Origin of the sequence: Bifidobacterium sp. UTCIF-38, from assembly GCF_006454495.1 — a bacterium.
Taxonomy (GTDB): Bacteria; Actinomycetota; Actinomycetes; order Actinomycetales; family Bifidobacteriaceae; genus Bifidobacterium; species Bifidobacterium callitrichos.
On record NZ_JFAL01000024.1, the window covers coordinates 57,672 to 153,873 of the forward strand.

The 96,202-nt window shown below is 63.7% G+C and carries 76 protein-coding genes, 2 tRNA genes, 1 pseudogene and 1 CRISPR repeat array (1 of these 80 running past the window's edge); of the genes and pseudogenes, 53 read left to right on the plus strand and 26 right to left on the minus strand.

The annotated features are described in order from the left end of the window. The 4 genes from BW11_RS08785 to BW11_RS08800 form a co-directional block, all read left to right on the plus strand. Positions 1-699, plus strand: partial view of an ABC transporter ATP-binding protein gene (locus BW11_RS08785; protein WP_140445523.1) — the 3' portion only. It extends 234 nt beyond the left edge of the window; 699 of the gene's 933 nt are visible here — the last part of the coding sequence; the start codon falls outside the window, past its left edge; its stop codon occupies positions 697-699. Then, positions 696-1,559: an ABC transporter permease subunit gene (locus BW11_RS08790; protein ID WP_140445522.1), complete on the plus strand. Its 864-nt coding sequence runs from the start codon at positions 696-698 to the stop codon at positions 1,557-1,559. Before BW11_RS08785 ends, BW11_RS08790 begins: the two co-directional genes overlap by 4 nt. Before the next feature lie 112 nt (positions 1,560-1,671). Then, positions 1,672-2,511 carry an ABC transporter permease subunit gene (locus BW11_RS08795; RefSeq protein WP_181162579.1) on the plus strand — a complete coding sequence of 280 codons (840 nt, stop codon included), beginning with the start codon at positions 1,672-1,674 and terminating at the stop codon, positions 2,509-2,511. A gap of 125 nt (positions 2,512-2,636) precedes the next feature. After that, a tRNA-Asp gene (locus BW11_RS08800) sits at positions 2,637-2,713 on the plus strand. Positions 2,714-2,774: 61 nt separating this feature from the next. Here BW11_RS08800 and BW11_RS08805 read toward each other — a convergent pair. From BW11_RS08805 to BW11_RS08815, 3 genes are all read right to left on the minus strand, one after another. Then, positions 2,775-4,073 carry a glycosyltransferase family 1 protein gene (locus tag BW11_RS08805; protein ID WP_181162578.1) on the minus strand — a complete coding sequence of 433 codons (1,299 nt, stop codon included), beginning with the start codon at positions 4,071-4,073 and terminating at the stop codon, positions 2,775-2,777. A 160-nt stretch (positions 4,074-4,233) separates the two neighbouring features. Beyond that, positions 4,234-5,184, minus strand: coding sequence for an ROK family glucokinase (locus BW11_RS08810; RefSeq protein WP_107043633.1), 951 nt, complete (start codon positions 5,182-5,184; stop codon positions 4,234-4,236). A 248-nt stretch (positions 5,185-5,432) separates the two neighbouring features. After that, on the minus strand, positions 5,433-5,942 hold the full coding sequence (locus tag BW11_RS08815; RefSeq protein ID WP_140445520.1) for a hypothetical protein: 510 nt from the start codon (positions 5,940-5,942) through the stop codon (positions 5,433-5,435). Between the two features lie 365 nt (positions 5,943-6,307). On the opposite strand from BW11_RS08815, the gene BW11_RS08820 reads away from it, so the two are divergent. Next, the gene (locus tag BW11_RS08820) at positions 6,308-6,997 is read left to right on the plus strand and encodes a hypothetical protein (protein ID WP_107043631.1); all 690 of its coding nucleotides are present in this window, start codon (positions 6,308-6,310) and stop codon (positions 6,995-6,997) included. Between the two features lie 137 nt (positions 6,998-7,134). Here the strand turns inward: BW11_RS08820 and BW11_RS08825 are convergent, their stop codons facing one another. Next, the gene (locus BW11_RS08825) at positions 7,135-7,560 is read right to left on the minus strand and encodes a hypothetical protein (RefSeq protein WP_043164900.1); all 426 of its coding nucleotides are present in this window, start codon (positions 7,558-7,560) and stop codon (positions 7,135-7,137) included. A 388-nt stretch (positions 7,561-7,948) separates the two neighbouring features. Here BW11_RS08825 and BW11_RS08830 point away from each other — a divergent pair. From BW11_RS08830 to prmC, 4 genes are all read left to right on the plus strand, one after another. After that, positions 7,949-8,022 (plus strand) — tRNA-Ile (locus tag BW11_RS08830). Positions 8,023-8,160: 138 nt separating this feature from the next. Further along, entirely contained in the window at positions 8,161-8,373 is a 213-nt protein-coding gene (rpmE, locus tag BW11_RS08835; protein WP_043164901.1) for a 50S ribosomal protein L31, read from the plus strand. Between the two features lie 156 nt (positions 8,374-8,529). After that, complete coding sequence (gene prfA, locus BW11_RS08840) at positions 8,530-9,618, plus strand: peptide chain release factor 1 (RefSeq protein ID WP_107043630.1); 1,089 nt, start codon at positions 8,530-8,532, stop codon at positions 9,616-9,618. 142 nt (positions 9,619-9,760) lie between these two features. Continuing rightward, positions 9,761-10,648, plus strand: a complete 888-nt coding sequence (gene prmC, locus BW11_RS08845; protein ID WP_140445519.1) for a peptide chain release factor N(5)-glutamine methyltransferase — start codon at positions 9,761-9,763, stop codon at positions 10,646-10,648. A gap of 13 nt (positions 10,649-10,661) precedes the next feature. Here the strand turns inward: prmC and BW11_RS08850 are convergent, their stop codons facing one another. Next, on the minus strand, positions 10,662-11,363 hold the full coding sequence (locus BW11_RS08850) for a sugar O-acetyltransferase (protein ID WP_375137656.1): 702 nt from the start codon (positions 11,361-11,363) through the stop codon (positions 10,662-10,664). Positions 11,364-11,724: 361 nt separating this feature from the next. Between BW11_RS08850 and BW11_RS08855 the strand changes: the two genes are divergently transcribed. The 3 genes from BW11_RS08855 (at position 11,725) to guaB (ending at position 15,188) form a co-directional block, all read left to right on the plus strand. Continuing rightward, entirely contained in the window at positions 11,725-12,372 is a 648-nt protein-coding gene (locus BW11_RS08855; RefSeq protein ID WP_140445518.1) for an L-threonylcarbamoyladenylate synthase, read from the plus strand. Beyond that, complete coding sequence (locus tag BW11_RS08860) at positions 12,369-13,505, plus strand: MraY family glycosyltransferase (RefSeq protein ID WP_140445517.1); 1,137 nt, start codon at positions 12,369-12,371, stop codon at positions 13,503-13,505. Before BW11_RS08855 ends, BW11_RS08860 begins: the two co-directional genes overlap by 4 nt. A gap of 132 nt (positions 13,506-13,637) precedes the next feature. Continuing rightward, positions 13,638-15,188: an IMP dehydrogenase gene (gene guaB / locus BW11_RS08865; RefSeq protein WP_140445516.1), complete on the plus strand. Its 1,551-nt coding sequence runs from the start codon at positions 13,638-13,640 to the stop codon at positions 15,186-15,188. A gap of 98 nt (positions 15,189-15,286) precedes the next feature. Here guaB and BW11_RS08870 read toward each other — a convergent pair whose 3' ends face one another. Both BW11_RS08870 and BW11_RS08875 read right to left on the minus strand, forming a co-directional pair. Beyond that, positions 15,287-16,555 (minus strand): MFS transporter, encoded by a 1,269-nt coding sequence (locus tag BW11_RS08870; protein ID WP_140445515.1) that lies wholly within the window; start codon positions 16,553-16,555, stop codon positions 15,287-15,289. A 131-nt stretch (positions 16,556-16,686) separates the two neighbouring features. After that, the gene (locus BW11_RS08875; RefSeq protein ID WP_140445514.1) at positions 16,687-18,417 is read right to left on the minus strand and encodes a glycoside hydrolase family 13 protein; all 1,731 of its coding nucleotides are present in this window, start codon (positions 18,415-18,417) and stop codon (positions 16,687-16,689) included. Between the two features lie 307 nt (positions 18,418-18,724). Here BW11_RS08875 and BW11_RS08880 point away from each other — a divergent pair, with 307 nt between their 5' ends. From BW11_RS08880 to BW11_RS08890, 3 genes are all read left to right on the plus strand, one after another. Next, positions 18,725-19,777, plus strand: a complete 1,053-nt coding sequence (locus tag BW11_RS08880; RefSeq protein ID WP_140445513.1) for a LacI family DNA-binding transcriptional regulator — start codon at positions 18,725-18,727, stop codon at positions 19,775-19,777. A 79-nt stretch (positions 19,778-19,856) separates the two neighbouring features. Next, positions 19,857-20,507 (plus strand): oligoribonuclease, encoded by a 651-nt coding sequence (gene orn, locus BW11_RS08885; RefSeq protein WP_140445512.1) that lies wholly within the window; start codon positions 19,857-19,859, stop codon positions 20,505-20,507. 23 nt (positions 20,508-20,530) lie between these two features. Further along, positions 20,531-21,952, plus strand: coding sequence for a PIF1 family ATP-dependent DNA helicase (locus BW11_RS08890; RefSeq protein ID WP_140445511.1), 1,422 nt, complete (start codon positions 20,531-20,533; stop codon positions 21,950-21,952). A 15-nt stretch (positions 21,953-21,967) separates the two neighbouring features. Here the strand turns inward: BW11_RS08890 and BW11_RS08895 are convergent, their stop codons facing one another. Together BW11_RS08895 and BW11_RS08900 are read right to left on the minus strand one after the other, a co-directional pair. Further along, positions 21,968-22,702 carry a response regulator transcription factor gene (locus BW11_RS08895; RefSeq protein ID WP_140445510.1) on the minus strand — a complete coding sequence of 245 codons (735 nt, stop codon included), beginning with the start codon at positions 22,700-22,702 and terminating at the stop codon, positions 21,968-21,970. After that, a complete protein-coding gene (locus BW11_RS08900; protein WP_140476358.1) occupies positions 22,699-23,454 on the minus strand; it encodes a hypothetical protein in 756 nt (251 codons plus the stop codon). Before BW11_RS08900 ends, BW11_RS08895 begins: the two co-directional genes overlap by 4 nt. 259 nt (positions 23,455-23,713) lie before the next feature. On the opposite strand from BW11_RS08900, the gene BW11_RS08905 reads away from it, so the two are divergent. The 5 genes from BW11_RS08905 (at position 23,714) to BW11_RS08925 (ending at position 30,938) form a co-directional block, all read left to right on the plus strand. Next, a complete protein-coding gene (locus tag BW11_RS08905; RefSeq protein ID WP_140445508.1) occupies positions 23,714-25,204 on the plus strand; it encodes a polysaccharide deacetylase family protein in 1,491 nt (496 codons plus the stop codon). Between the two features lie 93 nt (positions 25,205-25,297). Then, entirely contained in the window at positions 25,298-26,890 is a 1,593-nt protein-coding gene (gene amrB, locus BW11_RS08910; RefSeq protein WP_140445507.1) for an AmmeMemoRadiSam system protein B, read from the plus strand. Then, positions 26,883-27,989: an AmmeMemoRadiSam system radical SAM enzyme gene (amrS, locus tag BW11_RS08915; RefSeq protein WP_375137654.1), complete on the plus strand. Its 1,107-nt coding sequence runs from the start codon at positions 26,883-26,885 to the stop codon at positions 27,987-27,989. The genes amrB and amrS overlap by 8 nt, the downstream gene beginning before the upstream one ends. Before the next feature lie 167 nt (positions 27,990-28,156). Further along, positions 28,157-29,938 (plus strand): proline--tRNA ligase, encoded by a 1,782-nt coding sequence (locus tag BW11_RS08920; RefSeq protein ID WP_181162577.1) that lies wholly within the window; start codon positions 28,157-28,159, stop codon positions 29,936-29,938. 271 nt (positions 29,939-30,209) lie between these two features. Continuing rightward, complete coding sequence (locus BW11_RS08925) at positions 30,210-30,938, plus strand: single-stranded DNA-binding protein (protein WP_140445505.1); 729 nt, start codon at positions 30,210-30,212, stop codon at positions 30,936-30,938. A 95-nt stretch (positions 30,939-31,033) separates the two neighbouring features. On the opposite strand, the gene BW11_RS08930 is transcribed toward BW11_RS08925, so the two are convergent. From BW11_RS08930 to BW11_RS08940, 3 genes are all read right to left on the minus strand, one after another. Next, entirely contained in the window at positions 31,034-33,244 is a 2,211-nt protein-coding gene (locus BW11_RS08930) for a M13 family metallopeptidase (RefSeq protein ID WP_140445504.1), read from the minus strand. 307 nt (positions 33,245-33,551) lie between these two features. Further along, entirely contained in the window at positions 33,552-35,216 is a 1,665-nt protein-coding gene (locus tag BW11_RS08935; RefSeq protein ID WP_181162576.1) for an SIR2 family protein, read from the minus strand. A 97-nt stretch (positions 35,217-35,313) separates the two neighbouring features. Continuing rightward, a complete protein-coding gene (locus tag BW11_RS08940; RefSeq protein WP_140445560.1) occupies positions 35,314-36,018 on the minus strand; it encodes a PolC-type DNA polymerase III in 705 nt (234 codons plus the stop codon). A gap of 327 nt (positions 36,019-36,345) precedes the next feature. On the opposite strand from BW11_RS08940, the gene BW11_RS08945 reads away from it, so the two are divergent. Next, entirely contained in the window at positions 36,346-38,652 is a 2,307-nt protein-coding gene (locus tag BW11_RS08945; RefSeq protein ID WP_140445502.1) for a translation factor GTPase family protein, read from the plus strand. Between the two features lie 60 nt (positions 38,653-38,712). On the opposite strand, the gene BW11_RS08950 is transcribed toward BW11_RS08945, so the two are convergent. Beyond that, entirely contained in the window at positions 38,713-39,375 is a 663-nt protein-coding gene (locus BW11_RS08950) for an alpha/beta hydrolase (protein ID WP_140445501.1), read from the minus strand. Between the two features lie 196 nt (positions 39,376-39,571). Here BW11_RS08950 and BW11_RS08955 point away from each other — a divergent pair, with 196 nt between their 5' ends. Both BW11_RS08955 and BW11_RS08960 read left to right on the plus strand, forming a co-directional pair. Continuing rightward, a complete protein-coding gene (locus tag BW11_RS08955; RefSeq protein ID WP_140445500.1) occupies positions 39,572-40,801 on the plus strand; it encodes a PLP-dependent aspartate aminotransferase family protein in 1,230 nt (409 codons plus the stop codon). Positions 40,802-41,578: 777 nt separating this feature from the next. After that, positions 41,579-42,871, plus strand: coding sequence for an O-acetylhomoserine aminocarboxypropyltransferase/cysteine synthase family protein (locus BW11_RS08960; RefSeq protein ID WP_140445499.1), 1,293 nt, complete (start codon positions 41,579-41,581; stop codon positions 42,869-42,871). Positions 42,872-43,423: 552 nt separating this feature from the next. Here the strand turns inward: BW11_RS08960 and BW11_RS08965 are convergent. The 5 genes from BW11_RS08965 to murI all read right to left on the minus strand — a co-directional run bounded on the left by BW11_RS08965 (position 43,424) and on the right by murI (position 49,418). Further along, on the minus strand, positions 43,424-44,380 hold the full coding sequence (locus BW11_RS08965) for a hypothetical protein (protein WP_140445498.1): 957 nt from the start codon (positions 44,378-44,380) through the stop codon (positions 43,424-43,426). 1,083 nt (positions 44,381-45,463) lie between these two features. After that, a complete protein-coding gene (locus tag BW11_RS08970) occupies positions 45,464-46,465 on the minus strand; it encodes a D-2-hydroxyacid dehydrogenase (RefSeq protein ID WP_140445497.1) in 1,002 nt (333 codons plus the stop codon). Positions 46,466-46,592: 127 nt separating this feature from the next. Next, positions 46,593-47,546: an SPFH domain-containing protein gene (locus tag BW11_RS08975; RefSeq protein WP_140445559.1), complete on the minus strand. Its 954-nt coding sequence runs from the start codon at positions 47,544-47,546 to the stop codon at positions 46,593-46,595. A 144-nt stretch (positions 47,547-47,690) separates the two neighbouring features. Further along, positions 47,691-48,539 (minus strand): patatin family protein, encoded by an 849-nt coding sequence (locus BW11_RS08980; protein WP_181162575.1) that lies wholly within the window; start codon positions 48,537-48,539, stop codon positions 47,691-47,693. A gap of 84 nt (positions 48,540-48,623) precedes the next feature. Continuing rightward, positions 48,624-49,418 carry a glutamate racemase gene (gene murI / locus BW11_RS08985; protein ID WP_140445496.1) on the minus strand — a complete coding sequence of 265 codons (795 nt, stop codon included), beginning with the start codon at positions 49,416-49,418 and terminating at the stop codon, positions 48,624-48,626. A 134-nt stretch (positions 49,419-49,552) separates the two neighbouring features. Here murI and dapF point away from each other — a divergent pair, with 134 nt between their 5' ends. The 3 genes from dapF (at position 49,553) to BW11_RS09000 (ending at position 52,216) form a co-directional block, all read left to right on the plus strand. Further along, entirely contained in the window at positions 49,553-50,449 is an 897-nt protein-coding gene (dapF, locus tag BW11_RS08990; protein WP_140445495.1) for a diaminopimelate epimerase, read from the plus strand. 24 nt (positions 50,450-50,473) lie between these two features. Further along, positions 50,474-51,220: a vitamin K epoxide reductase family protein gene (locus tag BW11_RS08995; protein WP_140445494.1), complete on the plus strand. Its 747-nt coding sequence runs from the start codon at positions 50,474-50,476 to the stop codon at positions 51,218-51,220. 111 nt (positions 51,221-51,331) lie between these two features. Beyond that, entirely contained in the window at positions 51,332-52,216 is an 885-nt protein-coding gene (locus tag BW11_RS09000; RefSeq protein WP_140445493.1) for a PHP domain-containing protein, read from the plus strand. 270 nt (positions 52,217-52,486) lie between these two features. Here BW11_RS09000 and BW11_RS09005 read toward each other — a convergent pair whose 3' ends face one another. Beyond that, complete coding sequence (locus BW11_RS09005; protein WP_140445492.1) at positions 52,487-52,711, minus strand: DUF3107 domain-containing protein; 225 nt, start codon at positions 52,709-52,711, stop codon at positions 52,487-52,489. 401 nt (positions 52,712-53,112) lie between these two features. After that, a pseudogene (locus BW11_RS09010) lies at positions 53,113-54,855 on the minus strand (phosphotransferase); the annotation flags it as partial. A 48-nt stretch (positions 54,856-54,903) separates the two neighbouring features. Between BW11_RS09010 and BW11_RS09015 the strand changes: the two are divergent. The 11 genes from BW11_RS09015 to BW11_RS09060 all read left to right on the plus strand — a co-directional run bounded on the left by BW11_RS09015 (position 54,904) and on the right by BW11_RS09060 (position 70,034). Beyond that, the gene (locus tag BW11_RS09015) at positions 54,904-56,553 is read left to right on the plus strand and encodes an ATP-dependent helicase (protein WP_375137655.1); all 1,650 of its coding nucleotides are present in this window, start codon (positions 54,904-54,906) and stop codon (positions 56,551-56,553) included. 390 nt (positions 56,554-56,943) lie between these two features. Then, positions 56,944-60,246 (plus strand): mupirocin-resistant isoleucine--tRNA ligase, encoded by a 3,303-nt coding sequence (ileS, locus tag BW11_RS09020; protein WP_140445491.1) that lies wholly within the window; start codon positions 56,944-56,946, stop codon positions 60,244-60,246. A gap of 241 nt (positions 60,247-60,487) precedes the next feature. After that, on the plus strand, positions 60,488-60,769 hold the full coding sequence (locus tag BW11_RS09025) for a type I-E CRISPR-associated protein Cas7/Cse4/CasC (protein ID WP_258184645.1): 282 nt from the start codon (positions 60,488-60,490) through the stop codon (positions 60,767-60,769). A gap of 2 nt (positions 60,770-60,771) precedes the next feature. Then, complete coding sequence (gene cas5e, locus BW11_RS09030) at positions 60,772-61,590, plus strand: type I-E CRISPR-associated protein Cas5/CasD (protein ID WP_140445489.1); 819 nt, start codon at positions 60,772-60,774, stop codon at positions 61,588-61,590. Then, positions 61,587-61,901, plus strand: coding sequence for a type I-E CRISPR-associated protein Cas6/Cse3/CasE (locus BW11_RS09035; RefSeq protein WP_258184644.1), 315 nt, complete (start codon positions 61,587-61,589; stop codon positions 61,899-61,901). The genes cas5e and BW11_RS09035 overlap by 4 nt, the downstream gene beginning before the upstream one ends. Continuing rightward, complete coding sequence (locus BW11_RS11885; RefSeq protein WP_258184643.1) at positions 61,876-62,040, plus strand: type I-E CRISPR-associated protein Cas6/Cse3/CasE; 165 nt, start codon at positions 61,876-61,878, stop codon at positions 62,038-62,040. Before BW11_RS09035 ends, BW11_RS11885 begins: the two co-directional genes overlap by 26 nt. Then, complete coding sequence (gene cas1e, locus BW11_RS09040; protein WP_258184642.1) at positions 62,037-63,068, plus strand: type I-E CRISPR-associated endonuclease Cas1e; 1,032 nt, start codon at positions 62,037-62,039, stop codon at positions 63,066-63,068. The genes BW11_RS11885 and cas1e overlap by 4 nt, the downstream gene beginning before the upstream one ends. Further along, positions 63,062-63,412, plus strand: coding sequence for a type I-E CRISPR-associated endoribonuclease Cas2e (gene cas2e / locus BW11_RS09045; protein ID WP_140445488.1), 351 nt, complete (start codon positions 63,062-63,064; stop codon positions 63,410-63,412). The genes cas1e and cas2e overlap by 7 nt, the downstream gene beginning before the upstream one ends. A 109-nt stretch (positions 63,413-63,521) precedes the next feature. Beyond that, positions 63,522-66,051: direct repeats of the CRISPR family, unit length 29 nt; unit sequence GTTCGCCCCGCACGCGCGGGGATGATCCG. A gap of 544 nt (positions 66,052-66,595) precedes the next feature. Continuing rightward, positions 66,596-67,561, plus strand: coding sequence for an HdeD family acid-resistance protein (locus BW11_RS09050; protein WP_140445556.1), 966 nt, complete (start codon positions 66,596-66,598; stop codon positions 67,559-67,561). 137 nt (positions 67,562-67,698) lie between these two features. Beyond that, positions 67,699-68,478, plus strand: a complete 780-nt coding sequence (gene map, locus BW11_RS09055) for a type I methionyl aminopeptidase (protein ID WP_140445487.1) — start codon at positions 67,699-67,701, stop codon at positions 68,476-68,478. A gap of 263 nt (positions 68,479-68,741) precedes the next feature. Continuing rightward, positions 68,742-70,034 (plus strand): citrate synthase, encoded by a 1,293-nt coding sequence (locus tag BW11_RS09060; protein ID WP_043164945.1) that lies wholly within the window; start codon positions 68,742-68,744, stop codon positions 70,032-70,034. Positions 70,035-70,081: 47 nt separating this feature from the next. Here the strand turns inward: BW11_RS09060 and dapD are convergent, their stop codons facing one another. Next, on the minus strand, positions 70,082-71,101 hold the full coding sequence (dapD, locus tag BW11_RS09065) for a 2,3,4,5-tetrahydropyridine-2,6-dicarboxylate N-succinyltransferase (protein WP_140445486.1): 1,020 nt from the start codon (positions 71,099-71,101) through the stop codon (positions 70,082-70,084). 112 nt (positions 71,102-71,213) lie between these two features. Between dapD and BW11_RS11890 the strand changes: the two genes are divergently transcribed. From BW11_RS11890 to BW11_RS09120, 12 genes are all read left to right on the plus strand, one after another. Beyond that, complete coding sequence (locus tag BW11_RS11890) at positions 71,214-71,348, plus strand: hypothetical protein (protein WP_258175577.1); 135 nt, start codon at positions 71,214-71,216, stop codon at positions 71,346-71,348. Between the two features lie 195 nt (positions 71,349-71,543). Next, positions 71,544-72,674: a peptide chain release factor 2 gene (gene prfB / locus BW11_RS09070; RefSeq protein ID WP_043164948.1), complete on the plus strand. Its 1,131-nt coding sequence runs from the start codon at positions 71,544-71,546 to the stop codon at positions 72,672-72,674. A gap of 38 nt (positions 72,675-72,712) precedes the next feature. Further along, entirely contained in the window at positions 72,713-74,038 is a 1,326-nt protein-coding gene (gene ftsE / locus BW11_RS09075; protein WP_140445485.1) for a cell division ATP-binding protein FtsE, read from the plus strand. Continuing rightward, positions 74,035-74,958: a permease-like cell division protein FtsX gene (ftsX, locus tag BW11_RS09080; RefSeq protein ID WP_043164950.1), complete on the plus strand. Its 924-nt coding sequence runs from the start codon at positions 74,035-74,037 to the stop codon at positions 74,956-74,958. Before ftsE ends, ftsX begins: the two co-directional genes overlap by 4 nt. 114 nt (positions 74,959-75,072) lie before the next feature. Further along, on the plus strand, positions 75,073-76,545 hold the full coding sequence (locus BW11_RS09085; RefSeq protein WP_140445484.1) for a CHAP domain-containing protein: 1,473 nt from the start codon (positions 75,073-75,075) through the stop codon (positions 76,543-76,545). Positions 76,546-76,572: 27 nt separating this feature from the next. After that, entirely contained in the window at positions 76,573-77,055 is a 483-nt protein-coding gene (smpB, locus tag BW11_RS09090) for an SsrA-binding protein SmpB (RefSeq protein WP_043164954.1), read from the plus strand. Between the two features lie 290 nt (positions 77,056-77,345). Beyond that, positions 77,346-78,308: an ABC transporter substrate-binding protein gene (locus BW11_RS09095; protein ID WP_140445483.1), complete on the plus strand. Its 963-nt coding sequence runs from the start codon at positions 77,346-77,348 to the stop codon at positions 78,306-78,308. 170 nt (positions 78,309-78,478) lie between these two features. After that, entirely contained in the window at positions 78,479-79,423 is a 945-nt protein-coding gene (locus BW11_RS09100; RefSeq protein WP_140445482.1) for an ABC transporter substrate-binding protein, read from the plus strand. Between the two features lie 112 nt (positions 79,424-79,535). Further along, complete coding sequence (locus BW11_RS09105; RefSeq protein WP_043164959.1) at positions 79,536-80,519, plus strand: amino acid ABC transporter permease; 984 nt, start codon at positions 79,536-79,538, stop codon at positions 80,517-80,519. A 20-nt stretch (positions 80,520-80,539) separates the two neighbouring features. Continuing rightward, positions 80,540-81,352, plus strand: coding sequence for an amino acid ABC transporter ATP-binding protein (locus BW11_RS09110; RefSeq protein ID WP_043164961.1), 813 nt, complete (start codon positions 80,540-80,542; stop codon positions 81,350-81,352). A 96-nt stretch (positions 81,353-81,448) separates the two neighbouring features. Beyond that, positions 81,449-83,341 carry a glutamine--fructose-6-phosphate transaminase (isomerizing) gene (gene glmS, locus BW11_RS09115; RefSeq protein ID WP_140445481.1) on the plus strand — a complete coding sequence of 631 codons (1,893 nt, stop codon included), beginning with the start codon at positions 81,449-81,451 and terminating at the stop codon, positions 83,339-83,341. Between the two features lie 247 nt (positions 83,342-83,588). Further along, positions 83,589-84,362, plus strand: coding sequence for a pseudouridine synthase (locus tag BW11_RS09120; RefSeq protein WP_140445480.1), 774 nt, complete (start codon positions 83,589-83,591; stop codon positions 84,360-84,362). A 14-nt stretch (positions 84,363-84,376) separates the two neighbouring features. Here the strand turns inward: BW11_RS09120 and BW11_RS09125 are convergent, their stop codons facing one another. Continuing rightward, entirely contained in the window at positions 84,377-85,366 is a 990-nt protein-coding gene (locus BW11_RS09125) for a LacI family DNA-binding transcriptional regulator (RefSeq protein WP_181162583.1), read from the minus strand. Positions 85,367-85,789: 423 nt separating this feature from the next. Between BW11_RS09125 and BW11_RS09130 the strand changes: the two genes are divergently transcribed. The 3 genes from BW11_RS09130 (at position 85,790) to BW11_RS09140 (ending at position 90,021) form a co-directional block, all read left to right on the plus strand. Then, on the plus strand, positions 85,790-86,722 hold the full coding sequence (locus tag BW11_RS09130) for a carbohydrate ABC transporter permease (RefSeq protein WP_140445555.1): 933 nt from the start codon (positions 85,790-85,792) through the stop codon (positions 86,720-86,722). A 55-nt stretch (positions 86,723-86,777) separates the two neighbouring features. Then, the gene (locus tag BW11_RS09135; RefSeq protein WP_181162574.1) at positions 86,778-87,782 is read left to right on the plus strand and encodes a carbohydrate ABC transporter permease; all 1,005 of its coding nucleotides are present in this window, start codon (positions 86,778-86,780) and stop codon (positions 87,780-87,782) included. Positions 87,783-87,942: 160 nt separating this feature from the next. Then, positions 87,943-90,021 (plus strand): beta-galactosidase, encoded by a 2,079-nt coding sequence (locus BW11_RS09140; RefSeq protein WP_107043899.1) that lies wholly within the window; start codon positions 87,943-87,945, stop codon positions 90,019-90,021. A 680-nt stretch (positions 90,022-90,701) separates the two neighbouring features. Here the strand turns inward: BW11_RS09140 and BW11_RS09145 are convergent. Beyond that, the gene (locus BW11_RS09145; RefSeq protein WP_140445477.1) at positions 90,702-92,063 is read right to left on the minus strand and encodes an ABC transporter substrate-binding protein; all 1,362 of its coding nucleotides are present in this window, start codon (positions 92,061-92,063) and stop codon (positions 90,702-90,704) included. Between the two features lie 137 nt (positions 92,064-92,200). Here BW11_RS09145 and BW11_RS11975 point away from each other — a divergent pair, with 137 nt between their 5' ends. After that, positions 92,201-93,802 (plus strand): alpha-N-arabinofuranosidase, encoded by a 1,602-nt coding sequence (locus BW11_RS11975; RefSeq protein ID WP_140445476.1) that lies wholly within the window; start codon positions 92,201-92,203, stop codon positions 93,800-93,802. Here BW11_RS11975 and BW11_RS11900 read toward each other — a convergent pair. The 3 genes from BW11_RS11900 to BW11_RS09165 all read right to left on the minus strand — a co-directional run. Then, positions 93,792-94,961 (minus strand): LacI family DNA-binding transcriptional regulator, encoded by a 1,170-nt coding sequence (locus tag BW11_RS11900; protein WP_258184651.1) that lies wholly within the window; start codon positions 94,959-94,961, stop codon positions 93,792-93,794. The two genes, BW11_RS11975 and BW11_RS11900, sit on opposite strands and share 11 nt — an antisense overlap. Before the next feature lie 275 nt (positions 94,962-95,236). Beyond that, complete coding sequence (locus tag BW11_RS09160) at positions 95,237-95,431, minus strand: hypothetical protein (protein ID WP_140445475.1); 195 nt, start codon at positions 95,429-95,431, stop codon at positions 95,237-95,239. 469 nt (positions 95,432-95,900) lie between these two features. Then, positions 95,901-96,202, minus strand: a 302-nt coding sequence (locus tag BW11_RS09165) for a transposase (RefSeq protein WP_258231289.1), incomplete at its 5' end; no start/stop codon positions are given.

Below are 96,202 nucleotides of genomic sequence, written 5' to 3' on the forward strand. Positions count from 1 at the left end.
CGCATCCTCGAACAGGTGGGATACCTGCCCAGCGAGGTGTTCTACTACGACGGCATGCGCGCCCGCGACCTGCTCAAGTACGCGGCCGGCTTCTACCGCACGGACTGCTCGGCGCGCATCCGTGAGCTGTCCAAGCGGCTCGGACTGAACCTCGATCAGAAGGTCGAGGACATGTCACTCGGCAACCGCAAGAAGGTCGGCATCGTGCAGGGACTCATGCATTCGCCGAAGCTCATCATCCTCGACGAGCCGACCAGCGGCCTCGACCCGCTCGTCCAGCGCGCGTTCTTCGACCTCATCCGTGAGGAGAACGCCCGCGGCGCCACCGTCCTGTTCTCCTCGCACATCCTCTCCGAGGTGCAGCGCATCTGCGACCGCGTCGCCATCATCCGCGAAGGACGCATCGTCGCGGTCCGCAGCGTGGCCGACATGCGTCGGTCCGCGGTCAAGCGCGTGACGCTCGCACTGGGAGACGATTGCGCGTCCGCGGTGCACGCGCTCGAATCCACGCCCGGCGTCAGGTCGCTGAAAGCGGGAGGGGAAGACGGGGAGGCGAATACCGCCACGTTCCTCTACGAGGGCGACTGCAACGCGCTCATCGCGGCGCTCGCCGGCATGAGGCTCACGGATGTGGAGATCGCCGAACCGACGTTGGAGGAAGTGTTCATGCACTACTACCAGTCGGAGCCGGGCCGATGAGCGCGCCCATGGTAGGCGCGCCCGCACTGCACGTCTACGCCTTCGAGCTGAAGTCCCAGCTTCGTTCGTTCCTCATCGGCGTGGCGACTCTCCTCATCGTCACCATCCTGCTGCTTGCCGGTGCCTATCCGATCTACCGCGACTCCAAATCGAGCGTCGAACAGGTGATCGACGGATTCCCGCCGCAGTTCGCCGCACTGTTCGGCGTCAACGACGACGTATTCTCCTTCGGAGGCTTCTACCGGTTCAGCTCGCTCTACCTCATGCTGACCATGGCGATCATGGCCTGCGCATGGGGATTGGCGATCTTCGGCCGTGAGAAGCGAGCCAAGGACGCCGACTTCCTCTTCGTCATGCCGATATCGCGAATCGCCATCTATCTGGCCAAGCTCGCGGCCGGGCTCACGCTCGTCATCGTCGCCGGACTGGCATTCCTCGCCTCGGTGGCGCTGACCTACACCCGGTTCGGCGACGACCCCACCGCGACGTCCATCGCCCTGCCGCGCCTACTGCTCGCCGCCTCGTCATTGTTCGGTGTGGGGCTGCTGTTCCTTGCCATCGGAGCGCTGACGGCGGTGCTGCTAAGACGCATCCGCAGCGTGTCCGGCATCGCGACCGCATTCGGCATACTCGGATTCATGCTCGTCTGCCTGCCCGAGATGACCGGCGAGGACAAGTACCGCATCATCGCCCCGTTCACCTGGTTCAACGTGTCCGAAGCGCTCGACCACGGACGTTACGAGGCGGGCTATGTGGCTCTGTTCGCCGTGACGGTTCTCGTCTGTCTGATCGCCGGCGCCATCATGTACGTATCCGCAGGGTTCGGTTCGCTGCCGACGAAGGAGGATCCGCGAGCATGAACGACCACATTCGCATTGACCATAACCGCATCATCATCGACGGCAGGCAGTGGCTGCGCTGCGGACCGGTCGATCGCGTTCGATGACCATGGGAAGAGGAAGGAAGGGCGTCATGATGAAGACGCTGTTCGCCATGATCGCGCGCGAACTGAAGGCCAACATGAAGGTCTGGCTGATCTGGAGCGTGGTGATCATCCTGTTCAACATAGCCGGCGTGATGAAGTTCGAGGGCATCGCTGGCGGTGACGCCGACGCCGTGCGCAAACTCACCGACGCCTTCCCAAAGGTCGCGCTCGCCGTCATGGGCATCTCTGACCTTGACATGTCCACGTTCGCCGGATACTACGCGGTGATCGAGTTCTACACCGGCATCATGGCGGCCGTCTACACGGTCGCGCTCGCCCGCAACGCGGTGTCGCGCGAGATGACGGATGGGACCTACGAGTTCCTGTTCGTGCGGCCCGTCTCGCGTACCACGATTCTGAGCGCGAAACTCATGGCGGCATTGACGGATGCGATCGCGTTCGTCGCCGTCAACTGCATCTCGTCGCTGCTGTGCCTGCGACTGCTGGGCGATGTGCCCGGGCTCAATGACGCTACGGCCGCCACGGTGATCTGGCGGTTCTCCGTCTGGCTGTTCGTCATGATGCTGGTCTTCGGCGCGATCGGGGCCTGCGCGTCCGCGGCGTGCCCGCGCCCGGAGCAGGGGGCGTCCATCGGCAACGCCTCGGTGGTCGTGGCCTACGGTGCCGGCGTCGTCTTCGACATGTTCTCCGATCATGATGCGTCGGTCGTGGCGCGGGTTCTCTCCCCGTTCCGCTACTCCACGCCGCGTGAGGTGATCGACGGGCGGATGCCCGTGCCGTTCGCCGTGCTGGCAGTGCTGATCGTCGTGGTCGGGTTTGCGGCCGCGTACCGTCTGTTCGCCACGCGCGATCTGGCCGTGCGCTGATCGTGCTGGTCGATGCGCCGGATGTGCGGACCGAAGTGTGGATTCCAGTGCGACACGCCGAGTTTTGCGATCATGAAAAAGTGTGTAATATATCCACTCGTGCCTCACGAGAGTGAGAAACACACGGCCCCGTAGCTCAGTTGGTTAGAGCGCCGCCCTGTCACGGCGGAGGTCACCGGTTCAAGTCCGGCCGGGGTCGCCAGCAACGGGCTTCCGAATGATTCGGAAGCCCGTTTTCGTATCCGGTTCGGATCAGCGGCGAATCACGCCGCGTGCGCCATCTGCAGTTCGGCGGCGAGTCGATAGTAGCCGATGAGCTGATCGACCAACGCGGGCCACGTGCGGCTCTTGACGGCCGCAAGTCCGTTGAATCCCATGGTCTCGCGCAACGTGGGATCCTCGATCAGTCGCTCCACGCACGAACGTAGATCCTCCTCGTCGTCGGGATCGAACAGCAGGCCGGTTCTGCCGTCCGACACGAGATCGAGCGGTCCTCCGGCGGCCGGAGCCACGACCGGCAAACCGCTGGCCATCGCCTCCTGAATGGTCTGTCCGAACGTCTCCTCGGCCCCCGTATGCACGAACACGTCCAGCGCGGCGTATGCGTCGGCCAGCTCATCGCCGTGCAGCATGCCGGTGAACACCGCGTGCGGCAGGAGCTCCTGCAACTCCTCCTCGCAAGGGCCTCCGCCCACGATGACCAGACGCATGCCGAGCCCGTCCAGCGCCGCAAGGCGTTCGACCTGCTTCTCCGGGGCGAGTCGGCCGACGTATCCGATGACCGGTAGGGCCGTGCCGCCGCTCCACTTGTCGTGCAGCTGACGCACCTCGGCGCGTTCCCGGCGCCGCGGATTGAACAGCCACGAATCGACGCCGCGGCCCCACTGCCGGATGAGGTCCGGGGCAACGCCGAACGATTCGAGCCGTTCGGCGGCCTGCGTCGTGGGGGCGAGCGTCAGCGTCGCCATGTTGTGCATCTGGGCGATGCGTGCGCCCACGATCTGCTCCGCGCTTTCGCCCGAGGCCTTGCTGACCTTGCGTAGCCACCCGGTGTGCTTCGGCATGACGCCGTCGACGACGCCGTCCAGCGCCTCGCGGACGAACCGCCGAGCGTACTGGGCCACGTCGGTCTGGTAGATCGCCACCGTCGGCACGCCCATCTCCTCGCCGGCGATCAGCGCCGCATGTCCGAGCTTCGATATTGGCGCGGCCACGTGGATGACGTCCGGGCGGGGCAGTTCCTTGATGAGGCGTATCACCGACGTCTTCGTCGGTACGGCCACGTTGAAGTTCTGAATCGGCCATGACGGGGTCGTGTCCACGTTGTAGCCGTCGTATTCGCCGTCGTCGGGAGCGGGCTGCGGGCTGATGACGTGGGCGTCGAACCCGCGTTCGCAGAAGCGGTCGAGAATATGCTTCACGCTTCCGGAGACACCATTGGTCTGTTCCAGCGACGATTCGCTGACGACGAGTACCGAAAGCTTGCGCTCCTCATACGCGGTCTGGTGCGTAGGGGGTTGAATGCTCGATAACGGATGCGGTGCGGTGTCTATGACGGTCACGAACCCCAGTCTAAAAGCCGTATCGCCTCTCCGCGCGGGTGGAACGACGGTGTTCACGCCCATGTTGCGGTCTGTTCATGTGGTGGTCCGTCCCGTTACGTAATCCGGTACGTAGCGGGACGGATTCCATGATCGTTTGCGTGGGATCGATCGCGTGCGGTCAGTGCAGGGCGAGGTTCGCCGCGCCGATCAGACCGGCGTCCTGTCCGGCGGTCGCCGCGACGATCTTGGCGTGGCCGCGGTAGGCGCTGCCCTCAAGGAAACGCGCGTAGTTGTAGCGGGCCGGATCGAGCAGGATGTCGCCGACGGCCACCACGCCGCCGCCGATGACGAACAGGTCCGGGTCCAGCACCGCGGAGACGGCGGCCATCGTGCGGCCCAGCCACTCGCCGATCTTACCGAACGCGTACAGGCCGAGCACGTCGCCCTCCTGCGCCGCCTGGGAGACCATCGGCCCCTCCAGCTTGTTGACGTCGCCGCCGCACAGCTCCAGCAGGCGCTTGGCGTCCTGCGGACGGCGGCGCACGGCCGACTTCGCGAAGTGCTCCAGCGCGCTGCCGGACGTGTAGCGCTCGGCGCAGCCGCGCAGGCCGCAGCCGCAGGTGTCGCCATCCGGCACCATGGGCAGGTGGCCGAGCTCGGCGGCCATGCCGAAGGAGCCGCGGTAGAGATGGCCGTCGATGACGATCGCGCCGCCGAGACCGGTGCCGACGGTCAGCGCCACCATGTTGCGGCTGCCCTGGCCGGCGCCGTGCACGTATTCGCCCCAACCGGCGCAGTTGGCGTCGTTCTCGACGATGACCGGCACGGCGTGGTCGATGAGCGCCCCGACGTGCTCGGACAGATCGTAGTTGATCCACGCGGGGATGTTCGCGGCGATCGTGATGGTCTTGCGATCCGCTCCGACGTTGCCGGCCGCCGAGATGCCGATGGCCTCGATGTCGTCGTGGCCCGAGGCGACGGCCTGATGGTAGATGTCGGCGATGTGCTGGTTGATGGCATCGGCGTCCATCGGCGTGGGAACCCTCCAGCGCTGGATGATGCTATCGTTTGCGTCGCACACGGCCGCGGCGATCTTCGTTCCTCCGATATCGATTGCCAACGTGGTCATCGCTTCTCCTTTGATTGCTCCATTAGGCTGTTTCACTTGTGAAAGTGTAGTGATACCGGGTGATTGCGAGTGACCTTTCGGCATGTTTCGCCAGTGTCTACGCATGATTTGCGTCAAATGTCACCAGCCGTTCACTTATGGAAAAGCCTGATCGACGGGGATTGGCAGGGGAGGGCGGCGCTGATTGACGTACGTTTACATTGCAAACGTTGCCACTTAGCGGGTCCATTCGATGTATTGCGTGACGATCACGCTGCCCTGACGTGGAGCAGCTCCGCCAGTTCGCGCTCGAGCTCGTCGATGCGATGCAGCTGCCGGGCGATGAGCAGGTCGCGCGGATCCGGAGCTGTCGCTTCGGACGCATTCGTCGGGGTGTATTGCGTGGCGTCCAGAATATCCATGGCGTTCATCGCGTCCGTCGCATCGATCGTGTCCGTGTTCGTGTTCGCGTCGGTGCGGATCGGGCGCATCCCGCCGCGGCTGTCGAGACCGCGGCCATCAAGACCGGGCGTGCGTGGGTACGCCGGCACATCGTGAAGGTCGCGCCAGCGGGCGAAGCTGCGTTCGATGCGCTTGTATCCGACGATCTTGGGATCGAGTCCCGCCTCTCGGAACAGGCCTGTCGGGCTGTCGCCCTGAATGTAGCGTTCCAGACACTGCGTCTTGAATGCGTCGGTGTAGGTGATGCGGGTCGCGGTCACGTGCTCGACCGCCGGAAGCGATTCGAGATACGTGATCTGCTCCTTGGTGAACGTCATTGTCTGCCGCCCTTTCGATGCTCCGATGTCTGTTGCCGATATACCCCAACTCGTGTCTTCGGTCGTGCCTTGCGGCTGTATTGCCGTAGGTGATTCGAGTCCGTAGGATGATCAACCACATGGTACATTCCGCAATGTGGTTAACGCTAACGGTTTGATAACAATTTCATATATATGTACGCATGCTGGGCGGATCGGGCAGCTGGCCGGCGAGTGACGTGCGTTCCGGTTATCCACCGCGTCGTCCACCGTATCCACAGGTTTCGTGCCGACGTTTGTTCCCCTGTCGGATACCTCCTAATGTGGCATGCACGAGGAGAACGATGGCGTTCTCCCACAAGCCTTCACAGGGGAAGGAAACGATCATGACGATGAGCGAGACGACGATGTGCGAGCGCGACGATTGGGGAGCCCCCGCCTCCATCCCCGCGTTTCATGTGGCGAGCATGTTCCGACGGGCCGATCCGGAATCCTATGATGACGCGAGACGCGAGTTCTTCATCCAGGTGAACCTCAATCCGTTCCGCACGCGCAGCGAGGAGTTCCATCAGAGGATGGAGGACGCGTTCGACCAGTGGTTCACCTTCGACTATCACCTCGATCAGCTCGGTCTGACGCCGTTCGCGGTGGCCTCCGCCTACGCGCGTGACGAGAACGAGACCGTGGGGGAGCGCGGCTACGCGGAGCTGTGCGAGACGTCGCGGACGAACTTCGCCTCATGGTTCTGGGTGCGGGAGGCGAACGCCGCCGAATCACGGATCGTGCTGGAGGACGTGATCAACGGCGGCATATACGGCGTGCGCGACTTCGCGACGGCCGCGGCGTTCGACGGCGCCAAGGGCGGGGCCGTGGTGGTGCGCATCGCCCGCGTGCGCGGCGCATGGCGTATGGTCGGCGACCCGCTGTTCCAGGCCCGAAAGCCCGATTCCGCGCGATTCCGCCTGCATCTGGCCTCATGCCTGCGTACGTGGGACCCGAAGTTCATCGATCTGGTGCGATTGCTGTTCGGGTGTGACCCGCATCTCAAGCTTGATCTGAAGGACATGCGCTGGTGATCCCGTCATCGGGTCTGGCGCGTCCGCTCCATGGAGAACAGTGAGGGCTTCGCGGTCAACGTCGACCGCGAAGCCCTCCGTCTATAGGGCGATTGCAGATGCATCGCCCTCACTGCGCTTCGCTGGATGGGTGCCGATCAGTACTTGTTGGCGCCCTCACCCACGAAGTTCACCTGGAAGCCGCGCTGGTAGTGCAGGAACATGCTGGCGCCGTAGCGGTCAACCGGACGGTGGGTGAACAGCATGCGGATCGCGAACGCGGTCTGCACGTCCTCCGGCAGCGCGAGGAACGCCTTGTGGGCGTCCCAGTAGGGCTCACGCACGATGGCCGCATCCGGCACGTAGGCGTAGCCGTAGCCGTCGTCGTTCACGTAGCCCATGAACGGCAGATCCCAGGCGTCGTAGCGGGTGAGCTTGGCCTTGTAGTCCTCGACTTCGGCGATCGCCTCGTCGCTGATGCCGAACGACTTGGCGACCTTGTTGGCCTCGGCGGTCTTCTCCTCCGGGGTCTTGTCGAACATATCGAAGTTGACGGTGATGACCTTCTTATTGTCCTCTGCCATGATGTTCCCTTCCTACGAGAAATCGAACAGGCAAAATGTTCGATTCTGATAGCGCGTTATGTACGTCTATGACGTTATCGATTGGCTGCAACAGGCGTTCAGGTGAACGTCCGAGACCTAAGAATAGCACTGCGAAATGTTTCAAATCGGTGAAGTGGTGCGATTTTCTGTCTCGTTAACCCTTAGGTAACCAGTTTGGTTGGTATTGTTCGTCAGGTTGAGTTTCTGTTCATATTCCCGCTCAAATGAACAGTGAGCTTGATAGTTTTGAGGTCGAAACGAACATTTGTGTGTGATCCGATGTGCCAGTCCGGCGTGTCGTGATGCCGTGGCGTTCGGGCGCCTGCCGTGTTTCTCCGTCCCGGCCCTCGGTAGAATATGTGCGTCCGCCCCCGTAGCTCAGTCGGTTAGAGCAGCACCCTTATAAGGTGTGGGTCCTGGGTTCAAGTCCCAGCGGGGGCACCGTGCGGGGGCATCGTGCCGCCGGAGGCACTGTGCCGGCGTGTTGTCGGTGCATTCGTCTAGTATTCCGTAGGTTCCGGTTCACGCCAGCCAGAGGGGCATGGCGACCCGGGTCACCTGAATTCCTTAGGAGACATTATGAAGCAGGGTATTCATCCCGATTACCATGCCGTCGAGGTCCTGTGCTCGTGCGGCAACACCTTCGTCACCCGTTCCACCTACAACGGTGACCACATGACGGTTGACGTGTGCTCGAAGTGCCACCCGTTCTACACCGGCAAGCAGAAGATTCTCGACACCGGCGGCCGCGTCGCCCGCTTCGAGAAGCGCTACGGCAAGAGGACCAAGTAGCATACTTCACGCCAGCCCATCAGGTCCGGCGCGCATCCGCGCGAACCGGCCGGGGCTGGCTTTTTCATATCTTCTCCGCATTCGCCGTCATCCGCGGCGGGATGCGACCCGAAACGACAATCACAGGCAACACGGCAGGACGGTAAGGAAGGCTGCATGGCAGACGAACAGTTCCCCGCGGCGGCGACCGCGCTGGAGGAGTACAGGTCCATCGAGGAGCAGATGGCCAGCCCCGAAGTGGTGACGGACCCGGACAAGATGCGCAAGCTCGGACGGCGCCACGCCGAACTCGGCGCCATCGTCTCCGCATACCAGAGGTATCTCGGCATCCGTGACGATCTCGAGGCCGCGCGTGAGATGGCCGACGACGACCCCGACTTCGCCGAGGAGGCCAAGCGACTCGAAGCCGAACTGCCCCAGGCCGAGGAGAAGCTGCGCACCGCGCTGATCCCGCGTGATCCCGACGACGCGCGTGACGTCATCATGGAGATCAAGGCCGGCACCGGCGGCGAAGAGGCCGCGCTGTTCGCCGGCGACCTGCTGCGCATGTACACCCGATACGCCGAAAAGCGCGGTTGGACCGTCACCATCCAGTCCGAGAACGGCACCGAGCTCGGCGGCGTCAAGGACGTGCAGGTCGCCATCCGCGCCAAGGGCACGCCCGCCCCCGAGGACGGCGTGTGGGCATCGCTCAAGTACGAGGGCGGCGTCCATCGCGTCCAGCGCATCCCCGTCACCGAATCGCAGGGGCGCATCCAGACATCCGCGGCCGGCGTGATCGTCTTCCCGGAGGCCGACGAGGACGACGACGAGATCGAGATCGATCCCAAGGACCTGAAGATCGACATCTTCATGAGCTCCGGCCCCGGCGGCCAGTCCGTGAACACCACGTACTCCGCCGTGCGCATGACGCACATCCCCACCGGCATCGTCGTGAGCATGCAGGACGAGAAGTCGCAGATCCAGAACCGCGCCTCCGCACTGCGCGTGCTCAAATCGCGACTGCTCGCGATGAAGCACGAGCAGGAGGCCGCCGAGGCCGCCGACATGCGTCACTCCCAGGTGCGCTCGCTCGACCGGTCCGAACGCATCCGCACGTACAACTTCCCGGAGAACCGCATCGTCGATCATCGTACGAACTACAAGGCGTACAACCTCGATCAGGTGCTCGACGGGGATCTGCAGGCGGTCATCGACTCGGACATTCAGGCCGACGAGGCCGAACGTCTCGCCAAGCAGCAGTGATCGCTTGACCGGTGTGGTGCGGCTTATACGGTGCTCGACACACTCAAGGCCGTTCGGCCAAGCCTACGGTCGAGCACCGTATAAGCCGCACCACACCTCGTTCGTATTTCAAGTTGCGTTTTTGACAGGGGAGAGAGGTTTTGTGTCCCTGAATGAGGTGGTGAAGGCCGCTGCGGCTGTGTTGCGAGCGGCGGGGATCGAGACGCCGGAACATGATGCGAAGCTGCTGATGGCCGAGGCGGCCGGTGACGGCATTGAGCTGCGCGATGTCGACAAGGCGCTGCTGATGGGCGATGACCTCGCCTTCGACGCCGCGCGGTTCGATGCGATGGTCGCGAGGCGGGCGAAGCGCGAGCCGCTGCAGCATATCGTGGGCCACGCGCCGTTCAGGTATCTCGATCTCGCGGTCGGGCCGGGAGTGTTCATTCCCCGTCCGGAGACCGAGACCGTAGTGCAGGCGGGATTGGACTGGATCACGCGGCAGGGCATGTACCATCCGCGCGTCGTCGACCTGTGTGCAGGGTCCGGCGCGATCGGGCTCGCCGTCGCAAGCGAGGTTCCCGGCGCCGAGGTGTGGGCCGTCGAACTGTCGGCCGAGGCGTATGCGTGGACCGAGCGCAATCATGTGCGCGTCGCGCGGGCGTACCCGTCGGTCGCCGGCAACTACCATCTGGAACGCGGCGACGCGACCAGCCCGCTGACGCTGCCGCAGCTCGACGGCACCGTCGACATCGTCATCACCAACCCGCCGTACGTGCCGCTCGATCAGGTGCCGGAACAGCCCGAGGTGCGCGACTTCGATCCGGACATGGCTCTGTACGGTGGGTCGGCGGACGGCGTGCTCATCCCCGAGCGGATCATCCTGCGCGCGGCCGGACTGCTGCACGCAGGTGGCGCGCTCGTCATGGAGCACGACATCTCGCAGGGCGATCGGCTCGTCGCCTTCGCGCGCGCCAACGGCTTCACCGAGGGGCGCACCGACAACGACTGGACCGGTCGCCCCCGTTTCCTCTTCGCCGTCAAAGGCTGAAACGGTCCCGTCCCTACTGCGCGTACTCCTGATAGACGCTGGCGTCCCTGTCGGTGATGGTCTTGATGACGTGCGCGGGGTTGCCGACGGCCACCGAGTTGGCCGGAATGTCCTTCGTGACCACCGCGCCCGCGCCGATCACGCAGCCGTCGCCGATGGTCACGCCGCCCAGCACCGTCACGTTGCCACCGAACCAGCAGTTCGAGCCGATCGTGATCGGCTCGCCGTACTCGTAGTCGTAGGCGGTGCCGTCGGCGCGCCTGCGCACGTTGCGATCCTGCCAGCGCAGCGGGTGCATCGGCGGCAGCAGCGAGACGTTCGGACCGAACAGCACGTCGTCGCCGATCGTCACCGGCGCGCAGTCGAGCACGGTGAAGTTGAAGTTCGCGAATACGCGGTCGCCGATCGTCGTATGGCATCCGTAGTCGAAGAACACCGGGCCCATCACGTCGAGATTCTCGCCGTGACCGGGCAGCAGCTCGTCGAGGATCGCCCTGCGCGTCGCATCGTCGTGACGCGACGTGGCGTTGAACCGGGTGCACAGGTCGCCGGCATTGCGGCGCAGATCGTCGAGCTCGGCGTCGGACGCGTCGTACAGTCTGCCGGCGAGCATCTCCTCGCGCTCCGAGCGACGCGGCGTGCGCAGCTCGATGGGCGGGATGCGGAACGGGGCGGCGGCGCCGAGGTCCGTGGTGGGCGTGGGCTGATCGGTCATCTGATCGGTCATCTGATCGGTCATAAGTGATGGCTCCTTTGCATGATGTGTACATGCTGCGTGCATGCTGTGTGCATGGTGCGTATGCGTGCCGCATACGGTTTTTGATGATTGTCATCCGTCGCCTACACATCGTAATGTACGCCCGTACATAATGGACGTCCGTCGCGTGGCGTTACGATCGGCCGCCGTGATTCGTGCTGCGGTCCGTGCGCAATGATGCAATGATAGATTGTGTGCCGATCCATGGGTCAGACGGATAGCGGTGACCATATGGACGCAAGAATGGATGAAGGACGATGAGCGAGACGACGGACGGGCGGAGGACGATGATGACGCGGATCGAGAAGGAGAGCAAGCGATGAGTGAGATTCTTGCGGTGAACGACGAGGCGCTCGTCAAGGCGGCCGAGATCATCAGGGACGGCGGACTGGTGGTCATCCCCACGGACACCGTGTACGGCATCGCCGGCGACCCGCGCAACGGCAGGGCCATCGACCGCATCTACGAGCTGAAGCGCCGCCCGCGGTTCAAGGCGCTGCAGGTGCTGCTCGCCGACATCGACCAGCTCGACGAGCTCGACCTCGCGCTGCCCGCACCGCTCAACCGGCTCGCCGCGCGGTTCCTGCCCGGAGCGTTCTCGCCGATCGCCGTCGCGAAGGACGGATGCACCCTGCGCACGCTCGCGAAGGACGGCACGCAGGGCGTGCGCGTGCCCAATTCGACGCTGTGCCTCAAGGCGCTCAAGGCGCTGGGCCCGCTGGCCGCATCCAGCGCGAACCTGTCCGGCGGCGAGAGCGCGCAGAGCGTCGCCGAGGCGGTCGAGGCGTTCGGCGACGCCGTGCCGCTGTATCTGGACGGCGGCAGCACGCCCGGGCACGTGGCCAGCACCGTCGTTGCCGCCGACCCGCACGAGCGCGACGGCATCCGCATCCTTCGGGAGGGCGTGATCCCGCAGTCGGCGATCCGCGAGGCGCTCCACGTCAACGGCGGAGGGCTCGGCGCATGAGGATCTACCTGTTCATCGCCGCCATCGCGGGCGGTGCCACCTACCTGTTCACTCCGATCATCCGTCACATCGCCATCGAGATCGGCGCCGTCGGCAAGGTGCGTGCTCGTGACGTACACACCATCCCCACCCCGCGCATGGGCGGACTCGGCATGCTGCTCGGCTTCGCCGTCGCCATGCTGTTCGCCAGCCACATCCCGTTCATCCAGGGGCTGTTCGAAAGCACGCGGCAGGCGTGGGTGGTGCTGATCGGCGCGGCCCTGATCTGTCTGCTCGGCATGGCCGACGATCTGTGGGATCTTGACTGGATGCTCAAGATGGCAGGGCAGTTGCTCATCTCCGTGTTCGTCGCATGGGGAGGACTGCAGATCATCTCGCTGCCGTTGGGATCGCTCGTCACCGCATCCCCCAGTCTGTCGATGGCGATCACCGCGTTCCTCATCGTCGCGTCGATCAACGCGGTCAACTTCGTCGACGGACTCGACGGACTGGCCTCCGGCATCGTAGCGATCGGCGGCATCGCCTTCGCGATCTACTCCTATATACTGGCGCGCACCTCGCCCTCGTACGCGTCGATGGCCACGCTCATCGACGTGGCGCTCGTCGGCATCTGCGTCGGATTCATCCTGCACAACTGGCATCCGGCGAAGCTGTTCATGGGCGATTCCGGTTCGATGCTCCTCGGCTATCTCATCACCTGCGCGTCGATCGTGATGACCGGGCGCATCGACCCGGCTTCGGTGCACACCAGTATCTATCTGCCGGTGTTCATGCCGATCCTGCTGCCGATCCTCGTGCTCTTCCTGCCGGTGCTCGACATGTGTCTGGCGATCGTGCGACGTCTGTCGAAGGGGCAGTCGCCGATGCACCCCGACCGCATGCACCTGCATCACCGCATGCTCCGGATCGGCCACACCGTGCAGGGCGCCGTGACGATCCTGTGGGCGTGGGCCGCGCTCATCGCCTTCGGATCCCTGATGATCCTGTTCTTCAAGGCGTGGCACGTCCTCATCGGCATGGCGGTGGTCGGAGCGGTGCTCGCCGTGGTCACGATGTACCCGTACCTGAAACGCCGCATCCCCGAGATCCGCGCCGAAAACGAAGGCGCCAAACACGTGCGTAACGGCAAGTGAGATCCCTCCTTCTGGGAGCGGACAATCGAACGGAAGCCTGATGAACGGCAGTAAAACTCCGGAAGAACGGATGCGGAACGCCCATAGGCGATTGTGGTTTCCTACGTCAATGCACTTTCATATAGTGGTCACATGGCTACAAACCTCGATATGAACGCAGAATCCGCGTATGCTCCCCTTCCGCCGATTTTCGCGAAGCTTGGCCTCGCCTATGACGATGTGCTGCTGCTGCCGAACGAGACGGACGTCATTCCCTCCGAGGTGGACACCACCACCCACCTGACCCGCAAGATCACGATGAAGGCTCCGGTGCTCTCCGCCGCCATGGACACCGTCACCGAGTCCGAGATGGCCATCGCCATGGCCCGCAACGGCGGCATCGGCGTGCTGCACCGCAACCTGTCCATCGACGATCAGGCCGCTCAGGTCGACGTCGTCAAGCGCTCCGAGTCCGGCATGATCACCGACCCGCTGACCGTCAACCCGGACGTCACCCTCGCCGACCTCGACAAGCTGTGCGGCAAGTTCCACATCTCCGGCCTGCCGGTCGTCGACAAGGACAACAAGCTCGTCGGCATCATCACCAACCGCGACATGCGCTTCATCGCCTCCGAGGACTACGACCGCCTCAAGGTCAAGGACATCATGACCAAGGAGAACCTGGTCACCGGTCCGTCCAACATCTCCAAGGAGGATGCGCACGACCTGCTCGCCAAGCACAAGGTCGAAAAGCTTCCGCTCGTCGACGCCGAAGGCCACCTGACCGGTCTGATCACCGTCAAGGACTTCGTCAAGACCGAGCAGTACCCGGACGCCACCAAGGACGAGCAGGGCCGCCTGCGCGTCGCCGCCGGCGTCGGCTTCCTCGGTGACGCCTGGCAGCGCGCCTCCGCCCTGATGGAGGCCGGCGTCGACGTGCTCGTCGTCGACACCGCCAACGGCGAGGCCCGTCTGGCCCTCGACATGATCTCCCGCTTGAAGCACGACTCCGCCTTCGACGGCGTGCAGATCATCGGCGGCAACGTCGGCACCCGCTCCGGTGCCCAGGCCATGATCGACGCCGGCGCCGACGCCGTCAAGGTCGGCATCGGACCGGGCTCCATCTGCACCACGCGCATCGTCGCCGGCGTCGGCGTCCCGCAGCTCACCGCCGTGTACGAGGCCGCCCAGGCCTGCCGTGCCGCCGGCGTGCCCTGCATCGCCGACGGTGGCATCCACTACTCCGGCGACATCGCCAAGGCCCTCGTGGCCGGCGCGTCCTCCGTCATGCTCGGCGGCACCCTCGCCGGCTGCGAGGAGGCTCCGGGCGAGAAGGTCCTGCTGCACGGCAAGCAGTACAAGCTGTACCGTGGCATGGGCTCCCTCGGCGCCATGGCCCCGCGCGGCAAGAAGTCCTACTCCAAGGACCGCTACTTCCAGGCCGACGTCACCTCCAACGACAAGGTCGTGCCGGAAGGCGTCGAAGGCGAGGTGCCGTACCGCGGACCGCTCAACGCCGTCCTCTACCAGATGATCGGCGGCCTGCATCAGTCGATGTTCTACATCGGCGCGCACAACATCGCCGAGATGTCCGAGAAGGGCCGTTTCATCCGCATCACCGACGCCGGCCTGCGTGAATCGCACCCGCACGACATCGTGATGACCGCCGAGGCGCCGAACTACTCCGGCTTCCACAGCAACTGATCGAACGTGACGATTCGAACGTGATGGTTCGACGGTGACGACAGGAATGGCCTCCTCCCGAATTCGGGAGGAGGCCATTCCTTATGGTGAGGATTGTCTCACTTGACTCGCTTGATGCCGAGCACGGCGATCGCGGCGATCGCGGCCATGGCGATGGCGGTCGGGAACACGAGGGTGTAGGAGTGGGTGGCGGCAACGATGCTGGAGGTGATCGCCACGCCGATGGCCTGTCCGGCGCAGGTGGCGATGTTCATGAAGCCGAGGTCCTTGCCTGCGGTCTCCTTGTTCGGCAGCACGTCGACGTTCAGCGCCTGGTCGACGGACAGGTACATGCCGTAGCCGAAGGAGGCGATGCCGCCGAAGAGGAACATGCCCATCTCGGTCGGGGAGATCCACGGCATCGCGAGGCCCAGGGCGAACACGGCGCAGGCGACGGCGATGGGAGCCTTACGGCGGTGAAGCGCATCGGCGATCGGGCCGGAGATCAGGGAGGCGACCAGCGAAGCGACCATGGTGAGCACGGAGATGATCGCCATGGCGTTCGCGGCCTGGGCGTCGGTGTCGTGGATGTGATCGGTGAGGATGTACAGCTGGTAGCTGAAGATCATCTGATAGGCGACGATGAGGCAGGTGCGGCAGATGAAGGCGCGGTAGAAGTCGCCGCAATCCTTCAGCGGCGGGGTGAGGGACTCGAGGATGATCCTCCACATCGGCTTCGAGGTGTCCTTGGGCAAGTCCTTGCTGGACGGTTCCTTCGGAGCGAGGATCACGGCGAGCACGCCGGCGGCGAGTGCGCACAGGCCGGTGCAGATGAAGCCGATCTCGACGTTCTCCATGAAGCGGGAGCCGATGAGCGTGCCGATGCCCTGGCCGATCACGCCGCCGCCGCCGATCGCGGCGGACACGGTGGCTCGCGAGGATTCCTCGACGCGGTCGGAGATGAGGGCGTAGATCGGGGCCTGCACCATGTTGAGGCCGACGAGTGCGAGGATGTAGAAGATCGCGATGAGCAGTGCGCTGGACGGGCGCGACAGCGACCAGAAGCAGATGCCGTAGATGAACGCGCCGGTGAAGATCCACGGGGTGCGTTTGCCCCACCTGGAGCGCGTGCGGTCGGACAGTGCGCCGACGAACAGGGCGATGAAGATGGAGGCGATGGAGCCGGCCGAGTTGATCGCGCCGAGAGCGGCGGTCGATTCGACGGCACCCATGCCGAGATCGGCGCGCAGGCGCTGGGGGACCAGCACGGACATCGTGCCGAAGAAGGCGACGCCGGAGAGCACGGCGAAGGCCATGAAGCCGGCGACGTAGCGCCATTTGTCGGACTTGGAGTTGGAAGGCGCGGGTGTCACGCTTGCTGCTGTCATTGTTTCTTTCTTTCTCTTCGTTGAGGGTTATTGCCGAAAGGAAATCTTGGATGTGTGGGGCCTGTCCGGGCCGAGGGGGAAGGCTTGGACAGGCACGGTTGGTAAGGACGGCGGCCGCCCGGTAACGGCTCTCAGGCGAGCTGGATCCAGACGGAGGTATCCTGCGGGAGCTTGCCGTCGTCCGTCAGCGGTCCGGAGGTGAGGAGCACCTCGCCGGCGGGCAGGTCGACCGGATCGGCGCCGAAGTTGGTGATCGACGCCCATCCATTGGCGCGCTTGTAGGCGATGGTGCCGCCGGTGAAGCCGTTCGCGCCGTCCGGCTTGCCGCTGGAGCGGTCTTCGGGCAGCCATGTCAGGCTCAGGTCGTCGGTCTGCAGCTCGTGACGCAGGGCCAGCGCGCGACGGTAGAGGTTCAGCATGGATTCCGGATCGCTGTCCTCGATGTCGGCGGCGAAGTCCTTGAACCATGCAGGCTGGGGCAGATGCGCCTCCTGACTCGGGGTGCCGTCCGCCTTGGAGGCGGGAGTGAAGCCGAAGGAGTCGGACGGGTCCGTCGTCCACGGCAGCGGCACGCGGCAGCCGTCGCGGCCCTTGGTGCTGGCCGCCTGCGAGGTGCGGTGTCCGGACGGATCCTCGACTCGATCCCACGGGATGTCGGCCACCTCGAACAGGCCGAGTTCCTCGCCCTGATAGACGTAGACGGAACCGGGCAGCGCCATCTCCATGAGGATGGCGGCGCGGGCGCGCTTGGTGCCGAGCTCCCTGTCGAGCGGGTACGTGGTGCCGTCTCGCAGCACCCAATCCTTGGCGAGCTGGTGGTATTCGCTGGTCGGCACCTGCGGCAGGCCGTATCGGGTGGCGTGACGCACCACGTCGTGGTTGCTCATCACCCACGTGGCTGAGGACCCAGAACGCTCGGCGCTGGCGACTCCCTCCTCGATGGCCTCGTGGAAGGCATCGCGGATCCAATCCTTCTTGGCGAACTCGAAATTGAAGATCTGTCCCAGATCGTCGGGGCTGGCGTACAGGTACTGGCGGTTGGGCTGCACCCAGGCCTCGGCCACGGCGAACGCCGGCGGGTTGTACTCGTTGAAGACCTTGCGCCACTCGTGGTAGATCTCGTGGACCTCGTCGCGGTCGATGACCGGGTGGGAGCCGTCGTCCGGTTGGTCGGAGGTGCACCACACGACGTAGTTGTCGAGGTCGTCGCGGTCGAGATCCTTGGCGAGTCCGTGCGCCACGTCCACGCGGAAGCCGTCGGCGCCGTGGTCGAGCCAGAAGCGCAGTGTGGTGATGAAGTCGTCTCGCACCTCGCGGTTGTTCCAGTTCCAGTCGGGCTGTTCCTTGGTGAACATGTGCAGGTACCACTGGCCATCCGGCACGCGGGTCCATGCGGGGCCGCCGAAGTGGTTCTCCCAGTTGGTCGGCGGCTGGTCGCCGTTCGGTCCCTTGCCGTCGCGGAAGATGTAGCGGTCGCGCTCCGGGGAGCCGGGGGCTGCGGCGAGGGCCTTCTGGAACCACGGGTGCAGGTTGGAGCTGTGGTTGGGGACGATGTCGACGACGACCTTGATGCCATGCGCGTGCGCGGCCTTGGCAAGGGCGTCGAAGTCGTCCATCGTGCCGAGCTTCGGGTCGACGTTGCGATAGTCGTCCACGTCGTAGCCGCCGTCGGCGAGCTGCGAGGGGTAGAAGGGGCTCAACCAGATCGCGTCGATGCCAAGCCGGGACAGGTAGCCGATCTTCTCGGTCACGCCGGCGAGATCTCCCAGACCGGAGCCGGTCGTGTCCTTGAAGCTGCGCGGGTAGACCTGGTAGACGGCGGCCTGCTTCCACCACAGTGCGGGGTCGGTGGCGTTGGTCATGTGGTTCCTCCTTGAATCCAGAGTTGTAAAAGCGCTTGCACCTTGTATTGCAAAGTGTTTTCGTTCTGTTTGGTAGTTGAATAATAGCGCTTGCATAGTGTTGTGCAAAATTGGGTGCAATCGGCGTGTCGTGTTGGTGTGAAGTGTGCTGATTGCACTGAAATACCAATGATGCAAGCGTTTTTACAACAATGGAGTGCAAACGGTGTGATTCGCTGGTGTATGGTGATTGATGCGGCGTCATTCGCGCATCGGGCGGCGGATGGGGATCGCAACGGCATCGACGGACACGGGAGAGGGCGGACATATGGACAGGACGGCAACTCGTACCACGATCAACGACGTCGCCCGTCAGGCCGGCGTCTCCGTATCCACGGTCTCGCGTGCGCTGCGCGGATTGGACAAGGTCAATCCGGACACCCGCGCCCGCGTCGAACGGGCCGCCGAGGAACTCGGCTTCACCTTCTCCAAGACCGCATCGTCGCTTGCCAGCGGACGATCGATGCGCGTGGCCGTGCTCCTGCCCAGTGGCATGGACCAATGGTTCAACGCCAATGCGTTCGAGGGACTATACGAGGGGTTTTCGGGCGAGGGATACGACGTCGTTCCCTACGTGATGTGGTCGGAGGCCGATCTGGACAGCTTCCTGCGAACGGTGTCGGGAACGCAGAACGTCGACGCGATCATCGTCGCCTCGTTCCTGCTCGATGCCGACCGTCAGCGTATGCTCGCGGAACTGGCTACTCCGACGATCGGCATCAACACGCCATCGGTCGAAGGACTGGACGCCTCCGTACGCATCGATGACAAGGCGGCGATGCGCGGGGTGATCAGACTGCTACGCTCCCTCGGCCACGAGGCCGTGGCGTATGTCGAGCAGCCGGTGCAGCCATCGCCGTTCGTGTGCAGCGATTCGGTTCGTCTTCAGGGATTCCTCGACGCGGTGAACGAACAGGGCTACGACGAGACCCAGGTGCTGACGATCCCCTCGATCAACCGGTATGGCTCCGCGGACGGGAACGACGAGCATCTGGCGATCTCCGACATCGCCGCGCAACTGGTCGGAGCCACCCCCAGACCCACCGGCATATGCGTCGAGAACGACCGGTGCGCGGTGATGCTGCTCAAGGAACTGCGCAGACTGGGGTGGCACATCCCCGAAGAGGTGTCGCTCGTCGGATTCGACGGCGACTCGCTGGGAGACGTCGTCGACCTGAGCACCGTAAGGCAGGATCCGAAACGACTTGGACGCGTCGCCGCGGACAAGGCGCTGCGGCTCATGCGCGGCGAGACGCTCGACGAGCCTCACACGATCCTGCCCGCATCGCTGCTGACGCGATCCACCACAGCACGCCTGTGATCCGTGTCTACGCGTCCCCTGCCGGGTATAGTCTGAACTGTTCTTTTCCAAGACGAACGATGACGAAAGAGGGACGACAATGGTTGACGCACATGACGCCGAAACCTACAGCGCGAAGGATTCGCGCCTCATCTGGATCGACTGCGAGATGACCGGACTCGACATCTTCGGCGGCGACGAACTCGTCGAAGTGTCGGTCGTACCCACCGACTTCGACCTGAACGTGCTGGACGAGGGAGTCGACTACGTCATCAAGCCGAGCCGGAAGGCCGTGGACCACATGAACGACTTCGTGCGCCAGATGCACACCCGCTCCGGACTCATCAACGAGTGGGAGCACGGTCTCACGCTCGAGGAGGCCGAGCAGAAGGTCACCGAGTACGTGGCTCGCTTCACCCCGGACGGCGTCAGGCCCCTGCTCGCCGGCAACACCATCGGATCCGACAAGAAGTTCCTCGACCACTACATGCCGAACCTCATGAGCCACCTGCACTACCGCAGCATCGACGTGAGCACCCTCAAGGAACTCGCCCGCCGCTGGTACCCGGCCGTGTACGAGAACCGTCCGCCGAAGAACGGCGGCCACCGCGCGCTCGCCGACATCATCGAATCGCTTGACGAGCTGCGCTACTACCGCGCGGCCGTCATGGCCGCCGCCCCCGGACCGGACGCATCCGAGGCCGCGCGCATCCGCGACGAGATCGTCGCGACCAGCCTGACCAACCAGTGAGACCGTCTTCGAGGGGCTGATCGATGCGGCAGAGTGAGGCGTTGGCGATCCTGAACGCCGGGGCGAACGTGTTCCTGACGGGTGCGCCCGGTGCCGGCAAGACGTACGTGCTCAACGAGTTCATCCGCGGGGCGCGTGCCGATGGCGCCGACGTGGCCGTCACCGCCTCCACCGGCATCGCCTCGACGCACATCGACGGCCAGACCATCCACTCGTGGAGTGGCATCGGTCTCGCTGACGTGCTCACCGCAAGCCTGCTCAAGACCATCAGAACCCGGCGACGCCGCCGGATCCAGGCCGCCGACATCCTCGTCATCGACGAGGTGTCGATGCTGCACGCCTGGCTGTTCGACATGGTCGATCAGGTGTGCCGTCAGGTCCGGCACGATCCGCGCCCCTTCGGCGGTCTGCAGGTGGTGATCTCCGGCGACTTCTTCCAGCTGCCTCCCGTCTCCGTCTCCGGGCGTGACCGCGACGTGCTGCCGGTGCGTCCCGAATTCATCGCCTCGCGTGAACGGTATGCGCGCGCCGGACTCAACCCGGAGGGATTTGTCACCGAATCGCTTGTCTGGGCCGAGCTTGATCCGGCCGTCTGCTACCTGACCGAACAGCATCGTCAGGACGACGGCAAGCTGCTCGGCGTCCTGAGCGACATCCGCTCCGGATGCGTCAGCGACGCGGACCGTGGCCTCCTCGTCACACGTCTCGGTGTCCGGCCGGCCGAAGGCGAGGTGGCCGTCCACCTGTTCCCAGTCAACCGGCAGGCCGACAACCTCAACGATATGAAGCTCGCGCGGATCGACGCCGAGCAGCACACGTTCCACGCCGAACAGGCGGGGCCGGCGAACCTCGTCGACCGGCTCAAACGCAACATGCTCGCCCCCGAACAGCTTGTGCTCAAGGAGGGGGCGGCCGTCATGGCGCTGCGCAACGACACCGACCGCCAGTTCGTCAACGGATCGCTCGGCACGGTGCGCGGATTCGCCGCCGACAACAAGGGCGGCTGGCCGATCGTCGAATTCGAGAACGGCAACATCGTCACGATGAAACAGGCCACATGGGAGATGATGGACGGCGACGAGGTACTCGCCTCCGTCTCTCAGGTGCCGCTGCGCTGCGCATGGGGCATCACCATCCACAAGTCGCAGGGCATGACGCTCGATCGCGCGGTCATGGATCTGAGGCGTACGTTCGCGCCCGGCATGGGGTATGTGGCGCTCTCCCGCGTCGAATCATTGGGCGGACTGTATCTGGAGGGCGTCAACAACCGCATGTTCCTCGTCTCGCCCGATGCGGTCATGCTCGACGGTGATCTGCGCGAGGCGTCCGCCGCCGCATCCGACCTGCTCGTCGATCAGGGTGCTGGTGCATTCAAGCCATCGGCGCTCGCATCCGCTTCCGACGCGGACCCCAACGACGAATTCGCCCAGGAGTCTCTGTTCTGACGCTTTGAAATGGTTTCAATCACGATGATCGCCGGTGACCCACGTCACTACGGCTTGGATCAGCGTTGTGGCATTGAGTTTCCTCCGGGCGCGCGATGAGTGGGTGCGGACACTGGCGGCGGAGATATTCAGATGATCGGCGATCTCATTCTGCGTCAGTCCCGCGGCCGATAGCGATAACACCTGTGCCTCCTGATGGCTGAGCGAATCGACGGGCGTCATATCGGTTCCATGCTTCGCTGCTTCGATCAAACGGAGATGGGCGACTGCAGCGTTCTCGAAGCTCGAGAACGTCGTATCGGAATCCGTTCCTTGCGTGCGATCACGGCGATCGGTGAAATCCGTCGGAATACGCGGATTGATGAACGGTCGTCCGTTTGAAATGACTTGAATCGCCCGTGCGAGCCACGGATAGTCGGCTTTGCCGACGATGCCCTGCGCTCCGGCCTGTGCGGCTTCATGCGTGAAATACTCCAACGGGTATGCGGTGATGATGAGTATGCCTGTCCGAGCATTGCTGATGCGTAGCTGATGGCAGAGTCTTGTTCCCCTCATGTCGCCGAGTTCCGCGTCGATGAGCAGCACATCGGGCCAATGATCATCGTTGAGGCATTCGGCGATGGCTTCCCGTCCCGATTGCGCGGTCCACAGGACACGGAAGCAATCGACGCGTTCCAGTAGCATCCGCAACGCCTGCACGGTGATCGTATCGTTATCAACGATGCCGATGGTGATGATCATGTCCGTCATCGACGCTGTTCCTCAGGATTGCAGTATTGCCCCACCTGATTGTTCAGCAGCCGGATGACCTGATGCACGTGGAACAGTGCGGTGCTCGACTGTTTGATGATCGCGGTGAACTGGTCATGGCGTCCGGCACTGGATGGAGTATTGAGTCCCAGTCGCGCGGACAGAATAACGGAGGTTAGTTCGGTGCTGACTTCGTCATGCAGATGTGTTACTGCGTTGAGATTGCGTTCGACATATTCGGCGTGCAGCAGTCTCATCCGCAGTCGTGACATCTCGCGTTGCTGGCGGATCATTCCGCTCACGAGCATCGCGATGGCATAGGGAACGCACAGATTGACCGCATACATCAGCATCATGGGTAGAGATGTTGCAGGTTCGTTGATCCGCAGCTGCACCGCGGTGAGCAGGCACAGATAGCAGAATACCGACGCGACGATCCGCACTCGCATGGTGTACGCCACGTATGCGGCGACCATGTACAGGGGCCAGCCTCCATACGGCAATGGCACGGTGATGAACAATTCACTGGAATACAGAACGATGATGATGAGACTTGCCGGCAACGGCGCGACCGAGAATACGGCCGTCGCCAGTATCATCGCGATCTGTACGGCGGTTACCTGCCAAGGCATGCTGGCCGTCAACGTCATATACCATTGGTTCGCCGATACGATCATTACCACCAGCGCCGCCAGAGTCGTCCACCGGTGACGTCTGATGAATGTCGCGTATACGGCCCGTATATTCGTCATTGCAGCCTCCTGTTGATCTTGCCGCCCATTGTCGAACGGCGTTCATTCGGCACCATCTTGACACATCACTGTTCCTGACAGACGATGGCAACGGAAACCGGTCAACGTTTGTTGACGATGGATGATCGAGCGGCTTCCTGCCGAGGTCTACGAACTAGGATGTGATGTAAGACCATCTTGCAGCCGTGTGTGCAATGCGAACCGACGGGTATGCATGATGTGCATGGGTAGTGACGGATGAGATGGGGCGAGGTGCACGATGGTGGGGCTGAATGGGCAATCGAATCATGATGCGGATCGGAATGATGGCGATGGGGCCGATGATGATCCGACACTGCTGGAGCAGATGGGCGGAACGGACGACGGCGATGGCGATCGCACCCGTCACGCCCGCGGCCTGCGTCGCCTGCGCACGCCGATCGTCGTTGCGGTGATCGCGTTGTTCGTGGCGGGACTGGTGTTCGCCGGATGGACGGTCACGAGCTCGGTGCTGGCGTCGCAACGTCGCGCGCATGAAAGCGCGCTCGTCGGATGCCGCGCCTCCCGCCGCGCGTACACGGAGACCGCCACCACGTTCACACCGACCCTCGCCGCATCGAAGACGCTGCTCGACAAGACCAAGGGATTCGACAACAGCGAGACCCGTGAACGACTCCAGCAACAGGTGAACCGTACGGAAGGCATCGACTTCACGGCGCTCGCCGCCGCCGACTGCACGGACGACATGTCCACCGCGGCGCTGGACGACCTGTCCGACCGATACGGCAGCGCCGACACCCAGATGGACACGGCCCTTATCTCCATGCCGTACGACATGCGGACTTTGCAGGGCATTCTCGATGGTCTGACCGTCAGGGACGCACGCGCACGGCTCGACACGCTCCTCGACAAGGCACGCACCGCCTATACGCGATCCGACGGCAAGGCCGACAACGCCCTGCGTGCCGCTTTGCAGCAGACCATCGACGCGGCGCAGCATACGCTCGACACCACGTCCACCACCGACGCGGCGACCATCGTGAACGCGACCGGACCGCTCTCCGACGTCACGGACAAGGTCATTGCAGCCATGCCGCTCGACTGCCATTTCACCGACTGCGTGGCCCTGACCTTCGATGACGGCCCCAACAAGCAGCGCACGCCGAGGATTCTCGACGAGCTCAAACGGGCCAAGGTGCCCGCCACGTTCTTCCTGCAGGGGCAGTTCGTCAACGGCTCCAACGTGTCCCTCGTCAGGCGCATGGTCGCCGAAGGGCACTCCGTCGGATCGATCTCATGGCGGCACACGCAGATGCATGCGATGAGCGCCGACCAACTTGCCAAATGGTTCAAGGACACCGACGACGTGATCTCGCAGGCCTCAGGCAAACCCGTCACCCTGTTCCGCCCGCCGGACGGTGCATGGAGCGACGCCTTGCGCGCCGCCGCGAAAGCCAACAACCAGTCCATGATCATGTGGAGCGTCGACTCCGGCGACTGGGACGGCAAGGCCACGGCCTCCGCAATCGCCAAACGCGTGGTCTCCGACGCCGCCCCGGGCTCGATCATCGCCCTGCACGACGGCAACGCCGCAACCGCCAAGGCCCTGCCCGAGATCATCGCCGGGCTCGAGAAGAAGGGCTACCGCATCGTCACCGTCGACACGCTTCTCGCCGGTGCCATGCAGCCTGTTGAGCCCGGCGACATGATCTACAGTCTCGGCAGCATCGACGACGTACAGCAGGGTGGTCAAGTAGGTGCCGCCAGCTGAGTCCAGCCGAATCGGTCATCGTCGTGCGATAGGCGATCGCGAGACGCGGACATCCAACGACGACTACCATGGGACGTGAAAGAGGTGGTCGTTATGGTGCGTGCCGATTTCGTTCGTCCGGCGGCGGTGGCCGGAGCCTTCTATCCCGACGATCGCGTCGTATTGAAGAAGATGATCAACCGACAGCTCGACTACGGGCGCGAATTGCTCGCGAAGCTGGAGAACGGGGGAGACGCCCTGCCCAAGGGCGCTCCGAAGGCGGTGATCGTGCCGCACGCCGGATACGTGTACTCCGGCACGACCGCGGCGCTCGCCTATGCGCTGCTCGAACGCGGACGCGGCACGATCCGCCGCGCGGTGATCATCGGGCCGACGCATCGTGTACCGGTCCGCGGCGTTGCCTGTTCGTCGGCCGTCGCGTTCGAGACCCCGCTCGGCACGGTGCCGATCGACGTCGCGTCCGAACGTCGTGCATTGGGACTGCTGTCCGGCGATGACGCGGACAGGCCTGACGATGTCGGTGGCGCGTTGCGCTCCGGCATGTGCGCGCTGCCGGACGCACCCGCCCCGGCGCTCATCGTCGACGATCCGACGCACGCGCAGGAGCACGCGGTCGAGGTGCAGATCCCGTTCCTCCAGACCGTGCTCGGCCCCGACCTCGAGATCGTGCCGCTCAACGCCGGCGACGCCACGCCCCGCGAGGTCGGCGACGTGCTGCGCGCCCTGTGGGGCGGTCCCGAAACCGTGATCGTCATCAGCTCCGACCTGTCCCACTATCATCCGCAGGAGTATGCGCGCGAACTCGACGACGAAACCATCGACGCGATCGCGCACCTACACGGGCCCATCCACCCGCGGCGCGCATGCGGCGCCTACCCGGTCAACGGCCTGCTCGACGTGCTGGCACGCGGGCTGCATCCCGATTCGTCTCCGGCATCGCAGGGGAGCGCCGCAGGAGACGACGTCGCCTTCGACCTGCGGCTGCTCGGCCGCAGCACCTCCGGCGACGACGGCGTGGTCTCGCTCGCCGGCGAACCGCGTCCCGCGATGCGCGACCCCGACGAGGCCGTCGTCGGCTACTCGTCGTTCGCGGTATGGCAGCAGGATGCGTCCGCCGATCGCGGCACCGTGCTCCTCAAGCTCGCCCGAGCAGCCATCCGCGAGCATCTCGGACTGGACGACGATCCCGCTGACCGTCCAGATGCGATCATCGCACGGCATCCATGGCTCGACGAACCCGGCGCGAGCTTCGTCACCCTGACCGAGCGCGGCGACCTGCGCGGCTGCATCGGCACGCTCGAGGCATACCGGTCGCTGGGTCGGGACGTCGCCGACCATGCGGTCGACGCGGCCAGTCGCGACCCGCGGTTCATGCCCGTGGCACCGCGCGAATACCCGCTGCTCGACGTGGAGGTGTCGGTGCTTTCGCGCCCCGAACCGATCGGAGTGCGCTCGCGTACGGAACTCGAGCACGCGCTGAAGCCCGGTGAGGACGGGCTCATCCTCGCCGACGGTCGCGGCCGCCGCGCCACGTTCCTGCCGCAGGTGTGGGAGCAATTGCCCGACCCGCGCGACTTCGTCTCCCATTTGCTTGCCAAGGCCGGCATCACGCCGAGCCTCGACTGGGATCACGGCGAGATCGAGTGCGAACGCTACGGGGTGACGGCCTATGCCGAGCGTGAGTGAAACCATCTTCGGTCCGGCCCTCGGCCGCTGGCAGACGCGGTTCGACGACGGTACCGGCCGCGCCCGCTGCGAACTGTGCCCGCGCCGTTGCGTGCTCAAACCCGGACAGCGCGGCTTCTGCTTCGTGCGCTCCAACCATGACGGCGTGATCGTGTCCGACACGTACGGCCGCAGCTCCGGATTCGCCGTCGACCCGGTCGAGAAGAAGCCGCTCAACCACTTCCACCCCGGCTCCAGCGTCCTGAGCTTCGGCACGGCCGGCTGCAACTCCGGATGCCGGTTCTGCCAGAACTGGGACATCTCGCGCGCTCGCGATTACGACCGTCTCGGCGTCGAGGCAAGTCCCGAGAAGATCGCGCAGGTAGCCGCCGATCGCGGCATCGACTCGGTCGCGTTCACCTACAACGATCCGATCGTGTTCGCCGAATATGCGATCGACACCGCCTACGCATGCCGTGCGCGCGGCATCCATCCGATTGCCGTCACCGCCGGATATATGGCCGCGCCCGCCCGGGCCGACTTCTACGATGCGATGGACGCCGCCAACATCGACCTGAAGGGCTTCACCGAGGACTTCTACTGGAAGGTCACCGGCACGCACCTGCAGGACGTGCTCGACACCATCGACTATGCGGTCAACGAGGCGCGCACCCCGGACGGGCGGCACGTGTGGGTCGAGCTGACGACGCTGCTCATCCCCGGTCTGAACGACGATGACGCGCAGCTGCACGCCGAATGCACGTGGATCCGTGAGCACTGCGGCCTGGATGTGCCCCTACACTTTTCGGCGTTCCACCCCGCATGGAAGATGACCGACGTGCCACCCACCCCGCACGCGACACTCACCCGCGCCCGCGGCATCGCCCTGGACGAGGGACTCCACTACGTCTACACCGGCAACGTGCACGACGTCGAAGGGGACACCACGTACTGTCCGAACCCGGATTGCCGGGCAAAGCTCGTGGTGCGCGACTGGTACCGGATCATCGGCGACCGGCTCACGGGCGGGACACCGGTAGGAGAGAGCGGGAACGATGGACGGGATGCGGATGGTGCACGCTGCCCGGAGTGCGGGACCGTGATCGCCGGCAGGTGGTGATCTCCCCGCCGGCGGGCGATCTCGGGTGATCTCGGGTGATTGCGGGCGATCGCGGGAAGGATGCGCGGATGAACGGACGCACGAACGGGCGAACGGAACGGATAAGCGTCACCCGCTTGTCGGTTGACGCGAATATCTTGGAGCGTATGACTTCCAATACCCTTCGTATGTCTACCCTGTTCCTGCGCACCCTGCGCGAGGACCCCGCCGACGCGGACGTCGATTCCGCCAAGCTTCTGCAGCGCGCCGGATACATCCGCAAGGCCGCGCCCGGCATCTGGACCTGGCTGCCGCTCGGCCTGCGCGTCCTCAACAAGATCGAGGACATCATCCGCGAGGAGATCAACGGCATCGGCGCTCAGGAGGTGCACTTCCCGGCCCTGCTGCCGCGTGAACCGTACGAGGCCACCCACCGCTGGGAGGAGTACGGCGACAACATCTTCCGTCTGAAGGACCGTCATCAGGCCGACTACCTGCTCGCGCCGACACACGAGGAGATGTTCACGCTGCTGGTCAAGGACATGTACTCGTCCTACAAGGACCTGCCCGTCACCCTTTACCAGATCCAGACCAAGTACCGCGACGAGTTCCGTCCGCGCGCCGGCCTCATCCGCGGCCGCGAGTTCATCATGAAGGACGCCTACTCCTTCACGATCGACGAGGAGGGCATGCGCAAGGCGTACTACGACGAGCGTGGCGCCTATGAGCGCATCTTCCAGCGTCTCGACCTGAAGTACGTGCCCGTGTTCGCGATGTCCGGCCCGATGGGCGGCTCCGCGTCCGAGGAGTTCCTCGCTCCGATGGCCATCGGCGAGGACACGTTCGCGCTCGCCCCATCCGGCAAGGCCTGGAACGTCGAGGCGCTGCACACTCCGGAGCTGCCGGAGATCGATGCTTCGAACACCCCGGCGATGGAGACCCGTGAGACCCCTGACTCCAAGACGATCGAGGCGCTGGTCGACACCGCCAACCGCCTGTACCCGCGTGAGGACGGTCGCGAATGGACCGCCGCCGATACGCTGAAGACCGTCGCCATCACGGTGATGCACGCCGAGGACGAGGACCATGACAAGCCGTGGCGCGAGGTCATCGCCGTGGCCGTGCCAGGCGATCGTCAGGTGGACATGAAGCGTCTTGAGGCGCAGTTCGCACCGTCCGAGATCGAGGAGTCCACCGAGGAGGACTTGAAGGCCCACCCGGAGATGGTCGCCGGATACATGGGACCGATGGCGTTCGACAAGCAGGGCGAGGCCGCAGGCGTCGCCGATCCGGTGCGCTTCTTCGTCGATGCGCACGTCGTGAAGGGATCCGAATGGATCATCGGCGGCGACGAGGCCGGCAAGCACCGCTTCCACGCGGTCTACGGCCGTGACTTCGAGGCCGACGGCACCGTCGAGGCGGTCGAGGTGCGTCACGGTGATATGAGCCCGGACGGCTCCGGCCCGCTGAGCTTCGAGCGCGGCGTCGAGATCGGCCAGGTCTTCCAGCTCGGTCTCAAGTACTCCAAGGCTCTGGACTTGAAGGTCCTCGACCAGAACGGCAAGGCCGTTCCGGTGTGGATGGGCTGCTACGGCATCGGCGTCTCCCGCGTGCTCGCCTGCATCGCCGAGACGCATCACGACGACAAGGGCCTCGCATGGCCGACCGTCATCGCGCCGGCGCAGGTCCACGTGGTCGCCACCGGCAAGGACGAGAAGGCGTTCGAAGGCGCCGAGAAGCTGGTCGCCGATCTCGAGGCCAAGGGCGTCGAGGTCATCTACGATGACCGCAAGAAGGTCTCCCCGGGCGTCAAGTTCAAGGATGCCGAGCTGATCGGCGTGCCGGTCATCGCCGTGGTCGGCCGCGACTACGTCAACGACGGCACCATCGAGATCCGCGACCGCGACGGCGAAAACAAGGTCGCCGTGCCGGCCGATCAGGCCGTCGACGAGCTGGCGAAGCGCATCTGACGCTCCGCTCCGGCAAGTCCTCTTCCGGCTCCCCCTGTCATCAGGGGGAGCCGTTTTGCTTCTATGGCTGGTTATCCACAACACGCCCGTGGCTCTAGGCTCCGCCCACATCCTCCGGCCGGTCTTGCCCGTGCGCCGTGCTCCGACGCACGCTGGAGGCACCGAAGAACGGCCGTCCGTGGTCACATGCGCGGGTGAGGCCGTCTCTTCGGTCCATCATCGATCGCATCGGCCAACGAGGGCCGATCGCATACGGAAAGGACCAATCGACATGGGCATCCAGCAAATTCAGGTGACCGTCACCGGCAATCTCGGTGCGGACCCCAGATCCTTCGGCAAAAGCATCGACGCTCCCGCCTGTTCGTTTCGCATCGGGGTTACTCCACGATTCTATGACTCGGGTCTCGGGCAGTGGCGTGACCGCGAGACCACGTGGGTGGGTGTGCGCGCCTATCGCACGCTCGCTTCGAACATCCTGGGATCGTTGCACAAGGGCGATCCCGTCATCGTGACCGGCACGCTCCATTCGGAGCGCTGGCGCAAGGAGGGTGAACAGACCGACCGGTTCACGCCGGTGATCGACGCCGTCGCCGTCGGTCACGACCTGAGTCAAGGCATCGGCCGATTCCGCCGGGTCGGGCGCGAACAGCCAGCCTCGGACGCGGCGGATTCGGAGCGGAACGATCAGAACGGGCGGAACGTCCCCAATGAGCAGGGAGCGGATTCGTACGCCAATGCCGGTGGCACCGGCGCTCCCAGCAATGATCCGCTGCCGGGCGCTTCGACGCCGGCGAGTCCGGTCGACATTCTCGGTGCGCAGAATGCCGATGCCGATGGCACCGAGGTGTATGGAGCCATGAGCGAGGACGAGTCCGCCGACGGCGAAGCCGAATACGACGACGAGACCGTGGACGACGATGGTGTCATCCACGATGAATCCGCAGGTGGCGAAAACGCTGATGGGGCCGATACCGAGTGGGAGACGTCCTCGGGAATGTAACCCCAGCCGACGACGATAACAACGACAACAACGACAATGGCGGAGGCGTCAGCAGCATGCTGGCTCCTCCGCCATTTCATGACCGGTCTGGTCGACTACCAGATGCGCACGCGCTGGTCGGGGGCGAGGTACATCGGATCGCCCTCCTTGACGTCGAACGCCTTGTAGAACAGATCCACGTTGCGCACGATGCCGTTCGTACGGCATTCGGCGGGGGAGTGCGGATCGATCTGCAGATACTGCTCGGCCAGCTCGTCACGGTTCTTCGTACGCCAGATCGACGCGTAGCTCAGGAAGAAGCGCTGCACGCCGGTGAACCCGTCCATCTCGGGGGCGGTGGCGAGCGATGCCTCGATCGCCTCGGCGGAACCGTCCTCGGCGCGGCCCGCGGCCTTGTCGAGTGCGAACGCATACGCCTTGAGCGCGATGTTCACGCCGCCCAGATCGCCGATGTTCTCGCCGATCGTCAACGCGCCGTTGACATGCGGGGCCTTCTCCGGCTCGTCGGCGTACTTCTCCTGCAGCTGCCTGGGCACGAACGCGTTGTACTGCTCGATGAGCGCCTTCGTGCGCTGCTCGAAGTTGGCCTTGTCCGTAGGCGTCCACCAGTCGTTGAGCTTGCCGTCGCCGTCGTACTGCGAACCCTGATCGTCGAAGCCGTGGCCGATCTCGTGGCCGATCACCGCGCCGATGCCGCCGTAGTTGGCCGCATCCTCGGCCTGCGGGTCGAAGAACGGCGGTTGGAGGATCGCGGCCGGGAAGACGATCACGTTCATCGTCGGCTCGTAGTAGGCGTTGACCGTCTGCGGGTTCATCAGCCACTCGTCCTTGTCGACCGGCTTGCCGACCTTCTCCAGCTGGTATCCGGTCTCGTAGAGCGAGGCGGCCATCATGTTCTCGGCGAGCACGGCGTCCTCGTGCACGGCCAACGCCGTGTAGTCGCGCCAATGGTTCGTGTATCCGATCTTCGGCGTGAACTTGGCGAGCTTCTCGAGGGCCTTCTCCTTCGTTTCCTCGCCCAGCCAGTCGGAGTTCGTGATCGACACGCGATAGGCGTCGATCAGGTTCGCGACCAGCTGCTCCATACGCTGCTTGGAGCTTTCGGGGAAGTGACGGCGCACGTACTCGCGGCCCACGTCCTCGCCGCAGATGCCGTTGACGAGGCTCACGCCGCGCTTCCAACGATCGCGCTGCTTCTTCGCGCCGGAAAGCACCTTGCCGAAGAAGTCGAAGTTCGTCCTGTCGAACGCACGGGAGAGGTAGGAGGCGGATCCGACGATGAGATGCACGCGGGCCCACAGCTTGAGATCGTCGAGATCGGCGGCCTCCCAGAACGCGTCAAGACCTTCCAGGAAGCTCGGCTCGTGGACGATCACGCGCGAGAACACCGCGCGCAGGTCGAGCGGCTGCACCTTGGCGGCGGTGGTCGCATCATAGCCGGCCTGCCATGCGTCGATCCACGCATCCAGATCGAAGTGCTTGAGCGTCGCGGCCAGATCGGCGTAGTCGGTGGGGTTGTAGGTCTTCACCGAATCGCGCGTGGCCACGTTGTCCCAATGGTTCGCGGCGATCCTGGTCTCCACGTCGAGGAATCGGGCGGCCATGTCGAGCGCTTCCTGGCTCGGGGTGACGGTCACGTCCTTGCCGTCGTCGCCTTCGCCGTCCTCGCCGTCGGTCTGCGACTTCGGCAGTTCGTCGCCGACGTTCGGATTGTCCTCGGCGGCCGGCGCGTAGCCGGCGTTGACGAGCTGGACGGCGACCATGTGCACGTAGGCGTCACGCACCGGCGCGTAATGGTCTTCACGGTAGTACGCCTCGTCCGGCAGCAGGATGCCGGCCTGCTCGATATGCGCGATGTTGAGATCCGGATTGCCCGGGTCGCCGTAGATCGGCAGCGCGAACACGTCGACGCCGGTGGACGCGTTGAGACGTCCGAGCGTGCGGGTGAGCTCCGCCTTGTCCTTGGCGGCGTCGATCGCGTCGAGATCGGCCTTGATCGGGGCGATGCCCTGCTGCTCGATCAGATCGGTGTTGAGGAACGAACGGTACAGGGCCTGCGACTTGACGGCCGGGCAGCCGTCCTCATCCTCGAGGATGTCGCGGATCTGGTTCTCCGCGTTTTCGGCGAGCTTGTCGAACGAGCCGTAGCGGGAACGATCGTCGGGCAGACGGTACGTGTCGATCCATGGGCCGTTCACGTAACGGAACAGGTCGTCGGAAGGCTTGACGACGCCGGAGAACGATGCCGGATCGATGCCGGACTTCAATGCGCTGGTCGCGCCGGTGGTTGCAGATGCTTCACTCATAACACCCACAGTAGTCGCCACGGGGGAGCGGAGGCGACGCCGGTCCGCCTGCCGCCCGTCGAATCAGATCGGCGAGATCCGTATCCAGTTAGTGGCGTTTGTTTGCATGCTCGTGTTCCCTCATACATATGGTCATCGGGAACGTGGTCTCCAGATAATCGGCCAGGCCGTCGTGGATATGCTGTGCCATTACGATCGGAAGCATCGCTGTCCTTCTTTGCGCTGTCAGTGAATGTTCTGTTCTACAAACGGATGCAGGTTGCCTGCAGTGAGGTACGCGACTATCCTTGAAGACAGGATTACAGGCTTACGCGTGGCTTGGATCCGATGTCGGTGACGCCCCCGCTGATCCGTTGGGTTCCGCTGTAAGAGTTGGAGCTGATGACGGTGACTGTGGGGGCGTACTGGTTTTCAGGTAGTCGATGCCGTATTTGAGGAAATCGTAGATCCTGATGTCCTTGCGTAACACGTAGTCAAGCTGTTTGCCGGCCTTGAGCATGCCTTTTGCGGTGGTTTTCAGCAGCATCTCGAGTTGGTCGACGTCGATTTCCGATTGATGAAGCAGAATGAGATGTTTGTAGGCATCATCGGGGAAAGCCTTGATAAGGCCATCGATGCTGGCGTCTGACAGTTTTGTGCGGCTATGCTCCCGTATCTTTCGGTCCGTGTTATTGAGATACGACTCCATTGAGGTCTTTGTCGCGATCTCCTGTTGGGTTCGTGGTCCCAACGGATCGTCGTAGCGGCGCAAGTAGTAGTACATGGGGACGCCGCCTTGTTTGAGCATCGCGTCCATGTATTCTCCTACGACAAGTTCGGGAGAGAACTGTTTGGTGCCGAACAGCACATCTTCATACAGATCGGACAAGGTCACCTTGCGACCGTAGTCCATCACGCCCACGCCTACGATGACGTTCTTGTCGGGCGGTAGTTCGTCCATATGCGAGAGTTCCACGGCAACCACGCTTTCGGCGTCTTCCCCGGAATATGATGCCCTGTACAGTTGTCTGAGAATCTGGTTCAGCACCTTCGGCGCATACCGTTGATTGGTCTTCGCGATTGCTTCGTAGATCGGCGTGAAATCCTGCGTGCGGATGCCGGTCATCTCCACCACTTGGCTGTCGTTTACTTCGTAGCGGTTGGATGTGATCGTGTGATCGGCCGAATACTCCACGAAGATGAAGCGTTTGGCGATCTCTCTGGCGCGGCGTTCCCCCGCGCAGGACGCGATCGACGAGATGATGTCGCGGATGTCCTGATCGTTCATCGAATAGCCGAGGAAGATGATCGGATATTCGCCGAAGATGGTGAGGATCTTCGATGTCAGGTAATCGCGGTGTTCGCCGAGTCGCTGGTAATCCCGTTCGTCGATGACCATCGATTCGGGGTCGTCAGCCGAACCGTGGATCTTGTATATCTCGCCGATGCCCATGAGTGGTGAGAACAGCAGATCGTCCTGCTTCACGTACACGTCGTACTTGGGGAAGACCGATTCCATGAGGGAGTCGTAGTTGGTGGTGATGACGCCGGCCACATGGCGTGTCGCTCTGCGCAGGATCTCCAGTTCTTCGGACAGCTGCGTCGGTTGGAAGGTCTTCAGATGGTCGGCGATGTACACCTTCATCGGTTCGATGCCGGACTCGAACTCCTCCTGATGCGCTTCGACCCATGCCGCATATTCCGGACGATTGACCGCATCGAGGAAATCCCTTTCCATCAACGTCGCGATGCGTGGATAGACCGTGTTCTTCCTGTCGTCGCCCTCGGCGGAGGCGGCGAGTTTGTACTGATAGTACGGTTTCATCGGGGCGCCTGCGCTTTCACACACCCATTTGAGCAGCCCGTCCCAATCCTCGGAACCCATATATCGGCGGGAGATGCCGGAACCCACGAACAGGAAGGGGACGCGATTGGCTTCGGTGAGCAGGCGGAGCACCGTGTCGCGCACCTGCGTATTGAAATCCTCGGTCATCGTCATCCCCTTTTTCGATCCCCTGCTGCGCATATCCCATGCTACCTCGGCGCTCGGAGGCGAGTGGGGGCGAAGTTGATTGTGCCGCGGCAGCAGATTACAGCAGCGTGAGCTGGCGGTGGATGACCGCGTCGTTGCCCTTGGCGGTGACGTCGGTCCAGTCGACCGAGCCGAAGCCGCGGCCGGCGTGGCGATCCGTGTAGCGGTGCATCCATTCGAGGCACTGCTGGGTCTGGATCGCATCGCTCAACGCGCGGTGCTCCTCGTTGTCCGCGATGTCGAATCGCTGGATCAGATCGAGCAGACGGTGGTGACGCTGCGAGGGAAACAGCGTGCGGCTGATCTGCATCGTGTCGTAGTCGACGCAGGAGAACGGGCCGCCGAGCACCTTGCGCGCGTTCCAATCGAGGAAGCGGATGTCGAAGCTCACGTTGTGGCCGACGATCGGCTCGAACGGGACGGCGGCGATGGCGGCGGAATCGTCGGCGTCGGTGCCGGTGCCGGAATCAGGCTCGTAGGAGGCGTCCGGGTCGCTCGAGACGCCGGCCGACAGCCATGAGACGAACCGCGGCAGCACCTCGTCGATCGTCGGCAGGCCGGCGACCATCTCGTCGGTGATGCCGGTGAGCTTGACCACCTGCGCGGGAATCGGGCGCAGCGGATTCACCAGCTGCTGGAACCGGTCCACGATACGCCGGTCGCGCACGCGCACCGCACCGATCTCCGTGATCGAGCAGCTGTTCGGGTAGAAGCCGGTGGTCTCCAGATCGAGCGTCACATAGTCCGTGGGGAAGCCGGGCATGGGGGATCCGGCGGCGGGGGAGACGCGCGGATCCGCACCGTTGCCGGTCGGAAGATCGTCGGAATCGTCGGAAGCGTCGGTACGGCCAAACGTGGTGATGCCGGAAACGGTCACTGGGGTGCTCCTTCGGTTGCGTGTGTGGTGGGGCGTCCTGCGTGTGTCGTGCAACGTGTGCGCTGCTGCGGGCCTCGGTCGCGGGCCTCGAAATGCTCAATCCATAGTAGATGCACGCGTGGAGGCCGGGCGCGGGCGTCGGTCTATATTGGTGGGATACGCATGCGGGGCCGACGCATGGCGACGATCGAACAACAAGGAGACAACGAGGCGATGACACGGATCGTAGCGGGAATCGTGGCACATGTGGACGCGGGCAAGACCACGCTGTCGGAGGCGCTGCTGTACCGCACCGGAGAGATCCGCAGGCTCGGCCGCGTGGACCACGGCGACGCGTTCCTCGACACCAATGCGCTCGAGAAGGCGCGCGGCATCACGATCTTCGCGCATCAGGCGCTTGTCGAGCACGGCGATCTCAAGCTCACCCTGCTCGACACGCCCGGTCACGTCGACTTCGCCGCCGAAACCGAACGCGTGCTACGCGTCCTCGACTACGCGATTCTCGTCGTCTCCGGCATCGACGGCGTGCAGGGCTACACCGAGACGCTGTGGCGACTGCTCGGACGGTACGACGTGCCGGTGTTCCTGTTCGTCAACAAGTCCGACGCGCCCGGATTCGATCGCGATGCGATCCTCGCGCAGCTGCACGCGAGGCTGAGCGACGCGATCCATCCGCTGCCGGCGGTCGATGCGGATCCATCAGTCGACGCAAGCACGACGGTGCCGTTCGGCGACGAGATCGAGGACATCGCCGCATTGGACGAGCAGGCGATGGACGAGTACTTCGACGCCGGCGCGATCACGCTCGAGCGCGTGCGTGCGATGATCGCCGCGCGCGAACTGTTCCCCGTGTTCTTCGGATCCGCGTTGAAGCTCGACGGCGTCGAGGAGTTCCTCGACGGGTTCGCCGCCTACGCGCGCGAGCCGCAATGGCCCGCCGACTTCGGCGCGCGCGTGTTCAAGATCTCGCACGACGACAAGCACAACCGTCTCACCTGGCTTCGCGTGACCGGCGGCACGCTCAGGGCGAAGTCGCTGGTCGACACCGGTGCGGGGTCGCCCGGCGTGGATGGGGATGCGTCGCAGGAATCGGGATCATCGGGATCATCGGGATCGATCGAGAAGATCGATCAGGTGCGCGTCTACAACGGCGCCCGATTCGACATCGCCGCCGAACTGCCGTCCGGATCGGTGTGCGCGGTCACCGGGCTGGAGCGCACGTTCCCCGGCGAGGGATTGGGCATCGAACCGGATGCCGAATCACCCGAGATGCAGCCGGTGCTCACCTACACCGTGCTGCCTGCCACAGCCGGCTCCGGGGTCGACGGCGAATCCACGGGCGGTGCGGCGGATGAGTCCGTTCCCGCGGATCGCCCGCGCTTCGACGACCTCACCCTGCATCGGGTGCTCACCGCGCTGCGCGAGCTTGAGGACGAGGACCCGCTGCTGCATGTCGTGTGGGTGGAGCGAGTGCAGGAGATCCACGTGCAGCTGATGGGCGCGGTCCAGCTGGAGATCATCCAGCAGACGCTGCACGAACGCTTCGGGCTGGACGTGTCGTTCGGCGCGGGGTCGATCCTGTATCGAGAGACCATCACGAAGCCGATCGAAGGCGTGGGGCATTTCGAACCGCTGCGCCACTATGCCGAGGCGCACATCCTGCTGGAGCCGGGCGAGCCAGGCAGCGGTGTGCACGTCGCCTCCGCGCTCTCCGTGAACGAGCTCGACCGCAACTGGCAACGCCTGATTCTCACGCATCTGACCGAACGCGAGCATCTGGGCGTGCTGACCGGCTCGCCGCTGACCGACGTGAAGATGACGCTGGTGGCGGCGCGCGCGCATCTGAAGCACACCGAAGGCGGCGATTTCCGTCAGGCCACGTATCGTGCGATCCGTCAGGGGCTGATGGAGGCGCGATCCGGCATCGTCGGTCACGCGGTCGTCGGAACGGACACGGTACGGCCCGAGTACGAGATCGACGAGGATGAGGAGACGGGGGAATCGAACGATGCGTCGGGAGCATCGAAGGCCACGTCGTCGAACGGGAGTGCAACGGACGTAGACGCGCGTGCCGAGGCGGTCGCGCGGATGGCGAAGGCCGTGGCCGCGGACCCGGGCAACTGCGTCGTGCTGGAACCGTGGTATCGCTTCCGACTCGAAGTACCTCAGGACATGCTCGGACGTGCGATGGCCGACATCCAGCGCATGTCCGGCACGTTCGATCCGGCCGTATCGGACGGCGAGTACGCGATGATCGAGGGGCTCGCTCCCGTCTCCGAGATGCGTGACTACGCGATGGACGTCAACGCGTACACGCACGGTCGCGGACGCTTCTCCGCCACGTTCGGCGGATACCGGCCGTGCCATGATCAGGCGCGGGTCATCGAACAGGCCTCGTACGACCCGGAATCGGACTTGGACAACATGCCGGACTCGGTGTTCTGCGCGCACGGCGCCGGCTATCCGGTCAAGTGGTACAAGGTGCCCGAATTCATGCACCTCGACTACGTGACGGCGTGATCGAGGCTCGCAGGATCGCGCCGTCACGCCACGTCGTCATGCCGTCACACCGTCATGCCGTCACGGGATCTGCGGGCGGATCAGGTCGTTCGACTCGAGGAAACGCTGCACGTCGCGCAGCTCGTCCATGTTGATCGAATGGGCCATGCCCGGGTAGATGTGCTCGCTCAACGTGCCGTGCGCACGCCAGAACGCGCTCATCGCCGCCACATCGGCGGCGGGGAAGATGTCGTCGATCGAACCGTGGCCGTAGAAGACCGGCGGCTGTGCGGCTTCGAGTGCCTTGTCGCCGTCCATCACACCCGGGGCGAGCCATCCGGAGAAGCTCACGGCCGCCGTATAGCGGGCGGGGTCGAAGCGCAGCATGTGCGCCGCGAGCAGGCCGCCCTGCGAGAAGCCCAGCGTGACCACCCTGCGATCGGCGGGGATGTTGGCCTTCACCCACTCATCGATCGCGGCGGCCGCATCGTACGCCTGACGGGTCAGTGACTCGCCCTCCGGTACGCCCTCGTGCGCCCAGTCGCCGAACCACGTGTAGCCCATGCCGTACGCGATCGGAGCCTGAAGACTGGCGAAATCGGCCGAACCCGCACCGCAGTATCGCAGCAGGTCGGGCAGATCGTACTCGTTGGAACCCCAGCCGTGCAGCAGCACGAACACCGGATCAGGGGAGTGGGAGGAATCGGAACCGTTCAGACGCGTCAAAGCCTTGGTGATCTTCATGATTCCCAAGTGTAGGCGTCGAATGTCGCCGACCCATAACATTCCATAACCAACACATATAGCAACGCCCTGTTCCTGCGCGTCGATCTGCGTTATCGTCATAACCAACCGCACGGGAACACCCCGAACAGGCGGTACAACCACAACAAAACCACGCAACAGCAAACCGCGCGACACACACGATAGGGGGTGCGCAATGACCAGGTTCAACACTCAGCTCGTACACGGCCTTCCGATCGGCGACAACGCCACCGGCGCCGTGAACCCGCCGATCTACAACTCGACCACATATGCTTTCGACGAGGTCGGCGCCATGCCCCGCTACGACTACGCGCGCAGCGGCAACCCGACCCGCGAGTTCCTCGAGCGCCAGATCGCACAGCTCGAGCACGGCACGCGAGGCTTCGCGTTCGCATCGGGCCTCGCCGCGATCCACGCTACCCTGAGCATCTTCGAGCCGGGCGACCGCATCGTCGTCGGCAAGAACATCTACGGCGGCACCTACTCGCTGTTCCACGACTACTTCTCCCGCTGGGGGCTGACGATCGAATCGGTCGACACCCATGATTTCCAGGCGCTCGAAACCGCGATCGCCGGGGATCGCGAGCACGGCGTCTCGCCGGCCAAAGCCGTCTACTTCGAAGTCCTGACCAACCCGCTGCTCGACGTCAACGACGTGCGCGGCATCGCCAACATCGCCCGCCGTCACGGGGCGCTGACCATCGTGGACAACACGTTCGTCACCCCGTACCTGCAGCGTCCGCTCGACCTTGGCGCCGACATCGTCATCCACTCCGCAACCAAGTACCTCGCCGGACACTCCGACGTGAACGCCGGACTCGTGGTGACGCTGAGCGAGGAGATCGGCAACAGGATCTACTTCGCGCAGAACCGTTTCGGAGGCGTGCTCGCCCCGCTCGAATGTGACGCGGTGCGCCGCGGCATCCAGACGCTCGCGCTGCGCATGGACCGTCAGCAGGCCAACGCCAAGTCGATCGCGCAGTACCTGCTCGCCCATCCGCTGGTCAAGACCGTGCACTATCCCGGGCTGCCCGGACATGAGGATGAGCTGCGCGAGAAGGGCCTCAAGGGCGCCGGCGGCGTGCTGAGCTTCGAGGTCGTGCCCGGCGTCGACCCGGCCGACGTGCTCGACAACCTGCATGTGTTCCGGCTGGCCGTCTCGCTCGGCGCGGTCGAATCGCTCGTCGAACTGCCGTGTAAGATGACGCATTTCGAACTGCCGCGCGAGGAGCGCCTCAAGGTTGGCATCACCGACGAACTGGTGCGTCTCGCCGTCGGCATCGAGGACGCGACCGACCTCATCGAGGACTTGGGTCAGGCGTTCGACATCGCGTATACGAAGTACATCGAACGTCACTCCGACGTCGACCTCTTCGCGCAGCTCACCTCGGGCGTCTTCGCCTGATCGCGGGTCGCATAGGACTTCGTCGTCGGCGGGTTGGGGGATCCGCCGGCGACGACAAGGGGAGAAGAACCATCCATCACCATGACAGAAAGGGGATTGTCATGATCAGTGCCAAGGTACGTGTCATGACGGGCACGGCCGCCGGAGCCTTCCGAATGATCTGGCCTGTGGCCGGTCCATGTTCCGGTCATAGGCGTTAAACTCACAGATTCCTGTCGTTAAGGCATCGGCAGGAATGGAAGGCCGCTGTCGGCGCGATCATTTCCGCACAGGCCTCACAGTCCTGTAGAACCTGTAAAACCTGTAAAACCGACGGACAGGATTCCCGTCCCGTGATCCTGTCGGGCTCCAACCCATCCCGATGTCCGTATTCGAACCGATGCGTGCGTGCGTTGCCGTGGCGCATGCACGCATCGATTCGACCATAGTTGACTGTAGTTGACTGTAGTTGACCGTACAGGTCGACTACTATGTCCAGTCTCGTTTAAGAATTCGTACTATTCCTAGCATTCCAACAGTTTTCCACATCCGCTATAGGCCTTCGTCACTTGCGTACGACGGAGGCCTATAGTCTTCTCTTATAGCGTCATCGGACGAATCGTGATATCCCCTCGCCGGTTCGCGCACGAGGGTTTGCTATGGTTCCGTCACAGTACGTACAGTGAATTCCACCATTCGCCGTGAATCGTGAATGCCGTCCGGTGTCGTCCGGTGTCGTCCGGTGCGCCGCATTTTGGTGTATCGCATTCGATTCGGCGATGAGAAAAGAGGGAACCGATGTCGAAGTTCGCCACGCAGGCCATCCACGCGGGCTATGATCCGGAAGACCATGATCATGCCGCCGTCCCTCCCGTATACGCTTCGGCCGCGTTCGATCTGGGCGATGCGGCGCGTGGCGATGCGCTCGCCGCCGGTGACATCGACGGTTTCGAATACTCGCGCGTGGCCAATCCCACCGTCGACGCATTGGAGCGTCGACTGGCGGCCTTGGAGGGAGGCATCGGAGCCGTTGCCGTGGGATCCGGCATGGCGGCGGTCACCTATGCGCTGATGTGCGTTGGCGAGGGCGGCGGCCGCATCATCGCCCCGTATGATCTCTACGGTGCCAGTGTGGATGCGCTCGGCGACTTCCTGCCCCAGTTCGGCATCCACGCGGATTTCGTCAACGACATCAACGACCTCGACGAGGTCGCCTCGAAGATCGGCCCGGATACGCGCGCGATCTTCGCCGAGACCGTGGCCAACCCCTCCACCGAGGTGCTGGACATCGAGCCGCTGGCCGATCTCGCACATGAGCACGGCATCGCCGTGATCGTGGACAACACGGTCCCCACCCCGTATCTGCTGCGCCCCATCGAACACGGTGCCGACGTGGTCGTCCACTCCACCACGAAGGGCATCACCGGACATGGCAACGCCATCGGCGGTGCCGTGATCTCCGGCGGATCGTTCGACTGGGCCAATGGCAGATTCCCGCAGTTCACCGCACGTCAGCAGGTCATCAGCGACGATCGTGCCGGCGAATGGCACAGCTTCGCCGAGAAGTTCGGCAAGGCGGCGTTCATCAAACGCATCCGCATCAAGTACCTGCGTACGTTCGGCGCGGTGCAGAGCCCGTTCAATGCCTACCTGTCGCTGGTGGGACTGGAGACCCTGCCGCAGCGCGTCTCGCAGCAGGTCGCGTCCGCCACTCGCATCGCCGAGCATCTGACGCGCACGCCCCACGTGGTGAAGGTCAACTACTCCGGACTTGGCAACACCCCGCAGTTCGAGCTGGTCCGCAAGTACTTCCCCAACGGCGTCGGCCAGATCCTGTCGTTCCTCGTGGATGGCAGCGCCGACAACGTCCGTCGCATCATCGACGGCGCGAAGCTGTTCTCCTACGTGCCGAACATCGGTGACGCACGATCGCTCATCGTCGATCCGGCGCACATCACCCACCGAGAGGTGCCGATGGAGGCGCGTATCGCCGCCGGTGTCACCGACAACCTCATCCGCCTATCCATTGGCCTCGAGGACCCCGACGACCTGATTGCCGACCTCGACCAGGCCATCGCCGGCGCATACTGACGTCCGAGTGGCTCTGTGGTTCCGTAGGTTGTTAGATCCTTCGGTTTCTGAGGCTCCCTTGGTCCCCTGACTCTATGGGCTTCTTCGGTTCCCTAGTTCCTTTGGTTTTCTTGGTTTCTTTGGTTTCTTTGGTTCTTTGGTTCCTTGGCTCCTTAGTCCTATTGGCTTCTCGGTGCTTTGGTTCTTTCGGTTCCTTGGTTCCTTATCATTATTGGCTTCTCGGTTTTGGTTCCTTTGGTTCCTTGGGGTTCCGTGGTTCCTTGGGGTCCAAGTCTCCTTGGCTTCTTGGTTCCTTGGGTCTCCAAGTTCTTGATTTCTCGGTTCCTTTGGCACCTGTTCCTTCCTCAGCGTCACTTATTCCCGAGATTCCTCCAGTGCGCGGGAATAGGTGACGTTGACCTTAAGTCAGCGTCACTTATTCCCGCTGGGTGAGCTAATTTCGGTAATAAGTGACGCTGAGGTCGAAGGAACAGAGGGAATGGGGGAGGACCGGGGGATCGACGTTGGCTGACCGGGGGATCGGCGTTGACCGGGGGATCGGCGTTGATGAAGTCACCTTAGTTTCGGTACTCCGGCGGTCACCAGCTTGCTCTCAAGTCGTTGCGGTGCCATCACGTCCTCATAGAAGACGTGAACAACGGATGCGACTCCTTGTGATTTCAGGGACCGTTCCCGCTCGCGTTCATAGGCGAGTTTCGATTGGAGATTGGCTCGATTCGGGTTACTGTCATCGCGATATTTCGCCATGCCGTCGTATTCGGCGACGATGATCCTTCCATCGGCTAGCTTCCAGCAGAAATCAACGCGATACGGCATGGAGAAGTTATCGGGATTCTCGAATTCGACCTGCAGCAGCGGTTCCGCGAAACCCTGTTCGATGATTCGTCCCCGCATCAGTGATTCTCCGCCGTTCTCGCTCAGGGGATTTGCCCATCGCAACAGTTCGGATACGGCCTTCTCATTACAGACGGTCTGAATCATCAAAGTCCGTATGTCTGTGACGGTGACCAATTTCATACGCAATGCGGAATCGTAGATGGACAGCGCGTTGGCAAACGGATATTCGGCGCAATCGATCAGCGTTCTGGCGGGTGACGTCAAGAGGAAACGATTGGAATGTATCCAGGCGGGGATCCGTTTCATGTAGATGCGATGAAGTCTGTCGTGATCGCCGCTCTTGACACCACTGGTGCTGGCGACATGGGTCGTGCCGTCGTGCAATGAATACGAATGCTGAAACCCGTACAGGCATGCGGCGCTCAATCCGGCGAACACCCATCGGGGATGAAGGATAGACAGCGATCGGATCACATGCAGCGATTGCTCCTCGGCATTGAGGGAGTTCCAGTATCCGGTTTCGGCATATAGATTTCGGTATGGCGAGATCAATTCTCCGACGACCAACCGTCGTCGGCATGCTCGGCGAATGGCCGGGTCGCTTCCGATGACGCAGCGGTGTTCCTGCTGCGCCGTTCGCATCATCGCGATGAGTCTTTTGTGCTTCTTCATGGAGGTGACATTACGAATGCGCCGACCATGATTGCAAGCGGATCGGGGAATGTGGACGAAACCTCGATTCCGTGAGGGATTGTGGGTAACTAGGACGGTGGGGCTCCGGCGATTGGCGCTGCTCAGGTTGTGCCTTCCCCATTCGGCAGCGACCGGGACCAGTTACGCACTTACCGACCGACTGCAACACTTACCGACCGGCTCCTTACCGACCGGCTCCTTACCGACTGGCTTTTTACTGACCGTCTTCTTACCGATCAGCTACCTACTGACCGTCTTTTTACTGACCGTCTTCTTACCGACCGGTTTCTTACCGACTGCAACACTTACCGACCGGCTCCCTACCGACTACAACACTTACTGATCGGCTACGTACTGACTGGCTCCCTGCCGATCGGCTACTTACTGACTGGTTTCTTACCGACTGCACTTATCGACTGGTTCCCTACCGACCGTCTTCTTGCCGATCAGCCGCCTACCGATACGGATCTCTCCATCGCAGTTTCTGAGCGTCACTTATTCCCGAAATCATCCTATCCTGCGGGAATAAGTGACGCTGACTGAAGACCAGCGTCACTTATTCCCGGGCACTGGAGAAATCTCGGGAAAATGTGACGCTGGTGGTGCTGATACTGGGTTGGTGGTTGGTGGTTAGTGGTTGGTGGTTAGTGGTTGGTGATTGGTGGTTGGTGATTGGTGGTTGGTGATTGGTGGTTGGTGATTGGTGGGTGGTGCTGGTGACGCTGGTGGTGTTGATACTGGGTTGGTGATTGGTGGTGCTGGGGACCGCGCTGGGCGCTGGCTAGGTGGTGTGCGGAGGTTGGTGGTGTGCGGAGGTTGGTGGGGTACTGAGGTTGGTGGGGTACTGAGGTTGGTTGTACTGGTGCGGGGATTGGTACTGAGGTTGGTTGTACTGGTGCGGGGATTGGTACTGAGGATGGCAGTGGGTGGTGAGGTCAGTACTGGGGTGGAGAGGTCGGTACTGGGGTGGAGAGGTCGGTACTGGGGTGGAGAGGTCGGTACCCGGTACTGAGGTCGGTACTGGGGTGGTGAGGGTATCAGGTTGCTGAGCCTCGGTTTACCTTACCGCCGCACATTGGTCAACGCCTCGCCGGCGGCGTAGCGTCGCACGTTCTCCAGCGCGATCGCGACAATGCGGCGTTCGGTGGCCTCCAGATGGTTGCCGCCGGCCACATGCGGGGTGATGAGGCAGTGCGGCTCGTCCCACAGCGGGCTGTCCTTCGGCAGCGGCTCGGGCTCGGTCACATCGAGTCCCGCGCCGTGCAGCTGGTCCTCGGACAGCGCCCGCGCCAGAGCGATCGGGTCGACGGCGGTGCCGCGGCCCGCGTTGAGCAGAATCGCGGTGGACTTCATCAGGGTCAGGCGACGTCCGTCGATCAGGTGGAACGTGTCCGGCGCGGCGGGCACGACAAGGGCGACCACGTCCGCAGTCGGCAGCAGCGCGTCGAGCTCGTCGAAACCATGCATCTCGTCGATGCCGTCCGCGAGCTTGGCGGGGTTGCGGCGTACGCCGACCGTGTGCGCACCCACGGCCTTGCACAGGCCGGCGAAATGCGAGCCGATGTCGCCGGTGCCGACGACCAGCACGGTCGCGCCCTCGGGCGACAACGCGCGTCCCAGATCATGCCAGCGATGCTCGCCCTGCTGGCGTGCGTACATCGGCAGGTTCCGCATGAGCGCCCACATCATCGCGAACAGATGCTCGGAGACGGTCTGGCCGTAGGCTCCGGAGGCATTGGTCACATGGGTCAACTCCGGCAGCATACCGGGCGCGACGTACCTGTCGACACCGGCGCTCCACGTCTGCAGCCATTCCAGATTCGGGTATTGCGCGCATTCGGCAGGGTCGATGTTGCCGATCACCGCGGTGGCGCGCTCCTTGAGTTCCGAAGGAACGTTCGCGTGCCATCCCATCGTGCCGCGTTCCATCGGATTGCCGACGAACTCCTGCGGCACGTCGCCGGCCGCGGAAACGAAAGCCTGCCGCTCCTCATCGGTGAGCGGCAGGCAGTTGACGATCAGTTTGTTCGTGTTGTTCGCGTTACGTTCGTTGCTTTCGGTCATGCTCCCAGTGTAGGTCGATCAGGAGCGTCGATTACGGGCTGTCTTGCGATGCGCGAATCGTTATATCCCGTTCGTCCCGTTTAACCGCAGCAGGTGACCCGTCTCGGTGAGTCGTCTGTCTCCCCGGTCACCGCGCGTGAAGACCGGTCGCCGACGTTGCTGAACCCGGAACATCGCTTCCGGACTGTGTCTCGGCGGCAGTGAGCATGGCCTTGGTGACCTGCTCGTAGAGATCCTGGTAGCCGCCGGGCGTGGAGGCCGGCAGCACCACGGTCTTCGCGTTCTTCGACTCGGACAGCGAGCGCATCACGTCGAGGTACTGGTTGAACAGCACGACGTTGTTGACGTCGTTGATGTTCATGCCCACGGCCTGCAGGCTCTTGATCTGGTCGACGATACCGTTGGCGATCTCGCGGCGGTAGTTGGCCTGGCCCTCACCCTGCAGTCTGGTCTTCTCCGCCTCGGCGGCGGCCTGCGTCTCGATCTGGATGCGCTGTGCCTCGGCGCGCTGGCGCGTGGCCTCCTTCTCGCGCTGGGCCGCGTTGATCGAGTCCATCGCGTTCTTGACCTGCGGCGACGGGTCGATCGCGGTGATCAGGGTCTTGACGACGGTGAAGCCGAAGCGGCTCATCTCGTTGCCGACGGTTTTCTGCACGTCGAAGGCGACGTCGTCCTTGCGGGCGAACGCGTCGTCGAGCGTCAGTGCCGGGATGGCGGAACGCAGCGCGTCCTCCATGTAGCTTCTGAGCTGTCCGGCGGGATCGCGCAGCTCGTAGTATGCGGTGGCCACGTTCTCCGGGTTGACTCGGAACTGCGTGGACGCCACGACGGTGACGAACACGTTGTCGAGCGTCTTGGTCTCCAGCTGCACGTTGAGCTGGTTGACGCGCATGTTCGTCTTCATCGCGATGCGATCGACGATCGGGATGCGCATGTGGATGCCGGCGAACTGCACCGACTGGAACTTGCCGAATCGTTCGATGATGAACGCCTGCTGCTGCGGCACGATGAAGATCGCCGAGATCAGCAGTGCGAGGATGACCACGACAAGGACCAGAATCAGTGCCGTGGTCCCGAACATTTCACCGATGACCATTGTCTTTTCCCTTCCATCGCGTTGCGGCCGCCATCGGTCGCAACTGCTGGTTCCATCGTATCAGTTATCGGTGTTGGAGGGGGAATGCCGGGAATCCCCGTTTCGTTTCGCGAGGGACGGGGACGTGGGTCAGCTCTTGAGGAATTCGGGGATTGCGGCCGCCGCGGCGTAGCCCTTGCGGTACATCATCTCCAGCCCCTCGAAGCTCTTCTTGAGGGTGTTGAGACCGTAGAGGTCCTCGGGGGCGAGGATCAGCACGCGGCCCTCGGCCTCGTATCTCTTGGCCAGTTCCAGCTCGTCGTTGTAGGTCCTGTAGCGCATGCGCAGGCGCTCGGCAGCGGCCGGATACGTGTGTTCGAGAATGCGTGCCGGCGCCAGATCATGGCGTTGCTGACGCGTCTCGTCGCGCAGGCGCGACAGGATCAGCACCACGCGGTCGTAGCCGTCGTCCAGCGCCTTCTGCACGGGGATGGGATCGGCGATGCCGCCATCGAAATACGGCACCCCGTCCACCACGTACGGCTCGCACGCCACCGGCACCGCCGACGAGGCCTTGACCGCGTCGAAGTCGTCATAGCGGATACGCGACTTGTCGAAGTACTTGGTCGAACCATCCTCCGCGTTGCACGCGACGATCGTGAAACCGGTCGGATTCGCCTCGAACGCCTCGAAATCGACCGGATACTCGCCGTCATGGTTGCTCAGCGTGCCGTAGATGTAGTCGAGGTTGGCGAAGTTATGGTTCTTGAAGAAGCTCTCCGTGCTCGCGTACTCCTTGCGGAACGCGTACTTCGTGTAGAACGTGTGGTTGCGTCCGTGCTGGCGGGCGATGAACGAGGTCATGTTCGCGGCACCGGCCGAGACGCCGTAGCACATGTCGACGTCGATGCCCTCCTCGAGCATGTAGTCCATCACACCGCAGCCGAAGATCGCGCGGAATCCGCCGCCCACGTCGATCAGAGCAGTCCTGTTCGCCATCGTTCCCTCCATGATCCATGACCCGATTACGAGCGAGAGTACGCCATCTGCCGGGACATTGAAGGGGAATTGGACAGATGAGGCTCAGGCGTCGAGCAGCTCGCGCGACAGGGCCGCGATGCGCTCGGATGGATCGGAATTGGCGAGCTCGACCGAGCCTTGCGCGTCCTGAGGGGCGAGATCGCCCAACGATTCGAGCACGACGTCCAGATGGCGCACTGTGCCCTCGTTGCCGTCGATGATCGCGGCGCTGTCGGGCAGCAGCTCGCGGAAGTAGTCCCGGTAGAACACGAAATGCGTGCAGCCCAGCACCACCGAGTCGATGCGATGCAGGTCGTACTTGTCGAAATAGCGATGCAGCGTGTCCATCACCAGATCGTGATCGTGAAGACGACCCGATTCGACGATCTCCACGAGATCGGGGCACGGCTCCTTGAAGATCTCGTTGTCGGAGTCGAAACGATCCATGAGACGGGCGAATTTCCGCTCGCGCAGCGTCAGTGGCGTGGCGGCGACGATCACGCGCTGAGGCACGTGGTTTCCATCCGACTGGACTCCGCCGCGGTCGCAGGCCACCTTGAGCGCCGGCTCCATGCCGATGATCGGGATGTCGTAGGCCTCGCGCAGGTCGTTGACGGCGGCGGACGTGGCCGTATTGCAGGCGATGACGACGGCCTTGACGCCCTCGTGCACGAACCGGTCGACGATCGCGAAGCTCAGTCGGCGCACCTGTTCGGGGGTCTTCGTGCCGTACGGGGCGTTGGCGGAGTCGCCGAAATACAGCACCCGTTCGCGCGGCATATCCCGCACGATCTGCCGAACCGCGGAGATGCCGCCCAAACCCGAATCGAACACGCCTATCGGAGCCGTCGAAGACATGTCTGTTCCCTCCCTGACATCGTTCATCACAATGTTCATCCGTACCCACGTACCTGGTTCCCAGACTACTCACCGTAGATGTCGAATCCAAACGCCCCGCTCCTGCGGCGCGCATGGCGAGTATGCTGTGGCCCATGAGCATTCCGCAGCATGTCACCAAGGCACACGCCACCGGCAACGATTTCGTCGTCTACCTCGATTCGGACGGCACCTTCGAACCCACCGAGGACGAGGTGCGTTTCCTCGCCGACCGTCATTTCGGCATCGGCGGCGACGGGTTGATCCGTCTCGCCCATCCGCGCGACGTGTCCGATCTGAGCGCCGAGCAGGTGGCCGACTGCGAGTCGCAGGGTGCCGAATGGTTCATGGACTACCGCAACGCGGATGGTTCGCTCGCCGAGATGTGCGGCAACGGCACGCGCGCCATTACGCTGTTCGCGCAACGGCACGGCCTCTTCGACGGCGATACGTTCCGTCTCGGCACGCGTGCCGGCGTCAAGACGCTGACCTCGCTGGGCGACGTCCCTGGGCTCGGACGTGACGTGTTCCGCGTCGAGATGGGAGCATGGAAGCGCGGCGAGCTCGACGGCTACGAGGTCACGATCCCCGGAACGGATGGTTCGGCTCGCGGCACGTTCGTCGACATGGGCAACCCGCATGTGGTCGCCGTCGTCGAGGATGCGTTCTCCAGCCTGCCCAACGTCGAATCGCTGGATCTGGTGACCAAGCCGGTCGTCGCCCCCGCCATCGAATCGGACCAGAACGTGGAGTTCGTGCGTGTCGACGAGATCGGCGAGGCCACCGGCGTCGGCGAGGCCACGATGCGCGTCAACGAGCGCGGTTGCGGCGAGACCCTGTCATGCGGCACCGGATTGTGCGCCACCGCGGTCACGCTGCGGGCGAAGACCGATGTCGACCATTGGATGATCACCGTGCGCGGCGGCACGCTGCGCGTCGATGTGACCGATACGGACGTGACGCTCACCGGTTCGGCTACACTGGTCGGCGACATCACGCTGTTGGGAGCGTGAGAACGTGAGAAAAGGGGAACGTCGATGACTGGCAGCGCACGAAACGGTTCATCTTCTTCTTCATCGAAGGCATCGTCGGAATCATCGACGGTTGACGAAGCGGCATTGGACGAAGCGGCATTGGACGAGACCTTCGATGCCGCGGACCGCAGGCCCACGGGATTCCGTCACGGGGCCACATGGACGTATCTGATCATGCTCATCGCCTCGGCGGTGGCGCTGATCGTCTCGTTCGTGCTGTCCGCGGAGACGCTGGAACTGGCGAGGCACCCGGGCCAGCAGCTGTCGTGCGACGTCAACTCCGTGCTGTCCTGCTCGGCCGTCGCCCAATCCTGGCAGGCGGAGATCGTCAAGTTCGCCGGATTGAGCTATCCGAACGCGTTCTTCGGCATCGCCGCGGAGTCGGTGTTCGTCACGATCGCCGTGATCGGACTGGCCCGTGTGAAGGTGCCGAAGTGGTTCGCGGCATGCACCTGGTTCGGCGGACTCGCGGCGCTGCTGTACTCGTACTGGCTGACCACGCAGTCGCTGTTCGTGATCCGCGCGCTGTGCCCGTGGTGCCTGGCGCTCATGTTCTCGACCACGATCCAGTTCATGGCCCTCTCCCACGCGACCGCTACGGTCCAGCGCCTGCCCGGCGGCGCCTCCGATAGGCCGCGCGCGTTCGACACCTACTACCGTCTCAACTACGATCTCATGGTCGACGTGGTGTGGGTGGTCGCGATCGTGGCGATCATCCTCGTCAAGGATGGCGCGGCGTTCCTCTCCTAAGGGGAGTCTAGAGGTCTAGGTCCTAGAGGTCCAGACCTAGAGGTCCGGGGGAAAGCTTCCTGGGAATCCGCATCGGAACCGGTTCGTGCGGCGAGCGGTTACGATAGAGGTATGACGCATTACGAGACGCCGGCCGAACCGCCGCAGGCCGGCTGGGACCTGCACTGCCACACGGTGTTCTCCGACGGCACCGAAACGCCCGAGGGACTGGTGGCCGAGGCGCGGCGACTGGGGCTGCACGGCGTGGCCATCACCGATCATGACACCGCCGCTGGATGGGAGCTGGCCGAACGGGCCGCACGTGAGGCCGGACTGCCGATGCTGCGTGGCACGGAGATCACCGCCGAGGACGAGAACGTGTCCGTGCACATGCTCGGGCTGCAGTATGATCCGCGCAACGTGCATATCTCGCAGCTGTTCGCCTCCACGCGTGAGGCGCGACTGGTGCGCACCAAGCGCATGGTGGAGCGTCTCGCCGAGGATTTCCCGATCTCATGGGAGTCGGTGCAGGCGCAGGTCAAGGAGGGCGGCAGGACCACCATCGGACGTCCGCACATCGCCGACGCGCTCGTCGCGGCCGGGGTCTACGCCACGCGTTCCGAGGCGTTCGCCGGTGCCGTGAGCGCCAACTCCAAGTACTACATCCCCACGCCTTCGCCCACGACGCATGAGGTGGTGCGTGCGGTCGGCGAGGCCGGGGGAGTGACCATCATCGCGCATCCCGGCGATCTGAGCCGCAATCCGCGGCTGCTGTCCGACGAGCAGATCGAACGACTCGTCGACGAGGGACTGGACGGGTTGGAGGTCTGGCATCGCGGCAATCCCCCCGAACAGCGCGAGCGTCTGCTCGCCATCGCGCGGAGGCGGCATCTGCTTGTCACCGGCGGATCCGACTGGCATGGCGCGGGCAAACCCAACAGACTCGGCGAGAATCTGACCGACGATGCCACCGTGCATGAGATCGTGCGCCGCGGCGCGATCCCGTTGATACGGTGATATCCGGTGTGTGATATCCGGTGTGGTGATATCCGTATAGCAAAGCGGGGATGACTTCCTTACATGGAGTCATCCCCGCTTCGCGTTCTCCTGTCTGCCGTCCTTGTTTCGACTTGTTTCGACTGGGCGGTCGTATTCCGGCTGTGACTATTCGGCTGTGACTATTCGGCTGTGACTATTCGGCTGTGACTATTCGGCTGTGACTATTCGGCTGTGACTATGGCCGGGATGGCCGGGATGCGGCAGACACGGAAAATACGTCGCAATACGTCACATGGCGCCGAAACCGACGGCGTGCTTGGTCTCCGAACCGACGATAGCGTAGCCGAGCGCGTCAGCGGGGACGATGATGCGGCGTCCCTTGTCGTCGGTCAGCTCGATCGTCTTGCCGTCGGCCACCGCCTGCGCGATGGTGGCGTTGACCGAATCGGCCGATTCGTCGGTGCTGAAGGTGACGGCGCGCGCCACGTTGCGGATTCCGAACTCGATGTCCATGTGCTGCTCCTTTGTGCTGTGTTCCTGCTGTGTTCCTGATGTTATGCGTCAAGACGCGTTTGTGTCAGGTGACTGGTGACTATTGTGCCCTCAGCCACGCCCGAGCGCGACGGGAACGTGTGCGATTACGCCTTCGGCGTGGTCACCGATTCGCCGGTGTCGTCGTCCTCGTCCTCGTCGGTCACCTCGTCCGCGTTATCCGTCTCGTCTGTCGCGTCCGACTCAGCCGTTTCGGCCGGCGTCGCGGTCTCGTCGAAGTTATGCGGCTGCTCGGGTTCGGCCTCCGGGGTCACGACCGGCTCCGCATCGTTCGTATCATCCGCGGTGTTGTCCGCGGTGTCGTCGTTCTCGTCCGCATCGGCGGCCGCGGCGGAATCGTCGTCCTTCGCGGGAATCTCGGCGGAGGATCCGGCGGTCGGCTTGTCGTCGAACGTCTCGTCGTCGAACTCCAGTCCGGCCCGTGCGTCGCGCAGTGCGCGCTCCTCGCGTTCCAGCAGGGGGATGACGATCGTCGCCGTGTTGTTCGCGCGCTCGCGGTGATGTTCGTCGTGACGCTCGTCCTGCGGTGGGTCCATCAGCCGGTCGGTGCCGAATCCTCCCTGCGCCACGGCCGCGGCGACCGGGAACGAGACGGGCATGGCCTCATCCGCCTTCCCGGAGTCGGAGCCGGAGTCGGGATCGGAGTCGGAATCGGCATGCGCGCTGACATCGTGTTCATCGGTGTCAGCATCCTCATCGTCGCCGTCGATCGGTGCCAACGTGATCGTCTCGCTCGACGACGGCGCCGGCATGTCCGGGTAGGGGGAGGACGGCTGCGGCTTCGTCGAGCCGGTCGCACCGGTCGGGCCGGCTTGCCCGTCCGCCCGTGCCCCGCCCACGTGGAAGCTTGGCGGGATCGTCGCCTCCTTGGCGTCGATCGGCGCATCCATGGTGTCGTCGTTGCCGGTCGGCACCGCGATGCGTCCGGCCGCCTCGATATAGGCCGAACCGGTACGGTCCGATTCGGCCGTCGCATCGGCGCCCGGATCCCCCGGACGGACTCCCGCGGCCCTCGCCGCGGCCTGTTCGGCGGCCTTCGCCGCGGCGCGACGGCGCTCGCCGTCCTTGAGCAGCGTGCCCACGGTGATCGTCGAGGGCGGATTGTCCGCCGTATCATCCGGGTCGCCGGCACCGACCCCCGCACCCGGGGCGCGACGGGCCTTCGCGGCGGCGTTGGAGTCATCGACGGCGCGCGAGGTCACGCCCAGCTGATGCGCAAGACGATCCACCTGCGCCTTGAAGCGGATGATGCCCTGCGTGTCCGCCTTGTTCAACGCCTGAATGAACTCGCCGACCTGCTCCATCTGCACCCACAGGTTGGCACGCAGCATGATCAGGTCGTCCAGACGGTTGCCCATCATGCGCCCGTACGCCGTGAGCACCGCATTGCGATGATCCTCGTCGAGCTTGGAGAAGATCCACGCCAGATCGCGCGCAGGGTCGTTGACCTGCATGTTCTGCCAGTTGTTGATCGCCGTGATCGTCGAACCGTCGAAGCGCACATCGCCGTCCTCGAAGCCGCCGTGCACCAGGCAGGTGCGGAACGACCACAGTCCCTCCGTCTCGAGGATCCTCGACCAGCTCGAGGTGATCTCCGTTGGGACGTGGCCGGCGTGCTTGAGACGTGCGATCCATGCGACCAGCTGCGCCTTGATCTGCTCGGTCGCGTATATCGGATACCGGGCCTTGGCCAGGAACAGCGGGTTCAGACGGTGGATCGCGCCGATCGCCGTGCCCATCGACGAGCAGTCGTCGAGCGTGAGCAGATTGAGATCGCGCTCGCGACCGTCCTGATGCATGGCGATCATCACCGCCGTGGTGCCGGTCGGTCCCTTCGGATCGTCTCCCGGAACGAATGCGAGCACGCGGTCGAACGCGAAGCCCAGACCACCCGGCTCGCGCGCCTCGGCGAGCGCCTTCGCCGCCTTCACTCGCGCGGCGAGCCGCTTGCGCCCCTGTTCGTCGTCCGTGGCGTACACGTCGTACGTCTTGCCGGTCAGGTCGCGCACCTGAGCCTGGTCGATGCCGCCGATGTGCGTGGTTCCCGGGGACACGCCGGCCACGATCACGGACGGCATCGCGGCCGATGTCAGAGCCGCCAGCATCAGTTCATTACGTTCAGTCACACTCCCACAGTAATACAAGGAGGCGCGATGGCCACGCCACTTGCCACAATGAAGGGCATGGACGTGGGGCGTGAGGGATCGGGCGAGGATCTGCTCGAGGGATTGGACGAGATGCAGCTGGCCGCGGCGAAGGCGCTGGACGGCCCGGTGCGCATCATCGCGGGCGCCGGCGCGGGCAAGACGCGTACGGTCACGCGTCGCATCGCCTACGCGTGCCGCACCGGCAGGTGGGATCCGGCGCGTACGCTCGCCGTCACGTTCTCCGTCAAGGCGGCGGCGGAGATGCGCGTGCGTCTGTCCTCGCTCGGCATCGGGGATTCGGTGACTGCGGCGACGTTCCATTCCGCCGCGTTGCACCAGCTGCGCCGCGTGTGGACCGATGTGTGCGACGCCCCCTTCCCGAGACTGGTCGATGATGCGCGTGACATCGCCGCGCGTGCGATGCGTCGGGTCGATCCGGATCTGGATCAGGATGATCTGACCGTGCGCACGGTGCGTGACGAGATCAACTGGGCGAAGATCTCGCTGGTGGCGCCCGATCAGGTGGCGCGTGTCGCCGCCGTGAGCGACCGGTGCCGTCCGGCGGGGCTCGAGCCGGGCAGGTTCGCGGAGATCTACGACGCGTACGAGAAGGAGAAGACCGTACGCGGCGAGATGGATTTCGACGACATCCTGCTCATGGCCTGCCATGTGCTCGAGGATTTCGAGGAGGCCTCCGCGGCGATCCGACGTTCGGTGGGCTGGCTGACCGTAGACGAGTATCAGGACGTCTCGCCGCTGCAGCACCGGTTGATGCGCCTGTGGCTCGGTGACAACCGCAATGTGTGCGTGGTGGGGGATCCGGCGCAAACGATCTATTCGTTCGCGGGCGCGTCGAGCTACGATCTGCTCGGGTTCGCCGACGAGTTCGCGCCCCTGTCCGCCGATATCGCGCTGAACACCGATTACCGGTCCACGCCGCAGATCGTCTCGTATGCGAATCGCATCCTCGCCGCCTCGCCGGTCAGGCACGAGTATCTGAAGCTCGCCTCGGCCAGGGAGAAGGGGCGGCGCGTCGAACGCACCGTGTACGAGACCGATCAGGAGGAGGCGCGCGGCGTGACTGCGCGCATCCTGCGGCTCATGGAGCAGGGGGTGAGTCCGTCCGACTGCGCGATCCTCACGCGCATCAACGCGCAGCAGGCCGTATGCTGCGCGGCGCTGCGCCACGCGGGACTGCGGTATCGAGTCAAGCGGGACAGCGGCGGTGCGGGCGTCGCGCCGATCGCCGATCTGGATGCGGCGCAGCGCATCGCGATGGTCGAGGCGTTGCGCGAGTCGGAGGCGGCGGCATCCTCCGGCACGGCATCCTCCGGCATCGTGCGGCAGGGCGATGCGACGCCGACGACGGCCGAACAGGCCGAGCGGGCGCGCGTGTGGGTCGCGCGTCTCGGCCAGGTCACGGTCTCGACGGTCCACGCCTCGAAGGGACTCGAGTTCAAGCACGTCTTCCTCATCGGCTGCTCCGAGGGGCTGATGCCGTACGGGTCTCCGGCCCCCGGAGACGAACTGGAGGAGGAGCGCCGGCTCATGTACGTGGCCGTCACCCGCGCCGAGGATACGCTGCACCTGTCCTATGCGCGATCCAAGGACGGCATGGGGCCGCAGCAGCGTCGGCTGAGCCGCTTCCTGAGCTGACGCGTCGACGTGCTGGCCGGTCTCCGAAGGAGCCGACGGGCGGCCGCGGCACGTGTGGAATCGCCCGTCGATTTGACAACGCGCCGTGCTACTATGTGCATCGCAGTCAAGGCGATGATCCGTCATCAGCGGGGAGCCTTCGGAAGAACGGTCCAAGCGTGCGGCGTACATCACACATGCGCGTCGCGTGTCGCGGACTCAGTAGAACCGACGGGATCGGCCCGAAACAGCCGAACGCAAGCGGTCACGCGGCGCGTGCCGGGGCAGTAGCCGGTCGTGCGCATGACAAGCGAGGTGGTACCGCGGTGGCGGGCTCGACGTCGGGCAGACGTCGGATCCAAAGTCGTCCTCGTATGAAACCAACGAAGCATATACGAGGAGAACCACACGGTGAGCGACAACGTATATCCCAAGGCGAACGAGGGCGGCGAGACCGCGCACGTCGCGCCGAACCCCAGCTTCCCGCACATGGAGGAGACCGTCCTCGACTACTGGGACAAGGACGACACCTTCCAGAAGTCCGTCGAACGCAACCCCTCCGGCGACCACAGCCAGAACGAGTTCGTGTTCTTCGACGGCCCGCCGTTCGCGAACGGCCTGCCGCACTACGGCCACCTGCTCACGGGCTACGCCAAGGACGTGATCCCGCGCTACCAGACGATGAAGGGCCGCAAGGTCAACCGCGTCTTCGGCTGGGACACCCACGGCCTGCCCGCCGAGCTCGAGGCGCAGAAGGAGCTCGGCATCGACTCGGTCGACCAGATCGAGAAGATGGGCATCGACAAGTTCAACGACGCCTGCCGCGCCTCCGTGCTCAAGTACACGCATGAATGGCAGGACTACGTGCACCGTCAGGCCCGCTGGGTCGACTTCGAGCACGGTTACAAGACGCTGAACATCCCGTACATGGAGTCCGTGATGTGGGCGTTCAAGCAGCTCTACGACAAGGGTCTCGCCTACCAGGGCTACCGCGTGCTGCCGTACTGCCCGAAGGATCGCACGCCGCTGTCCGCGCACGAGCTGCGCATGGACGCCGACGTCTACCAGGACCGTCAGGACACCACCGTCTCCGTGGCCGTCAAGCTGCGCGACGAGGAGGACGCCTACGCCGTCTTCTGGACCACCACCCCGTGGACCGTGCCCACCAACTTCGCGATCGTCGTCGGCGCCGACATCGACTACGTCGAGGTCAGGCCCACCGAAGGCAAGTTCGCCGGCAAGAAGTTCTACCTCGGCAAGCCGCTGCTCGGCTCCTATGCCAAGGAGCTGGGCGAGAACTACGAGATCGTGCGCGAGCTCAAGGGCTCCGACCTCGCCGGTCGCCGCTACTACCCGGTCTTCCCGTACTTCGCCGGCGAGACCGCCGAGTCCGAGGGCCACGTGCCCGGACCGAACGGCTACACGATCTTCACCGCCGACTACGTCGACACCGTCGAAGGTACCGGCCTCGTCCACCAGGCCCCCTACGGCGAGGACGATATGAACACCCTCAACGCCAAGGGCATCAAGAGCACTGACGTGCTCGACGAGGGCTGCCGCTTCACCGCGCAGTGCCCGGACTATGAGGGCATGTTCGTCTTCGACGCCAACCTGCCGATCCTTCGCAACCTGCGCGCCGGCGACGGTCCGCTCGCCTCCATCCCCGAGGATCGCCGCGCGATCCTCTTCCAGGAGAAGAGCTACGTGCACTCCTACCCGCACTGCTGGCGCTGCGCCACGCCGCTGATCTACAAGCCGGTCAGCTCCTGGTTCGTCTCCGTCACCAAGATCAAGCCGCGCCTGCTGGAACTCAACCAGGAGATCAACTGGATCCCGGGCAACGTCAAGGACGGACAGTTCGGCAAGTGGCTCGCCAACGCGCGCGACTGGTCGATCTCCCGCAACCGCTTCTGGGGCTCGCCGATCCCGGTGTGGGTCTCCGACGATCCGAAGCACCCGCGCGTCGACGTGTACGGTTCGCTCGAGGAGCTGAAGCGCGACTTCGGCGACTACCCGCGCGACCGCGACGGCAACATCAACATGCACCGTCCGTGGATCGACAACCTGACCCGCGTCAACCCGGACGATCCGACCGGCAAGAGCCACATGCACCGCATCACGGACGTGCTTGACTGCTGGTTCGAATCCGGCTCCATGTCGTTCGCGCAGTTCCACTACCCGTTCGAGAACAAGGAGAAGTTCGAACAGCACTTCCCGGCCGACTACATCGTCGAATACATCGGCCAGACCCGCGGCTGGTTCTACCTGCTGCACGTCATGGCGACCGCCCTGTTCGACCGTCCGGCGTTCAAGAATGTGATCTGCCACGGCATCGTCCTCGGCTCCGACGGCCAGAAGATGTCCAAGCACCTGCGCAACTACCCGGACGTCAACGGCGTGTTCGACAAGTACGGCTCCGACGCGATGCGCTGGTTCCTCATGTCCTCGCCGATCCTTCGCGGCGGCAACCTGATCGTCACTGCCGAGGGCATCCGCGACACGGTCCGTCAGGTCATGCTGCCGGTGTGGAGCTCCTACTACTTCTTCACGCTGTATGCGAACGCCGCCGGGTACGACGCGCGCCAGCTGCGTCCGGAGGAGGTCGCCTCCCTGCCTCAGATGGACCGCTACCTGCTTGCCCGTACGCGTCGCCTCGTGCTCTCCGCCGAGAAGTCGCTCAACGAGTTCGCGATCTCCGACGCGTGCGATGCGGCCTCCGACTTTATCGACGTGCTCACCAACTGGTACATCCGCAATAGCCGTGATCGCTTCCTCAACAAGGACGAAAGCGCGTTCAACACGCTCTACACCGTGCTCGAGGCGTTCATGCGCGTGCTGGCGCCGCTCGCTCCGATGGAGGCCGAGTCCGTGTGGCGCGGCCTGACCGGCGGCGAGTCCGTGCATCTGGCCGACTGGCCGTTCGTCGTCGACGAGAAGACCGGCGAGGACACCGAGCTGGGCCGCGTGCTCGTCGACGATCCCGCGCTGGTCGCCGCGATGGAGAAGGTGCGCGAGGTCGTCTCCGGCACCCTGTCCCTGCGCAAGGCCGCCAAGATCCGCGTGCGCCAGCCGCTGAGCAAGCTGACCGTCGTGGCCGAGGACGTGGCCGCCGTCGAACCGTACACGGACCTGCTCAAGTCCGAACTCAACGTCAAGGACCTCGAGTTCTCGACGCTGGAGGACGCCGCCTCCCGCGGTCTCAAGATCGTGCACGAGCTGCGCGTCAACGCGCGTGTGGCCGGCAAGCGTCTGCGCAAGGACGTCCAGTTCGCGATCAAGGCGTCCAAGTCCGGCGCCTGGCATGTGGACTCCGCCACCGGTGCGCCTGTCGTCGAGACCCCGAATGGCGACATCGCGCTCGAGGACGGCGAATACGAGCTCATCAACCGCGTGGAGGAGAAGGACGCCGCAGAAGAGGCCGTGTCCGTGTCCGCCGCGCTGCCGACCGGCGGCTTCGTGATCCTCGACACCGCCCTGACCTCGGAGCTCGAGGCCGAAGGCTACGCCCGCGACGCGATCCGCGTGATCCAGGACGCCCGTAAGGAGGCCGGCCTCGACGTGGCCGACCACGTCACGCTGACCCTGACCGTGCCGGCCGCCGATGCGGCCAAGGTCGAGGCCTTCCGCGACCTGATCGCCTCCGCCACCCTCGCCGCCGCCGACTTCACGGTCGTCGAAGGCGCCGAGCTCAAGGCCGAGGTGGTTAAGGGCTGAGCGGCGCGAGTGGTGTGAGCAGATCGGCTGTGCCGATACCTGACAGGCAGATACAGCTCGTTGTCAAGCCATAGTGGCTTCGCTATGCTAATGCGTAGCGAAGCCACTGGCCTATAAGCTGTGCATGTTGCCCCGCAAGCGCGGGGGTGAGCCGAGTAGGAGTTTCTGGTTACAGTAGTCCCTGCATAGGCGGGGGTGTTATTGGCGGCGTTGTATGGTAATATCTATCTACAAAAGAGTGGTGGTCAATCTGCGTGACACTCAGGCGGTGAATTTGGTCGGAGCGTTCGAACGGCCTGTTACTCCCAGCTACGTTCAGCATGCGACCGAGGCGTTGGTTCGCCGGGAGAGGGATGTGGACAAGGCGTACGGCATCACTCCGGTGCGTACGTGGGTCGTGCGTGTCGGAGACGATACCGCAGCCGCGGATGAACTGCTCGGTGAAGGGGAGAAGCCTGTCTCCCTGAGAGAACTGGTTGCAGACGTCGAACAGGTCGTGAGCGATCGACTGGCGCAGGAGTAACCATGCCGGTATTGCTGATGCGATTGGCGGCTCCCATGCAGTCCTGGGGGTCCAGCAGCCGTTTCACCAGACGCGAGACCGAGACGTGCCCGACCAAAAGCGGTGTCATCGGCATGGTCGCCGCCGCGTTGGGCATCAAACGGGACGAGTCGTTGGAACGTTTCATGGGATTGCGGTTCGGTGTGCGTATCGACCAGCCCGGTACGCTGATGTCCGATTTTCAGACGGCTCGTATGGATAACGGAGACATGCTTCCGTTGTCGCGACGCTACTACTTGCAGGATGCTGTGTTTCTGGCCGCATTGGAAAGCACGGACAGGAAGGAATTGGAGTCGTACCGACAGGCGCTGGCCGCTCCGTATTATCAGCTCTTTCTGGGGCGCCGGTCATGTCCGCCTGACGGGCCGATTCAGACATGGCTGACGGACGAAGGCCTGGAGGATTCGTTGCGTCATGCGCCGTGGCGTGCGTCGGAACGCTATCAGCGTTCGGTGCTGCGGCGTGGCGGTCTCGGGAATCCCCGAATGCTGTCTATTGTAGTTGAGCCGACGGTCGAAGAGGGAGCAGTCAACGGGTTCGTGGACGAGCTGCGCGACCAACCGGTCAGCTTCGATCCGAGACGACGCGATTGGACATTACGTCGATATATGCGTCTTGATAGTGGAATTCCGCCTCAGCCAACGGTCGATATCGATGTCGTTAACGATGGTTCATTTGAGGAACAGGAATCAGAGGAGGGGCAGAACACTGCATTCGACGATGACATGTTCTTCGAGACGGTCAGCGGTGTGGACAAGGGCGCGGATACGGAGGAGCTATGACCGAATTCAGTAGGATCATTATCGATGCCCGACATCGACGTGCCGCTTATGCGATGGCGTCGTTGGAACGGCTGCATGCCATCGTGGCTCGTTCCGTAGATCCCGAGCAAGCAGGTGCCTCGAGGGTGCTTTGGAGATTGGATGCGGGGCGTAATGGGTCGCCGAGCAGGATGTATATCGTCGCCTCGGTCACTCCGGATAAGCAGGTATTGTTCGAGGAATTGGGCGTACCTTCATCCTCCATCGCGACATGCTCATATACGGTTCAACCGCAGGGGATCCTCGGTGACGTTGGCGTCGGCGACGTTTGACGGAGTCCTCGTCGTCGATGATCCGGATCTGCTGCGTCATGCGCTCGTCGAGGGCATCGGCAGGGCAAAGGGATATGGATTCGGATTGATGACCTTGGTCCCGTTGGCAGATAATCGGCGTGGAGAGGCAGGGATGTGAACGCCGTGCCGGGCGTACGGCCGCCGTCATTGCCGTCGTTGGTTCGCGTACAGGACCGGCTAACGTTCCTGTACGCGGAACACTGCGTGGTGAATCGCGCGGACAATGCCGTGACGATTACCGATTCGCGAGGCACCGTGCATGTGCCGGCAGCCGCGTTGAGCGTGCTGATGCTCGGCCCCGGCAGCAACATCACATATGCTGCCATCTGCCTGTTGGCTGAATCACGGTCTACCTGCATATGGGTCGGAGAGCGCGGGGTCCGCTACTACTGTCATGGGGCGTCTCTCGCCCAATCGACGCGATTGCTGGAAGCACAGGCTCGGTTGGTTTCATCGGAGCGTTCGCGCGTCAAGGTGGCGCGACGCATGTACGCGATGCGTTTCCCTGATGAGAAGACCGATGGTCTTACCATGCAGCAGCTGCTGGGAAAGGAAGGTACTCGCGTCCGGCGCGCGTACGAACGTGAATCGTCGAGAACCGGAGTCTCATGGAGCGGGCGATCATACAAGGTAACGGATTTCGATGATGCCGATGAAGTGAACAAGGCGTTATCCGCTGCAAACACGGCTCTGTATGGTGTGGTCCACGCAGTGATCGTTGCTCTGGGTTGTTCTCCGGGGCTTGGTTTTGTCCACGCGCGAAACGAACGTAGTTTCGTATACGATATCGCAGACTTGTACAAGGTTGATATCACGATTCCCCTGGCATTCGATCTGGTGGCCGACCAAGTGGCAGATGTCTCCACCGCAGCCCGACGAGGTATGCGAGATCGGATGAAAGACGGGAAATTCTTGCAAAGATGCGTCAGGGATATCCGTTCATTGCTGTTGACTCCTGAGGAAGAGAAAACCGACCATCTGGAAGTGGAGGATATCACTACGCAGTTATGGGCGGGAGCTTCCGGATATCGGGAAAGTGGGCGGAATTACTCTTCGGAGCCGCAGCCGACTGGTGACGCCAGCGATGGCAATGATACAGACGTATATGACGTATATGAGGAATTCCACGAGGAGGGGGAATGGTAGTCATCGTATTGACTGTTGCCCCGCCCAAATTGCGCGGTCATTTGACCCGATGGCTGTTTGAGATCTCACCCGGCGTCTACGTGGGCAAGGTGACCGCGCGCGTCCGGTCGTTACTGTGGGAGCAGATTTTGGATAATATTGGAACAGGTCGGGCCATAATGGTCTTTCCGTCCGATAATGAACAGGGAATGGAATTCCGCACCTATGGCCAAGAATGGGAGCCAGTGGACTACGAGGGTCTGGAATTGATTATGCGACCGAACACGAGTCAGCAGCAAAGACGGAATGCAGATCGGAAGACCGGATGGAGTAAGGCGTCTCGATACCGTAGGTTTGGTCGATGATGCCGGTGCTGATATGTTGCGTTGCGCATTGATCGTTCCTTTGGAAATGACTGTACGAATCGAATTTTTCAGTAAACAAGTCGTCGTCATTTCGGCATAAAATCAGACTGTTCGCCCCGCACGCGCGGGGATGATCCGCACGCGGTCTGTGCGGGTGCGTTCGGCAGCATGTTCGCCCCGCACGCGCGGGGATGATCCGCGACGTTCCGTACAGATGGCCCGCCCCGAGATGTTCGCCCCGCACGCGCGGGGATGATCCGAGTCCGAGGTGGGTGAATGATTCGAGGGTGAAGTTCGCCCCGCACGCGCGGGGATGATCCGTCGCCCAGTGTGTCCGAGCCGTCGCCGCTGAGGTTCGCCCCGCACGCGCGGGGATGATCCGCCGTCCACGCCCACCGGCGACACGGACACGCTGTTCGCCCCGCACGCGCGGGGATGATCCGTCGTTCGTGTTCTTGGTCTTCACGTCGCCGCCGTTCGCCCCGCACGCGCGGGGATGATCCGTCCTTCAGGTACTGCACGCCCGTGGTCGCGAAGTTCGCCCCGCACGCGCGGGGATGATCCGGCTTTGGTGGACCCGAGCGTGATCAACTATGAGTTCGCCCCGCACGCGCGGGGATGATCCGGCGCGACAGGCGGACATGGAAGCCGCGTTCACGTTCGCCCCGCACGCGCGGGGATGATCCGAGCAACCCCGCCGCGACCGCCACCCTGACCGTGTTCGCCCCGCACGCGCGGGGATGATCCCGGCTCGCACATCCGCGACAAACTTGGAGATCCGTTCGCCCCGCACGCGCGGGGATGATCCGGACCTTGCGGCCGGCATGGAAACGGCGCTTCAGTTCGCCCCGCACGCGCGGGGATGATCCGAGTGCCGCGTGTTCCTTGACTTCGACCCGCTGGTTCGCCCCGCACGCGCGGGGATGATCCGTCGGTGCCCCTGCTGCGTCGCCTGCTCGGTGAGTTCGCCCCGCACGCGCGGGGATGATCCGTCGCGCAGGTTCTTGCCCACGGTGTCGGGGTCGTTCGCCCCGCACGCGCGGGGATGATCCGACGTTCGAGTTCTCCAGCGCGCAGATGACGAAGTTCGCCCCGCACGCGCGGGGATGATCCGTCGAGCCAGTAGGAGACTCCATCATCTCTCTCGTTCGCCCCGCACGCGCGGGGATGATCCGGTGGCCGTGTTCATCGAACCGCCCGACATCGAGTTCGCCCCGCACGCGCGGGGATGATCCGGTGACAGCAGCTATCTCCGTCACTCAGCAGGAGTTCGCCCCGCACGCGCGGGGATGATCCGTCGGCTCGCAGGGCCGCTGGCGACTTGGCCAGGTTCGCCCCGCACGCGCGGGGATGATCCACGGCACCGAACGGCAGGGCACCACCGCCACCCGTTCGCCCCGCACGCGCGGGGATGATCCGATCGCCGTGTTGATCGACCCGCCCGAAATCACGTTCGCCCCGCACGCGCGGGGATGATCCGGAAACAGCCGACACGATCGACGGCATGTTTCCGTTCGCCCCGCACGCGCGGGGATGATCCGTACCCGCAGGCGTTCGTCAAGATCACGCTCGGGTTCGCCCCGCACGCGCGGGGATGATCCGACGTGGCGACGACTTTCGCCTTGTCATTCGTGGTTCGCCCCGCACGCGCGGGGATGATCCGTCGCTGATTTGGTTGAAATCCCTGACCTGATTGTTCGCTCCGCACGCGCGGGGATGATCCGGCGGGGAGAAGCCGCAGGTGCACCTGCCGGAAGTTCGCTCCGCACGCGCGGGGATGATCCGGCCATACGACATCCCCCGGGGCGTCCCTCGACGTTCGCCCAGCACGCGCGGGGATGATCCGACGCTGCAGGATCGCGTCGACCTGTTCAAGGGGTTCGCCCCGCACGCGCGGGGATGATCCGCAGATGCGCTACGCCATCGCGATCCTCAACGAGTTCGCCCCGCATGCGCGGGGATGATCCGGCGACCTATTTCGCGAACGACGCTGCACGGAAGTTCGCCCCGCACGCGCGGGGATGATCCGCCATTGACCTACCTGAGTTCGCTGGACTCGGTGTTCGCCCCGCACGCGCGGGGATGATCCGCCGCCCACGTAGAACACCGGGGTGCCGTAGGAGTTCGCCCCGCACGCGCGGGGATGATCCGTCGCCGACGCTCGTCACCGCGGACGAGAAGAAGTTCGCCCCGCACGCGCGGGGATGATCCGACCTCGTCACCATCGCCAAGGCCACCGGCAACGTTCGCCCCGCACGCGCGGGGATGATCCTAATGGTGGTTCGAGGAATTCCGGGCTGGTGGTGTTCGCCCCGCACGCGCGGGGATGATCCGCTCAAAACGGATACGGCGACGGTCGCGAAGATGTTCGCCCCGCACGCGCGGGGATGATCCGGTGGGCGCCGCCCCGATGCATAAGATCCTCACGTTCGCCCCGCACGCGCGGGGATGATCCGGATGTTGGGCCGGGGGAAGTTCCTGTGATTCGGTTCGCCCCGCACGCGCGGGGATGATCCGGCGAGTTCTTGGATGACCTTGATTCAGACGAGGTTCGCCCCGCACACGCGGGGATGATCCTGACTCGCACAGGTACTTCGTGGTGACGATCGGGTTCGCCCCGCACGCGCGGGGATTGTCGGCGGGGTCATGCTGTATCGACGCCTGTATGGGATTCAGCGCGGTTGTGGCCGATTTCGTTGCTGAGTCCCGCGGATTCGGGGGACTCAGAGGGATTTATTGCGATTTTCGCGTTGAGTCCCTCGACGTCACCCATTCATGCCGATATCGGATCGGAGGCGTTCCGCCGGGGTTGCTTGAGAATGGCGGAATTCCAACGATTTCCGCTTCGTGTTCGGGGGATGGCTGTGTGGTTGGTGCCTGGGATGTGCTCATGGCGTGGGACTCAGTGTCGATTTCTGCTGTTATCGCGTTGAGTCCCGCGGATTTGGGGGACTCAAGGTGGTTTTTCGTGATTCTTGTGTTGAGTCCCGCGGTCATGCTCGTCATGCGCATGTGGGGCGACCGGAGGCGGCGGGACGGACCCGTGTTGTCGCCTCAGGATGGCGACATATCCACGTATTTGGACAGGGTGTTTTGTTTTGTTGATGGACTGAATTAGACAGGGTGCCTAGACTTGGGTTATGGAGCGTGAACATGGCAGATACGTCCAGCAAGGAGGTCGTTATGACGGACTTCAACCCGAATAGCCAGAACCCGAACGATCAGAACCAAAATCCGAATGGTGACAGCTACGGGCAGTCAGGGCAGCCCGGGCAGACTGATGGCAACGGGAACGCAAATCCGAAGCAGCCCGAATACGGTCAGTGGGCGCCGGGGCAGCAGCCCCCGCAGTATGGCCAGTACGGCCAGTATGCCGGGGCGAATGCGGGTCAGTACGCCGGCCCCGCGCAGAATCCATACGGATATGGCCAGCCGCAGGCCGGCCAAAACGGCAACCCGTACGCCAACCCGTACGTGAATCAGAACAACACCACGTATGGCAACACCGGCAATGCCGGCGGCGCCGGTAACACCGGTAATCCGTTCGTCGGTCAGACCGGCCAGAACCCGTTCGGATGGCATTCGACCGACCCGTTCAAGCTCATCGAGAGCATGCTGCCGCAGCGCACCAAGAACTGGGTGCGTACCATCTACGCGATCATCGGCGTGGCGGCGATCGTGCTCGGCATCGCACTGCTGATCTGGCCCGGCATCACCCTGCAGGTCGCGGCCGTGCTGCTCGGCATCTACTTCGTCGTCTCCGGCGTCACGCGCGTCGTGACCGCCATCGTCGAACTCGGACTGCCGGGCGGCTGGCGCATCCTCGACATCCTCGTCGGCGTGCTGCTCGCCATCGGCGGCATCGTGGTGCTGAAGAACTCGGCCCTGTCCGGGCAGACCCTCGCCGTGCTCGTCACGATGACCGTCGGACTCGGCTGGATGCTGGAGGGCTTCATGGCTCTGGTCGAATCGTGGCGATTGCCGAGCTCCGGCTGGGCCGTGCTCTACGCGGTCATCTCGATCATCGCCGGCTTCGTCGTGCTGCTTTCGCCGATCACCTCCACGATGTGGCTCGTCGTCTTCGGCGGCTGCGCGCTGGTGGTCATGGGAGTCTCCGCCATCGTGCGCGGCTTCAAGTTCGGTCGATGATCCGGATCCTGGATCACAATCGAAACGTGCGCGTGAAATCGCCCTCGTGAATGACGAGAATGACGAGGCGAGGCACTATCGTGGGAACGTATTGAGAACGAGTCTTGATAGGCTTGCCAGAAGGTAGAAAGAGTCACATGATCGAACTGAAGACCCCTCGCGAGATCGAGGAGATGAAGCCCGCCGGCCGTTTCGTCGGATCCATCCTGCGTGAGCTGAAGGAGTACACGAAGGTCGGCACCAACCTGCTCGACATCGACGAGTTCGTGCACAAGAAGATCGTCGACCGCAAGGGCGCGCAATCCTGCTACGTCGACTACGCTCCCGACTTCGGCACCGGCCCGTTCGCGCACTACATCTGCACCTCCGTCAACGACGCGGTGCTGCACGGCGTGCCCTACGACTACAACCTCAAGGACGGCGACCTCGTCTCCCTCGACCTCGCGATCAACGTCGACGGCTGGGTGGGCGATTCGGCCATCAGCTTCGTGGTCGGCAAGGACAAGGATCCCGAGGACCTGCGCCTGATCAAGTGCACCGAGGAGGCGCTCGCCGCCGGCATCGAGGCCGCTCAGCCCGGCAACCGTCTGGGTGACGTGTCCAGCACGATCGGCGACATCGCCCGCGAGTACGGCTATCCGATCAACCTCGAGTTCGGCGGCCACGGTGTCGGCCACATCATGCACGGCGATCCGCACGTGCCGAACGACGGCAAGGCCCACCACGGCTACAAGCTGCGCCCGGGTCTGGTCATCGCCATCGAACCGTGGTTCCTCAAGACCACCGATGAGATCTACCAGGATCCGAAGGACGGCTGGACCCTGCGCGCCGAGGACGGATCGCGCGGCGCCCACTCCGAGCACACGATCGCCATCACCGAAAACGGTCCGATCATCCTCACCACGCGCGACGAGTGACGTCGGTCACACCGTTTTGAGACATTGAAAGCCGGCGTGCGCCCCACCTTGTTACGATGGGCGCACGCCGGCTTTCGACGTCTCTCCGACGTTTCCACGATGCGGCTGGCTGACGCGCAAAGTCATGCACCCATGCGCACCCCAGCGTCATGTTCCCGCGTCCTCGCGTCCCGCATCGTCCCGCGTATCGACCACGAAACCCGTGGCGGTAACACAGGCGGTCTATTGTGACCGGCAACACTTGGAACAGGAATGAGGTACCCATGGGCACAGCACAGCTGAATGTGGACGACAGCAAATACACCCTGCCATTGGTGAAGGCGACCGCCGGGCCGGACGGCATCGTCGTGTCCAAGCTGCGCAACGACGGATGGGTCACGCTCGACCCGGGCTTCCTCACCACCGCGCAATGCGAATCAAAGATCACGTATATCGACGGCCAGCATTCGATCCTGCGCTACCGCGGCTATCCGATCGAGCAGCTGTGCGATCAGTCCGACTTCCTCGAAGTCGCGTGGCTGCTGCGTCACGGCGAACTGCCCAACCGGGAACAGTACGACAAGTTCGTCTCCGACATCAACCATCGCACGATGGTGGGGGAGGACTTCCGCACGTTCATGGGCTCGTTCCCGCGTACCGCGCATCCGATGAGCGCGCTCGCCTCCGCGATCAACGCGCTCGCCACCTTCTACCCGGATACGACCGACATCACCGACTCCGATCAGCTCGACGAGTCCGCGATCATCATCATGGCGAAGGTCCGCACGATCGTGTCGTACATCTTCCGCCGCCGCCGCGACGAGCCGATGCTCTACCCCGATTACGCGCGCGGCTACGTCGACGACTTCCTGCGCATGTGCTTCGCGGTTCCCTACGAGCCGTTCGAATCCGACCCGCTGTACGTGCATGCGCTCGGCCGTCTGCTCATCATCCACGCCGATCACGAGCAGAACTGCTCCACCTCCGTGGTGCGCATCGCGGGCAGTGCGCACGCGAACCTGTATTCGGCGGTCGCCGCCGGCGTCAACGCCCTGTCCGGCCCGCTGCATGGAGGCGCGAACGAGGCCGTGCTGCGTCAGCTCAAGGCGATCCGCGACTCCGGCAAGTCGGTGCGCGAGTTTGTCGATGAGGCCAAGGCCAACGGACAGCGCATCTCCGGACTCGGCCACCGCGTGTACAAGTCGTACGATCCGCGTGCGGCCATCGCCAAGCAGTATCTGGAGAAGATCATGGAGCGCGAGGACACGTCGAAGCTGCCGGCCGACGAGCGTGCGCTGTTCGCCGTGGCCACCGAGCTCGAGGAGATCGCCCTGAGCGACGAGTACTTCGTCTCGCGTCACCTCTACCCGAACGTCGATTTCTACACGGGACTCATCTACCGTGCGATCGGCTTCGACCCGGCCATGTTCACCACGCTGTTCGCACTGGGGCGCATCCCCGGATGGATCGCCCAGTACCGCGAGATGCTCGCCGATCCGAACACCAAGATCGGCCGCCCGAGGCAGGTCTACACCGGTGCGACCGAACGCGACTACGTGCCGATGGACGAGCGCTGACCGGCTCCCCTGACAAGGGGAGCCGGGGGAACCGGCGGCGGGGCTGACTAGTTCTTGTGCAGCTTCTCGTTCAGCTCGATGCCGGTCTTGCGGTAACGCGCCTCGATGCGGCCCGACACCGAGTTGCGGATGAACAGGATGTTGTCCTTGCCGGACAGGTCCGCGCCCTTGACGACCTCGAGCGGCTCGCCCGCGGCGGCCTTGGCCTTGTCCCAGATCGTGACCTTCGTGCCGGCGGTGATGTACAGGCCCGCCTCGACGACGCAGTTGTCGCCCAGCGAGATGCCGATGCCCGCGTTCGCGCCGAGCAGCGAATGCTCGCCGATGGAGTTGCGCAGCTTGCCGCCGCCGGAGAGCGTGCCCATGATCGAGGCACCGCCGCCGATGTCGGAACCGTTGCCGACGACCACGCCCTGCGAGACGCGTCCCTCGACCATCGAGACGCCGAGCGTGCCGGCGTTGAAGTTCACGAAGCCGGCGTGCATGACCGTCGTGCCCTCGGACAGGTGGGCGCCGAGACGGACGCGATCGGTGTCGCCGATGCGCACGCCGGTGGGGACGACGTAGTCGATCATGCGCGGGAACTTGTCCACGCCGAACACGTTCACCGTGGCGGCCGGCGCCACGGCGGGCAGGCCGGCGTTCGCGGCGAACGACTGCGCGGCGGCGGTGGCGGCGGCTTCGACGTCGGCCTTGCGCAGCGAGAAGTCGGGGACGGCGAACGGTCCGTAGTTGGTCCACACCACGTTGGCGAGCTGTGCGAAGATGCCGTCCAGATTGAGGGTGTTCGGCTTGGCCAGACGCATGCTCAGCAGGTGCAGCTTCAGATACGCGTCCTCGGCGTTGGCGATCGGCTCGTCGAGGGAGGTCACGGTGAAGACCGGCACTCGACGAACGCCTCGGGCGTCGGGCTCGTCATGCACGAGCACGCCGAAATCATGATTCGGCCGATCGGCCTCGGCCGGGGCGGCCCCCACAGCGAGAGTCGGATACCACACGTCAAGGGTGTTGCCCGCCGCGTCGATGCTGGCCAGACCCCAGCCGTAGGCGGTGCGTTCTTCTGCCATTGTTGCTCCTTTACTGTTCAGCGGAATCGCCATGTGCTCCCACATTACCGCTTCCGCCGTCGGCGCACAGACGCGAGTCCAATGACCAAGCGGTACGGTACAATCCGTCCACGTGAGTGACTTTCAGCAGGATGAACGCGATGGGCGTGAGCGCCGCCGCCGCACGATGGTGCGCGCGGTGTGCATCGTCATCGCCGCGTGCATGCTGCTGTCCTTGGTGATCCCCGCCATCTACGCGGGACTTTGACGTATGGTCACGCGCATCCCCGCGTGACGTTCCGTCCCGTGCGGCCGGCCCTCGGCGGTGCCCGGACGGATGAGACGGAACGACGGACCGACCGGCGACGATGCGCGCGGCCCACACCATCGGACGATCATCAGGCAATCATCAGGAAATTCCATCAAGGCAATTCATAGGTAAGACACGTAAGGTACAGAAACGATGGCAGAATTCGACTATTCGCAGGCGATCGCCGATGTGCGATCCAAATACGATTCCATCGCCAAGGCGCTGGACGTCGACCGTATCAAGGCGGACATCAAGGAACTCGAGCAGCAGGCGGCCGCGCCGGGCCTGTGGGACGATCCGGAGAACGCGCAGAAGGTGACGAGCCGTCTGTCCGCCGCCGAGTCGCAGCTCAAGAAGCTCCAGTCCGCGGGTTCGCGCATCGACGACGTGGAGACGCTCGTCGAGCTCGGCCGCGAGGAGGAGGATCAGGACTCCCTCGACGACGCGCAGAGCGAGCTCAAGTCCATCGCCGAGGATCTCGACGCGATGGAGATCCAGACGCTGCTCGACGGCGAATACGACGAGCGCTCCGCGGTCGTCACGATCCGTTCCGGCGCCGGCGGCGTCGATGCGGCCGACTTCGCACAGATGCTGCTGCGCATGTACCTGCGCTACTGCGAGCGCATGGGCTTCAAGGCCAAGGTCATGGACACCTCCTATGCGGAGGAGGCGGGCATCAAGTCCGCCACCTTCCAGGTGGATGCGCCCTACGCCTACGGTCGTCTGTCGGTCGAGGGCGGCACGCACCGTCTGGTGCGCATCTCCCCGTTCGACAATCAGGGCCGCCGTCAGACGAGCTTCGCCGCCGTCGAGGTGGTGCCGCTCGTCGAGGCCACCGATCACATCGACATTCCGGACACCGATATCCGCGTCGACACGTACTGCTCCTCCGGCCCCGGCGGTCAGGGCGTGAACACGACCTACTCGGCCGTGCGCATCACCCACCTTCCCACCGGCCTCGTCGTGACGATGCAGGACGAACGCTCCCAGATCCAGAACCGCGCCGCCGCCATGGCCGTGCTGCAGTCCCGACTGCTCGTGCTGCGCCATGAGGAGGAGGCCAAGAAGAAGAAGGAGCTCGCCGGCGACATCAAGGCCAGCTGGGGCGATCAGATGCGTTCCTACGTGCTGCATCCGTACCAGATGGTCAAGGATCTGCGCACCGGCTATGAGACGTCGCAGACCCAGGCGGTGTTCGACGGCGATCTCGACGGTTTCATCCAGGCCGGCATCCGCTGGCGTCACGAGGAGCGTCGTGCCGCCAAGGAAGAAGCCGGAGAGTAATACGTAGATATACGTACATAAGGTACGGTAGGGGGATCATGGCACTCATCTCGCTCAGGCATGTCAGCAAGGTCTATCCGAAGGGCACCAGACCGGCGTTGCATGACATCAACCTTGACATCGACCGCGGGGACTTCGTGTTCCTTGTGGGGGCTTCGGGTTCCGGCAAGACCACGTTGCTGAGTCTGCTGCTGCGCGAGGAGGAGGCCACGGACGGCGAGATCCGCGTCGCGGGCAATGACCTGCGGCGCATCTCGAACCGTCAGGTCCCGCAGTACCGGCGCACGATCGGCTTCGTGTTCCAGGACTACAAGCTGCTCAACAACAAGACCGTCTGGCAGAACGTCGCGTTCGCCCTCGAGGTGATCGGCACGCGTCGTTCGGCCATCAAGTCGCTGGTGCCGAAGGTGCTGGAGACCGTGGGATTGACCGGCAAGGAGCGCAGCTATCCGCATGAGCTGTCCGGCGGCGAGCAGCAGCGTGTGGCGATCGCCCGCGCCTATGTGAACCATCCCCAGATCCTGCTCGCCGACGAGCCCACCGGCAATCTCGATCCGACCACGTCGCTCGGCATCATGGAGGTGCTGGACGCGATCAACCGCACCGGTACCACGGTCGTCATGGCCACGCACAACGAGGAGATCGTCAATTCGATGCGCAAGCGCGTCGTCGAACTGCACAGCGGCTCCATCGTGCGTGACGAGGAGCACGGCTCCTATGATTCCGCCATGTACTTCCCCGACGCCGAGGTCACGTCCAAGGCGCATCAGGCCCTGGGATCCGGCACCGGCTCCACCGTCATGACGTCGGGGGCGGGTGACTCCGATCTGCGGTTCCGCCCCCAGAACGGAGTCGAGGCGGAGGTCACGCAGGCCATCGCCATCGAGGCCGGAACGATCGCCTCCGGTGCGATGAACGGTGACGAGGGTATCGCGCGTCTCGCCCAATCCGTGCATTCCGGGCGTACCGGACGCTACGGCGAGGCGTTCGCGCCCCTTGAGACCACATTGACTTGGGGCAAGGGACTGAAGCTCGACGAGGTGGAGCGTCTCGCCAGAAGCGGCGAGCCCTCCGCCACTGATGAGTCCGTTGATGAGTCCGTTGATGAGTCCGCAACTCCTGAAAATGGCTTGCTGGCCCCGCCGGCGCCACCGGCGCCGCCGAGTATCGCCTCCGCCACACAGGATGCCCGCCAAACGGATGCCGATGATGCGCAAACGACCGTTTCCACTGCGCAAGTGGAGGAGACGGCCGTTCAGGAGCACGCCGAAACCCCCGAAAACGGTGAAAGCGATGCCGACTCCGAGACAACCGGCGGCGATGCAGCGAGCGAGCAGAACGAGAACGAGGAGGAACAGCAGTGAGGGCGCGATTCATCCTGTCGGAAACGTGGACGAGCTTGAGGCGAAACGTGCCGATGATCATCTCGGTGATGCTCGTCACGTTCATCTCCTTCGTGTTCATCGGCGCATCCGCCCTGATGCAGGCGCAGGTAACCCGTGCGAAGGGCGAATGGTACAACAAGATCGAGGTCGTCGTCTGGCTGTGCCCTGACGGTACCAGCCAGGCCGCCACCTGCGCCGCCGGCAAGGCGCCGACCAAGCAGGAGATCGTCCAGCTCGAGGAATTCATCCAGGACGAGCTGACCGACAACGTCTCCAAGATCACCTACGTGAGCCGCGAGGACTTCTATAAGAACACGTTCCTCAAGCAGTATCCGAACGGCGAATATCAGGGACGCACCCTGACCGCCGCCGACATGCAGGACTCGCTGCAGCTGAAGCTCAAGGATCCCACCAAGTACAAGATGGTCTCCGAGGTACTGTCCGGCAAGACCGGTGTGGAGGACGTCGTCGACCAGAAACAGATCTTCGATCCCGTCTTCGCCGTGCTCAACCGCGCCACCGCCGTCACCGTCGCGCTCGCCGTGGTGATGGTCGTCGTCGCGATCCTCCTGACCGGCACCACGATCCGCATGTCCGCGGCCTCGCGCAAGAACGAGACCGAGATCATGCGACTTGTCGGCGCATCGAACTGGACGATCCGACTGCCGTTCATCCTCGAGGGAGTGGTCGCCTCGCTCATCGGTTCGCTGCTCGCGTGCGGCACCCTCGCCGGCATCGTGCAGGTGTTCATCACCGACGGTCTGTCCGGGTCCGTCAGCTGGATGCCGTTCGTCACGCAGTCCACGGTGTGGATGATAGCCCCGGCTCTGGTGGCAGGTGCCGTGCTGCTGTCGATCATCGCCTCCGCGGTCTCGCTGCGTCGTTATCTCAAGGCGTGATCGACGGGCGGTTCCGCTCCCAGCCGAAGCGTGCGACTCGCGCGCCCAGCAATCTTCGTTACAATGACCACCAGCGTGTATGACGCGTGTATGTGAAGGAAGGACGATCAGGTGATGAATCGCTCGAAACGATACTGGAACGCAGGATTCGGTCTCATGGTGTCGGTGGCGATGATGGCCATCTGCGGTCTGGCGACGATCGTCCCCGCACCGCCGCAGGCCGAGGCGGTGTCCGTGTCCGAATACCAGCAGAAAGTCGCCAACCGCAACAATCTCAAGGCGAAGCTCGCCGGTGTGGACAAGGCGCTGGCCGATAAGATCATCGAATTGGACAATCTGGCCAACGTGCAGATCCCGGCCGCGCAGAAGGCCACCGAGGCGGCGCAGCAGAAGGCCGAGCAGGCCAAGGGCCTGGCCGACGCCACGGCCGAGCGTCTCAAGGCGGCGCAGCAGGACAAGGCCGACCTCGAGAAGAAGATCGAGCAGACCGGCATCGAGTACGACGACGCGAAGGAATCCGTCGCCGCGATGGCGCGCGGCAGCTTCCACGGTTCGGACGTGTCCACGATGATGGAGGTCGTCACGGACGCCAAGTCCACCGACGACTTCGTCTCGCAGATGCAGTCCGACGCCGCGGCCGCGCGATCCGCCGCGAACGCCGCGAACTCGGCGGCGACCACGCTCAACACCTCGATGAACCGCAAGCAGCGTCTCGCCGCCATCGAGAAGCAGATCACGCAGCTCAAGAACCAGGCCGACCAGCAGGCCGCCAGCGCGCAGAAGGCCGCCGAGGACGCCAGCGCCAAGGAGGCGTCGCTGGAGAAGCTGCAGGACGAAAGCGCCGCGCAGCGCGCCGAGCTCGAAGCCCAGAAGAGCAGCCTGAAGACCCAGGAGGCCAAGGAGGCCGCCGACATCCTGCTCATCGAGGCCGAGCTGGCCAGCTACAAGCCGTCAAGCGGATCGACCAACTACACGCCGGGCAGCACCTCGCAGCAGAACACGCCTTCGGGCGGTTCGTCCTCCGGCAACGGCGGCGGTACCTCCGGCAATTCCGGCAACTCCGGCAATTCGGGTAACTCCGGCAATTCGGGTAACTCCGGTAACTCCGGCACGACCAGCAAGCCCTCGACCCCGTCCGGCGGTTCCTCCGGAGCCAACGGCATGAACTACGCCGTGCCCGGCAACTGCCCCGAGGGATCCTCGTACTGCTACGGCCACAACACCGGCAACACCGTGGGCGGCTCCGCCTACCCGGCGCGCCAGTGCACGTTGTGGGCGTACATCCGCCGCTCCCAGCTCAACCTCCCCGTCGGCTCGTACATGGGCAACGGCGCCGAGTGGGGCACCAAGGGTCGTGCGCTCGGCTACTACGTGAACAACACGCCGCACTACGGCGCCGCGATGGTCTTCCGCGCCGGCCAGAAGGTCTCCACCTGGTACGCCAACCGCCTGTACGGCCATGTTGCCATCGTCGAACGCGTCAACTCCGACGGCTCCCTGCTGATCTCCGAAGGCGGCACCGGCTTCGCGTCCTTCCCGAACTGGGAGACCGTCTGGCCGAACGGCAACGAGTTCGTCCACTACTGATTGACTGATTGAAAGGAAATCGCCTCCATGGCGAAGGAACAGGGAACGAAGCTCATCGTCCAGAACAAGAAGGCGCGTCATGACTACGCCATCGAGGACAAGTACGAGGCGGGTCTCGTACTGACCGGCACCGAGGTCAAGTCACTGCGCGAGGGACGCGCATCCCTCGCCGAGTCGTTCATCTCGATCGACCGCCGCAACGAGATCTGGCTCGAGAACGCCAACATCCCCGAATATCTGAACGGCACGTGGAACAACCACGCCCCCAAGCGCAAGCGCAAGCTGCTGCTGCACGAGCGTGAGATCCTCAAGCTCGCCCGTCAGTCCGAAGCCAAGGGCTACACGATCATCCCGTTGAGCCTCTATTTCAAGGACGGCCGGGTCAAGGCCGAAATCGCCCTGGCCCGAGGCAAGCGCGAATTCGACAAGCGTCAGACCCTGCGTGAGGAGCAGGACAAGCGCGAGGCCCTGCGAGCCATGCGCTACGCCAACAAGCGCTCAGTTCGCTAGCCGAGGGTATCTCGTCGACGCCACGTCCTCGTTTCATTGGTCCAATTGGATTTGTTTGATTCGGAGGGAGAGGTGCGATATGCGGTTCCCGACCGTAGGCTTGGCCGAACGGCCTTGAGTGTGTCGGGGACCGTATATCGCATCTCTCCCGGAGCCGACCTTAGCCAAACCCGTCTCACGTAATGAACTGTATCCGTGAGATTTACGCTTTCGTAGCATAGGAAACCTACTCTCGCGAATCAGTCGGGAAACATACCCGCCCGATCGACATTTCTGAGAGAGGAAATCCAATGTCCGTAAGCATGGGAATCAAGGGACTCAAGTCCGTAACCGCCGCCGTCCTGTCCGCCGCGATGCTGTTCGCGGCCGCCGCATGCGGCACCACCGATTCATCCGACACCGCCTCGTCATCCGGTGACGCATCCGGTTCGTCCTCCAGCTCCAGCACGAAGGGCTTCGACACGAGCTCGATCAAGAAGGACGACGAGATCGCGGCGCTCCTGCCCGAATCCGTCACCAAGGACGGCACGCTCGTCGTCGGCACTGACACCTCGTACGCTCCGGCCGAGTTCCTGGCCGAGGACGGCAAGACCCCGGTCGGCTTCGACGTCGACCTGTCCAAGGCGCTGGCCGCGATCTTCGGCCTCAAGGAGGAGACGGTCACCTCCACGTTCGATTCGATCATCCCGTCGGTCGGATCCAAGTACGATGTCGGCATCTCCTCGTTCACCGTGACCAAGGAGCGTCTCGAGGCGGTCGACTTCGTCACCTACTTCAAGGCCGGCTCCACGTTCGTCGTGCAGAAGGGCAACCCGAACAAGGTCGACTCCTCCGACCTGTGCGGCAAGAAGGTCGCCGTGCAGACCGGCACCACGCAGGAGGAGGAAGTCAACAAGGACAACGAGCAGTGCAAGGCCGACGGCAAGAGCGAGATCGAGATCCAGTCCTCGAAGCTGCAGACCGATGTGACCACCGCCGTCGCGTCCGGCAAGGCCGATGTGTTCTATGCCGACTCCCCGGTCGCGGGCTACGCGATCACGCAGACCGGTGACACGCTTGAGGCGCTCGGCGAGGACGTCGGCGTGACCCCGGAGGCCGTGGCCATCAAGAAGGGTGATTCTCAGACCGCCGAGGCCGTGCAGAAGGCCATCCAGAAGCTGATGGATGACGGCACGTACAAGAAGATCCTCGACACGTGGGGCGTCTCCTCCGGCGCGATCGACAAGCCGGAGATCAACCCGACCGTTGAATGACGGACGAATCGTCGATAACGCGGAGGTAACACGCATGTGTATACAGTGGCGTGTATATTCATTGCATTCACTGCGTGATCACGTGACCGTGTGATCGCACGGTCATCCGGTTGCGCGTCGTGCATTGCGGCGCGCAACCGTCGTTCGGAAGAAGAAAGAAGATTCATCCCATGGCATTCAAGGGACTCAAGACCATCACGGCCGCCACGCTGGGTGTGGCGATGCTGATCTCCGTCGCCGCCTGCGGTACCACCGACGAGACGACGGGTTCGTCGTCTGACTCCGGCTCGTCCGACAGCGCCACCATCTCCAGCTACGACGTCAGCGACGTCAAGAAGGACGATACGATCGCCTCGCTGCTGCCGGAATCCGTCACCAAGGACGGCAAGCTGACGATCGGCACCAACCCGTCGTACGCTCCGGCCGAGTTCCTCGACACCGACGGCAAGACGCAGATCGGCTACGACATGGATCTCGCCCGCGCGATGGGCAACATCTTCGGCCTCGAGACCGAGATCGTCTCCTCGAACTTCGACACGATCATCCCGGCCGTCGGCTCCAAGTACGATCTCGGCATCGCGGCGTTCACCATCACGCCGGAGCGTATGGATTCGGTCGACTTCGTCTCCTACTTCACCTCCGGCATGGCCTACGCGGTCAAGAAGGGCAACCCCGAGAAGATCGACGAGAACGACCTGTGCGGCAAGAAGGTCGCCGTCGAGACCGGCACCGTCGAGGAGGAGGCCATCGCCGAAACCGCCAAGCAGTGCAAGGCCGACGGCAAGAAGGACATCGAGGTGCAGTCCTCCAAGCAGCAGACCGACGCTACCACCGCGGTCGTGACCGGCAAGGCCGACGTCTTCTTCGCCGATTCCCCGGTGGTCGGCTATGCGATCGCCCAGACCGGCGGCGAGCTCGAGCAGCTCGGCAAGGACTTCGACTCCGTGCCGAACGCCGTGGCCATCAAGAAGGGTGATTCCAAGACCGTCGAGGCCGTGCAGAAGGCGATGCAGAAGTTGATGGACGACGGCACGTACGGCAAGATCCTCAAGCACTGGGGCGTCGAGTCCGGCGGTCTCGATAAGGCCGAGGTCAACCCGAACGTCGAGGGCTGAGCCGGCAGAGCGTAATCACGTAAAAATCACCGGTCCCGGGGCGGAAAGCAGCAATGCAATGCCCCCGGGACCTCAATCATCGCAACACAAGGAACCGAGAGGAAGCCGATACATGGCGAAGAAGGAAACCGACGGCGAGGGACTGGACATCCCCAACCGCATCAAGGCGCTGCCGGTCAAGCGCACCGGCCCGATCGTGGCCGGCGTCATCGTGGCGCTGCTGGCTGCGATGCTCATTCAGGGGCTTGTCACCAATCCGCGCCTCGACTGGCCCACCGTATGGAAGTACCTGTTCAACGAGAACGTGCTCGAGGGCATCGCCTACACGCTGATCCTCACCGCGATCTCGATGATCGTGGCGATCATCCTGTCGGTGATCCTCGCGATCATGCGCAAGTCGATCAACCCGGTGCTCAGGGGCGTCAGCTGGTTCTTCATCTGGTTCTTCCGCGGCACCCCTGTGTACACGCAGCTCGTGTTCTGGGGTCTGTTCGCCGTGCTCATCCCGAAGCTGAGCCTCGGCATCCCGTTCACCTCGGTCGAGTTCTGGAGTATCGACTCGGAGACCGTCATCACCGCGTTCAACGCCGCGTGGATCGGACTGGCCTTGAACGAGGCCGCGTACCTGTCCGAGATCGTGCGCGCCGGTCTCGAGGCCGTGGACCCCGGCCAGACCGAGGCCGCCAAGGCGCTCGGCATGAAGCGCTCGCTCATCATGCGCCGCATCATCCTGCCGCAGGCCATGCGCATCATCATCCCGCCGACCGGCAACGAGACGATCGGCATGCTCAAGACCACGTCGCTGGTTCTCGCCGTGCCGTTCACGCTGGAACTCCAGTTCGCGACCAACGCGATCGCGAACCGCATCTACAAGCCGATCCCGCTGCTCATCGTGGCCTGCATATGGTATCTGCTGATCACATCCATCCTCATGGTCATTCAGTCGCGTCTCGAGAAGCATTTCGGCAAGGGCTTCGACGCGCGTCCGATCGGCTCGCGCGGCAAGCAGCCGCCACTGCCGGGCAAGACCGAGGGCGAGCCGAAGGACAAGGTCGACAAGCTCAACGACGCCACGTTCAGCGGATTGACGGCTTGAAGCGAGGGGAGACGAACATCATGACTGAAACCGCAACCACCGCCGCTCCGGCAACCGCCGCCCACGTCCCGGCCGTCAAGGCCGTCGGCGTGCACAAGGCGTTCGGCTCGCTCCACGTGCTCAAGGGCATCGACCTGACCGTCGAACCCGGCACCGTGACCGTGATCCTCGGACCCTCCGGCTCCGGCAAGTCCACGTTCCTGCGGCTCATCAACCAGCTCGAGACCTTGACGGGCGGCTCGATCGAGGTCGACGGCGAGCTCATCGGCTACAAGCACGTCACCAAGAACGGTCAGGACATGCTCCAGACCCTGAACGAGAAGGAGATCGCCGCGCAGCGCTCCAAGCTCGGCATGGTCTTCCAGCGTTTCAACCTGTTCCCGCACATGACCGCGATCGAGAACGTCATGGAGGCCCCGGTCCACGTCAAGGGCATGAAGAAGGCCGAGGCGCGCGAGCTGGCCGTCGCCGAGCTCAACCGCGTCGGCCTCGGCGAGCGCCTCGACTATTATCCGGCCGAGCTTTCCGGCGGACAGCAGCAGCGCGTCGCCATCGCCCGAGCGCTTGCGATGAAGCCGGAGATCATGCTCTTCGACGAGCCGACCTCCGCGCTCGACCCCGAGCTTGTCGGTGAGGTCCTGAACGTGATGCTCTCGCTCGCCAAGGAGGGGATGACGATGATCGTCGTCACGCACGAGATCGGATTCGCCCGCGAGGTCGCCGATCAGGTCGTCTTCATGGACGGCGGCGTCGTGGTCGAACACGGCACGTCCGACATCATCGACCATCCCACCGAGCCGCGCTTCAAGGACTTCCTGCAGCACGTGCTGTGATTGCGGTGTCGGTCGATGTGCGCGATGCGCGCAGACCATGTGCCAAAAGCGTATCCGTAACCCGCGCCACGAGGGCGTGTAGTAGTCTGGGAAGCCATGTGTGGAATCGTTGGATATGCAGGACAGATTGATACCGCGTGCGGCAAGCCTCTGGAGGTGTGTCTTCAGGGCCTGAAGCGACTCGAATACCGCGGCTATGATTCGGCCGGCGTGGCGCTGACCGCGCCCGGCATGGATCATGTCGAGGTGCGCAAGAAGGCAGGCCGCCTCGCGAACCTCATCGAGGACATTGAACGTAAGCCGATGCCGCTGGCCACGGTCGGCATCGGCCACACGCGCTGGGCCACCAACGGTGTGCCGAGCGACGTCAACGCCCACCCGCACACCAGCCAGGACGGCAAGGTCGCGATCATCCACAACGGCATCATCGAGAACGCCTCCCGGCTGCGCCTCGATCTCCAAGCGGAGGGCTATCACTTCACGTCCGCCACGGACACCGAGGTCGCCGCCAAGCTGCTCGGCAAGATCGTCGACACCATCATCCACGAGGAGGGCAGGCCCGACCTGTTCAAGGCGATGCGGCGTCTGGCCCGCATGCTCAAGGGCGCGTTCACGATCCTCGCCACCGACTGCCGCCAGCCGGACATCGTCGTCGGTGCGCGCCACGATTCGCCGCTCGTCGTCGGCCTTGGCGAGGGCGAGAACTTCCTCGGCTCCGATGTCGCCGCATTCGTCGCATACACGAAGCGTGCGATGGAGATCGACCAGGATCAGGCCGTGTGCGTCTCCGCCGACAAGGTGATCGTCACCGACTTCGACGGTAACGTCGTCGAGAACCCGAAGACCTACACCGTCGACTGGGACGCCTCCGCGGCCGAGAAGGGCGGCTGGGACTCGTTCATGGACAAGGAGATCCACGAGGATCCCGCCGCCGTGCAGCGCACGCTGCTTGGTCGTTTCGACAAGAACGGCGATGTCGCCCTCGATGAGGTGCGCATCGACGAGCATGATTTCAAGGTGATCGACAAGATCATCGTCATCGCCTGCGGAACCGCCGCCTACGCGGGCATGGTCGCCAAGTACGCGATCGAGCACTGGGTGCGCATACCCGTCGAGGTTGAGCTGGCGCATGAATTCCGCTACCGCGATCCGATCCTCACGCCCCGTACGCTCGTCGTCGCGATCTCGCAGTCCGGCGAGACGATGGACACGCTGATGGCCCTGCGCCACGCGCGCGAACAGGGATCCAAGGTGCTTGCGATCTGCAACACGCAGGGTGCCTCCATCCCGCGCGAATCCGACGCGGTGCTCTACACGCACGCCGGCCCCGAGGTCGCCGTCGCCTCGACCAAGGCGTTCGTCGCGCAGATCACCGCCGCCTACCTGCTCGGCCTGTATCTGGCGCAGGTCAAGGGCGCCATGTTCCGCGATGAGATCCGCCACATCCTCGACTCGCTCAAGGACATGCCACGCAAGATCCAGTGGGTGCTCGACACGCAGACCAAGACCATCCACAAGGCCGCCGAACGCATGCTGAACGCGCAGTCGTTCCTCTTCCTCGGCCGTCACGTCGGCTACCCGGTCGCCCTCGAAGGCGCTCTGAAGCTCAAGGAGATCGCCTACACGTTCACCGAGGGCTTCGCCGCCGGCGAACTCAAGCACGGACCGATCGCCCTGGTCGACGAGGGTGAGCCGGTCGTGTTCATCGTGCCGCCGGAACGCGGACGCGACGTCCTGCACGCCAAGGTGCTCTCCGGCATCGAGGAGGTCAAGGCGCGCGGCGCGTTCATCATCGCCGTCGCCGAAAAGGGCGACAAGGACGTCGAACGGTACGCGGACGTCGTCTTCTGGCGTCCGGCGTGTCCGACGCTGATGAGCCCGCTCGTCGACGTGGTCCCGCTGCAGCTGTTCGCGATGGACATGGCCAAACTCAAGGGCTACGACGTCGACAAGCCGCGCAACCTCGCCAAGTCCGTCACCGTAGAGTAGCGTGGCCGGAATGGAATGCCCGTCATATCCTTTTCCCGACACACTCAAGGCCGTTCGGCCAAGCCTACGGTCGGGAAAAGGATATGACGGGCATTCCTTACGTATAGTGCACAACGAAACGGAGGGGACGGCCGGGATCCGCGGTATCTGACCGTAAGGACTTGGCCAGAGCGGCCCGGAGCGTGTCGGGTATCGCGGATCCCGGCCGTCCCCGGTCACCGCTGGAATTGCTACGGAAAGTGACACTATGCGCCACCGATTTGTAAAACAGGAGCCGGATATTCCGTTCGAACTGCCGGTGGTGTATGAGGACGCGGGGATCATCGTCGTCGACAAGCCTCATTTTCTGGCGACGACCCCGCGCGGTATGTGGTACCGCCAGACGGCGCTGATGCGCCTGCGTGAGATGTACGGGGACGATGCGATCGTCCCCGCGCATCGCTTAGACAGGCTTACGGCCGGCATCGTCGTGTTCGTACGCGATCCGGCGCTGCGAGGGGCGTATCAGATGCTGTTCCAGGAGCGCCGCACCTCCAAGATGTACGAGTGTCTGGCGCCGTGCACACCGATCGTGAGACCCCGATACGGCACGATCGAACGACTGGAGACGCCGCGCGTATTCCCGCTGCGGCGACGGTCGCGCATCGTCAAGCGGCGCGGCGTGCTGCAGGCGTATGAGGAGCCGGGTGAAGTCAACGCCGAAACGGTGATCGAGCTCGGAGCCGGTGCCAAGGTTGAGATGGGCGTCAATGGGATGGTGCTCGATGGGACGACACCGACTTGGGGGAGCGGCGTTCGTGCCTACACGCTGCATCCGCGCACCGGTAAGACGCATCAGCTGCGTGTGCATATGAACTCGCTCGGCCTGCCGATTCGCGGCGACGACTTCTATCCACGCGTCGAACAGCGCGCATACGACGATTTCTCGCAACCGCTCGAATTGGTCGCGCGGCGTCTGTCGTTCATTGATCCGGTCAGCGGCGAGCCGCGCGAGTTCGTCTCCCGTGTGCCGCTCGGCTGAACCTCCGCCCGTTCCTACTCGTTCAAGTCGCGCACCGAACCGCGTTCGACGAACTCCGCGGGGATGACGGTCTTGGTACCGACCGGCACCTTCTCGCCCTCGCATTGGCGGCGGATCATCGAGAAGGCGGTGGCGCCGATCTCATCGAACTTCATGCGCATCGTCGTCAGATCAAGACGCGGAACCATGTTGACGAGCGAATCGTCGACGCCGACCACGCTCACATCCTCCGGCACCCGTCTGCCCGCGGCCTTGAGCCCCTGGATCGCGCCGTATGCCATCTGGTCGTTCGCCGCGTAGATGGCGGTGCAATCCGGATTGTGTGCGAGGGCCATGCCGGCCTGATATCCGGAGTCCGCATCCCAATTGCCGATGTACATGTCCGGTACGGGGGCGCCGAGCTGCTCCAACGCCTCGCGCCATCCGCGCGCGCGGCTTTCCGCGGCTCGTGATGACGCGGGGCCTGCGATGTGATATACGGTGCGATGTCCTTTGCTCATCAGGTAGTCGACAATGGCGGTCGAACAGCCGTACTGGTCGGCGTCCACGGTGGGGCAGTGGTCGGCCGCGCCCTCGGTGACGAGCACGACCGGCAGATCCTTCGGCGGCTGGTATCCGGCGAATCCGGCGATGCGCTCCTCGAGCAGGACGATGACGCCGTCGACCGGTTGCTGCTTCATGCGGTCGACCGCCGTGCTCAACGTGCGCTCGCCGCTGGTGGGGATGAGCTGGACCGTGATCGAATAACTGTCGGCGATCGCGGCGTTGAGGATGCCGTTGAGGATTCGCGAGTTGCCGAAGGTGGTCATGTTGAACAGGACGACGCCGATATTGCGGAAGCTGCCGTGCTTCAACGCACGGGCGGCGTAGTTGGGGCGATAACCGAGACGTTCCATCGCGGCTTCGACGCGCTGGCGCGTGTCGGGTCGTACGGCGTCGCTGCCGTTGGCCACGCGGGACACCGTCTGCGGCGAGACGCCGGCTTCCTTGGCGACGTCCTGCATCGATACCTGAATGCTGCGTGGCATGTCCCTCACTCCTCGTTGTCGTCGTCGCGCCGGGAACAGGCTTGTGTCGTTGCCTGTTCCGTGCCGCAACTATTCATAGTATTACGCCCTTGTGCGAGATACGTCCGCGTGCGGAGGTGGAACTCGCCGAGGCATCCACGCCGCTGACGGATGCTGGCCGGTGGACCGTTCCCACTGTCTTCGCTGACATGCACAACGCACAATGATGTTTTCGTGACCATTATAGACGTCCGTGATGGTACTGCCGGTAAAAATGCGGAAAACTCCGAAGTGGACATGATTGAAAATGATGTTATGATGGTAACGCAAACATTTAAGAGGGATGGATACGGTGATGAGGCACTCGGTGATCGAGTGGCTGATCCGCCCATCAAAGCCTTCGAAGGAGAGGGGCTGGCAATGACAGCAGCGCAGGCTTCGGCCGCTGCGGTGCCCACTGGGTCGTCCGTGGCGCGGGAGAATAGGCATAAGCCGGATTGGCGTGGTTGGAAGTTCATGGCGCCGTTTGCGGTGGTGTTCGTGTTCGTGTTCATCATTCCGATCGTGTACGCGATCTATATCAGTTTCTTCAAGAAGCAGATGATCGGTGGCACGAGGTTCGTTGGTGTGGAGAACTATCTGCGTTTGTTCCAGGACGGTCAGTTCTGGAGCAGTGTGGGTCGTGTGGCGTTGTTCACGTGCGTGCAGGTGCCGATCATGTTGTTCCTGTCGGCGTTGATGGCGTTGGCGTTGGATTCGATGAAGCTGCATGGTACGAAGTTCTTCCGTATCTCGACGTTCCTGCCGTACGCGGTGCCGGCGGTGGTCTCGACTCTGATCTGGGGTTTCGTGTATGGCGCGAAGTATGGTCTGGTGGGTTCGTTGAATGATGTGCTGGGCACGAATCTGGATCTGTTCGCGCCGAGCGTGCTGTTGGCGTCGATCGGGAACATCGTGACGTGGGAGTTCACGGGCTACAACATGCTGATCTTCTACAGTTCGCTGTCGACGATTCCGCACAGTCTGTATGAGGCGGCGTCGATTGATGGCGCGAGCGAGTGGCAGATCGTGAAGAGCATCAAGCTGCCGGAGTTGAAGGGTAGTCTGGCGATCACGGTGATCTTCAGCATTATTGGTTCGTTCCAGTTGTTCAATGAGCCGAGCATTTTGCAGAACATGGTGCCGGGTAATGCGATCACGACGTATTACACGCCGAACATGTATGCGTACAACCTGAGCTTCAGCGGCAACCAGTCGAATTATGCGGCGGCGTTGGCGATCACGATGGCGGTGATCACGATGGCGATCGCGTACGCGGTGCAGTTGAACAGCATGAAGGAGCAGATGAAGTGATGCGTGTCGTGGTTTCGATGATGGTGTCCGTGGTGTTGGTGAAGGAGCGTGCGTGATGAGTGCGGTGTCGACTGTCCCGGGTCGTGTGAGCGCGGCCGAGCTCAAGGCCCAGGAGAAGGCCGCCAGGCAGGCGGAGCGCGAGCGTCAGAGGCGCGTCGCCAGGGATGAGGCCGCCGAAAGGAAGCGTGCGCAGAAGAGCGGTTTCGCGAATGTGAACAATCCGCGCCGCAGTGTGTGGATGACGGTGGTGTGCGCGGTCTTCGCGGTGTACTGCCTGTTCCCGTTCGTGTACCTGCTGATCAACGCGACGAAGACCCAGGCCGACTTCACGAGCACGTTCGGCCTCGGCTTCGGCAGGACGTTCGCCCTGTGGGACAACATCGTGACGGTGTTCACGTATCAGGACGGGATCTTCGGCCGCTGGCTGGTCAACACGCTCCTGTACGTGGTGGTGGGCGCGGGCGGCGCCACGTTGTTGGCGATCATGGGCGGGTACGCGTTGGCGAAGTTCCGGTTCCCGGGCAGGAAGGCCGTGTTCGCGGTCATCATCGGCTCGATCTCGGTGCCGGGTATCGCGTTGGCGGTCCCGCAGTTCCTCCTGTTCGCCAAGCTGGGGTTGACGAACACGCCGTGGGCCATGATCATCCCGAGTCTGATCAGTCCGTTCGGCTTGTATCTGATGTGGATCTTCTCGGATCAGGCGGTGCCGACCGAACTGCTCGAGGCGGCTCGTGTGGATGGCGCGTCGGAGTTGCGTACGTTCTGGCAGATCAGTCTGCCGTTGTTGGCGCCGGGTATCGTGACGACGTCGTTGTTCACGATCGTGGCGACGTGGAACAACTACTTCCTGCCGTTGATCATGTTGAAGGACGCGGACTGGTATCCGTTGACGATCGGTCTGAACCAGTGGAAGGACCAGGCCTCGACCGCCGGTGGTCAGGCGATCCAGAACCTGGTGATCACGGGCTCGCTGATCACGATCATCCCGCTGGTGATCGCGTTCCTCGCCCTGCAGAAGTACTGGCAGTCCGGCCTCGCCGCCGGCGCCGTCAAGGAATAACCGGCATGGAGCCATTCACACTGCTGAACATCGTTCAGGAACCGCCTGATCGGCAGCATTGACGAGGGTGAGCGACGGCGATCCGACGGTCGCCGCCGCTCACCCTCGAAATGCATCGGTATACGCAACAATGATCAATCACACGGCAAAGGAAACACCAATGAGCGAACATCGCGCATTCAACTGGCCGCAGCCTCTTGCGGGGGAGAAGCCCCGTATCTGGTACGGCGGCGACTACAATCCCGACCAATGGCCTGAAGAGGTCTGGGACGAGGACATCGAACTCATGAAGCAGGCCGGAGTCAACCTCGTCTCCGTCGCCATCTTCTCCTGGGCGAAACTCGAACCCGAGGAAGGCGTCTACGACTTCGACTGGCTCGACCGCGTCATCGACAAGCTTGGCAAGGCTGGCATCGCCGTCGACCTCGCCTCCGGCACCGCCTCGCCGCCGATGTGGATGACGCAGGCGCACCCGGAGATCCTCTGGGTCGACTATCGCGGCGACGTCTGCCAGCCCGGTGCACGTCAGCACTGGCGAGCCACCAGCCCGGTCTTCCTCGACTACGCGCTGCGCCTGTGCCGCAAGATGGCCGAACACTACAAGGACAACCCGTATGTCGTCGCATGGCATGTGAGCAACGAATACGGCTGCCACAACCGCTTCGACTACTCCGAGGACGCCGAGCGCGCCTTCCAGAAGTGGTGCGAGAAGCGCTACGGCACTATCGAGGCCGTCAACGAGGCCTGGGGCACCGCCTTCTGGGCTCAGCACGTGAACAACTTCTCCGAGATCATCCCGCCGCGCTTCATCGGCGACGGCAACTTCATGAACCCGGGCAAGCTGCTCGACTGGAAGCGTTTCAGCTCCGATGCTCTGCTTGACTTCTACCGCGCCGAACGCGACGCGCTGCTCGAGATCGCGCCGAAGCCGCAGACCACGAACTTCATGATCTCCGCCGGCGGCACTGGACTCGACTACGACAAGTGGGGCTACGACGTTGACTTCGTGTCCAACGACCACTACTTCACCCCCGGCGAGGCCCACCTCGACGAGCTCGCGTACGCCGCGTCCCTGACTGATGGCATCGCTCGCAAGAATCCTTGGTTCCTTATGGAGCACTCCACGTCGGCCGTCAACTGGCGTCCGATCAACTACCGTGATGAGCCGGGCGAACTGGTGCGCGACTCCCTCGCCCATCTCGCCATGGGCGCCGACGCGATCTGCTACTTCCAGTGGCGTCAGTCCAAGGCCGGCGCCGAGAAGTGGCACTCCGCGATGGTGCCCCACGCGGGTGCCGATTCGCAGGTGTTCCGCGACGTGTGCGAACTTGGCGCGGACCTGAACAGGCTCGCTGACGAGGGACTGCTCGGTACCAAGCTGCTCAAGAGCAAGGTCGCCGTCGTCTTCGATTATGAATCGCAGTGGGCCACCGAGCACACCGCGACCCCAAGCCAGAACGTCCGTCACTGGACCGAGCCGCTCGACTGGTTCCGCGCCCTTGCCGATACCGGCGTGACCGCCGATGTCGTGCCGGTGCGTGGCGACTGGGACTCCTACGAGGTGGCCGTGCTGCCCGCCCTGTACATCCTGTCCGAAGACACCTCGCGTCGCGTGCGTGAGTACGTCGCCAACGGCGGCAAGCTCATCGTCACCTACTACACGGGCCTGTCCGACGAGCGCGACCACGTCTGGCTCGGCGGATACCCCGGCTCGATCCGCGACGTCGTCGGCGTGCGCGTTGAGGAGCATGCGCCGATGGGTACTGACTTCCCGGGTACGATGGATCACCTTGATCTCTCCAACGGGGCGGTGGCGCACGATATCGCCGACGTGATCACCTCCGTGGCCGAGAGCGGACGTGTGCTTGAGACCTTCAAGGCCGATAAGTGGACCGGTTTCGACGGCGCGCCCGCCATCACCGTCAACGAGTACGGCGACGGCAAGACGGTGTACGTCGGTGCCAAGCTTGGTCGTGAGGGGCTGGCCGTGAGCCTGCCGGAGATTCTCTCCGAGCTTGGGATCGCGACGCCTGCCGGCGACGACCGTGGCGAGGTGCTGCGTATCGAACGTGCCGATGCCACCGACGAGAACCACTTCGTGTTCCTGTTCAACCGCACGCGCGATGTGGCGGTCGTCGACGTCGAGGGCGAGCCGCTGGTCGCGTCTCTTGCCCAGGTCAACGACAGTGAGCACACCGCCGCCATCCAGCCCAACGGCGTCCTCGTCGTCAAGCTGTGACGCTGATCGCGTCGATATGATGCCGAATGCCTGCGCGGGGCCGCCCATCGATGGTGCGGTCGCTGGCGTCGGCATTCGGCATAGTAATGGGGTCGTCTCCCGATTTCGGTCGGGGGACGACCCCATTGTGTTCTCGTGTGTTCTCGTGTGTGTTCGTGTGTTCTCGTGTGTGTTCGGGTGTGTTCGGGTTCTCGTGTGTGTTCTCGGGGACTTGCCGCTCGAGAGGGGCGGGCGCCCAGTCGTCGGGGGAATCCCATGACGCGATCTGGGGCCACATGACGCGGTGAAATTCACATGACGCGGTGAGGCGGTTTTCTGTATTGGCGGAAATCCGCCGTTTTGTGTCACCGCTTCATGGGGGAAACACAGCTCCATGTGGATTTCACCGCGTCATGGGTGTCGTGACCGCTTCATGGCTGCGCGATGGGGGCGATATGGATGGGGAAGATGGGGAATGGACGCGACGGCGGGGCAATGGGCGGCAATGGGCGGCCCATAGGGCATGAAAAAAGGGTGACGCATCACGAGGATGCGTCACCCGGTGTTATCGCAGCCAGACCCGCGGGAAGGAGCCTCGCGGGGAGGAAGATGGCCACGAAGATATGAAAGGGGATTCGCGGGAAATGCGTGCCGGGAGCATCTGTGCGTGCCGGTCGCGCTCACGAATCCCCTGAGATCGGTTACTTGACCGTGTAGCCCTGGCCTTCGGCGTAGGACTTCAGATCCTTCTGCCATGCGGCGATGCCGTCGGCCAGCTTGCCCTTGCCGGTGTAGGCGTCACCGACGAAGTCTCCGAACTTGCCGCGGGCGTAGACCTCGATCGGCAGGAACTGGTAGCCGGTGGACACGTTCGCAGCGGCCTTGGCCAGCTCCTCGTTGAACTTCTGACCGCCGAAGTACTCGTGGGCCTTGCCGTCGGAGTCGGTCAGGGCGGTCATGCCGAGGAAGTCGGAGGACTTGAGGGTATCGTTGTCGGCCGGGAAGGCGCCGCCGTCGACGCGGGTCTTGATGCCCTCGGCGTTGTGGCAGGCGTATTCCATGAACTTGTAGGCCGCGGCTACCTTGTCCTTGTCGTCGGACTTGATGACGGCGAGCGAGGAGCCGCCGTTCTCGGAGTTGGTCTCGGAGCCGTCGGCGGTCGGCATCTGGGCGATGCGCCACTTGCCCTCGCCGTTCGGGGCGCCGGAGAGCAGGTTGTACGGCATCCACGCGCCGGTGAGCAGGGAGGCGATGGAGCCGTCGTCGAGACCCTTGTTCCAGTCGTCGGTCCAGCCGACGGTCTTGGTGTCGATGAGACCCTCGTCGATCATCTTCTGCCAGAAGTCGGTGAACTCCTTGACCTTGGAGTCGCCGGTCAGGTCGATGGAGACGGTCTTGCCGTCCTTGGAGGTGGAGAACGGCTTCGCGCCGGCCAGCCAGGTCATCGAATCGAAGAAGCCCGCGTCGCCGGAATCGGAGGTGATGTAGGAGCCGGCGGCCTTGATCTTCTTGGCGGCCTCGTAGAACTGATCCCAGGTCTTCACCTGAGTCGCGTCGACGCCGGCCTTGTCGAAGACCTCCTTGTTGTAGAACCACGCCATCGGGCCGGAATCCATCGGCAGGGCGTAGACGCCGTCGTTGATGTTGACGGACGCCCAGGTGCCGGGCGTGTAGAAGTCGGAGAAGTCGGATGCGCCGTAGTCGGACAGGTCCTCGAGGTAGCCGCGGATCACGTATTCGGGCAGCGCGTAGTACTCGATCTGCGCGATGTCCGGAGCGCCGGAGCCGCCTTCGATGGCGTTGGAGAGCGCGTTGTACTCGTCCTTGTTGGTGCCGGCGTTGGTGACCTTCACCTTGATGTTCGGGTTGGCCTTCTCGAAGCCCTCGACCGTACGCGGCAGCGTGGAATCCCAGGACCAGACCGTCAGTTCGATCTTCTTGTCGGAGCTGGATCCGGTGCTGCTCGAACCGGTGTTGGAGCTGCCTCCGCAGGCGGCAACGCTGACGAGCATCGCGGCGGCGCCGGCGAGGGCCACCGTCTTCTTCATGGCTGTGAACTTCATCGTCCTTGTATCCTTCCTTATTGAAGAACGATTGGACTTGGTCTTCCAAGTCTTGTATCGTTTCAAGTACTACCATAGCACATAGCATATGGTTACGCAAACACGGGTTGTCGAAAACCCGTGGGGAAGGACTTATCATGGGCGATACCACCATCGGATCGCTGCGGCGGGTCGCGGACGTACCGGAGCGTCTGTTCGGCTCGTTCGTCGAGCATCTTGGCCGCTGCGTGTACGGCGGCATCTACGAACCCGGTCATCCGAGCGCCGACGAGGACGGATTCCGCGAGGACGTGCTCGACCTCGTACGGGAGCTCGGCGTCACCTGCGTGCGCTACCCGGGCGGCAACTTCGTGTCCAACTACAACTGGGAGGACGGCACCGGCCCGCGCGAGCAACGTCCGGTCAGGCGCGACCTCGCATGGCACCAGACCGAGACCAACGAGATCGGCATCGACGACTTCCATCGCTGGAGCCTCAAGGCCGGCACCGAGATCATGCTCGCCGTCAACATGGGCACACGCGGGCTCAAGGCCGCGCTCGACGAGCTCGAATACGTCAACGGCGCGCCGGGCACCGAACTCGCGGACCGACGCGTGGCCAACGGCATCCCCGAGCCGATGGATGTGAAGATGTGGTGCATCGGCAACGAGATGGACGGCCCCTGGCAGGTCGGCCATATGACTCCGGACGAGTACGCGGACGCGGTGGAGAAGACCGCGCATGCGATGAAGCTCGCCGAATCGGGGCTGGAGCTGGTGGCATGCGGCTCGTCCAGCGCGCACATGCCCACGTTCGGCACATGGGAGAGGACCGTGCTCACCCGCGCCTATCAGTATCTCGACTTCGTGTCCGCGCACGCCTACTACTTCGATCACGGTCACAAGACCCGCTCGCAGGGGCAGATGCAGGAGTTCCTCGCGGCTGCCGAGGACATGACGACGTTCATCGACACGGTCGCCGCCTGCGCCGACGAGGCGCGCGAGGCGAACCACGGCGACCGCGACATCGCCCTGAGCTTCGATGAGTGGGGCGTGTGGTATTCGGACGCGTGGAACGAGCAGGAGGCAGCGTGGAAGGCCGCCGCCGGCGAGGGGCTGCATCACGAGCCGTGGCCGAAGGCGCCGCATCTGCTGGAGGACGTGTACTCGGCCGCCGATGCGGTGGTGGAGGGATCGCTGATGATCACGCTCCTCAAGCACTGCGACCGCGTGCGTTCCGCCTCCCGCGCCCAGCTGGTCAACGTCATCGCGCCGATCATGGCCGAACCGAACGGCCCCGCATGGCGTCAGACCACGTTCTACCCGTTCGCCGAGGCTGCGCATCATGCGAAGGGCGACGCCTATGCGCCGCAGATCGACTCGCCGCTCATCCATACGGAAGCCTATGGCGATGTGAAGGCGGTCGACGCGGTCGTCACCTGGAATCGTGAGTCCCGTGAGGGACTGGTGCTGATCGTGAACCGCGACGCCTCGCATGCGCATGACGTGTCGATCGACCTGGGCTCGCTGCCGGGTGTTGCCGGAGAAGCTTCCGAGGCTAAGGCTGAGGGCGAGATCGGCGTCGCTTGCGTGAAGGTGACGCATGCCGAGATCCTGCATGATGACGACATCTACCGCACCAACACCGCCGCCGAGCCGGATGCGGTCACGCCTCAGCCGCTCGATGTGACGGCGAACGGCGCCGTGATCGACGTCGACCTGCCGCAGGTCTCCTGGGTCGCGATCCGCTTCACGGCGTGACGCCCTGCGGTGAGGATTCGCGGCAGACCAGCCGGCATGGCGCTTCGATCCGCTTCGCCGGCGCGCGCCTGCCGTCCCTGATCTGGGCGATGATCGACTCGACGGCGAGCCGTGCGATATCGGTGCGTCCCGGGTCGACCGTCGTCAGTGACGGTGCCATGTATCGCGATTCGTCGATGTTGTCGAATCCGACCACGCGCACGGCTCCCGGCACGTCGACGCCGCGCTCGCGCAGGCATCGCAGCGCGCCCCATGCGAGCGTGTCGTTGAGCGCGAACACCGCATCGAAATCGAGACCGTCATCCAGCATCCTGCCGACCGCCTCGAATCCGTCGATGCTGTCCCATCCGTCGGTTTCGATGAGCAGTCGCGGGTCGCAGTTCATGCCATGGTCCGCGAGCGCCGCGCAGTGGCCGCGCGTGCGCAGGTCGCCGGACGAGGACTGCGTCGGCGGGTCTGTGCAAGGGCTGGTCGAGGGGATTGGGACGGAGAGCTTTCCGCTCGGTGTCGATGAATCGGGTGAATTCGTCGAGTGCACCGTGGAGTCCGATGGCGTCGGTGCCGTGACGTCCGATGTCGGACCATCTCCGTCTGAGTTCGATTCGTTTACGGGCGGTACGGCTCCGATGACGGCGATGCGCCGGCATCCGTCCTCGATGAGGTGGGTCGTGGCCATATACGCCCCTTCGCGGTTGCGGATGAGCACATGCGGCGCATCCACGCCGAACAGGCGCTCGCCCAGCATGACCAGCGGGTAGGTGCCGTTGAGCAGGGGAATGTCGTCGCGGGTCATCATCAGGGGGCTGAGGATGAGTCCGTCCGCGGGGTGCGTGCCCATGGATGCGATGCTGGCGAGTTCGTTCTCGCGGTGGTTGGACGTTGATTCGACGATGACGCCGTAGCCGTGCGTGCGCGCCTCGGTGAGAATGTCCTCGGCGAGATCGGCGAAATATACCTGACGCAGATCGGGGATGACGAGCTTGAGCAGTCTGGTGCGACCGGACCTGAGATTGCGCGCGGATGAGTTGATCTGATAGCCGAGGTCGGCGATGGCGGTCTCGATGCGCGTGCGCATCGCATCGCTCATATACGGGCGCTTGTTGAGGTAGTTGGACACCGAGGCGACCGACACCCCGGCCTTGCGGGCCACGTCGGCCATCGTAATGGTCGTTCTGCCGTTCCTGTGGCTGCTGACTGACATGGCTTCCAGTCTATCTGGTTCCGTTCGGGACGGTCTCGCCTGCACTTCCACCCTTTTTATGTGTTCCATTGCGTTCGATTCTGCAGGTTCCGACGCTACGGGGCTTGTGGGGTTGTGAAAACGTCCGGTCCCGTAGGGTCCAACACGGCGATCGGGGGCGGAGACGTGATTGGTCTGCCACTCAGCACATGTCAATCGGTTGACGTTCGTTGAGTGGCAGAAAACCGTGCCGCTCAACGCGATTTTGGTGTTTTTTCGCGTTGAGCGGCAGACAGATCGGCGGCGGTGGCGGCCCTTGCGATACCGGTTATCGCAGGATCGTTGGAAAATGGCCGTTTTGACAAGATGTCAAAAAGGCGGTGAGGTGGTAATGACGTATCGTCGTGCCGCTCAATGCAAAAATCGCCGAAAAATGCGTTGAGCGGCACAGCCGGGGCGTGACCGGGCGGCATGACTGAGGCGGTGTGACCGGGCGGCATGACTGAGGCGGTGTGGCCGGGCGGCACAGCTGGACGGCACCGCCGGGGCATAGCTGGGCGCATGGTTGAAGTGGTGTGGCCGGGCGGCATGGCTGAGGCGGTGTCAATTGTGCGATGTGTCGGGATGTCGGTTGTTCTGTTGGCTGTGTTGGGTGTGCTTCGCCACGCGCCTGGCGTCGGCGGCGCTGCGTGTGGGGTGGTCAGGCGGCGAGAGTTTGTTCTCGGTATGGGGCATGAACTTCACGCGGGCCGCGTGGTCGAGTGGCGTGTCGTGCGAATCTGTGTATAATGAATCATGTTATCGCAACCATACCCGCGAAGCGGCGGAATACGCTGGTTCGCACTATCGGAGACAGGGCAAATTGTTTTGGCTCTTCGGGTGTTTGTGTGGGTGTGGATCACTGGTTTGGCCTACTGGTTATTGGCGTCCGGGGAGTTGTAGGTTGAGTCCGCCGCATTTGAGCATGACGAGGCCGATGAGGTTGTCGAGGTTGCGGTAGCCGTAGCCGATTTTGATGGTGGTCTTGATCTTGTTGTTCACGGCCTCTAGCCTGGCGTTGGACAGTCCTCTGCGGATGGTCGTGAGGATGTCGAAGTGGCGCCTGGCGATCTTCTCGCCGAGCTGGACGAATCCGGGGATGCCGGACAGGGACGCGTCCGCGGCCCATTGGCGCAGCAGGGGGTCGGCCTCGTCCGCCGTCTGCTTGAGGATCATCCTGA

Excerpts from the sequence above, each read along its gene's own strand:
- BW11_RS08950 (WP_140445501.1), bottom strand. The coding sequence starts at position 39,375 with ATGAAGATCACCAAGGCTTTGACGCGTCTGAACGGTTCCGATTCCTCC.
- guaB (WP_140445516.1), top strand. The coding sequence starts at position 13,638 with ATGGCTACAAACCTCGATATGAACGCAGAATCCGCGTATGCTCCCCTT.
- BW11_RS08810 (WP_107043633.1), bottom strand. The coding sequence starts at position 5,184 with ATGACCACGTTGGCAATCGATATCGGAGGAACGAAGATCGCCGCGGCC.
- orn (WP_140445512.1), top strand. The coding sequence starts at position 19,857 with ATGGTTGACGCACATGACGCCGAAACCTACAGCGCGAAGGATTCGCGC.
- BW11_RS09100 (WP_140445482.1), top strand. The coding sequence starts at position 78,479 with ATGGCATTCAAGGGACTCAAGACCATCACGGCCGCCACGCTGGGTGTG.
- BW11_RS08875 (WP_140445514.1), bottom strand. The coding sequence starts at position 18,417 with ATGACCAACGCCACCGACCCCGCACTGTGGTGGAAGCAGGCCGCCGTC.
- BW11_RS09145 (WP_140445477.1), bottom strand. The coding sequence starts at position 92,063 with ATGAAGTTCACAGCCATGAAGAAGACGGTGGCCCTCGCCGGCGCCGCC.
- BW11_RS09135 (WP_181162574.1), top strand. The coding sequence starts at position 86,778 with ATGAGTGCGGTGTCGACTGTCCCGGGTCGTGTGAGCGCGGCCGAGCTC.
- BW11_RS09105 (WP_043164959.1), top strand. The coding sequence starts at position 79,536 with ATGGCGAAGAAGGAAACCGACGGCGAGGGACTGGACATCCCCAACCGC.
- BW11_RS08855 (WP_140445518.1), top strand. The coding sequence starts at position 11,725 with ATGAGTGAGATTCTTGCGGTGAACGACGAGGCGCTCGTCAAGGCGGCC.
- murI (WP_140445496.1), bottom strand. The coding sequence starts at position 49,418 with ATGTCTTCGACGGCTCCGATAGGCGTGTTCGATTCGGGTTTGGGCGGC.
- BW11_RS11900 (WP_258184651.1), bottom strand. The coding sequence starts at position 94,961 with ATGGCCGACGTGGCCCGCAAGGCCGGGGTGTCGGTCGCCTCGGTGTCC.
- rpmE (WP_043164901.1), top strand. The coding sequence starts at position 8,161 with ATGAAGCAGGGTATTCATCCCGATTACCATGCCGTCGAGGTCCTGTGC.
- prfB (WP_043164948.1), top strand. The coding sequence starts at position 71,544 with ATGGCAGAATTCGACTATTCGCAGGCGATCGCCGATGTGCGATCCAAA.
- map (WP_140445487.1), top strand. The coding sequence starts at position 67,699 with ATGATCGAACTGAAGACCCCTCGCGAGATCGAGGAGATGAAGCCCGCC.
- BW11_RS09005 (WP_140445492.1), bottom strand. The coding sequence starts at position 52,711 with ATGGACATCGAGTTCGGAATCCGCAACGTGGCGCGCGCCGTCACCTTC.
- BW11_RS08965 (WP_140445498.1), bottom strand. The coding sequence starts at position 44,380 with ATGAAGAAGCACAAAAGACTCATCGCGATGATGCGAACGGCGCAGCAG.
- BW11_RS08820 (WP_107043631.1), top strand. The coding sequence starts at position 6,308 with ATGACGATGAGCGAGACGACGATGTGCGAGCGCGACGATTGGGGAGCC.
- BW11_RS08995 (WP_140445494.1), top strand. The coding sequence starts at position 50,474 with ATGACTGGCAGCGCACGAAACGGTTCATCTTCTTCTTCATCGAAGGCA.
- BW11_RS08890 (WP_140445511.1), top strand. The coding sequence starts at position 20,531 with ATGCGGCAGAGTGAGGCGTTGGCGATCCTGAACGCCGGGGCGAACGTG.
- BW11_RS08880 (WP_140445513.1), top strand. The coding sequence starts at position 18,725 with ATGGACAGGACGGCAACTCGTACCACGATCAACGACGTCGCCCGTCAG.
- BW11_RS09130 (WP_140445555.1), top strand. The coding sequence starts at position 85,790 with ATGACAGCAGCGCAGGCTTCGGCCGCTGCGGTGCCCACTGGGTCGTCC.
- BW11_RS08870 (WP_140445515.1), bottom strand. The coding sequence starts at position 16,555 with ATGACAGCAGCAAGCGTGACACCCGCGCCTTCCAACTCCAAGTCCGAC.
- dapF (WP_140445495.1), top strand. The coding sequence starts at position 49,553 with ATGAGCATTCCGCAGCATGTCACCAAGGCACACGCCACCGGCAACGAT.
- cas5e (WP_140445489.1), top strand. The coding sequence starts at position 60,772 with ATGCCGGTATTGCTGATGCGATTGGCGGCTCCCATGCAGTCCTGGGGG.
- BW11_RS08930 (WP_140445504.1), bottom strand. The coding sequence starts at position 33,244 with ATGAGTGAAGCATCTGCAACCACCGGCGCGACCAGCGCATTGAAGTCC.
- BW11_RS09015 (WP_375137655.1), top strand. The coding sequence starts at position 54,904 with ATGGCCACGCCACTTGCCACAATGAAGGGCATGGACGTGGGGCGTGAG.
- smpB (WP_043164954.1), top strand. The coding sequence starts at position 76,573 with ATGGCGAAGGAACAGGGAACGAAGCTCATCGTCCAGAACAAGAAGGCG.
- BW11_RS08970 (WP_140445497.1), bottom strand. The coding sequence starts at position 46,465 with ATGACCGAAAGCAACGAACGTAACGCGAACAACACGAACAAACTGATC.
- BW11_RS08795 (WP_181162579.1), top strand. The coding sequence starts at position 1,672 with ATGATGAAGACGCTGTTCGCCATGATCGCGCGCGAACTGAAGGCCAAC.
- BW11_RS09120 (WP_140445480.1), top strand. The coding sequence starts at position 83,589 with ATGCGCCACCGATTTGTAAAACAGGAGCCGGATATTCCGTTCGAACTG.
- BW11_RS09110 (WP_043164961.1), top strand. The coding sequence starts at position 80,540 with ATGACTGAAACCGCAACCACCGCCGCTCCGGCAACCGCCGCCCACGTC.
- BW11_RS08850 (WP_375137656.1), bottom strand. The coding sequence starts at position 11,363 with ATGACCGATCAGCCCACGCCCACCACGGACCTCGGCGCCGCCGCCCCG.
- BW11_RS09050 (WP_140445556.1), top strand. The coding sequence starts at position 66,596 with ATGACGGACTTCAACCCGAATAGCCAGAACCCGAACGATCAGAACCAA.
- BW11_RS09035 (WP_258184644.1), top strand. The coding sequence starts at position 61,587 with ATGACCGAATTCAGTAGGATCATTATCGATGCCCGACATCGACGTGCC.
- BW11_RS08895 (WP_140445510.1), bottom strand. The coding sequence starts at position 22,702 with ATGACGGACATGATCATCACCATCGGCATCGTTGATAACGATACGATC.
- BW11_RS11975 (WP_140445476.1), top strand. The coding sequence starts at position 92,201 with ATGGGCGATACCACCATCGGATCGCTGCGGCGGGTCGCGGACGTACCG.
- BW11_RS09125 (WP_181162583.1), bottom strand. The coding sequence starts at position 85,366 with ATGCAGGACGTCGCCAAGGAAGCCGGCGTCTCGCCGCAGACGGTGTCC.
- glmS (WP_140445481.1), top strand. The coding sequence starts at position 81,449 with ATGTGTGGAATCGTTGGATATGCAGGACAGATTGATACCGCGTGCGGC.
- BW11_RS08860 (WP_140445517.1), top strand. The coding sequence starts at position 12,369 with ATGAGGATCTACCTGTTCATCGCCGCCATCGCGGGCGGTGCCACCTAC.
- BW11_RS08905 (WP_140445508.1), top strand. The coding sequence starts at position 23,714 with ATGGTGGGGCTGAATGGGCAATCGAATCATGATGCGGATCGGAATGAT.
- BW11_RS08975 (WP_140445559.1), bottom strand. The coding sequence starts at position 47,546 with ATGTTCGGGACCACGGCACTGATTCTGGTCCTTGTCGTGGTCATCCTC.
- BW11_RS08980 (WP_181162575.1), bottom strand. The coding sequence starts at position 48,539 with ATGGCGAACAGGACTGCTCTGATCGACGTGGGCGGCGGATTCCGCGCG.
- BW11_RS09085 (WP_140445484.1), top strand. The coding sequence starts at position 75,073 with ATGAATCGCTCGAAACGATACTGGAACGCAGGATTCGGTCTCATGGTG.
- BW11_RS08960 (WP_140445499.1), top strand. The coding sequence starts at position 41,579 with ATGTCGAAGTTCGCCACGCAGGCCATCCACGCGGGCTATGATCCGGAA.
- BW11_RS08900 (WP_140476358.1), bottom strand. The coding sequence starts at position 23,454 with ATGACGAATATACGGGCCGTATACGCGACATTCATCAGACGTCACCGG.
- dapD (WP_140445486.1), bottom strand. The coding sequence starts at position 71,101 with ATGGCAGAAGAACGCACCGCCTACGGCTGGGGTCTGGCCAGCATCGAC.
- BW11_RS08955 (WP_140445500.1), top strand. The coding sequence starts at position 39,572 with ATGACCAGGTTCAACACTCAGCTCGTACACGGCCTTCCGATCGGCGAC.
- amrB (WP_140445507.1), top strand. The coding sequence starts at position 25,298 with ATGGTGCGTGCCGATTTCGTTCGTCCGGCGGCGGTGGCCGGAGCCTTC.
- BW11_RS09095 (WP_140445483.1), top strand. The coding sequence starts at position 77,346 with ATGTCCGTAAGCATGGGAATCAAGGGACTCAAGTCCGTAACCGCCGCC.
- prfA (WP_107043630.1), top strand. The coding sequence starts at position 8,530 with ATGGCAGACGAACAGTTCCCCGCGGCGGCGACCGCGCTGGAGGAGTAC.
- ftsE (WP_140445485.1), top strand. The coding sequence starts at position 72,713 with ATGGCACTCATCTCGCTCAGGCATGTCAGCAAGGTCTATCCGAAGGGC.
- BW11_RS09140 (WP_107043899.1), top strand. The coding sequence starts at position 87,943 with ATGAGCGAACATCGCGCATTCAACTGGCCGCAGCCTCTTGCGGGGGAG.
- BW11_RS09000 (WP_140445493.1), top strand. The coding sequence starts at position 51,332 with ATGACGCATTACGAGACGCCGGCCGAACCGCCGCAGGCCGGCTGGGAC.
- BW11_RS08825 (WP_043164900.1), bottom strand. The coding sequence starts at position 7,560 with ATGGCAGAGGACAATAAGAAGGTCATCACCGTCAACTTCGATATGTTC.
- cas2e (WP_140445488.1), top strand. The coding sequence starts at position 63,062 with ATGGTAGTCATCGTATTGACTGTTGCCCCGCCCAAATTGCGCGGTCAT.
- BW11_RS08945 (WP_140445502.1), top strand. The coding sequence starts at position 36,346 with ATGACACGGATCGTAGCGGGAATCGTGGCACATGTGGACGCGGGCAAG.
- BW11_RS08815 (WP_140445520.1), bottom strand. The coding sequence starts at position 5,942 with ATGACGTTCACCAAGGAGCAGATCACGTATCTCGAATCGCTTCCGGCG.
- BW11_RS09060 (WP_043164945.1), top strand. The coding sequence starts at position 68,742 with ATGGGCACAGCACAGCTGAATGTGGACGACAGCAAATACACCCTGCCA.
- BW11_RS08925 (WP_140445505.1), top strand. The coding sequence starts at position 30,210 with ATGGGCATCCAGCAAATTCAGGTGACCGTCACCGGCAATCTCGGTGCG.
- BW11_RS08790 (WP_140445522.1), top strand. The coding sequence starts at position 696 with ATGAGCGCGCCCATGGTAGGCGCGCCCGCACTGCACGTCTACGCCTTC.
- BW11_RS08935 (WP_181162576.1), bottom strand. The coding sequence starts at position 35,216 with ATGACCGAGGATTTCAATACGCAGGTGCGCGACACGGTGCTCCGCCTG.
- BW11_RS08940 (WP_140445560.1), bottom strand. The coding sequence starts at position 36,018 with ATGCCCGGCTTCCCCACGGACTATGTGACGCTCGATCTGGAGACCACC.
- BW11_RS08920 (WP_181162577.1), top strand. The coding sequence starts at position 28,157 with ATGTCTACCCTGTTCCTGCGCACCCTGCGCGAGGACCCCGCCGACGCG.